The following is a 114,321-nucleotide window of genomic DNA, read 5'->3' on the forward strand; positions in this document are numbered from 1 at the left end:
AGAAGAGCGCGGTGATCGCCGCGGTGACCGAGGCCTACGCCGAAGCAGCCGGAAAGAACCCCGACAAGGTGTGGGTGACCATCACCGAGGTCCCGGGGGAGAACTGGGGCGTCGGCGGCGTACCGCTGAGCTGAGGCCGCTCACGGTCGGCGCCGCTGCGCCTTCCAGCCACGACGAGGTGTTCGAGCTGCTCGGACGCATCGGCGTCCCGGGCCCCATGCGAAGCCGGACCGAGAACGATGCTCACCCGCGAGCCCGCGTCCGACGTCGAGTCGAGGAAACATCCGCGCCCGAGGTGAAAGACTGAGCGAGAACCGGGGGTGACGGATCGAACCCCACTCTTACGGTTCGGTGTCCGACAACTCGAGCCAGGAGGAAGCGGGATGCGCGCACTGATCGTCTACGAGTCGATGTACGGCAATACCCACACCGTGGCAGAAGCGATTGCACGCGGAATAGCACCCTCAGGCGCTGTCACCACGATTCCCGTGTCCGAAGTGTCCCAGGAAGACATATCGGCATACGACCTCCTGATCGTCGGGGGCCCTACGCATGTGCACGGGATGAGCCGTGAATCGACCCGGCGCGGCGCCGTCGAGGCTGCCGAGAAACCGGAGAGCAACCTGACGCTGGAACCCGATGCCGCCAGTGCAGGAATTCGTGAATGGCTCGATGCGCTCGACCGGAGCGAAGGAACCGCCGCCGCTTTCGATACCCGAGTCGACAAGCCCGCAATTCTCACCGGACGCGCCTCGAAAGGAATCTCCAAGAGACTACGGCACCTGGGCTTCACGCTCGCTGCCGATCCGGAGAGCTTTCTCGTCGATACGCAGACCCAACTCCTCGAGGGCGAGGAAGCACGCGCGGAACAGTGGGGGGAGATGCTGGCGCAGAAGAATTCAGCGCGGACCTGACGATCCGATCGGTTCGCGAGGTGCGCGCATGATGTGGCCGACGACCGAATGATCCACCGAGTGCGCATCATGTCGTCCGTGTCGCCGGATCGGTGGTGACGGTGCGACATTCGTAACCGATCGCACTCCGGCGGGTGCCTGGGGCGGCCCCCCGGCGAATGCGGCCCCTCGTACCGCACGGTAATCCGAATTCGTGCAGTGCAGTCATGATCCGATATCTGCTGGGTCCGAGTCGGTTATCGTGAAAATGTCCGCGCGCCTGAAGACCCCGAAACGCCCATGGTCGTCTGGAGGTCCGATCCGTGAAAATCGCCAACGTCGTCATGCTGGTCATCGGCACGATCCTGGCGCTGATCGGCATGGTCTTGGGAGTCGCGGCAGTGTCCCTGGGCGTGCTCTATCTCGTTCAGCGCGACAACGGGTATTTCACCACCCCCACCGAGACGTTCCGCACGGAGTCCTCCGCCCTGGTCTCCGAACAAATGGAACTGTTCGTCGACGAGCCGGCGCCCCCCGGATTCCGCAGTGAAGACATCGGCCGGTTGCTCCTGCGCGCCACCGCTACCGCACCGGAAACCGAGACCTTCATCGGGATCGGCCCGACTCGAGACCTCGACGCCTATCTGTCGAACGTCGCACACACAGTCGTCGCCGATGTTCAATACGATCCCTTCGAGGTCGGCTACCGGAACGTGACCGGCGACGAGACCGCCGCAGCGCCGGAAGAACAACCCTTCTGGGCGGTCTCCGCCGTCGGAGCGGGGACACAGCAGGTGGAATGGGACCTGCGGGAGGGGAACTGGACCGTCGTGGTCATGAACGCCGACGCCTCGCCGGGAATCGAGGTCGACCTGCAGGCCGGGGCGCACATCGATGTGCTCGGTCCGATCGCGCTCGCGACGGCGGGCGGTGCCGCGATACTGCTCATCATCGGGTTACCGCTGCTGCTCGCCGGAGCGATCGGACTCGGACGACACGGTCCGCCGCCCCCGTACGCGGCGCCGCACGCGATGTCGCACGGTGCGACCGCACCTCCCGGCGGACCGAGGTCGCATGAGGTACGTGCCTATCCCGTACATCTGCGGGGCGATCTGGACGAGCCGCTGTCCCGCGGGTTGTGGCTGATCAAGTGGGCCGCTGCGATACCGCACTTCATCGTGCTGCTCTTCCTGCACATAGCGTTCCTGTTCGCCACGCTGCTCGCCGGATTCGCAATCCTGTTCACCAGCCGCTATCCCCGCGCTCTGTTCGACTTCAACGTCGGTGTGCTTCGCTGGACGTGGCGGGTCGCCTTCTACACCTACTCGGCACTGGGCACCGACCGCTACCCACCGTTCACTCTGCACCGCACCGACTATCCGGCCGACTTCGACGTCGAATACCCCGAACGGTTGTCCCGTGGACTGGTGCTGATCAAGTGGTGGCTCCTGGCGATCCCCCACTATCTCGTGCTCGCGGTACTGGCCGGCGGGTGGTTGGGCGGATGGAGCACCGGGATCGCCACCGGCAGCGGTGCCGGTGGCGATGACGCGACCGACAACGGCACTTGGGCTTTCGGCTCGCTGCTGGGCATTCTGGTGCTCTTCGCGGCACTGGCGCTGCTGTTCACCGGTGCCTATCCCCGAGGTCTGTTCGACTTCGTGATGGGCATCAATCGCTGGCTCTACCGCGTGTGGGCATATGCGGCACTCATGCGCGACGAATATCCCCCGTTCCGTTTCGACCAGGGCGCGCGTGACCCGGACGGACGAGGTCCGACCGGGCCGCAAAAGCTACCGACCTCGCCCCCGACGCAGGACGGCCCATCGACGAGTGGGCTACCCCGCATGTGACAGCGCCGCCGCCCTCCCCTTCCTCCTCATCGGAAACCCTCGACTCCATCGCTGAAGGGGCTGCTTCCCTTACCCCGAAGCGAACACTCAGAAGAAACCTCCACCGAAGGCGCAGCGGGTTGCTTCGACCTGCTCACGCCGAGGCACCACGCGGGAGGCGCCGTCGCGTGTATGTTCCGGACTATGCCCGACGAGGTCACCGCAGCCGGCACTCTCACCGAAGCTCGAGAGACCCTCGTCTCTCAGCCGTTCAGTGTTCTCCTCGGCGCTCGGTTGACCGTCTACACCCGTGGCCGGGCCGAACTGGAGATACCGCTGCGCCCCGATCTGCTTCAGCAGTTCGGTTTCGCGCACGGCGGCGTTCTCGCCTATGCGGCCGACAACTCGCTCACCTTTGCCGCAGGCACGGTCCTCGGCCCGTCCATCGTCACGACCGGCATGACGCTCGACTACGTACGTCCGGCGCACGGCACGCTGTTGCGGGCGGTGGCGACCGTCGTCAACGGCGGGCGGACGCAGGCGCTGTGCCGATGCGAGATCTACAGCGTCGACGACGACGCCGAACCGAAGCTGTGTGCGGCCGCCCAAGGTGGTGCCCGCGTGATCGACCTGAACCGCTGAGACGCCTCGGGGTACCGGTACGGGCGCGGTCCTCGAGACTCATCGAGTCGCCGCAAAGCACGTTTCGGCCGGATAGTCACTGGTTCTGTTCGCACCGAACGTAATTCGTGACCTTTCGCGGTCGCGTTGGTTGGCTGCGTTCATGACAGACGAACCTCAGCAAGTGGATGCCGCGCGCACCACGCTGCTCACCGAGGACTGGGCCGCGGTTGCCGCGGGTCTGCTTCTCGTCGCCGCCGTTCTGCTCGGCGCGATTCCCGCGGGGCTGGTCCCGTGACGACACGAGATACCGACGGGCGGAACGCCGCCGTCGAGACGGAGAGCGCACCCCGGGTCGACGGTGCAACGCAGGCCGAGACGGAACCCCCACGGCGTCCCTCCGCACCTGCATGGGCCGCAGCGGGAGTCGCTGTCGTCCTCGTGCTGGGTGCCCTCACCAGGTTCCTCGAACAGAACGTCCCGGACTGGGCGGAGGGCGGACCGCTCGAACGCGTTGGTGGAGCAATCGAGTTCCCCGTCTACGCGATCGCACTCGGTCTCCTCGGCAATTTCGTCCTCACTCGTACCGGCCTGCGTGACAAGCTCTCGGGTGGCTTCCGCACCGAGTTCTTCATCAAAACCGGTCTGGTTCTGCTGGGCGCATCCATCAACCTGACGGTGCTCGCGACGGCTGCCGGTCCGGCGATCCTGCAGGGTCTGCTGCTCATCACCGCGGTCTTCTCGTTCAGCTGGTGGTTCGGCGGCAAGCTCGGGCTGGACGAGAAGCTACGGGCGCTGTTGTCGGCAGCGGTGTCGATCTGTGGCGTCAGCGCTGCGATCGCGGCGGCCGGAGCCGTGCAGGCCAAGCGGGAACAGCTCGCGTACGCCGCGTCGCTGGTGGTGGTCTTCGCGCTGCCGTCGATCTTCCTGCTGCCCTGGCTCGCCGGAGTCTTCGGCCTTTCCGACGTCGTCGCCGGCGCCTGGATCGGCGGCAACATCGACACGACCGCTGCGGTCGCGGCGTCGGGCGCGATCCTCGGCGACGACGCCCTGCAGATCGCCACCATCGTGAAGACCACGCAGAACGCCCTCATCGGTTTCGTCGCGGTGGGCTTGACGGCCTACTTCGCGCTGAAGGTGGAGCGCCGGCCAGGCTCGGCACGGCCGAGTGTCGGCGAATTCTGGGAACGCTTCCCGAAGTTCGTGCTCGGTTTCGTCGCTGCGTCGGTGATCGGCACCCTGTGGGTGAAGTTCGTCGACGACGGCAAGGCCGACATCGCCGTCATCAACGATCTGCGGACGTGGTTCCTCATCTTCGCGTTCGTCTCGATCGGCCTGGAGTTCTCCGCGAAGGGACTGCGCGACGCGGGATGGCGCCCGGTAGTGGTGTTCGGATCGGCGACAGTGGTCAACATCGTCGTGGCACTCGGTCTCGCAACAGTGCTGTTCGGCAACTTCGAACTACCGCAGTGAGTAATCGCCCCGCACCTCGGTGCGGGGCGATCTCGTGTTCACCGTGCCGAGATCAGCCGGGCTGTTCCGCCTCGAGCAGTACGTCGGTGTCGAAACAGGTGTGGGTGCCGGTGTGGCACGCCGCACCGACCTGATCCACCACGAGCAATACGGTGTCGCCGTCGCAGTCCAACCGCACCTCGTGTACGTACTGCGTGTGCCCGGAGGTCTCACCCTTGACCCAGTACTGCTGCCGTGACCGCGAGTAGTACGTGGCCTTGCGGGTCGCGAGGGTGCGGGCCAGCGCCTCGTCGTCCATCCACGCCATCATGAGCACGTCGCCGGTGGACTTCTCCTGCACGACCGCGGCGAAGAGTCCGTCGTCGTTGCGCTTGAGCCGCGCGGCGATGTCCGGGTTGAGGATTTCGCTCATCGGACGACGATCCCCTCTGCGCGCATCGCGTCCTTGACCTGGCCGATCGTCAACTCACGGAAGTGGAAGACGCTGGCGGCGAGCACCGCGTCGGCACCGGTGTGGACCGCAGGAGCGAAGTGCTCGACGGCTCCGGCACCACCGGAGGCGATAACCGGAACATCCACCTCTTCGCGGACCGACGCGATCATCTTCAGATCGAATCCCGCCTTCGTGCCGTCCGCATCCATCGAGTTGAGGAGGATCTCCCCGACACCCAGTTCAGCGCCGCGGCGAGCCCACTCCACCGCGTCGATTCCGGTGCCCCGGCGGCCACCGTGCGTGGTGACTTCCCAGCCCGACGGGGTGGGGTGCTGGTCGGCGGGCACGGTGCGGGCGTCGACCGACAACACGATGCACTGCGACCCGAAGCGCTCGGACATCTCGCGCAGCACTTCGGGACGCGCGATCGCCGCGGTGTTGACCGATACCTTGTCGGCGCCGGCGCGCAGCAGGCGGTCGACGTCCTCGACGGTGCGCACGCCGCCACCCACTGTGAGGGGGATGAACACCTGCTCGGCGGTGCGTGTGACCACGTCGAGCATCGTTCCGCGGTCCCCGCTCGACGCGGTGACGTCGAGGAACGTCAACTCGTCGGCGCCCTGAGCGTCGTAGAGCGCGGCGAGTTCGACGGGGTCACCGGCGTCGCGCAGGTTCTCGAAATTGACACCCTTGACGACGCGTCCCGCGTCGACGTCGAGGCACGGGATTACCCGTACGGCCAGTGTCATGATCGATCTCCTTCGAAACGCGGATCCGTCGCGGATTGCACTATGTCCAGTATTTCACCGTGGATTCCGGGTGCGGCGGCGAGCACCGAACCGGAGCCGATTCGCCACGGCTGCCCGTAGAAATCTGTGGCGATGCCACCTGCCGCGCGCACGAGCGCGACACCGGCGGCGTTGTCCCAGGGATGATGGCCGAAGACCACGGCACCGCCCAGCGAACCCGCTGCGGTGTACGCGAGGTCGACGCCGGTCGAACCGTGCATCCGCAGGCGCGAGACACGCCGGCTCAACTCGGTGATCACCGCGAGACGCTGCGTACCCGGGACACGGCCACGACTGTCGACGTCGAAACTGCCGACCCCGACCATTACGTCCTCGAGACGTCGCGGCCTCAGCTTCTCTGCGACCTTCCCGTTGAACCACAGCGAACCCTCGGCGACGGCAGAGAACCGCTGATCGGTCAGGGGCAGCCAGGTCAGGCCGATGACGGGAATGCCGTCCTGGACCAGAGCGAGCAGGATGCCCGCCATCGGCAGGCCCGCCGAATAGTTGACGGTGCCGTCGATCGGGTCGAGCAACCAGACGGTGCCCTCGCCGGCCGCCGGACCGCCGAATTCCTCGCCGTGCACCGGGATCCCGGTTCGGTCGACGAGCTCGGCCGAAATCCGCCGTTCGAGTTCGAGATCGAGGTCGGTCGCGAAGTCGTTGGGTCCTTTGTCCACCGAACGCGGCGCGCCGTGCCCGGCGACGAAACGGTCCGCCACCTCGTCGAGCACGTCACTCGCTACCGAGCGCAGTCGGTCGAGATCGACGGATGAAGTCATCGGATCAGCGGGACACGGCGTCGAGCGCCTCGGTCAGCGTGAACCGGCCCGCGTAGAGCGCCTTACCGATGATCGCGCCTTCGACACCCTCGTCGACGAGCGTGGCGATGGCACGCAGGTCGTCGACCGTCGAGACACCGCCCGACGCGACGACCGGCGCATCGGTCGCGGCGCACACCTCACGCAGCAGGTCGAGGTTCGGTCCGGTGAGGGTGCCGTCCTTCGTCACGTCGGTGACGACGTAACGGGAGCAGCCGTCGCGGTTGAGGCGCTCGAGCACCTCCCACATGTCTCCGCCGTCGGACACCCAGCCGCGTCCGCGCAGCCGCCACTCGCCGTCGATCAGCTTGACGTCGAGGCCGACAGCGATGCGGTCGCCGTACTCACCGATGGCGCGGGCGCACCACTCGGGGTTCTCGATGGCGGCGGTGCCGAGATTGACGCGGGCGCAGCCCGTGGCAAGCGCTGCGGCCAGGGTGGCGTCGTCGCGGATACCGCCGGACAGTTCGACCTTGACGTCGAGTTCGCCGACGACGCGGGAAAGAAGCTCACGGTTGTCTCCGCGACCGAACGCCGCGTCGAGGTCGACGAGGTGCACCCATTCGGCACCGGCGTTCTGCCACTCGAGGGCGGCGTCACGCGGCGATCCGTAACCGGTTTCGCTGCCTGCCTCTCCCTGGACGAGGCGAACTGCTTCACCGTTGGCAACATCGACTGCAGGCAAAAGGACCAGGCTCACTGCCCCTACATTAGTGCGTGCGGGAACGACGGCACCACGCGCCTTCGGCGGAAGCGCTCCAGGCGCTCTCAACGCAGTTTGATCGTGCCGCCGTCGACCATGAGGGTCTGCCCGGTCACGTAGGCGGCGTCCTCGCTCGCGAGGAAGACCGCGACCCGGCCGATGTCCTGCTCCGGATCCCCGAAGCGGCCCAGCGGTGTCCTGGCCAGCAGCGTCTTCTCCATACCGGGATTCGCCTTCATGTACGCCTCGACACCCTCTGTCAGCGCGAGGGGCGAAATGATGTTGACGTTGATGCCGTCACCGCCCCATTCGTTGGCGGCCACACGGCTGATCGCGCGGATCGCTTCTTTCGCCGCAGCGTAGGACCCCTGCGTCACCTGCCCGTCGATTCCCGCACCGGAAGCGAAGTTGATCACCGAACCACGCTGCGCCGCGAGATGCGGGTGCGCCGCCTTCATCAACCAGAACGTGGGGTAGAAACCCGTTCCGAACGACAGGTCGAGCATCGCTTGGGTGGTCTCGAGCAGAGGCGCCTGCCGGGAGGCGTGTGCGTTGTTGACGAGAATGTCGAGTTGGCCGAACGCGTCCACCGCGGCCGCCACTATCGCAGCGGCATTCTCCTCGACGGAGATGTCCGCCTTCATGAACTTTCCCGCTCCGCCGAGTTCCTCCTCGAGCGCCTTGCCCGCGTTGTCGTCGATGTCGACGAACAACACGCGGGCACCTTCCTTGGTGAACGCCCGGACGATCCCCCGCCCGATTCCGCCTGCACCACCGGTCACCACGGCGACCTTGTCCGTCAGCCTCATGAGGTACTCCTCTGCGTCGAGTCGATCACGGGCCCGTCGTCGGTCGCGTGCTGCCGCGGCAGGCTCCAACCCTTCTGACCCTACGCATCGGCGCGCATCGGCGACCGCAGTCTTCTGCTCTCCGAGACTTCTGTCCCTTTCGCCCGTGGATCCCGCGGGGCAGGGATCAGAGAGCAGCGCGACAGGACCACGTTGTTGCGGTTCTTGTCGAACCCGATAACAGTGGTGAACTCGGTTGTGTGGCGGCGACTCGAACCGGAACGGTAGCTTCGCCTCGGTACGAGGCTTGTCGCATCAGGTCGGGAACAAGCGGTCCCCGGCGCCCCCGCCTGGGACTGTCGTCATTCCTGCTGATGACTGCACGCGCAGCGGACAACACAGTGGCTACTCTCGGCGCATGGACGAGGGGACACGAGCTATCGGGGATGCCGCCAATGCGATTCTCACTGTGATGGACGTACGCCCAGCGCGTGACGATGACGCCGCCGTGATTCTCCAAATGCGTCATGCTGCCGAAGATTGGTTGGCGGAGAAGGGAATCGACCAGTGGCGTCCGCGGGAGGTTCCGCTCGCGACCGTCAGGGAACAGATCGATCGAGGTGAGTTCGTCGTCGCACGCTTCCCGTCGAGCGGCGTTGTGGCAGCGGCGATGAGGTTGATGTGGTCAGATCCAGAGATCTGGAGACACGACGATGCTTTCGCCGGCTATGTCCACGGGTTGGTGATCGATCGCGCCCATGCCGGGCAAAACCTTGGACGTCACCTCCTCGACTGGGCGGCGCAGGAGACGAGAATGGCCGGTGCGAGCAAGTTGCGTCTCGACTGCGCCGAAACGAATCTCGCGCTGCGCGACTACTACAGGCGGTGCGGCTTCCGTGAGTTCGGTCGCCGAGATTTGGACGGGTTCAGCGTCACGCTGTTCGAACGAACACTGACATGACGGACGCAGGCCGCTTGGCCACTCGGCGTGCGGATCTGCCCGACGAGTGAGTTCGCCATCGATTTGTGAAGGGCACACATCGTGCGGGACCCGAACTGGTCGGTGATGTCGAGTTCCGCGGGTTTGTCGGCGGGAGTCTGCGCGGAAAGGGCTGCGGGCAGGCAAGTCCCCAGCCGAAGTCGCTCTCCCTGGCCGGTCCTAGAAAACTACCCATGCGTCACCGATCCGTCCCCCGGAACGGCCGAAGGATACAAGCTGAAGCAGAAATTCTCATCTGATGCTTGTATCAGCAGGAAAAGGGGGTGAACCAGCATAAAAGAGACGGCACAAGTCCTCACCGACGCGGTGGAGCTGCTGCGCCGAGCCGGCATCCGCATCGCGTCGGGCTCACTGCACGAGCTGAGTGGAAACGGTGCCGGATTCGGTGGGGGCTGCCGAATCGCAGGTGACGATCCAGGTGTGCGTGAAGACTCCCCGCTCGTGGCCGGGGGTGCCGGTCGGTTGAGTGCCAGTGTGACCGTTGCGATCTCCCTGTGCCGGGGAGCGGATACGGCGGTAGGCCCGGTCCTGTGAAGAACCGGGCCTACTTTCGACAACTCCCTACCTGGCCTTCGAGCGGGCGCGCCGGTGTTGTGCGCCGGTAGGTTGACTTTCCGCCTCCTTCGAGTTCGGAGGAAGGGTCGTTGGCAGTCGGTAGGCCTCGAAACCGAGCCAGTCGTAGATGCCGGTTTGGCGATTTCGGCCTTCTGGGCGGGCAGACACTCGCCGGCGCCGCCTGGGTGATGTCGTTATCCAGGGTGCGGCCTCGTCTTTTGTCCTCGCAAGGCTGAGCCCCGGGTTTACATCGGTTATGGCGCCGGAGTTATCACGAGGGCGTCTTCTCGACCGACACCCCATTTTGCCCATCCGTCGTCATTGTAGAGCTGCTGGACAGGTTGAGACGCCAGCGAGACGGTGCCGTCTGAATTGAAAAGAAGCGGCTGAGAATATTTTCCCACGCCAGGCGCCTGACCTAGACCCCAATCAGCATAGTCTTGCTCTGCCCATCCCATGTATCGGTATACCGTGAGCGATGCAGACAGCCAGAGTTCGCCCCGAGCGTCTCGCATCCACATGCATTTTGTGCCATCACCAGCGTTTGCGACAAGTGGGATGTAGTTGGCCGCAGACGCCCCCAGATACAAAGGATCCCCACCATTCTTCGGAACACACTTGATGGGCCCGTAGCTCGCAGCGAATCGATCGAATGGATGTTCCAGCTGTTCCATCTCGGATCTCCTTTGAAAAGAAGGTGTATTTGATGCGATATCGACTTTCTGTCACCCACCGAGCAGGTTCACTCGCTACCTACCGGACCGGCCCGTGTTTCGGCGCGGGGGCGACAGACAGTTAAGCCCGGTCGGTGTGCTGACCGGTACGCCCCAGGAGGGGATCGACCCCTCATGAGGAGTCGTTACGACGGCTGCGGTGCTTGCCGTGACCGCCGGATGATATCCGCGCGGAGCCGCCGCGGATCCGACTCCGGACGAACACCTTCCATGGTAAGTATCACCCAAACCGCCCGGCCGCGTACGGAAATCGATATGTCGACACCTGCCTGTCATGTCGGCGGAACCGCCCACTACGGTGAACCTTTGAGCAGGCAACAGGTGCTAGCGATCTCGGTCGCAACTAGGTGGTCGGTGTCGTATCCCCGCCGGTCCCAACCGTTCTCAAGTCTCTTGAGTCTTGGCGGCAGCCTCCTCTGCCTTCGCTGCTACCCGGTTCGGTCGGAGACAGACCGATGAGCGATTGCGGGTGACGGACCACGCCTACCGAAACGGATCAGTTTGTCGATCTTGTTTGGAATGTCGAAGTCTGTCTTGCCGCAGGAAGGACGAGAATGCGGTCGAAAAGGTTCGTGGGAATTTTTCGTGGTGATGGCAGCGGGGTGTCTGCTTGCTAGTTGTTCGACGCGAAGTACCTGCGAATCGAGCACCGCAGCCACTGCAGCGTCGCGCGGGACGAGGACCGAGCGCACGCGCGGACGGAACCGGGCGCCGTGGGCGGTCAACGCGATGCTGCCGGTCCGTCGCTCAAACGGTCGGGTGACAAGTGGAACACCCGGCTTCCGAGGTCGGGCGATCCGTCCGAGCGTGGGACTCATCCACGACATCTCGAGCTTCACCACCAGATCGGTGGATCGAGGCTTAGTCGAGGCGTTTGGCCATGACGACCATCCCAGGCCCGCTGTGCTCGTCTGCGGGGAGCCGAAGTTCGGCGACCGGGCGCAGTCCGGCCTGCTCGATCAGGTCCACGAGTTGTTCCGGCCGCCATTGGTGGGTCGTCCAACGGACGGACACCCCGCCGTAAGCCTCGGTACGCACCGCGTCTTCGTCGCCGACGTGTGTGGCCGTGATGAAGTGCCCACCCGGTTTCAGGGCACGTGCGAACGAGGCGAGAACCTGAGGAAGGACATCGCGCGGAAGGTTGAACAGTGACCACCACCCGAGTACACCGCCGAGGGACGCTTCACCGAGGTGAAGGTCGGTGGCGGACGCGACGCTGAAGCGGCATTGCGGATGAAGACGGCGCGCGTTCTCGATCATGCGGGGTGAGAGATCGACTCCGGACGCGTCGAGTCCGCGTTCGGCGAGGTAGGCGGTCACCGTGCCCGGCCCGCAACCGACATCGAGGACGGGTCCGAGGTCGCTCACCGTGTCTGCGAACGCGTCGATGGATGCCTTCAGCCATGGATGGCTTCGAATGTCGCCGATTCCCGTCGTAGCTACCATGTGGGCGTAGTTGTCCGCCACTCGGTCATAGGACTCGCGGACCACGTCGAGATCGGCCGGACGGTCGATACGGTGTGCGCGCATCAACCAACCATAGGGGCCACGCAAGGCGTGGTAGCACCGATAGACACGCGTCCTGCTCGAGGATTATCAAACAGGACCCTGTCAGATGAGCGCCAGCGTCATGAATGTTCGGTTCGGATGTCGATCTGCAGCGAAGATCAGCCAAAACGCGACGCCTGTTCGACCTGCCGATCTCCGACCCACTCCTAAGGGTCAGCGGCTTCGCGGATAGCGAGATGCGGTTCGGCAACGGATCAGGTGAATGCTGTTCGCGCTCGTCGATGTAAGGGGCTCGCTGGAAGTCGATGTGCGAGACACCCGTTCCTGCCGGTGCTTACGCAACGATGCAACGGGTTGCGTTCGGCGCCTGCCTCCTCCGATTCCGAGGAGGCAGGCGCTCGATGAAGCCTGCTCTCTCAAGCTGGGCTCCGCTTACCTCTTCCCACCGACCCCCGAGTGAGGTAGACAGAACTACGTTCCGCTCTTATAAGAATGCTGTTTTGCTCTGCCGGTAGGTTGATTCTTATCGACGCGAGCCTCGAGCGGACGCGGCAACTTTCGGCCCACCATCCGATACGAGGCAACGATGCTCCGACGACGACGCTCCCTCACTTCGACACTCGCGGCAATGTGTGTCGCGGTTCTCGCGCTGACCGCGTGCGGCGGTGGCACCACCACGACTGCGGCCGCCCCCGGGACGCCCGTCGGCGACCCGGTCTCGGGCGGCACACTCCAAGCCATCCAGATCCGCGAGCCGATCAGCCTCGACCCCGTCGCGCTCCCGAATGTATGGACCAATTCCGGACTGCTCGGCAACGCCCTGTACGGCACGTTGATGACCAACGACGTCGACACCCTGGAGATCGAGTACTCGATGGCCACGGACTTCTCGACCGACGACGGAGGCCGGACGTTCGTTCTGAAACTTCGACCGGGACTGACGTTCACGGACGGCACTCCCCTGGACGCCGCCGCCGTCGCATACAACTGGGATCGCCTGCGCGACCCGGCCAACGGATCGGAGTCGATTCGGCAGGCCGCGCAGATCGCCGGCACCGAGGTCGTCGACGCCGAAACACTGAAGGTCACGATGGTCGCACCCAGTCCGGTCTTCGCCTCGTCGCTGGTGCTGTCCGGACTCAACTGGATCGCCTCCCCCACCGCGCTGGCGAAGGGCAGGCAGGCGTTCGACGAGAATCCCGTCGGCGCCGGGCCGTTCACCCTCACCAAGTGGGCTCGACAGGACGTACTCGAACTGACCCGCAACCCGGACTACTGGGATGCGCCGCGGCCGTACCTGGACGGCATCACCCTGCGCCCGGTGCCCGACGCGAACCAACGCCTCAACGCCCTTACCTCCGGCAGTGCCGATCTGGCGTCCGAAAGCAGCTGGTCCAACCTGAGCAAAGCGGAAAGTGCAGAGTTGTCCACGTCCGTCGTTCCGCTCGGCGGAGGTCAGTACCTCGCGATGAACACGCGCCGAAGCCCGTTCGACGACGCCCGTGCCCGCCGCGCGGTCTCCCTCGCGCTCGACCTGGACGCGATCAACACCGCGGTGTTCGAGGGCACCGGCACCGTCCCTCGGACCCTTTTCCCGGAGACCTCGCCGTTCTTCGAGGACATCGCACTGTCGAATTCCGATGACGCCGAGGCACAACGACTGTTCGACGAACTGGCAGCCGACGGCACTCCGGTGAAGTTCACGTTCCTGGCGTACTCCCTCGTCGAGATCAAATCGGTGGCGGAAGTCGTCCAGGCACAGCTCGCGGCGTTCGACAACGTCGAGATCGCCGTCGAGATCATGGATTTCACCGCGGCGCAGGCCAGGGTCGCCGCCCGCGACTTCGACATGACGATCGCTGCCGCCGTCGTCCAGGACCCTGACTCCTCACTGTGGACGTCCTTCCACGCCCGGTCCCAGGGCAACCCCACCGGCATCGACGACCCCGAACTCAACGACGCGCTGGACGCCGGCCGCGTCGGCACGACAGTCGAGGAGCGCAAGGCGGCATACGACGTCGCGCAGCAACGTCTCGTCGATCTGGCTCCGGGCGTCTTCTACATCCAGTCGGCGCCGTCGGTCGTCTCGGGTCCGGACGTGCACGGGGTGCGGATGTACGGGATGGGGTCCGCGATGCTCGACGGAGTGTGGATGAGCGAGTAGACGCTCCTGCAGTCGGCCGTCTCGGCCGCTCGGATGACCTGGCGGACCGACACCCCGGCAGATCATCCTGGCGGCTGAGGGATACTCGCGCCGTGCAGCAAGCGGCGAACCGGCAGCATCGTCGCCGCATACGCGACCACACAGACGACGAAGACTGTCGCTGCCACCGGCCACCACGGACCCTGCGGCCAAGGCTTACCGACGAACCCGAAGGCCAGCACCGACATCGGACCGAGTGAGATCACCAGTCCGACCGCGATGGCACCGACACACACCAGCACGGTTTCCGTCCGCGCCATCGATCGGAGCTGGCGCGGGGTGGCTCCGACAGCTCGCAGTAGCTGCCATTCCCGTCGACGCCGAAGAGTGGTCGCGACGAGGCGATTGGCGACCGCAAGCAGGATGTAGCCCATCAGTACCACGGAGATCCCGAGGTTGAGCAGGCGACTGGGATCCTGCGAGACCGGACCGACGAGCGCAGCGGTCGCGTCGTCGACCTGCAAGCCGGGAGTCACCGAGATCAGATCGTCGAGATCTGCTGCAACTGCGGGGGTCCGACCAGCGATCAGCACCGAATCGTACGGGCCGCTTGCCTCCTGGGAGAGCAGGTCGAACGAGACCACGATCTTGCCGAACCCGAAGCCCCGGGCGTAGGTGGCGACCACCGTCGGCTCCACCGCCGTGCCGTCCGGCAGGATCAGCGACACTGTGTCCCCGACGTCGATCGCTGACGACCGAGCTGTCGCGGAATCCAGTGCCACAGAGTTTTTGTCGAGTTTCGACAGGTCTCCGTCCACCACTCCGAGGTCGAGAACCCAGTCGATTCCGGAGCCGACAACGGACATCGGGTAGCTCTCGACGAGTGCCACACCGTACTCGTCGACGGGTCTCATCACCGTCGACCTGACCATCGGAACCGCCGCAACAACGGACGGGTCATCCGCAATCGCCGCGACCGTCGCCGCCGACACACCGCCGGCCGCGGGCGCGGACACGAGCACATCCGCCACCGTGCCCTCCCTCACCTCATGGTCGACAGCCGCGCTCACCGTCGACCCCACATACACCTGGGTCGTCAGCAACCCGACCGCGAGCGCGAGGACACTGATGGTCCCACCGGTGCGTACGGCATAGCTTGCCGAGTTGCGCACGGCCAGCCAGCGGCTCGCCGGCCCGGAAAGGGCGGCGAGCCATCCACCGATGCGGCCGACCACCGCCGGGGCGATCAGTGCAACACCGATTACCGCCAGCAGGGTCCCCGACGCGGCACCCATCACGGCTGTCTCACTGCGCGTCACAAGCGGGACGATGGCAGACCCGGCCGCCAACGCCAGAACGATGGACCCCACGGGAGTGCGCACGGAATTCGCACTGCGCGGTTCGGCTTCGGTCTCCACCATCGCGTCGGCCGGGGTCATCCGGGAGAGCCGGAAGGACCCCGCCCGCGCCGCCACCTGAACCACACCCAGCATCAACAGCCCGGTTGCCAACGCCGGCAAGGGACTCCAACTCAGCGACAGCCCGCGCGCGAGCAGTCCCAGATCCACCAGCGATCCGGTGGCGGCTGCGGCCCCCAGCATGCCCGCGACGATCCCCACAATCGTCGAGCCGAGCGCCACTCCGGTGATCTGCCGCGCCGTCATCGATCGGATCTGCGCCGGTGTCGCGCCCACCGCACGCAACAAAGCCAGTTCGCGGGCCCGGCCCGCCACCCCGACGGACACCGCTCCCGCAGTGATGAATCCGACGAGGGTCACCACCACCCCTCCGGCGGACAACGCGAACGTCAGCAGCATTCCGGGGCCGGCCGCCGCAGCGGGTCGTTCGACTCGGCCGATGTCGTCACCCGCCGCAACCACCAGGCCCCGACTGTCCACGAGCGCCTCGACGCAGTCGGTGACCGCGCCGATATCGGCGTCGTCGTCGAGGACGACCGAGAGCAGGTCCACGATGCCCTCCGGCCTTTCGCCAAGTTCTCGCGCCAGGACATCGCTCACGAACACACCCCCACCCCGCAGATCCGCGACACCGCTGACCCGCATGTCCCGCACCTCGCCACGGAGCAGCACCTGCACCGGGTCGCCGGGCGAGACGCCCGCCGCGTCGGCCGCATCCACAGCCAGCACCACGTCGTCAGGGCCGATCGGGGGTGTGCCGGTCAGTCCGACGGTGCCGAGGAACGCATCCCACCCGTGCCCGTTGCGCCGGACGGACTCCACCGGCACCACCCCACCGCGTCCGTCTGCGACCGCCGCCGGGAAACCGACATCGATCGCCACCGCCCGCACACCCGGGATCTCCGCTACGGCGGGGGCCAGGTCGGCAGGCACTCCGACGGGGTCGGGCAGGACAAGGTCGAAGTCCTCGTCCTGCCGCACCGTCTGGTCACCACCGATGAGCATGTCGACACCGGCGAAGCGCTCGGCCGGCACAGCGGAGCGCAGACCCGACTCGGCCATCACGAGGCAGAACGTGACCAGCGCGGCGCCCACCGCCACCGCGCACGCCACGGCCAGCATCTCGCTCCCTCGGCTGGGCAATCGCACCGTCATCGGGTTCTCCCGCCCAGGGCGGCGGTCAGCCCGACGGTGTCGGGATTGTGCACGATCTGTTGGATGCGGCCCTCCGCCATAACCACGACGTTGTCGGCCCGGGCCGCCGCTGCCGGGTCGTGGGTGACCATCACGACGGTCTGCCCGAGATCACGCACGAGATCACCCAGCAGGGAAAGGATCCGGTCGCCGGTCTCAGGATCGAGTGCTCCGGTCGGTTCGTCGGCGAAGATGACGTCCGGGCGGGTTGCCACAGCGCGCGCCACCGCGACCCGCTGCTGTTGACCACCTGACAGGTCACCGGGCATGCGGGACAGGAACTCACCCAGTCCGACCCGGTCGACGACCGTGGTCAGCCACGCCGGGTCGCCGGGCGTCTGCGCCAGCCGCAGCGGCAGCGTGATGTTCTCCTCGACGGTCAGGGACGGGATCAGGTTGTAGGCCTGGAAGACGAACCCGACCCGCTCCCGCCGCACCCGTGTGCGGGCACTTTCCCGCAGCCTTCCGACCTCCGTGTCCCCGATCCACACGGCGCCGCGCGTCGGTGCGTCGAGTCCGGCTGCGCAGTGCAGCAGTGTGCTCTTCCCGGAACCCGAGCGACCCATGATCGCGAGGAACACCCCGCGTGGCACGGTCAGGCTCACGCCGTCGAGGGCAGGTGCGCCCCGACCGCGCCGGTACACCTTGGTCACGGATTCCATTCGGACAGCGGGTATCCCACCGGACTCGTCGGCCACGGTGAGGGTCGTGCGCGGAGCGGCAGTGGTCACGCGTGCCGCCGGCTCAGGTAGCGCATCACCAGTACGGCAAGGCAGACAACGCCGGGGATACCGAACAACAGCGAGAACACGATGTCGTCGGGCCGGATGATCGAGAACGCGGCGTTCAGTGCCACGAACACGGCGAGCGCGGCCCACAGTGCGCCCGCCACCCCGTCGCGTGACGTCGCATTCGAGGACGCATCCGTCGTCGTCGTCGATGGATCGAAGACCCCGGCTTCCTCGTTCGGTCGGATGCGATAGGTGTCGTCCACGATGTCTCCTTCACGTCGTTTGTGGTTCGACTCGACGCTATGAGCGGACGCGGCGTTCCGACATCCCGTCCTCTACCCCGGTCCGGTACAGCAGGCTGTACCTTTGCCCGCCCACGTGGACGGCACCGTCGACCACCGCATAACGTCGTCACGCACCCACAGCCTTCACCCGAAGGAGGATCCGAGGAGGACACGTGACAGCGGTTCGCGACGCATGGCCCACTACGCTGCGCGAAAAGGCAACGGCAACAGCCACACAGGCGGTCCTCGCGACGAAATGGCTCGTACTCGGGGCAGGCACCGCGATACTTGCACTGGTGCTTGCGATTGCGTTGATCACGGTCGCGCTGCTCAGCCTGGTGGGTATCGGATTGCTTCTACTGGGACCGATATTGTCCGCCGTCCGGTGGATCGCACAGCTGGAACGACGCCGCCTGGCCGCGATGGGACGGTCTGTTCGCTCGCCCTACGGACCCGTTCCCACCGACTGGCACGCCGCCTGGCAATTCCTGCGCGCAGATCCCGGCCCCCGACGAGACGTCGCCTGGATAGGCATTCACGCGACGTTCGGTCTCGTCGTGGGTCTGCTCCCGTTGCAGTTCCTGTCGAATGCGATACAGGAACTCACGACGCCGCTGTGGTGGCACGTCGTCTCGCCCGGTGCCGCGACCTTCGTCGGCGGCCTGGTTTCTGTCACGACGTGGACCGACGCGTGGTGGGCCCTCGTCGCCGGTCTCGTCTGGGCGACCCTCTGGTTGGCGCTGTCGCCGTCGTTGCTTAATGCCCAGGTCGCGCCGGGTGTCCGACTCCTCGCTCCGCACCCGGACTTCGACCTCTCCGAACGCGTCGCAGTACTGACCGCCACCCGAGCTGCGGCCCTGGACGCACACGCCGTGGAGCTGCGCCGGATCGAACGGGCACTGCACGACGGCACGCAGAATCGGCTCGTGACCGTCGCGGTCCTCACCGGCGCGGCCCGACAAGCACTGGCACGGGATCCCGCTACCGCCGACCCGTTGCTCGAACGTGCCCAGCAGAGCGCCGAACTGGCGCTGGCAGAGTTGCGATCGGTGGTGCGGAGCATCCTGCCGCCGGTCCTCGAATCCGAAGGGTTACCGGGGGCATTGTCGGCGCTCGCCGCACAATGCGCGGTCGAGACCCGCGTGGACACCCACGTATCCCCGCGCTGCCCGGTGGCCCTCGAAGCCGTTGCGTACTTCACCGTCGCCGAAGCGCTCACCAATGTCACCCGACACAGCGGGGCTCAGCGGGCCGACGTGCGGGTGCACCGGCAGGGCGACACACTCGTCGTCGAGGTGGAGGACGACGGTATCGGCGGCGCGGTCGTCCGGCCAGGATCCGGCCTCGCCGGAATCCAGGGACGCGTCGAAGCCCACGACGGAACGCTCGAGGTGCACAGCCCTGCCGGTGGACCGACGCTCGTGACGGCGGTGATCCCGTGCGGATAGTGGTCGCCGAGGACGATGCATTGCTGCGGGAAGGGCTCGTACTGTTGCTGCGCGGCGAAGGACTCGACGTCGTCGGCGCCGTGGGTGATCCCGACGCCCTGCTCGAGGCGGTCGAGCGTCATCGCCCCGACGTCGCGATCGTCGACGTCCGCATGCCCCCGACCCACACCGACGAGGGCATCCGCGCAGCCGTCGCGGCGCGAGCGGCCCACCCCGGACTCGCGGTTCTCGTGCTCTCGGCCTACGTGGAGCAGAGCTTCGCGACCGAACTGCTCGCGGGCGGCGCACACCGCACGGGGTACCTGCTCAAGGAACGTGTCGGGCGGGTCGGGGACTTTCTGGAGGCACTCCGCCGTGTCGCCGGTGGCGGCACCGCGATCGATCCCGAAGTGGTGGCTCAACTCTTCGCGCGACAGCGCGCCGCCGACCGGCTCTCCGACCTCACCGCGCGAGAACGGGAGGTGCTCGCGGTGATGGCCGAAGGAATGGGCAACGGCGCAATCGCAAGTCGACTGTTCATCACGGAAAATGCTGTGCACAAACATATCCGGAACATATTCTCGAAACTCGGCCTGCAGGCAGGCGACGACTCCGATCGACGGGTCGTGGCGGTGCTCCGCCATCTCGAAGCAACGGGAGAACGGAGCTGAGCGGCGGAACCTGCGGTCCGATTCCGTGAAGCACTGCCGGTGGCAGGGAGGTCCAGCGCGGACTCGGCCGTCAGGATCGACGCTCGTGGCGCCCGAAGGCGCGGCGGGTGATGCGAACCGACACGAATCCCATCGCTGCGATAGCGCCCGCGACACCGAGCAGTGCGATCGTGAGGCCCAGTCCCGGACTCGGCTTCAGGACCACGATGACCACGGCGACGAGCGCGAGTACCGCAGCTGCCGACCCGAGCGAGGACAGAGCGAGCCGGGCCAGCGAAAAATTCGCACCCGGCTCGTCGTCCCCGCCACGTGTCACAACGAGTTCACCCAGTTCCTCAGCAACTGCGCCCCGGCATCCCCGGACTTCTCGGGGTGGAATTGCGTTGCCGACAACGGACCGTTCTCGACGGCCGCAAGGAACCGGCTTCCGTGCTCGGCCCAGGTCAGCTTCGGCGGAGCGAGCCGCTCCGGGTCGGGCAGTTCCCATTTCTGCGCCGCGTACGAGTGCACGAAGTAGAAGCGGGTGTCGGCATCCATGCCGGCGAACAGCACCGAATCTGCCGGGGCCTCGACGGTGTTCCACCCCATGTGCGGCAGCACCGGTGCGTCGAGGCGCTCCACGGTCCCCGGCCACTCACCGCACCCCTCGGTCTCGATGCCGTGCTCGATCCCGTCTTCGAACAGGATCTGCATGCCGACGCAGATACCGAGCACCGGACGGCCACCCGCGAGCCGGGTGCCGATCATCTTCTCGCCGCCGACGCTGCGCAGCCCGCGCATGCACGCATCGAATGCTCCGACGCCGGGCACGACCAGTCCGTCGGCGGCAAGCGCAACCTTGGGGTCGGAGGTGACCTCCACATCCACGCCGATGCGGGCGATCGCCCGCATCGCGGAGTGCAGATTGCCGGAGCCGTAGTCGAGGACGGCGACCTTGGTTGTGCTCATGGAGTCGATTCTATGCGCCGCCGGGAACGGCCCTGTGGGGCGGCAGGGTCGCGCCTAGTCCGCGCCTGGGCGCTCCGCACTCTGTGCCACGCCTGGGCGCTCCGACGGGCCGGCAAGTCGAGCCAGCAGAGGCAGAACCGGGACGAGCACCGCAGCGACGGTGAACGCCGTCGGATACCCGGCGGACGCGGCGATCGCACCGAGTGCGAACGAGCCCGCCCCGGTGCCGGCGTCGAAGCCGATGTTCCAGGCGGCACTGGCCGACCCTATGTGTTCCGATCCTGCCCGGCGGAACGCGATGAGCAGCGCCTCGTTCTGCACGACACCGAACCCGAGTCCGAAGCACACCGCCGCCCCGATGAGAACGACGGCGCCGGCCCGGCCGTCGGCGACGAGCGCGAACGGCACCATGGCGAGCGCGGCGAGTCCGAGCCCCACCGGGAGCATCCGCCCCGCGCCGAGCCTGTCGGCGATCGCTCCGGCGCCGAACCGGCCGATCAGCGTGGATCCGCTGAGCACAGCCAGTGCTGCGGCCACGGGAAGGTCGGCCACGGCGATGGCGAGCAGCGACGTCAGACCGCCGTACGCGATCGCGCCGGCACCCACCGACACGGTGGGGAGGAGCAGCAGCACGAACGGCATCCGCGCCGGAGGTGGACCCGTGCGGGTTTCGAGACGGGGCAGCCGGGCCGCGGCGATCAATCCCGCCGACGACAGGATCGCTCCCAGCACGAACACCGGCGTGGTGGAGAACCGTTCGGCGATCGCGAGCCCGGTGGGCAGTCCGATCATCTGGGAGGAGGCGATCGCGATGCCGAGCATCCCGGTGGCCCGCCCGAGCAGCCGGGCGGGCGCGAGTTCACCCACCAGCGCCGCGGAGGCCACCGTGATCATCCCGAACCCGATTCCCCGGATCGCAGAGATCCCCAGCGCAGCAGCGGGTTCCATGGACACGAGGAACAGCAGGGAGGGTGGGCCGAGGAACAGGCAGCCGGCGACGAGGGTCGCGCGATGGCCGAACCTGCGGAGCAACCTGGGCATCGCGATCTGTGTGAGCACCGTGGTGAACATGAACACCGCGGTGACCGAGCCCGCGACGGTGTCGCTTCCGCCTTCTTCCGCGATCGCCCACGGCACCACCGGGAGCAACAGCGAGAACCCGGCGAAGGCTGCCGCCGACGTCGACCATGCCGCGACGAGCCCGCGGACGCCGAACAGTCTGGGATCGTCCGTCACTTCGGGATCGGCCACGTCACAGCAGCCGGAGGACACCGGCGATGGCCGCCAGCAGTCCGAGCGCGAGGAGGATGCCCGCGAACAGCGTGTTGCGGGCTTTCCACATCGACCACGTGCCGCCGGCCAGGATTCCCGCAGCGATGAAACACAGGTAGGTCAGTACGACATCCATACCGTCAGAGCGTTCCCTTGGTGGAGGGCACGCCGGTGACGCGGGGGTCGGGCTCGACCGCTTCGCGCAGCGCCCGCGCGACAGCCTTGAACTCGGCCTCGGTGATGTGGTGCGGGTCGCGCCCGTACAGCACTCGCACGTGCAGTGCGATCCGCGCGTGGAAGGCGAACGATTCGAACACGTGCTTGTTGATCACCGTCGCGTACGGCACACCCGGGTATCCGCCGATCACGGAGTGCACCAGGTAGTCGGGTTCTCCGGTGTGAACGAAGTACGGGCGTCCCGACACGTCGACCGACGCGTGGGCGAGCGTTTCGTCCATCGGGATGAACGAGTCGCCGAAGCGCCGGATGCCGCGCTTGTCGCCGATGGCCTGGTCGAACGCCTGGCCGAGAACGATTGCGGTGTCCTCGACCGTGTGGTGTGCGTCGATCTCGACGTCGCCCTTCGCGTGGACGGTGAGGTCGAAGCTGCCGTGCTGGCCGAGCGCGGTGAGCATGTGGTCGTAGAACGGGACACCCGTGGAGATGTCGGTGCGGCCGGTGCCGTCGAGGTTCAGTTCGACGGTGATGGACGACTCCCTGGTGGTGCGTTCGACCTTTGCGATGCGGTCGCTCATCGGGTTTCCTCGATTTCCGTAGCGGCGAGTTTTTCACTGACCCGCAGCAACTCGTCGTTCTCGTGTGCCAGGCCGATCGTGGTGCGCAGATATCCGGGAATGCCGACGTCCCGGATCAGGACGCCCTCGTCGAGGTAGCGCTGCCAGGTGGCGGGCGCGTCGGCGAAACGTCCGAACAGGATGAAGTTGGCGTCGGACGGGATCACGTCGTAGCCGAATCCGGCGAGTTCGGCGGCGACGCGGTCGCGCTGGGCAGCCAGTTCCGCCACCGAGCCGAGGGTTTCGTCGGCGTGCCGCAGTGCCGCGCGCGCTGCGGCCTGCGTCACCACCGACAGGTGGTACGGCAGCCGGACGAGAAGCAGAGCGTCGATCACTGCGGGCGCGGCGGCAAGATAACCGAGGCGGCCGCCGGCGAAAGCGAACGCCTTGCTCATGGTGCGCGAGACCACGACCTTCGCCGGGTACTCGTCGATCAATGCGAGAGCGCTGGGGGCACTCGAGAATTCGGCGTAGGCCTCGTCGACGATCACGATGCCTGGAGCGGCGTCGAGGATCTTGCGCAACTCGTCGAGCGGGACGCTGTGTCCGGTCGGGTTGTTGGGGCTGGTGACGAACACCATGTCGGGACCGCTCTCGCGGATGGCGGCAACCGATGCATCGACGTCGAGGGTGAAGTCGGAACGGCGGTACGTGGCGACCCACTCGGTCTGCGTGCCGTCGGCGATGATCGGGTGCATCGAGTACGACGGTACGAATCCCATCGCGCTCCGGCCCGGTCCACCGAACGCCTGCGACAGCTGCTGCAGGATCTCGTTGGAACCGTTTGCCGCCCAAACATTTTCGACGCCCACAGTCACGCCCGTCTGGCGGGTGAGGTACGCGGCGAGGTCGGTGCGCAGCGCCACGGCGTCGCGGTCGGGATACCGGTGCAGCTGTGTCGCTGCCTCACGGACCGATTCGGCGACGTCGTCGACGAGTGCCTGTGTGGGCGGGTGCGGGTTCTCGTTGGTGTTGAGCTGCACCGGCACCGACAGCTGGGGCGCACCGTACGGCGACTTGCCGCGCAGGTTCTCCCGCAGCGGCAAGTCGTCGAGCGTGATGCGGGCGCCCGGAATCGACGGGCCGGTCACCGGAGTGCCTCGAATCGCAGCCGCACCGCTTCACCGTGCGCAGGCAGATCCTCGGCGTTCGCGAGCGTGATCACGTGGCCGGCGACGTCCTTCAGTGCGGACTCGGAGTACTCGACGACGTGGATGCCACGCAGGAACGTCTGCACGCTCAGCCCGGACTGGTGCCGTGCGCAGCCAGCCGTGGGCAGCACATGGTTCGAGCCGGCGCAGTAGTCACCGAGCGAGACCGGCGCCCACGGGCCCACGAAGATCGCTCCGGCCGCGCGCACCCTGGCCGCGACCGCAGACGCGTTCTCCGTCTGGATCTCGAGGTGCTCGGCCGCATACGCGTTGACCACTGCCAGGCCCTGCTCGATGTCGTCGACCAGCACGATGCCCGACTGGCTTCCGGACAGTGCGGTGGTGACCCGCTCCCGGTGTTTGGTCAGCTCGAGTTGCGCGGCGAGCGCGGTATCGACCGCGTCGGCGAGTTCGGGGCTGGTGGTCACCAGGACGGAGGCCGCCATGACGTCGTGCTCGGCCTGGCTGACGAGGTCGGCGGCGACGTGTACCGGGTCGGCCGTGTGGTCGGCGAGGATCGCGATCTCGGTGGGGCCGGCCTCGGCGTCGATACCGACCACCGACCGGCACAGTCGCTTGGCGGCGGTGACATAGATGTTGCCGGGGCCGGTGATCATGTCGACCGGGGCGAGCTCTCCACCGTCAGTGTCGGTTCCGCCGTAGGACAACAACGCGACGCCTTGCGCGCCTCCGACCGCCCAGACCTCGTCGACACCGAGCAGTGCGGCGGCGGCGAGGATCGTCGGGTGCGGGAGACCGCCGAAGTTCTTCTGCGGCGGCGACACGATGACGAGGGACTGGACCTCGGCGGCCTGCGCGGGCACCACGTTCATCACGACCGACGACGGGTAGACGGCGTTGCCACCGGGCACGTACAGGCCGACACGATCGACGGGGACCCAGCGTTCGGTGACGGTGCCGCCGGGGACCACTTCGGTGACCGTGTCGGTGCGACGCTGTTCGGCGTGGACCTTGCGGGTCCGTTCGATGGCGACGTCGAGAGCCGCGCGGACGGCGGGGTCGAGTTCGGCGAGCGCACGGTCGAGCTCGGCACGGGGAACCCGGACGGATGCCGGCCGCACGCCGTCGAACTTCTCGCAGTAGTCGAGGGCAGCCTCGGCGCCGCGCTCGCGGATGTCGTCGACTACGGGACGGACCTGATGGAGCACCGCGTCCACATCCACTCCGCCTCGGGGCAGCGCGCCCCTCAGCTCCGCGGTGGTGGGTGTACGACCACGCAGGTCGGTGCGGGCAAGCATGAGGTGTCCTCTCTCGCAGAACAGGGATCGCCACCCATTATCCGCGATGATCCGGAGTGGTCTGTCATCCACTCCCCGTAGCGGGCGTGTTGCGCCCCCGTCGACCATAGACCGGCGGCACGCCCGCCGAATCCGTCCAGAAGCGCCGCGGCGGTGTGACGGGCGCTCTACCGTGCGATACATGACTGCTGCGGCGAGTGCCCGGTCCTTCGTCACGCCTCGTCGCGCTGGGCTCCACGTGGTGGTCGTCACCTTGATGGCACTGGCGGTGGGCGCGGCGGGTGTCCCCGCTCACGCCGAAGACCGGGAGTTTCTGTGGGGCGTGTCGAGTTCGGGTTTCCAGTCCGAGGGGGCGAGCCCGGACAGCAACTGGTCGCGCTATGCGGCGAGTGCGCGGCACGAGCCCGTGGGCACCGCGGTGGACTTCCGGCACCGCTACCGGGAGGACATCGCGCGCGCCGCCGACCTGGGCGCCGAGGTCTACCGCGTGTCCGTGGAGTGGGCGCGTATCCAACCCGCGCCCGGGCACTGGGACGAAACCGAACTCGGCTACTACGACGACGTGATCGCGGCGATCCGGGAGTTCGGCATGACTCCGATGATCACCCTCGACCATTGGGTGTACCCGGGCTGGATCGCCGACCGGGGTGGCTGGGCGTATCCGGGGATGGTGGACGCGTGGCTGGCACACGCCGATGCCGTCGCCGCCCGATACGCCGGGAACGGCACCCTGTGGGTGACGGTCAACGAGCCGAGCGCCTACGTGTGGCAGGAGGTGTCCAACGGTGGTCTCGCTGCCGGCGAGGCGCCGATGATGTTCGACCGTCTCGTCGAGGCACATCGTGGGGCGTACGAGACGATCCACCGGTACGACCCGCGTGCGCAGGTCACCTCCAACGCCGCCTACATTCCCGGTGCGGCTCCGTATCTGGACACGTGGTTCCTCGACCGCGTCCGGGATCGTCTCGACTTCGTCGGCGTCGACTACTACTACGGGGTCACCCCGGACAATCTCACCGCGGTCAATGCTGCGATCGAGCGGCCGTACGCGGTGACCCCGCACCCGGCCGGTTTGTACGACGCTCTCATGGATTACACCCGGCGCTTTCCCGGAATGCCCTTGTACGTCGTGGAAAACGGGATGCCGACCGCCGACGGGGCGCCCCGCGCGGACGGCTGGACCCGGTCACGGCACCTGCAGGAGCATGTGACGCAGATGGTGCGTGCGATCGCCGACGGCGCACCGGTTTTCGGGTACAACTACTGGTCGATCACCGACAACTACGAATGGGGTTCGTACGAGCCTCGTTTCGGGTTGTACACGGTCGACGTCCGGACCGATCCCGCACTCACGCGGCGGCCCACCGACGGTGTGGACGCCTACCGCGAGATCATCACGGAGACCCGTGTGCGGTGACCTGCCGGTTGCGGGACCTGTCAGTGCTCGGCGGAATCTGTCAGTGCTCGGCGGGATCGACGCCGAGGCGCACGCACGCCGCTTGATACAGCGCGACCACCGCGGTACGGAGCCCGGCGCGATCGGTGACCGGTTCGATCCAGGGAATCCGTACGGTCCGTTCGTGGCCGTCGATCACGATCACCCACTCCCCCGACTCGCTGTTCACCCCGGTCATCCGGGTGTGCGTGGTCCGCGGCTCGGCGAAGGCCCGCACGATGAGCAGGCTGTCAGCGGCATGGTCGTCGTTCATATGAGCGGTTACAGCCGCCACTACATCGGGTCCGAATTCGGTCACAGGCGTCGAGCGTAGCGAAACCGCAGCATCCGTGGGGGTCACCCGTCCTCGGCGACAGTGCCGACCGTCAGGGCGCGTTCGAGTGCGGCCAGTTCCGCGTCGAGATGATCGAGCAGGCACACCAGGTCCGGCACCGTACGCCCGCACGCCGTGAGACCGAAGGCGATCTCGTCGTCGGTGCTCGTGCACGTGATGTTGAGAGCCTGACCGTCCACCGGCACCGACAAGGGATACAGCGCGTCGACACGAGCGCCGTTCCAGTACAGCGGTTCCTCAGGCCCGGGAACGTTGGAGACGATGACGTTGAACGGTGTCCACGGCACCACCCGGTTGCCTGTCAGGACACCGACCGCGACGGGTGCGACCCCGACCGCGCTCGCGGCGAGGCGGCCGATCTTGGTCATTCCCCGCATCGCGCGTTTGCCCTCGGTCATCGAGGTCCGTACTCGCTCGAGCCGTTGCTCCGGATCGGGGTGCCTGGTGCCGAGGTCGCACATCAACACCGCGATGTCGTTACCGGACTGTTTGCTCCGGAGCGAGACCGGGACCATCGCGACGAGCGACCGCTCGGGCAAAGCGTCGTGTTCGAGAAGGTAGGTCCGCAGGGCGCCCGAGGACAGGGCGAGGACCACGTCGTTGATCGTGCTGTCGGTGAGTTTGGCTACCAGGCGGAGACGCTCGAGCGACCACGAGCGGGCCGCGAACCGCCGCGACCCGGAGATCTGGTCGTTGAGGATGGTGTGGGGCGCGGCGAGCGACAGCGCACCGCCGCGGTCGTGCAGAGCACGGTCGACGGTTCCGACCAGCGCCGGAACGAGGGACAGTGCGCCCGTGGCGACCGTCAGCACTTCCGAAGTCGCGCCGCGGGCGGCGCGCACGACGTGGCCCGGGAAGCCGATGGCCGCAGCGACCGTGGAGCGTGCGGGCGGTGTCGCGTCGGACGCCACCCACGGTGCGGGCATGCCGGTCTCGGCCGGATCGGTGCCGAGCGCGCGTCGCAACAGCCGCATGGCCCCGATGCCGTCGGCCAGCGAATGGTGGATCTTCACGTAGAGCGCGTAGCGTCCGTCGGCCAGTCCCTCGATGAGGTGCATTTCCCAGAGCGGCCGGGTGCGATCGAGAAGCGAGGCATGCAGCCGGGACACGAGTTCCCACAGGACCTCGGTCGTGCCCGGTTCCGGCAAGGCGTTGAACCGCACGTGGTACTCGATGTCGAAGCGCGGATCTTCCTCCCACGCCCACTGTCCCAGCGTCGTCACCGACCGGACGGGCCGCTTGCGCCACAACGGCGCAGCGGGATCCTCGCGGCGCAGCGCTTCGTCGAACCGGGCTCTCAACTCTGTGGCGTCGGATCCCTCGGGAGGCTGAAGCAGCAACAGTCCACCCACGTGCATCGGGTGGTCGGGAGACTCTCCCAGCAGGAACATCGAATCGGTCGGTGCCATCGGTAACCGCATCGTCAATCTTTCCGCCCCCGTCGACGAGAACTGTGCTCCGCGCGGGGCCGCCCCAACCCCGCTGACCGACATTGCTGAACTCGGATTCATATTTGTACCGCAGATCGTTCGGCCACGGTCCGGAACGCCACAGTTCCGGGACTCGGCACGACGTGCGGGTTTCGCCCGGAGGCAATACCGCTGCATCGGCGGTGCCGGTACCGGACAATGGGCGCCAACCGCGACGAACGGAGGGCCGGTGAGTCTTCGAACCTGGGACGGTCCGCTGAACGGCGGCATCGCGATCCTCGGCGGCGGACTGAGCGGGCTCTCGCTCGCCGCGCATCTCGCCGCCACCCCTCCCCGGCCGGGGCCGGTTGTGGTCGTCGACGACGGCGTGCACGACATCACCGCCGCCTCGTGGGCGTCGTGGACACGACGCACCGGGTTGCTCGAGTCCGCGGCCACCGAGGTCTTCGATCGGATGCGTGTCGTGGCAGGCGGGCACGACCGCACCCTCGCACTGGGCGACTACCGGTATCGCGTGGTCCACGGCGCTGCCCTGGTGGCGGCGGTGCGCCGCCACACCGACCCGGTACCCGACGTGGGGTCGTCGATCGGGCGTGTCGTGGACGTCGACGACGCGCAGCGGCCATGCGTGGTTCTCGACGACGGCCGGGAGTTGCGGCCCGACTGGGTGTTCGACGCACGCGGTCCGGTGGAGGTCGATTCCCGCGCGGACGCCGCCCTCGATTTCCTCGGGGTGCGTATCCGCGCAGACGATCCCCTGTTCGACCCGCATGTGCCGGTGTTGTTCGACTTCCGCACGGATCAGACCGACCGGGCGTCGTTCGTGTACGTACTCCCCACGGACGCCCATCACGCGCTCGTCGAGCACGTCTGTTTTCTCGATCCGGATACCCCCGGCGTACCCGCCGACGTGCACCTCGCGGCGATTCGCGTCTATTTCTCCGAGGTCCTCGGAGTCGCGGAGGGCACCTACGAGATCGGGGCGTCGGAGCACGCGCGCCTGCCGCTGGTGGCGCAGCCGGCCGAGCGCACCGACGGCCGCATGATGCGGATCGGAGCGGCCGCCGGATTGCTCAAAGCGAGCAGTGGTTATGCCTACGAGCACATCCAACGCGACTGCGAAGCAATCGCGCGGTCGTTCGCGCAGCACGGGCACCCGTTCGATGTTCCCAAGCGCCACAACCGTTTCGCCCGCTACGATCGCGCGCTGCTCACCGCAGTACTCGGTCGTCCGAGCTTCCTCGAGGAACTGTTCGCCGCGTTGTTCGCGCGCGGGTCGGCGGCTCCGGTGCTGCGCTTTCTCGACGAGGACACCTCACTGCGCGACGAAACGAGGTTGTTCGCCGCGCTTCCCGCAGGTCCGCTGATCCGCGGGTTGACCGGGCGCTGACGACTACATGTCGAGCCCGAGATCGAGCACGGTCACCGAATGAGTGAGCGCACCGACCGCGAGGAAATCGACTCCGGTGCGGGCATAGTCGGCGGCGACGTCGAGCGACAGACCCCCCGACGATTCGAGCCTGGTCTGCGGAGCGGTGGTGTTGCGCCGCTGCACCGCGATCTGGGTCTGCCACAGCGGAAAGTTGTCGAGGAGAATCAGGTCGACGTTCTCGGCGAGCACCTCGTCGAACTGTTCGAGCGTGTCGACCTCGACCTCACAGGGGATGCCCGGTGCGTGTTCCCGGACGGCGCGTAGCGCGGCGACAACCGACCCCGCGGCCGCGACATGGTTGTCCTTGATGAGCGCCTCGTCGCCGAGCCCCATCCGGTGGTTGACCCCACCGCCGACGCGCACCGCGTACTTCTGCAACGCCCGAAGTCCGGGCAGCGTCTTACGGCTGTCGCGGATCTTCGCTTCGGTGCCGCGCACCGCGTCGACCCAGTGCGACGTGGCGGTCGCGATACCCGACAGGTGGCAGAGCAGATTGAGCATCGTCCGCTCGGCGGTGAGCAACCCGCGGGTGGGCGCCTCGACGGTCAGGACGGCTTCGCCGGGCACGACGCGATGGCCGTCCTCGGCCCGATCGACCACCCGGTAGTGGTTCGGTCCGATCACCTGGTCGAGGACGAGAAGTCCGACGTCGAGACCGGCGATCGTGCCGGCTTGCCGGGCCACGACCGACGCGGTGGTGGTCGCGTCTGCGGGCACGGTCGCATCCGAGGTGATGTCGGGTCCGTAGCGCAGGTCCTCGTCGAGGGCGCGCACCACCAGGGCGCGGGTCTCGTCGAGGTCGAGGCCTGCGGGCAGGGTGGTGGCCATGTCAGTTCGCTCCTGTCAGTTGCGGGATCGTGACGGCCGGTTCGCCGGCGCTGTCGAGGCGTTGTTCGAGACTGTGCACCCACGCCCGGTCCGGCACGGGATGGTCGCTGCGGGTGTGGCACCCGCGTGATTCGGTGCGCCGCTGCGCCGCCCGGACGAGTATCCGCGCGGTCACGGTGAGGGCCGCGTCTTCGAGGCTCGCCGGGTCGGTGCAAGCGGATATCGGCGCGGAGTCGAGGGCGACCGATGCGGCGGCGAGTCCGTCCGCGTCGCGGACGACGGAGGCGTGCTGCGTCATCAGTTGCTGCAGTGCGTTTCGTTCGAGTCGGGGCAGGACCGGCGTCGGCGCGTCGTGGACCTGCACGCGGAGACCACCGCGTTCGACGGCCGCCGCGATCCCGGCACGTTCGCCGAGAACCAGACCCTCCAGCAGGCTGTTGGAGGCCAGGCGGTTGGCTCCGTGCAAGCCGGTCCGGGCGACTTCCCCGGCCGCGTAGAGCCCGGGAATCCGTGTGCGGCCGTGGACGTCTGTGACGACTCCGCCGCACGAATAGTGCGCGGCCGGCGCGACGGGCAGCCGATCGCGGGCCGGATCGAGCCCCGCGTCGGCACACATCGCGGTGATGGTCGGGAACCGGTCCGCGAAGCCGTCGAGGTGGCGGGCGTCGAGGAAGACATGGTCTTCGCCGAGGTCGGCGAGCCGGGCCGCAATCGCGCGAGAGACCACGTCGCGCGGCGCCAGGTCGCCCAGGGGGTGGAGACCGTCGGTGATCGACCTGCCCCGTGAATCGACCAGGCGGGCACCTTCTCCTCGGACCGCCTCGCTGATCAGAGGTCGCCGTCCCACGCCACCGGCGGCGAACAGCACCGTTGGGTGGAACTGGACGAACTCGAGATCCGCGATCCCGGCGCCCGCACCGAGAGCGAGCGCAATGCCGTCGGCTGTCGCGCCGGGCGGATTGGTGCTGCATGCGTACAGCTGCCCCAGCCCGCCGGTGGCGAGCAGCACCGCCGGAGTGTGGACGATGCCCGCGCCGCGGTGGTCGAACACGAGCACGCCGGTCACGCCCCGGGCGTCGGTCAGGATCCGTGCCGCTGCGGCGCCGAAGAGCACCGGCAGACCCGCAGCGTTGAGCGCCCGCTGGATCTCGGCGCCGGTCGCGTCGCCGCCGGCATGGATGATGCGGCGGATGCTGTGCCCACCCTCGCGGGTGCGGGCGACAGCGCCGTCCCGGCCGATGTCGAACACCGCTCCGAGGTCGCCCAGCGCGGCGACGGCGTCGGGGCCGGCCGAGACGATCGACCGCACGGCGTCCTCGTCGCACAGACCGCCGCCGGCGGCGAGTGTGTCGGCGACGTGCGCGTCGACGGTGTCACCGACCGGTGCGACGACGGCGATGCCGCCCTGTGCGTACTGGGTGGAGGTGTCGGTGGGGCCGCCCTTGCTGAGCGTGAGCACCCGCATGCCGCGCAGGGACGCGGCCCGTGCGGCGGTGAGCCCGGCGACCCCACCGCCGATCACGACGAGGTCGGCGTGGTCCTCCCACGCCACCCGGCTCGTGCCGGTGGTCACTCGCCGCTGCCCGGATTTCCGATGGAGATCATGCGCTGAACCGACAGGCGGGCACGTTCGGCGACGTCAGGGGCGACGTGCACCTCGTCCTTGCCTTCCTGAAGGCATCGCAGCAGAGCGGCGGGCGTGATCATCTTCATGTACGGGCAGGACGCGCGGTCGTTGACGGCCTGGAAGTCGATGCCCGGCGCTGCCTTGCGAAGCTGGTGCAGCATGCCGATCTCGGTCGCGACGAGCACCTGTTTGGCGCCGGTTGCGCGCGCCGCGTCGATCATGCCGCCCGTGGAGAGGATCTTGACCTTGTCGTCCGGGACGAAGCCTTCCCCGGCGAGGTAGAGCGCCGACGTCGCACAGCCGCACTCGGGGTGCACGAACAGGTCGGCGTCCGGGTGCGCCTTGGCCTTGGCGGTGAGTTCGTCGCCGTTGATGCCGGCGTGGACGTGGCACTCCCCTGCCCAGATGTGGATGTTCTCGCGACCGGTGACGCGCTTGACGTGCGCACCGAGGAACTGGTCGGGCAGGAACAGCACTTCCCGGTCCGGGTCGATGGACGCGACCACGTCGACTGCGTTGGACGACGTGCAGCAGATGTCGGTCAGGCCTTTGACCTCGGCTGTCGTGTTGACGTAGGAGACGACGAGTGCGTCCGGGTGCTCGGCCTTCCACTCGCGCAGCTGGTCGGCGTCGATGGAGTCCGCCAGCGAGCAGCCCGCGCGCTCGTCGGGGATGAGCACGGTCTTGTCCGGGCTGAGGATCTTCGCGGTCTCCGCCATGAAGTGGACACCGCAGAAGATGATGGTGCCTTCCTCGGCCTCTGCGGCGATGCGCGAGAGGGCGAGGGAGTCGCCGACGTGGTCCGCGACGTCCTGGATCGCGGGCAGCTGATAGTTGTGCGCCAGCACCGTCGCGTTGCGCGCGCGGGCCAGCCGGCGGACCTCGTCGGCCCATTCCGGTGTCGCCTCGACGCCCGTGTAACCACCGGGTCCGTCGACGATGGCGGCGGCTCCCGCCCACTCGGTCGTGGTCATGGCCTTGCTCCTTCGGGAAGGGGACTCCGGGCGGGCTGCGCCCGAATTTCCGCTTTCAGGGGTTTTCGACTTAGAATCGAAAACATGCCACATAGTAACACTCGTCACGAAGTGCTCATCGTGGTGTTCCAGGTTCGCGCCTTCCCACCCTCGTCCCGGAACTCCGCCGGCGACCCCGAACTCGGGGTTCTGCTCTGGCAACGCGCCCTCGATCCCGAGGCCGGAACGTGGTCGCTCCCGGGCGGCACGCTGCGGAACGACGAAGACCTCACCACCTCCGCCCGGCGGCAACTGGCCGAGAAGGTGGACGTACGCGAGGTCGCCCATCTGGAACAGTTGTCGGTGTACTCCGACCCTCACCGGGTACCTGGTGAACGCACAGTCGCGTCGACCTACCTGGGCCTGGTCCCCATCACGTCCGACCCCCAGCTGCCCTCCGACACCTCGTGGCATCCTGTCTCCCACCTGCCCGAGATGTCGTTCGACCACGGCCGGATGGTGGAGAACGCGCGCGCCCGTCTTGCAGCGAAGCTCTCCTACACCAACATCGCCTACGGACTCGCGCCTGCAGAGTTCTCCATGTCGACCCTGCGCGAGATCTACTGCGCTGCATTGGGTTACCAAGTAGATGCCACGAACCTCCAGCGGGTACTGGCCAGGCGCGGCGTGCTCACAGCCACCGGGAACACCGCGCCGCCCGGACCCAGCGGCGGACGCCCGCCCGCGCTGTACCGGTTCACCGAATCACGCCTTCGCGTGACCGACGAATTCGCCGCGTTGCGGCCGCCCACCTGACCAGGGGCCGGGACCGGGCCGACCGGGAACGAACCGCGGGTGCCGCGGAGGCCGGTTAGGGTGCCCACGTACTCGACATCGGCTATCGCAGGAGCATCGTGACCACGATCGGCAATTCCCGGCTCGACATCTTCCCCTTTGCCCTCGGCGGCAACACCTTCGGCTGGACGGCCGACGAAACCGAATCCTTCGAGATCCTCGACGCCTTTCGCGCGGCGGGCGGCAACCTCGTCGACACCGCGGACTCGTACTCCGCCTTCGCACCGGGCAACTCGGGCGGCGAATCCGAGACGATCCTCGGCAACTGGGTGGCAGCGCGCGGCATTCGCGACGAGGTGACGATCGCGACCAAGGTCGGGCACCATCCCGAACACCCCGGTCTCGCACCGGCCAACGTCAGGGCCGCGGCCGACGCCTCCTTGAAGCGGCTCCAATCCGACCACATCGACCTGTACTACGCGCATTCCGACGATCCCGAGACCCCGCTCGCCGAAACCGTGGCCGCGTTCGACGAACTGGTCCGTGACGGCAAGGTGCGCTACGTCGGCCTGTCCAACTTCTCCCCCGACCGCGTGAAGGAATGGCTCGACATCGCGGACGCGCACGGGTTCGACGCTCCGGTCTCGCTACAACCGCACTACAACCTCGTGCACCGCGCGGAGTACGAGACCGGCTACGCCCCTATCGCCCTCGAACACAACTTGGGCGTTCTGCCCTATTACTCTCTCGCATCCGGGTTCCTGACCGGCAAGTACCGGTCGCAGGACGACGTCACCGGCCGGGTCCGGGAGCGAATGGCTTCGCGCTACCTCACCGACGCCGGCCTCGCCGTGGTCGACGCGCTCGGTGAGATCGCAACCGCCCACGCCGTCGAGATCTCCACGGTCGCGCTGGCCTGGCTGCTCACCCGGCCCGGCGTCGTCGCCCCACTGGCCAGTGTCAGCCGGATCGAGCAGTTACCGGCGTTGCTCGATGCCACACGTCTCACCCTTACCGACCTCGAAGTCGACCGGCTCACCGGCCTGTCCGACGCTTTCGCGGCGTAAGGGGGTTCGGCACCGGTGTGGTGGTGGACGTGGTGTCCACCACCACGGTCCCGCCGTGCCGGTGCACCCGAGCGGCTCAGCCGAGCCGTCGCGCCCGCAGCACCGAGTCGCGGACGGTGATCTCCTCGCCGGTGTGCGGGTGGGTGGCCGTGCGGGATCGGGCTTCGCATAGTTCGATCTCCCAGTCGCCGTCCGCGAGCGCCGGCACAAGCGATTCCGGTGTGAAGAGGAACGAATGGTGGCCGTGGCGGAGCCCCGTCTCCATGTCGTCGGGATGGTGGCCCACGACGAGCAAGGTGCCACCGGGAGCGACCGCGGAGCCGAGACGCCGCGTGAGGTCGACCATCCCACCGTCGGGCAGATGCATGAACTGCGACGAGACCAGATCCCACCGTTCGTCACCGGGCTCCCAGCTACGCACGTCGGCCTGAAGGGTGGTGACGCGGTCACCGACGCCGGACTCGGCGGCGTGCGCGGCTGTCTTCTCCAGTGCCGCACGCGCGAAGTCCATCGCGGTCACCGACCAGCCGCGACCGGCCAGCCAGATCGCGTCGGCACCCTCGCCGCAACCCACGTCGAGTGCACGACCGGGCGTCAAAGGTGCCGCCTCGGCTTCGAGTTGCGGGTTGACCCGTCCACTCCACACACGTTCTCCGGAGTAGCGGTCCTCCCACGCGGGTTGCTCGAACATTTCGGCTCGGCGTTCGGCGACAGCGCGGTCGGCGTCCTCGGCGGCAAGGTCGGCATTGACGAAAGCACCCACTCGATTGCCGTGAGCTGCCGAGCCGATCAAAGTCATGCTGATGTCCGTGGCGTTGCCGGCCGCGTAGAGGCCGGGCACTCCGGTGGCGCCCATCGGATCGACCGCGATCACCGTGCCCATCGGTGTACCGCCGAACTCGACCGGTTCCGGTTGCAGGCCCAGCGATTCCAAGAACTCGAGGTGTATCTGCGGTCGTGTGCCGACCACGATCGCATCGCGTTCGAGCAGTGAGCCGTCCGCGAGCCGTAGGCCGAGCAGTCGCTCGCCTTCGGTGACGACCTCCTGCGGCGTGCCGTGCTCGATCCGTACGCCGATCGCCGCCATGCGCTCCACATCGTCGGGCGGCAACTCGACACCGTCTGCGACGACGATGACGACATCGTCTGTGAGTTGGCGGAAGAGCAGACCTTGGTGCCCGGCAACGGGACTGGTCGCCAAAATGGCAATCGCGCGGTCGCGTACTTCCCAGCCGTGGCAGTAGGGGCAGTGCAGCACGTCGCGTCCCCAGCGTGCGGCGAGTCCGGGCACGTCGGGCAACTTGTCCACGGCGCCGGTGGCGATCACGACGCGGCGGGCTCCGACCTCGCGTCCGTTTGCGGTGGCCACAGTGAAACCGTGGTCGGTGCGGGTCATCGCCGTCACGCGTTCGGCTGCGACCTCTACTCCGTAGGCTGCGACCTCGGCTCTGCCGTCGGCCAGCAGTTCGAGCGGTGGTACGCCTTCACGGCCGAGATAGTTGTGGGCATGTTCGGCGGGGGCATTGCGGGGTTCTCCGGCGTCGATCACCAGCACTCGCCGTCGGGACCGGCCCAGCGCCATCGCGCTGCTCAGGCCGGCAGCGCCGCCGCCGACGATCACCACGTCGTAGTTCTCGATTTCACTCATGTTCCCAGGGTGCAGACCAGGGACCGGAATCGGCAAACATTCTTGCCGGGTCAGCAAAAAATTCGGGCATACTGGATGCCATGGAAGACGAAGACGTACTGAAGGGTGTGGGCCCGAGACTGCGACAACTCAGGCTCGAACGGGAGGCCACCCTCGGCGACCTCGCGTCGGAGACCGGCATCTCCGTCAGCACGCTCTCCCGGCTGGAATCGGGCCGGCGAAAGCCGACCCTCGAGCTGTTGCTTCCGTTGGCCCGGGCCTACCGGGTCGCGCTCGACGAACTCGTCGACGCGCCGGAAACCGGCGACCCCAGGATCCGGCCGAAGGCGGTGACCCGGCACGGCCGGACCTTCCTCTCGTTGACCCGGCGTCCCGGCGGGCTCCAGTCCTTCAAGATGGTGCTGCCGACGGTCGACGACGTTGCCCAGCCGACGCTGCAAACGCACGAGGGCTACGAGTGGCTCTACGTACTCAGCGGCCGGCTTCGACTGATCCTCGGTAGCCGCGACATGGTGCTCGCACCCGGCGAGGTGGTCGAATTCGACACCCGCACGCCGCACTGGATCGGCAATCCTGGGCCGGGGGCGTGCGAAGCTCTGGCGATCTTCGGTCCGCAGGGGGAACGGATGCACGTGCGTTCGTGAACACCCCCGAGGATGACCGATGAGCCCTGATGGTCATCGCCCACGAATATCGCTCGTTGGCGGCGCACCGATGCGTGGCGCGGTCCGGATCGGAGCGTCTGTCACCCGTGCGACCGAGGGGATTCGCTCACCGGCGAGATCCGCCGAGAGGTGCGACCGGACCGAAGACCATCGAGTCCTCGACCCTGCTGATCCTGTGGTCGATGGCGTCGCGGTAGTAGTTGTGACGGACCCGCCAATGCCCTCGGGTGCCCGACTTCGGCAACGCGTCCGGCGACCGTTCCACGTATCCGGCCTGGAGGTCCCACAACGGTTGCGCGGTCATCGGCTCGTCACCCAGGTGGGGATAGGCATGGGTGTAACCGTTCTCACGCATGTATCTGACGAGGTTCGCAACCGACCGCGCTGTCATGTCCGCCCGCAGTGTCCACGAGGCGTTCGTGTAACCGACCGACCACGCGAAATTGGGGACGTCCTCGAGCAGGTGGCTTTTGAAGACGAATCGATCGTGCGGTTTCACCTCGTCACCGTCGACCACCAGGCGTGTCCCACCGAAGCCGAGCAGTTGCAGGCCGGTAGCGGTCACGATGATGTCGGCGTCGAGGTGCCGGCCGGAAGTCAGTCGCACGCCGGTCTCGTCGAAGCGGTCGATGTGGTCCGTGACCATCTCGATGGAGCCCTCCGTGATGCCGCTGAACAGATCGGCATCGGGAACCATGCACATGCGCTGGTCCCAGGGGTTGTAGGTGGGGTTGAAGTGCACGTCGACCGGATAGTCCTCGGGCAGGTTGGCCGCCACGTTCGCGCGGATCAACTTGCGGCCCAGTTTCGGGAACCGGTGCGTGAGGTGCACGATCGCCGCGGTCTGTGCCGCATACCGCCACCGGATCACCCGGTGCGCCGCCCCGGCGGGCAGGAGCTTCCGCACAACGGGCACGAGGTATTGCTTCTGCTTGGCCGAGAAGATGTACGACGGCGAGCGCTGCAGCATCGTCACGTGTGCCGCCTTGTCGGTGAGGTTGGGAATCAGACTCACCGCGGTTGCGCCGCTGCCGATCACGACGATGCGCTTGCCCCGGTAGTCGAGGTCCTCCGGCCAGTGCTGTGGATGCACGATCTGACCCGTGAAGTCCTCTACTCCAGCGAATCTCGGGGTGTACGGCCGGTCGTAGTCGTAGTAGCCGGTCGCGAAGACGACGAACCGGCACCGGTAGCTCTCGTGACGCTTCTCGTCACCCTCCCCGACTTCGACGCCCAGCGTCCAGGTGTCGCTGTCCGAGTCCCAGTCGGCGGTCAGCACGTGCTGCTCGAAGCGGATGTGCTCGGCGATGCCGAACTTGCGCGCGGTGTGTTCGATGTAGTCCCTGATGTCGGCACCTTCGGCCAGTGCGCCCGGCTTCGCCCATGGTTCGAACGGGTAACTGAGCGAGTAGATGTCGCTGTCGGACCGCACGCCCGGATAACGGAACAGATCCCAGGTCCCGCCGACGCGCTGCCTGCGCTCGAGGACCAGGTAGTCGCAGCCTGGATTCTGCTCGAGGAGCCAGTAAGCGCAGTCGATACCCGACAGGCCCGCCCCGATGATGATCACGTCGTGCGAGTGGCCGTCACCGGCCGGTGGCCCGTCGGTTGCCGGTGAGCTGGCCGGCGCTGCGGCCGCCTCACCGGTCGCGGCCATGTTCGGGGTGTCGTTCGTGGGGATGGGGGAGCTGTCGGTCACGTGGACCTCCCTGATCGAGATGCCTCCCGGGCTGTGATCGTGCAACACCCGTCATCATATGTGAGACGAATCACATCTCACTGTGTTCCCGAGTCCCCAGCCCTTCCGGATGGCGCCACCAGGCGTCGACGACGCGACATGACGACGCTGCAGACACACGAAGGGTACGAGTGACTCTTCGCGCTCAGCGGCGTGCTTCGACTGGTCCTCGCGCGACTCCCGGCCATCACCTCACACCCGGCCGAGCGGTTGTGCTGCAGCGAGGTTGGCGGCCAATTCTTGTCGCGTCTGGTGTTCGTGTGCGAGCCACGCAGGCTGGCCCGGACCGCTGCGCCACGACTCGCCGAGGGGGCTGTTGTCTACGGTGTCGAATCCGAACCGATCGTAGAGCGCGGTGACAAGTTCCACAGCCTCGGGAAAGTCGCTCGAGACCGACAGCGCGTGACGGTCCGGGCTCCCGGCGGGTTGGGCCGAAGCGAGAAGGCGTGGCGCCTGGATGTGTGTGAAAGCCTTGGCCACCTTCGAGAGCGGAAGCTGTTCCTGGCGCAGTTCGTGGACCGTTTTCTCTCCCGAGTCCACAACGGCGAAGTTTCCGTCGCGCCAGGGCATGTAGTTGTTCGTGTCGAGCACGATCTTGCCTGCCAGCTCGTCCACCGGCAGATTGTCGACCAGCTTCAGGGGGATGGCTACCACCACGAAATCGCCCGCAGCCGCAGCGCCGGCAGCCGTGTCGGCGCGTGCCGACGGGCCGAGTTCGTCGACAAGATCCGTCAGAGTCTCGGGGCCTCGCGAATTGGCGATGACCACCGCGTATCCGGCCCCGATCGCTGCTCGCGCGATCTGGCTACCCACTTCCCCCGCGCCGAGGATTCCGATGGTCGTCACGGCTGAACCTCCTCGGGGTCAGCGGTTTTCGTCACGGCCCGTTCGATCATGTCGAGCGCAGCGTGCTTCAGACGTCGCACCTCATCCTCGGCGATACCCGATTTCTGCAGGAACTCGATGCCCTGCATGACGGTGATCAAGGCCCGGGCCGTTTCCGTCGGATCGACATCGGAATCGATCTCGCCTCGCTCCTGGGCTTCGGTGATCTGCCGCGCGAACAGCGCGAGCGTGTCGTCGTACACGCGGCACGCGCGCGTTCGCACGTCGTCGTCCTGAGCACTGAGCGCCGCGATGGTGTTGACCATCAGGCAACCTTGCTCCGGCAATTTCAGACGCCCACCATCCTCGAACACCACTGCCGACGTGAGCCCGTGCCACGGACTCGAATCGGCGGTCACCGCGGATTCGAGCCCCTCCTTCTGGGTGGCGCAGTAGTCGTCGAGGATCCGCAGGAACAGGTCGCGTTTGCTGCCGAACGCTCCGTAGATGCTCTGCGCGCCCAACCCCGTCGCCTCGGCGAGATCCTGCACAGATGTCGCCGTGTAACCGCCGCGCCAGAATGCATCCCTCGCGGCGGTCAAGACGTCCTGTTCGTCGAACTTCCTAGGCCTGGCCATGCAGGCGAGAGTACCCGTTATTGAATGATCCCTCAAATTTGACTTCGGGACGCTAGTGCTCTTTATTTGAGCGACCATTCAATAACCGCGAAGGGACGTTCCGCTCATGAACACACGACTGCTCGAAGGCAAGACCGCACTGGTGACAGGAGGATCGCGAGGCGTCGGCACAGGGATCGTGGCGCGCCTCGCCGCAGACGGTGCGCAGGTGGCGTTCACATACGCCAACTCCCGGACCCGGGCCGAAGACGTCGCTGCCGCGGCAGTCGCGAGCGGTGGCATCGCACATGCCATCCATGCCGACAGCATGAAAGAGGAGGACGTGACGTCTGCTGTCGCACAGACCGTCGATCGGTTCGGAAGTCTCGACATCGTGGTCAACAACGCCGCGGTCGGCACCTTCGGCCCCCTCGACGAGTTGAAGATGGACGAGATCGACGCGATGCTCACCATCAACGTGCGGTCTGCGGTTGTCACCATCCGCGAGTCGCTCGGCCACATGGGCAGCGGCGGCCGGATCATCAACATCGGCAGCATCAACGCCGATCGGACCCCGTTTCCCGGTCAATCCGTCTACGCCCTGACCAAGGGAGCACTGGCAAGCCTGACGCGAGGCCTCGCCCGGGACCTGGCCGCGCGCAACATCACGGTCAACAACATCCAGCCCGGCCCGATCGACACCGATGCCAACCCCGCCGACGGTCCCGCTGCCCCGAACATGCTGGGAGTCATGGCAGTAGACCGCTTCGGGACCACCGTCGAGGTTGCCGCACTGGTCGCCTACCTCGCAGGTCCGGAGGCGGCCTACATCACCGGTTCCAGCCTCGATATCGACGGCGGATTCGGCGCATAGTCATCGGGGTCCCGGCCGATCCGCAGAGGGACACCGCTGCGCTCAGCTGACCGTGGAGACCGGCCCATCCTCTGCGGGCCGGCTCCACATGGTCGCCGGCATCACCGGACAGTCAGGTATGCCCCGACCGGCCACCGAGCGTTCGGAGCAGTCACATCGGGGGCTGCGTTCCCACAAGGCCGGGATGAGGCGGAACGGAGACGGCGCCGGAAGTGGACGGCGATTCGGTCGGGGCCTCCTGAGCAAGTAACTCGAGGAGATCGTTTTCGGTCAGGACCTCGATACCGAAGCCCTTGGCCCGCAATTCCGAAGCCCGTGCCGCCTTGCCGGTCGTGAACGCGGAGGGGTCGGCGCCGGTGAACCCGTCGCCGATGACCAGCAGGGTGGTGCGCCGAGTGACGGCTTTCGCGGCGGTGGCACCGCACCTGGCGACCGCGTTCATTGCGCCTTGCCGTGTCATCGACATCAGTCCGCCGGTGAACGCTACGACCTGCCCGTACAAGGGATGGTCGGGATCGACGTCCGCCGCAGTGCCAGGGGCGACCAGTCGATCGATCTTGCGCTTTCCGACCCGGCGGCATCCATCCCAACCTGTTTCGGTGATCCGGCCGATTCGGGTTTCCATGGCCTCGGCCAACGCATCGATCGTGCCGGATCCGGTTCGCGCAGCGAGTTCGAGCGCGATGCCGGCTGCGGCAGCCGCGTCGGCGGCAGCGTCGTGGTGCGTAACCAGCTCGACACCCAGAGCGGCAGAAACCATCGGCAACCGATAAGAGACGAGGTCGAGGTGCCGACGCGCCCAGACCATAGTGCAGCCGAAACGTATTACAGGCCAAGGTAGCCCACTGTGATCGCAGGCCTTCCGCACGGCACCCGTGTCGAAAGCGGCGTTATGAGAGACGAGCGGGAACTCACCGATCACCTCGAGTACCTGTGGCCACACGTCCCCGAAACGCGGCGCCCCGGCGACCGAGTCCCCGGTGATGCCGTGAACCGACGTGTTGAACGCGGAGAAGTAATCGACGGCCGCAGGAGGACGGCACTCCCAGCTGTACGTACCGTCGAGGATTCCATCGCGCACCACGACGACGCCGATTGCGCAGATGCTGCCGCGATCGGCATTGGCCGTTTCGACGTCGAATGCGGCGAAGGACAGACCCCGGGCGCTCATCGGGTGACGAGTGGAAGCGGCCGGGCGAGGTTTCCGGCCGGCTCGACGAGGAAAGCGCGCATGGTGCGTTGGGATTCGACCTGCGCCCAGGCGTCAGCCAGGTTCCGGATTCCGCGGGCAAGCGCGAGTGCTCTCGCCCCTTCGAGCTGCAAATCGCCCGGCCCGGTCGCCGAACGCAGGGGCGCGGCTCGCGGGTCGGGGACGTCGGGCCAGTCCGGTCGGGTGAGCTTGTTCTTCACCGTGGCCGCATGTTCGGTGAATCGTTTATCGAGATCGTGGATCTCGGTTCGGACGGCGTCCACGGTGGCATCGAGATCGATCCAGCCGGCAATCGAAATCCTCTCGAGGACAGAGTTTTCGGGATCGGGGGCGCAGCGCAGGATGTGGCGACCGTCGAGCAAAGTCGCAATCTCGGTCCGGTTGTTGTCGAGAACCCACGCCCCGACCAGTCGCGACATGCGCGGAGGAACCGGGTTACCGATGTCGACGTGCCAGATCGCAACACTCGCTACTCGCTCGTCGACCACCGCGATCGGGCGGTGGTACGGCACAGAATCGGTACTCACGGCAACTCCTCGCAAACGGACGACGGTTCGATCCGTGGCATCGCGTCGGTTCCCTCGATCGTTACCGCGAGCATGGAGAAGGCACGGCAGTCGAAGGTGCGGCGAAACCCCGATCGGGCTGGGCACATCGACACGTCGGGAACTGTGAACATCTCAGGCGGCATCGGAGAATCTCGTCATGTACTCGGTATTGCCGAGTACTGGTAGTCAGTGTTACTTTGTACCGGTAGTCAGCAACACTGAGTAGGACGAAGGTGGCAATGGCGAATCCGATGACGGAAATGCTCAAAGGCACGCTCGAAGGCATCGTCCTGGCACTTCTGGCCGAACGACCCGCTTACGGCTACGAGATCACCACGTCCCTGCGAGAGCGGGGGTTCACCGATCTCGCCGAGGGCACCGTCTACGCCTTACTGGTCCGCATCGAACAACGCGGCTACGTGGACGTGGAGAAAGTGCCGTCGGAGAAGGGGCCGCCACGGAAAGTGTTCTCCATCAACACAAAAGGTAGAGAACAACTCGACGAGTTCTGGAAGACATGGAGCTTCCTTGCAGAACATATCGAACAGCTCCGCCGAGGGGGAAAGTGAGCATGACCGACTGGATCGGGAAAGTCACAGGCTCGTTCGAACAGAAAAGACAGTACAAACGGCACGCTGCCCGCATCGACGGTCTCCCCGAGCCGTACGACGTGGCGGCGAAGGCGTTGGTGAGATACCTCAACTATTCCAGCGGGCTCACCGACGGCGCGACCCTCGTCACGATGGTCGGAGACATGGCCGATCTCTGGGAACGAGCGGCCGTGGACGGCACACCGGTTCGGGAAGTCGTCGGTGACGACCCGGTCGACTTCGCAGAGACGTTCGTCCGTGCCTATACCGGCAGGCAATGGATCGACAAGGAGCGCGCACGCCTCACTCGATCCATCGACACCGCGGAACGGAGACAGCAATGACCACCGACGCAATGATTCGAGTACAGGGTCTCGAGAAGTCGTACAAGGACCTGCAGGTACTGCGAGGCGTCGACTTCGACGTGGCTCCCGGGAGTATCTTCGCCCTACTCGGCTCGAACGGCGCAGGCAAGACCACCGTGGTGCAAGCGCTGGCGACGCTGCTCGCCGTGGACGCCGGCACAGTCACCATCAACGGGTTCGACATCGCCACCCATCCGCAACAGGTGCGGGAATCGATCAGTCTCACGGGACAGTTCGCAACCGTCGACGACATGCTCAGCGGGCGAGAGAACCTCGTGCTCATCGCCAAGCTTCGCCACCTCGACAATCCGGGCCGAGTCGCGGACGAGTTGCTCGACCGGTTCTCCCTCACCACGGCAGGCGGCCGTAGGGCGTCCGAGTACTCCGGTGGCATGCGCCGCCGACTCGACATCGCAATGGGCATGGTCGGAAATCCACCCGTCGTCTTCCTCGACGAACCCACCACCGGTCTCGATCCGCAGGCGCGACTTTCCGTATGGGAGACGATCAACGAACTCGCCCGGCTCGGAACGACCGTGCTGTTGACCACGCAGTACCTGGAGGAAGCGGAACGTCTTGCGGACCGGATCGCCGTTCTCCACCAGGGCCGGATCGTCGTGAACGGCACCCTCACCGAACTCGAGGCGTTGCTGCCACCGGCGAAAGTCGAGTACGTCGAGAAACGCCCCACCCTCGAAGAGATCTTCCTCGCGATCGTCACCGACACCGACGAGACCGGCGGAGACGAGACGACCAGCAGCGTCCCAACCGGAACCCGGGAGGACCGATGACTACCGCTACCTTCTACAAGGACACCGTCACCCTCACGGGCCGTTCCCTGCGCCACATCATGCGAAGTCCGGACACCATCATCACCACGGCGGTCACTCCGGTCGCTCTCATGCTGATGTTCGTCTACGTCTTCGGTGGTGCGATCGACACCGGATCGACGTCGTATCTGAACTACATGTTGCCCGGTATCCTCCTCATCACGATCGCTTCGGGGATCGGCTACACCTCGTACCGACTGTTCATGGATCTGCAGGGCGGGATCTTCCAGCGCTTCCAGTCCATGCCGATCGCCCGGTCCAGCGCTCTGTGGGCACACGTGCTCACCTCCCTATTCGCATCCCTGATCTCCCTTATCGCCGTTGTCGGCATCGGACTGGTCATGGGTTTCCGCACCGGTACCAGTGCGCTGGGCTGGCTCACTGTCGCGGGCATCCTGATGATCTTCACTCTGGCCCTGACCTGGGTCGCCGTCATCGCGGGCCTGACCGCGAAAACCGTCGACGGCGCAGGCGCATTCGCCTATCCTCTGATCTTCCTGCCGTTTCTCAGTTCTGCATTCGTGCCCACCGACACCATGCCCGCACCGGTGCGGTGGTTCGCCGAGAACCAGCCCGTGACCGCGATCGTCGACACGCTTCGGGACATCTTCGCCCAGCGACCGGTCGGTGGCGACATCTGGATCGCGCTTGCCTGGTGCGTCGGTCTCCTCGTTCTCGCGTTCTTCACGGCAACGGCCGTCTACCGACGCAAGATCCGCTAGGCGGATGCGAAAGCAGAATGCCGGCCGGACGGACCGGACAACGGGCGAGATTTCCCCGTAGAGCGCGGTCGGCAGCGTAGCTTCAGGTGTGGATCTACCGGTGTGCACGTGAATCTCACGGTCGAGGAAGGAGCGATGTGACAGGTCAGAAGCAACGCATGCTGGCGGGCGAACTGTATATCGCGGACGACCCCGAACTCGCCGCCGACGCTTCGCGCGCAGCGGAACTGAGCGAGAAGTTCAATTCGTCGAGCGTCACCGATCCCGCAGCCCGGCGAGCGATTCTGACGACCCTGGTCGGATCGCTGGGCGAGGGCGCCGAGGTGCGCGCCCCGCTGCATGTGGACTACGGATACCAGATCACGATCGGCCCGCGAACCTTCGTCAACTTCGGAGCGGTCATGCTGGACGTCGCGCGGATCTCGATCGGCGCCGATGTGCAGATCGGACCCAACGTCCAGTTGCTCACACCCACCCACCCCCTCGATGCCGAACTGCGACGCGCGAAATGGGAAGCTGCCGAACCGATCACCATCGGCGACAACGTGTGGCTCGGGGGCGGCGTGATCGTCTGCCCCGGAGTGACGATCGGCGAGAACACTGTTGTCGGGGCCGGAGCGGTGGTGACGCGCGATCTGCCGCGAAACGTGGTGGCTGCGGGCGTGCCCGCCCGCGTCGTCCGGCAGATACCATCTTCTTCGCCGGATTCGGACCTCTGATCGCCTTCCGGTCAGCGTTGCTCGTTGCGGTGCGAATCGATGATGCCGTGGCGTGAACACCGCGCCCACCATCTGTCGGGGACGACCTGAACGATCATCCAGCGACCGCACTGCGCGCAGTACCGGGGCGGTTCGAGGCCGAGCCGAACTCCCCGGCGACTCTCGACCTCGAGACCGTCGACGAGTTCGGCACCGGTGTAGGCGTCGAACACGTCAGATGCTTTCGCCGAGCGCTTTGATCGGCATCCGCAGGTCGACGAGCAGGTCGAGGTCGGTTTCGGCACGACGCCCGAGGGTGGTGAGGTAGTTGCCGACGATAACGGCGTTGATGCCGCCGAGGATGCCTTTCCGGGCGCCGAGGTCGCCGAGAGTGATCTCCCGGCCTCCCGCGAACCGGAGGATCGTGCGCGGCAATGCAAGCCGGAAGGCGGCAATCGCCTTGAGCGCATCGGTGACCGGGAGCACCTCGAGTTCGGCGAACGGCGTACCGGGACGGGGGTCGAGGAAGTTCAACGGCACCTCGTCGGGTTCGACCGAGGCGAGGTCTGCGGCGAATTCGGCTCGCTGCTCCAATGTTTCACCCATTCCGAGGATGCCGCCGCAGCACACCTCCATGCCCGCTTCCCGCACCATTCGCAGCGTCTCGAATCGCTCCTCCCACGTATGGGTGGTGACCACGTTCGGGAAGTGGGAGCGCGCGGTTTCGAGGTTGTGGTTGTAGCGATGCACGCCCATGGCCGCCAGTTGATCGACTTGCTCCTGGGTGAGCATGCCGAGTGAGCACGCGACCTGGATGTCGACCTCGTCGCGAATCGCTGCGACGCCGGCGGCGACCTGCGCCATGAGCCGTTCATCGGGGCCGCGCACGGCGGCGACGATGCAGAATTCGGTGGCGCCGGTCTTGGCGGTCTGCTTCGCCGCTTCCACGAGCGACGGGATGTCGAGACGCGCAGCCCGCACGGGCGAAGCGAACAGGCCCGACTGCGAACAGAAATGGCAGTCCTCGGGGCAGCCACCCGTCTTGAGGCTGACAATTCCTTCGACCTCCACCTCGGGACCGCACCACGCCATGCGCACTTCGTGGGCGACACCGAGCAGTTCCTCGAGTCGTTCGTCGGGCAACCGGAGCACCTCGAGCGTCCGGTCACGATCGAACCCGACTCCGCGCCTGAGCACCTGGTCGCGGGCGAGGTCGAGGATGTCGGTGCGTGTGGGCGCGTAGGTCACTGCGTCTCCTGACTCGAACTTGAACACTGTTCACTTGAACGGCGTTCAGGTTAGGGGGCGGGTCCGATACTGTCAAAGGAGGCCTTCGGCACGGCGGGACGGACAGGAGCAGACAGGTGCAGTTGCGACGCGGCGACGTCCTCGACGGCGCCATGGCGATCCTCGACGAGTACGGGCTCGGCGACCTCACAATGCGCAAGCTCGCGACCTCCCTTGGCGTGCAGCCAGGCGCCCTGTACTGGCATTTCCCGAACAAGCAGACCCTCCTCGGCGCGATGGCCGACCGCATCCTGGACGGCGTCGACGCGCCACCGGCCGCCACCGACTGGGACGGCGCGCTCACCGAACTCGCCCACCGGTTGCGCGCCGCCCTCCTCGCCCATCGCGACGGCGCCGAACTCGTCGCGTCGTCGTACGCCTCCCGGCTGACCACCTCTCGCGCCCGCGACGCGTTCGTGGTCGCGGCGCAGCGTGCGGGGCTCTCCCGCGCGCACGCCGAACTCGCCGGTTACGCGCTGCTGCACTATGTGCTCGGCCACACCGTCGACGAGCAGTCCCGCGCACAGCTCGCCGAACTCGGCGCGCTCACCCGCGCACCCGTGGCGCCCGACGTCGCGACAGAGACCCCGCCGACCTCGGACGACGACCTCCTCGACGGCGATCCTGCAGTCCGCTTCGACTTCGGCCTGACACTGTTCGTCGACGGCATCCGGAGGCGCTTGAACGCCAGTGCCACATCCTGACGATTCGGTAGGTGTCGGGACCCTGCCGTACGTTCTCAGGACGTGACAAGCCCCTGGCCACCCGAGCGGATCGCCGCCGTAGCACCCGAACCGTCCTCCATGACGGCTGCCCGCGGACTCGGGTCTGCGTGGAACGGCACCGGGCGGAACGACCGAGCACTCTGGGGCGAATGCCGGGGCCGGGGTACCGCCGTCTATCGCACCGCGATAGACCTCGACGGGCCCTCGTACCGATGCTCGTGCCCGAGCCGGAAGTTCCCATGCAAGCACGCGCTGGCGCTGCTCATGCGCTGGTCCGAGGGCGCGATAGCGGAGTCCGCACCGCCGGATTCCGTGACCGAATGGCTGGCCGCACGCACAGCCGAGGCGGCACCGGCGAACGAGGCTCCCGGCGAACCGGCCAAGACGCCCGACCCAGCCACTGTGCGACGCCGCGCGGAGCGCGCCGCTGCCGGTCTGGACGACCTGGATCGGTGGCTGACCGACCGGATCCGCAGCGGTCTCGGTTCCGTGGACCACAGCTGTTCGACGTACGACGACATGGCAGCGCGGATGGTCGACGCGCAGGTCCCGGGTATCGCGTCCGCTCTGCGCGGGCTCGCCGGCGTGGTGGCGACCGAGGTGGACTGGCCGGCGCGTGTCCTCGCCGAGTACGCCCGATTGCACCTGCTGGTGGTCGCCTACCGAAAGATCGACGACCTTCCCGGCCCGCTCGCACGCTCGGTGCACACCCACCTGGGATTTCCCACACGGGCCGACGACGTACGCTCCGAACCGGCCGTCCGCGACCGATGGCAGGTGCTCGCGACGCGCATCTCCGAAGACAGCCGCCTCTTCACGCGCAAGGTGTGGCTCCGCGGACGCGACACCGGACGCTGGGCGATCGTCCTCGATTTCGCCCACGGCACCGCCCGCTTCCCCGTCGAGACTCCCCCGCCGGGGATGCTCGTCGACGCGGACCTGCATTTCTATCCCGGTGCCGCACCGTTGCGCGCGCTCGCCGGCACGCGGCACTCCGTTCCCGAACCCTTCACCACGCTGCCGGCGTCGCTGCCCGGCACGGCGCCGGACTTCGACGCGGCCCTGGACGAGTACGCCCGCGTTCTGGGCGCCGACCCATGGATCCGCTCGTGGCCGATGCTGCTCGACAGCGTGGTCCCGGTCGAATCGAGCGGGGCCTGGCATCTCGTCGACCGGCACGGCCGCGCTCTGCCCCTCGGTGGGGAGGACGACACCCGGTGGCGACTAGTAGCGGTCGCGGGTGGTCAGCCACTGACCGTGTGTGGCGACTGGGACGGCACCCGGCTGGCACCGGCGTCGTTGTTCACCGCGGGACAGGAGGTATCCCTGTGACCGACACCTTCGAAACCCTTTCCACCGCAGCACTACTCGGGACGGCTCGGTCGGCGCCCGCACCGGCGACGCTACACACTTCCGACGCAGCGGCAGCGCTGACCGGCGATCCGGCGTCGCGTCTGCTCGCGGCGGCCGCTCTCGAGTCCGCCTTTCTCACCGCAGCGACGCTCCCGACGGTCCGGACGTTGCCGGAACCCGCTCCCGACGACGATCGCCTCACGCTTCCGGCTGCGGCGGCCGACCGGCTTCGGGGTCTGCTCGTCGTCCGGTCTCCGCTGCTACCCGAGTGGTTCGCGCTCGCCGAGCGGTTCCGGGCCCCGCACGAGATCGTGGTGGATCTGCTGTGGTTCGCCGCACCGGACACCCCGCACCGCAAACACCTCCTACGTCTCGCCGGTGTCCGCGGCCAGTGGGTCGCCGCACAGAACCCCGCGTGGTCCCACCTCGTCACCCCCGATCCGTCCGACGAGCGTCCCTGGTTGCACGGATCTCCCCTGCAGCGCCGTCGGTGGTTCGCGGTGCTGCGCGCCTCGAACCCCCACGCCGCCACCGAAAGACTGACGGCGTCATGGTCGTCCGAGACGGCGGCGCAGCGAGGCGCGCTACTCGAACTGCTGGCCGACGGCCTCGGCGCGCACGACGAAGCCCTGCTCGAGCAAGCGCTCGACGACCGTAGCCGCAAGGTCCGCCCGGTTGCCCTGGACCTGCTGCGGCGTCTGCCCGACTCGGCTTTCGCCGCGAGGATGACCCGTCGGGTACGCGAGTGGACGCGCGTCGCCGGCGACGAACTCGTCGTCGACGTACCGAACCGTCTCGACGGCGAAGCACTTCGGGACGGTGTCGACGACGGCGCCTCCCGGACCGGTGGGGAGAAGATGCGCCGGCTCACCGCGGTCGCGTCGTCCGCCCCGCCGGCCGCGTGGCAGCACCTCGCACCGACCCCGGAGCAGATATTGGCGCTGCGCGTCGACGAACCCGTACGGGAGGCGCTCGACGCAGGCTGGACCGCGGCCGTCGCCGTACACCGCGACGGCGACTGGGCGCGCGCTTTCCTCCGCCGGGACGGCACCGCCGATACAGCCGTCGCGCAGGCCCTCCCCCGGCAGATGCTCGTCTCCCACCTGCTCGGGTCGTCCGGACGCGCATTGCTCGATCCCGCCTTGCTCGGGGCTCTCGCCGCGCCATGGCCTCGCGACCTGGCCGAGAAGGTCCTGATCGCCCTGTATCGCGAAGGGGGAACCGGTATCCGCTCGTTCCAGACGATCATCACCCTGATCGCGCACCGCGCACCGTTCGAACTCACCGAACTGCTCGCCGACGCCGCCACCCGCACCGACCACCTCGACCGGCTGAATCTGTTCGCGACGGCCGCCGACACCCTGACCCTTCGCCGAACCCTTCACGAGGAGCTGAGTTGACCGACGCCGCTACCGACCCCACGCTGCTGCGCCCCCACGCAGAGCAGCAGTACGCGCACGAACTGGCGGCGCTGGCGCGGCTCGACGACCGGCCGCGCCCTCCGTCCTGGCAGCTGTCGCCTTGGGCGGTCGTGACGTATCTGCTGGGCGGTGAACTGTCCGACGGCACCGTCGTCACCCCCAAATACGTCGGACCTCGCCGATTGATGGAGGTCGCGGTGGCGACCCTCGCCACCGACCGGGCCCTGCTGCTGCTCGGCGTTCCGGGTACCGCCAAAACCTGGGTGTCGGAACATCTTTCCGCTGCGATCAGCGGTACGTCCACCCGCCTCGTCCAGGGCACAGCGGGCACATCCGAAGATGCCGTCCGCTACGGGTGGAACTATGCGCGGCTGCTCGCCGAAGGACCGTCCGCGGACGCGCTCGTCCCGTCGCCGATCATGACCGCGATGCGCGACGGTGCCATCGCCCGCATCGAAGAACTCACCCGGATCCCCGCGGACGTCCAGGACGCGCTGATCACGATCCTGTCCGAGAAGACCCTGCCCGTCGCCGAACTCGGGATCGAAGTGCAGGCGAACAAGGGTTTCAACGTGATCGCCACCGCCAACGATCGCGATCGGGGCGTCAACGAACTGTCCTCCGCGCTGCGACGACGATTCAACACCGTCGTGCTCCCGCTGCCCGCCAGCGAAGAGGACGAGGTCGCGATCGTGACCCGCCGCGTCGAACAACTCGGGAGCGCACTCGAACTCCCCGCTCTGCCCACTGCAGCCGACGAGATCCGGCGCGTGGTCACGGTGTTCCGGGAACTCCGCCAGGGCGTCACCACCGACGGGCGCACCAAGCTCAAGTCGCCGTCCGGCACCTTGTCGACCGCCGAAGCCATCTCCGTCGTCACCGGCGGGCTCGCGCTGTCGGCGCACTTCGGCGACGGCATCCTGCGTTCCGCGGACATCGCCGCCGGCATCCTCGGCTCGGTGGTGAAGGATCCGGTGGCCGACCGCGTGGTGTGGAGCGAATACCTCGAGGCCGTCGTGCGTGAGCGCCCCGAGTGGGCCGACTTCTACCGCGCATGCCGGGAGATCACCGGGTGACCGGCGACGCCGAGATCCGGGTATTCGGCATCCGGCACCACGGGCCGGGGTCGGCGCGCGCGATTGCGCGGGCGCTCGCCGAGTTCGAACCCGACACCGTTCTGATCGAGGGCCCGGCCGACGCCGATCCCTTCCTCGCCCTGGCCGCGTCCGACGACATGCAACCACCGGTCGCGCTGCTCGCGTACGTGCGCGACGAACCCGCACGGGCGGCCTTCTGGCCGTTCGCCGCGTTCTCGCCGGAGTGGCAGGCGCTGCGCTGGGCGATTCTGCACGACGCCGATGTGCGGTTCTGCGATCTGCCGGCAGCGATCTCGCTGGCTGCGGAGCAGTCTCCGGAATCGGCGGAGCGCCCCGACCCGCTGGCGGCGCTCGCTTCTGCCGGGGGATACGACGACTTCGAGCAGTGGTGGGACGCAGTGATCGAACATGCGCGTCCCGGGGATGCAGAAGGCGCCGGAGCCGGAGCATTCGACGAGATCACCGCGGCGATGGAGGTCTTGCGCGCCGACACCGACCTGGACGAGCACACCGCGCGCCGCGAGGCCCATATGCGTCAGGTGCTGCGCACCGCGGTCAAGGCCGGAGCCCGGAACATCGCGGTGGTGTGCGGCGCGATGCACGCGCCCGCGTTGACCGGTCCCCTCGGGCCCGCCGCGCCGGACGCGCGACTGCTCAGAGGACTTCCCAAGGTGAAGGCGGCGCTCACCTGGGTTCCGTGGACACATTCCCGGCTGTCGGCTGCGTCCGGCTACGGTGCCGGCATCACCTCACCGGGCTGGTACGACCACCTGTTCACCTATCCCGACGACACCACCGCGCGCTGGTTCACCCGCGTCGCGCGGGTGCTGCGCGAGGAAGATCTGCCTGTATCGAGTGCGCACGTCATCGAAGCCACCCGGCTCGCCGACACGCTCGCGGTGCTGCGCGGTCGTGCCCTGCCCGGCTTGTCGGAAGCCGTAGAAGCCACGCGCGCGGTGCTGTGCGACGGCGACGATGTGCTGCTCGACCTCGTGGCACGCAAACTCGTGGTCGGAGAAGCGCTCGGAGCCGTTCCGGAGGACACCCCGACGGTTCCGCTCGACGCCGACCTGCAGGCGCGCTCGAAAACCCTTCGGCTCAAACGTGCCCCGATCGCCAAGAAGCTGGATCTCGACCTCCGTAAGGACCTCGATCTGCAACGATCCCGCCTGTTGCATCGGCTGTCCCTACTCGGAATCGAGTGGGCGCTGCCGGCCGAGAGCGCGGTGCGGTCCACCGGAACGTTCCGCGAAACCTGGTCGCTGCAATGGGATCCGGAACTGTCGGTGGCAATCGTGGAAGCTTCCCGTTGGGGTACCACCGTCGAGGCCGCTGCCTCCGCGACCGTCCTCGACCGTGCCCGGAAGCCGGGCACCACACTCGGTGAGGTCACCGACCTCCTCGAACAGGCGCTCCTGGCAGACCTCCGCGACGCGGTGCCGCACCTGGTCACCGCCATCGACGCCGCTGCCGCTCTCGATCATGATGTGCTGCACCTGATGTCGGCGCTGCCCGCGCTGATCCGCACCGTGCGGTACGGCGACGTGCGCGGCACCGACCTGACCTCGCTCGCGCATGTCGCCGACGCGGTGCTCGCCCGTGTCTGTGCGGGCCTGCCGTCTGCCGTCACCGGCCTCGACAGCGACGCCGCCGATGCGATCCGACGTGCCGTCGACGACGTGCACACGGCGCTGGCGTTGCGCGACGACCCCGACGCGGCCGGCCGGTGGCTCGACACCCTCGCCTCGGTGTGCGACCGCGACGACGTCGACGGCGTACTGACGGGCAGAACCGTGCGGATGCTCCGCGACGTGGGCAGATTCGACGAGCACGCCACCGGCGTCCGCGTCGCCCGAGCCCTGTCCGTCGGGTCCGCCCCCGCGGCGAAGGCGCGCTGGATCGACGGGTTCGTCGGCGGCGGCGGGCTGCTGCTGGTGCACGACCGCGGGTTGCTGTCGCTGATCGACTCCTGGGTGTCGGGGCTCCGCGCCGAGGATTTCGTCGACGTCCTGCCGGTGCTGCGTCGCACGTTCGGGTCGTTTGCGCACGGGGAACGCACGTTGCTCGGCCGTGCCGTTCGAGGGGGTTCCGAGCACCGCGCGACGGCGGCACTCGAACCTGCGCGCGGGCACCGCGCGCTCACGGCAACGGCACTGATCCTGGGGGTACCCGTATGACAACGGAGTTCGACGAGCGGATGCGGCGCTGGCGTCTGCTGCTCGGCGATGCCGCCGAGGAGTCCACCACCTCGCTGGGTGCCGGAAGCGACGCGGCGATGGATGGAGCGCTCGCCGCGCTGTACGACACGGACGCAGACGGAACGACGGGCCCGCGCAGCGGCGGACTCGGCGCCTCGGCGCCGAAGGTCGCGCGGTGGCTCGGTGACATCCGCACGTACTTTCCCACGTCGGTCGTGCAGGTGATGCAACGCGACGCGGTCGACCGACTCGGTCTCGATCAGCTTCTGCTCGAACCGGAACTGCTCGACGCCGTCGAACCCGACGTGCACCTCGTGGGCACCCTGCTCAGCCTGAACAAGGTGATGCCCGAAACCACGAGGGCCACAGCACGGACGGTGGTGGCGAAGGTGGTCCGGCAGGTCGAGGAACGCATCGCGCAGCGCACCCGGACTGCGGTGACCGGAGCGCTCAACCGGTCGGCTCGCACCTCGAATCCGAAGCCTCGCGACATCGACTGGCACCGCACGATCCGCGCGAATCTTGCGCACTACCAACCCGAATACCGCACGGTGGTCCCGGAACGCCTCGTCGGATTCGGGCGGCGCTCGCAGGCGGTGCAACGGGATGTCGTACTCGCGGTGGACCAGTCGGGATCGATGGCGTCGAGCGTGGTGTATGCGTCGGTCTTCGCCGCGGTGCTCGCCTCGATGCAGGCGTTGCGCACGTCCCTCGTCGTGTTCGACACCTCCGTCGTGGATCTCACGGACAAGCTCACCGATCCTGTCGACGTCCTGTTCGGCACCCAGCTCGGTGGGGGCACCGACATCAATCGGGCGATCGCCTACAGCCGGTCGCTGATCACGCGGCCCACCGACTCGTTGTTCGTGCTGATCTCGGATCTCTACGAGGGCGGAATCCGTACCGAGATGCTCGCCCGGGTGCGCGAGATGCTCGCCGCCGGGGTACAGGTCGTCGTGCTCCTCGCGCTGTCGGACGACGGGGCGCCGTCGTTCGATCGGGACAACGCAGCCGCGCTTGCCGCTCTGGGTGTGCCGGCGTTCGCGTGCACTCCCGAACGGTTCCCGGACCTGCTGGCACTTGCGCTCGAACGTGGCGATGTCGGGCGCTGGGCACAATCGGTGTAGTTCGTCTGCCGAGATGTGGTGCCGGGCCACGAGCCGTTTTCGCGGGTATTAGGATTACCTAACCGGCACGCGACGTGCACCGGCAAGCGAATCGAGGACATCTGTGAAACTCCGACTTATGGCGCTGGCCGCCGCCACCACGCTCGCCGTGGGTGCGTGCGGCTCGACCGACGACGGTTCGGCCGAAGAGACGGGCAGCAACGGAACCGGCGCCTTCCCCGCCACCATCGAGACGATGTTCGGGTCCGTGACCGTCGAATCACAACCCGAGCGCGTCGTCGCCCTCGGCTGGGGCGACGCGGAGACCGCGCTGGCGCTCGGTGTGCAGCCCGTCGGCGCGAGCGACTGGCTGGCATTCGGCGAAGACGGAGTCGGTCCGTGGGTTCAAGAGGGCTACGCGGAGTCTCCCGAGATCATCGGCACCGTCGATCCGTCCTTCGAGAAGATCGCCGCGTTGGCACCCGATCTCATCCTCGACACCGCCAGTGCGGGTGATCAGGGCCGGTACGACACGCTTTCCGCGATCGCCACGACCGTCGGCCCTCCCGAAGGTGCCACCGCGTACCTGACGCCGCGCGACGAGCAGATCTCCATGGTGGCGTCCGCGCTCGGCGTGCCCGACAAGGGTGCCGAGGTCGTCGCGGACATCGACGAACAGTTCGCCACCGCGGCCGCGGAGCATCCGGAGTTCGCCGGCAAGACCGTCACCGTCGCGGCGTACACCTCGGACGGGTGGGGCGCCTACGTTTCCGGCGACGCGCGCGTCCAGTTCCTGCAGGATCTCGGGTTCGTCAACAACCCGGCGGTGGAAGCCGTCGAGGCGGACAGCTTCTTCATCCCGATCTCGAACGAGAACCTCGGCATGCTCGACGCCGACCTGCTGATTGTGCTGCCCATCTACGTGGAGACCTCCGAGGTCACCGACAACCCGTTGTTCCAGCAGATTCCGGCCGTGCAGGACGGACGGTTCCTCGTCCTCGACAGCGGCAGCGACATCGCCAACGCCATCTCGCTGAACTCGGCGCTGTCGATTCCGTTCGCGCTCGAGCAGTTGGTCCCGCTGCTCAGCGAGCGCGTCGGCTGACGACCGGCGTACGCACCCGGGCCGGTCAGCGCCGGAACAGCTTGTTGCCCAGCCACACCACCGGGTCGTAGCGGCGTCCGGCCACCCGTTCCTTCATCGGAATGATGGCGTTGTCGGTGATGTGGATGTACTCGGGGCACACCTCGGTGCAGCATTTGGTGATGTTGCACAGGCCGAGTCCGGCTTCGTCCTGAGCGAGATCGCGCCGGTCCGCGACGTCCAGTGGATGCATGTCGAGTTCGGCGAGGCGGATGAAGAACCGGGGTCCCGCGAACGCGGGACGGTTCTCCTCGTGGTCGCGCGTCACGTGACATACGTTCTGGCACAGGAAGCATTCGATGCATTTGCGGAACTCCTGCGACCGTTCCACATCGACCTGCTGCATGCGGTACTCCCCCGGAGCGAGATCCGGGGGAGGCGCGAATGCGGGGATCTCCCGTGCCTTGGCGTAGTTGCCCGACACGTCGGTGACGAGATCACGGATGACGGGGAAGCCCCGCAACGGTGTGACCACGATCGGCTCGTCCGTCTCGAAGAGCGACATGCGGCTCATGCACGTCAGGCGCGGACGGCCGTTGATCTCCGCCGAGCACGAACCACATTTGCCTGCTTTGCAGTTCCACCGCACCGCGAGATCCGGCACCTGGGTTGCCTGCAACCGGTGGAGGATGTCGAGAACCACCTCGCCCTCGTTGACCCGCACCGAATACTCCTGCAGTTCCCCACCGTCGCGGTCCCCGCGCCAGATCCTGAACTCGGCGGTGTAGCCCTGGTCGCTCTCGGCCATCTCAGTGCCTCCGTCCGGGGTGACCGGCGAGCTCCTCGTCGGTGTAGTACTTGGCGAGTTCCTCGATATCGAAGAGTTCGAGTAGTTCCGGGTCCATCGGGGTCTGCTCTTGCCGCTCGACGGACACCTCCGGGATGGTGCGGTCCTCTCCGGATTTACGGCACACGAGCAACGTCCGCCGCCAGTTCGGGTCCATCGACGGGTGATCGTCGCGTGTGTGGCCGCCGCGACTCTCGGTGCGCAGCAACGCGGCCCGCGCGACGCATTCGCACACCAGCAGCATGTTGCGCAGATCCAGTGCGAGGTGCCAGCCCGGGTTGTACTGCCGGTTGCCCTCCACCGCGATGTCCGGGATCCGCTCGCGCAACTCGGCGAGTTCTGCGAGTGCGCGCTCGACCTCTTCGGCGGTGCGGATGATTCCCACGAGGTCGTGCATCACTCCCTGCAATCGCTGGTGGAGGGTGTACGGGTTCTCGGCATTCTCGTGATCGGCGGGGTCGAACGGCGAAAGTGCTGTGCGCGCTGCTTGTTCCACCGCCTCTTCCGTGACCACCGGCCGGTCCTCGAGACCGTGCACGTAGTCGGCGGCGCCGAGCCCCGCCCGGCGCCCGAACACGAGCAGGTCCGACAGCGAATTCCCTCCAAGCCGGTTGGACCCGTGCATGCCGCCCGAGCATTCCCCCGCCGCGAACAGGCCTGGAACCGACGCCGCCCCGGTGTCGGGATCGACCTCGATACCGCCCATCACGTAGTGGCAGGTCGGGCCGACCTCCATCGCTTCCCGGGTGATGTCGACGTCTGCGAGTTCGAGGAACTGGTGGTGCATCGACGGCAACCGGCGGATGATCTCGGCCTTGGGCATTCGTGAGGCGATATCGAGATACACCCCGCCGTGTGGGGTCGCCCGGCCCGCCTTGACCTCGGAATTGATGGCGCGAGCCACTTCGTCGCGCGGCAGCAGGTCGGGGGTGCGGAGATTGTTCTCCTGGTCCTCGTACCAGCGGTCCGCCTCTTCGGGGGTCTCCGCGTACTGCCCTTTGAACACCGGCGGGATATACGAGAACATGAATCGCTCGTCCTCGGAGTTCTTCAGAACGCCGCCGTCACCGCGGACCCCCTCGGTGACGAGGATGCCTTTCACGCTCGGTGGCCAGATCATCCCGGTGGGATGGAACTGGACGAACTCCATGTTGATCAGCGCGGCGCCCGCCCGCAGCGCGAGGGCGTGCCCGTCCCCGGTGTACTCCCACGAATTGGAGGTCACCTTCCAGGATTTTCCGATTCCTCCGGTCGCGATGACGACGGCCGGCGCGGTGAACTGGACGAACCTTCCAGATTCCCGCCAGTACCCGAAGGCGCCCGCGATCCGGCCCTGTTCGTCGACGAGGAGTTCGGTGATGGTGCATTCGGAGAAGACCCGCACCTTCGCCTCGTAGTCGCCCGTCGCCGCGAAGTCCTCCTGCTGCAACGACACGATCTTCTGCTGCATCGTGCGGATCAGTTCGAGCCCCGTCCGGTCGCCGACGTGCGCGAGCCGCGGATAGGTGTGCCCGCCGAAGTTGCGCTGGCTGATCCGGCCGTCCGGGGTGCGGTCGAACAGCGCCCCGTACGTCTCGAGTTCCCACACCCGGTCGGGCGCTTCGCGGGCATGCAATTCGGCCATCCGCCAGTTGTTGAGGAATTTTCCGCCGCGCATCGTGTCCTTGAAGTGCACCTGCCACGAGTCACGCGAATTGGCGTTGCCCATCGCCGCGGCGCATCCGCCTTCCGCCATCACGGTGTGCGCTTTACCGAAGAGCGACTTGCACACCACCGCGACTCGCAGTCCGCGCTGCCGGGCCTCGATGACCGCCCGTAGCCCCGCTCCCCCCGCGCCGATCACGACCACGTCGTAGCTGTGATGCTCGACTTCCCCCATGTATGTCGCCTTTCCCCAGTTGCGTCGTGCCTGTTTGCGGTGGTCGCTGTGCCGGTGTCAGCCGATGAATCGGAGGTCGGAGATGGTGCCGCTCGCCACGAGCATGATGTAGAAGTCGGTGAGCACCAGCGTTCCGAGAGTGATCCAGGCGAATTGCATGTGCCGGGCGTTGAGCTTCGAAATGTACGTCCAAAGCTTGTATCGCACAGGATGTTTCGAAAAGTGCTTGAGACGGCCACCGGTGACGTGCCGGCAGGAGTGGCAGGAGAGCGTGTACCCCCACAGCAAGATCACGTTCACCACGAGGATCACGTTCCCGAGCCCGAACCCGAATCCGCTCGGACTGTGGAACGCGAGTATCGCGTCGTAGGTGTTGACCAGCGAGATGACGAACCCGATGTAGAAGAAGTAGCGGTGCGCGTTCTGCACGATGAGGGGGAACCGGGTTTCACCCGTGTACGTCCGGTGCGGTTCCGCGACCCCGCAGGCCGGCGGCGAGAGCCAGAACGACCGGTAGTACGCCTTGCGGTAGTAGTAGCAGGTCAGCCGGAACAGCAGCAGGAACGGCAGCGACACGAATGCCAGTGGAATCCACCGTGGGAGTTCACCGACCCACACACCGAAATGCGAGGAACCCGGCAGGCACGACGCGCTGACGCACGGCGAATAGAACGGCGTCAGATAGTGGTAGTCGTCCACCCAGTAGGCGGTACGCGCGAACGAGCGGACGGTGGCGTACACGATGAAGGCGACCAGTCCGAGGACGGTCAGCGCAGGTGTCTGCCACCATCGATCGGTTCGTAGTGTGCGCGCGGCTATGCGCGCCCGGGCCGCATTTCGGACCCCGGCGCCGACAGGGGCGCTCACCGCTCCCCGTGCAATCCGCCGAGTCCTTCGTCGTCGGCGTCGACCCCGCGGAACAACGACTCGTCGTACGGCGAATCCGGAATCGGGATGCGGTCCTCGGACGCCGCCCACAGTGGCCGCGGCGGTGTCTCCTGGAAGTCGCGCGCGTCGATGTCGAGACGGTCGAGGTCGTTGGTGAGCCTGCGGACGGACGCGGCGTCGCCGTACCGCGACCTGAGCGAACCGACGCATCGACGCAATTGCCCGATCGCGTTCTGAAGATCATGCATATCGGTGGTGGACATCGGTACCTCCGAAACAAAACGGTCGGCACGCCGACGCCCGCCGACTCCATGTGATGGCGTTCACACTACGACAGGTGCACGCGCTTGCGAGCCGTTTCCCGGGTTGCGTCTAGCAGTTGTCGCCGACCACAAACGCACCGGCCCGAAGACATCGTGGCTCGGCGGCCCGAGAAGCGTCGTTTCCGTCTCGGGTTGCGGACGCGGTAACGCAGGCCGGCGTCCCTGCGACATCTCGTACGTCGGCGTACCCCATCTGTTCGAATCGAGGCACCCACCATGCGAGAAACACCTCCTTTGCTTGCCTCTCAGTTCGGAACGGCGTCGATCGTGGCTGTCTCCCGCACAGCCGGCGTTCACCCCTTGTAAGGCAGTCCCCTGGCGGCCGCACCGCCGCCTCACACGACGACGAAAACCGCCGACGTCGACGAGCATCCTCGGCCCGGTGCGCGGCTGGCGCATGTCCGGTAAACGACGGTGCCGCGACAGCAGTTGGCGCTGACTCACCCTGCACCATAAGGTTTTTCACTATTTGTCGGCTCCCCGATCGTGCTCGAGTCCGACTCGTACGCGCGGGCGGGCGGCGCGCTCCCTGGTCCACGGACGTGGACCTCGACTGTTTCCCGGGCGACCCCGGGGGAGTTCCTGGCCGCCTCGGCATCAAGCCGCCGGCCGAATACGACGGCGGAGCCGGTCCCGGCCCGCCTCTCCCTTTACAGAACGGAGTTCCCGAATGACTACGAAAATCGGAGCAGTGACCGGGCACAACACGTCGGCGGTCCCGTTCGGCGTCGGCGGCACGGACCTGGGCATAGCCCGCCGGCTCCCCAACGGACGCCAGGCCATCGTCCTGGGTGACACGTTTGAAGAGATGCGCGTCGGTGGTCCCGGGTGGCGGTCTCCGGTAATGCTCCTCACGGACGAGCAGAGCCCGGCAGACTACGCCAACGGCCTGACGTTCCATGGGGCCATCGGCGGACCGAATGCCCGCCAGTTGTGGCCGTACACCCACGACAGGTCGCCGTGGACCAACGGCGGATTCTCCACCGTCCTGCCCTCGGACCTTCTGGTCGTCGGCTCCCGGATCTACCTGTTCGTGACGATCTGCCGGTCCCTCGAGGAGATCCTCTGGACGGAAATCCAGTATTCCGACGACAACGGCCAGACCTGGTTTCACGCCGGCCCCGCCGGACAACGCGAGTGGCATCACGAGGGCGGTTTCCAGATGGGGATTACGTGGGAACTGGGGACCGATGGCTGGGTCTACATCATGGGCAACAAGTGGTTGGTGGACGGCGGCTCCAACGTCCACCTCTACCGTTGCCGCCCCAACGAGGTGGCGGACCGCTCCAAGTGGTCCGGCTGGGGATGGAACGGGACGGACTGGGGATGGAACCGGGCGTGCTCGGACATCTTCCCGGCGGGGACAAAAGTCCGGGAGATGAATCTCCGTCTGGTCCAAGGCCAATGGCTCCTCACCTATACCCAGACCGCTCCGGATATCCGAGTGAACGTCAAGGGCCTTCGCAACGGGCCGACGTCCCATATCGGGGATGCCCCCACGACGACCGTCGTCCGTCACGTGGAACACGACGTCGAGCCCCAGGATCCGAACAACACTCTGGCGCAGTGCTACGGCGGGTACGTCCTCGTGGGCTCGACGCTCGACGAGCTCTATGTCCTGGTCTCCCAATGGGATACCCGCGACGGCTGGCCGTACCAGATCAATCTCTACCGGCACACGGTCCACGCAGATATCCCGCGTCCCGCACCGGTACCGACGCTCGATGAGGTGGTGGACCAGAACTATCTCCTATCGCGAGCCGTTCTGGCCAAGGTCGGCGGCACCGTCTCGGATCTCCCCACCACTCCGGCGGCGGCCACCTTGGACGCGGCGCGGCACACCAACACGGCGTTGCGGCGTGTTGCCGCCGCTGTGGGTGCACCCACGGACGGAATCTGACATGACCGACCCGGGCATCCCACCGCCGGCAATGTCGTGAGGACTGCCGCCTCCGCCACGGTCACGTGGCGGAGGCGGGGTCTGCACTGCCCCACACTGTTCTGGCCGGGAAACTGGTGCGGCGCCGCCCACGCCCGGCTATACCGGAACGTCCCGCACCCAGTGCGGCGCCGCGGATACGAACTCCGCAGAACGGAGCAAGCCCGCGCCTTCGGGTATCGCACCCAGCAGGGGCACACCCGTCACCGCGGGCAGGTCGACGACGTTGCATCGCTCGGCCAGATCCGGTGTGGCAGGACTGCTGCCGATGACGATTCCGCGGCATTCCACCCCAGCCGTGCGCAGCGCGCGGACGGTCAGCGCGCTGTGGTTGAGAGTCCCGAGCGACGCGGCGGCGACCACCACCGCCGGCGCGTCGAGCGTTGCGGCGAGGTCCACAAGGGTGAACCCCGCGGCACCGAGTCGGACGAGTACGCCTCCGGCGCCCTCGACGAGGACCAGATCTGCCCTGTTCCCGAGCCTGCGAACAGCGTCGGCAGTGCTCGCGAGGTCGAGCAACGCTCGTCCCGAGCGTCGGGCGGCGGTGTCGGGTGCGAGCGGATCCGGGTACCGGGCGAGTTCGACGGTGTCGATCCCACCTCCGGTGAGGCGGACGATCTCGGCCAGATCGCCGGGTTCGTCGTCGCCGACCCCGGTCTGGGCCGGTTTACACACCGCGACCCGCAGTCCACGGCTCGCGGCACGCGATGCGAGCGCGGCGGTCACGACGGTTTTCCCGACTCCGGTGGACGTGCCGGTGACGAACAGAATGCTCATACGCGGACCTCGGCCAGCACGTCGGTGAGCACCGAGTCCACCACGGCGCGTTCGTGGCCGGAAATGTTCGCGCGGGCGGTCAGACGCAAGCGCGACGTTCCCTCGGGCACCGACGGCGGCCGGAAACACCCGACCTGCACGCCGCGTTCACGACAGCGCCGGGCCGCTCCGGCCGCGACGTGCGGGTCGCCGAGAATCACCGACACCACCGCGGACGGTGGCGGCTGCACTCCCGTCACCCGGGCGAGGTGCGCGGCCTGATCGAGCACCGCTCCGGCGAGGCCGGGTTCGGCTCGCAGCACTTTCAGAGCGCCCCGCGCAGCACCGACGGCGGCGGGAGCGAGACCGGTGTCGAAGATGAACGTGCGGGCGGTGTCGATGAGATGGTCACGTACCCGGCCGGCCGCGAGAACCACACCGCCTTGGGAGGCAAGGGCTTTCGAGAGGGTCGCAGTGACGATCACGTCCGGTTCCCCGGCCAGACCGACTTCGTTGACGAGCCCGCGTCCACCCACCCCCCTGACCCCGATCCCGTGGGCTTCGTCGACGAGCAGCAGGGCACCGTGGGTGCGGCACACGCGGTGCAGATCCCGCAGGGGCGCGAGGTCGCCGTCGGTGCTGAACACCGAGTCGGTGAGCACGAGCGCTCTCGGTTCGGTCCGCGTGGCGAGGGCGTGTGCCACCGCGTGGACGTCGCCGTGCGGGGTGACGCAGATCCTCGACCGGGAGAGCCGGCAAGCGTCGACGAGCGACGCATGACATCCCGCGTCCGAGACGACCAGAGTCTCCTTGCCCGCGAGCGCGGTCACGGCGCCGAGGTTGGCGGTGTATCCGCTGGAGAACGCCAAGCCGGTCTCGGCGCCGGTGAACTCGGCGAGTTCGAGTTCGAGCAACTCGTGCTCGGCCGTCGTCCCGGTGACCAACCGCGAACCGGTCGCGCCGCCACCCCACCGGCGTAGCGCGGCCGTCGCCGCAGCGAGGACTTCCGGATGACGGACGAGTCCGAGGTAGTCGTTGGACGCGAGGTCGATGAGCGGGGCGGCGGCGCTGCGGGGCGCGAGTTCCCGGTGGAGCCCGGCGAGCCGCCGCCGTTCGGCAGCGTCGTCGAGCCAGGCCGGACCGGCAGGGGTAAGCATGCTCACACCGTACTTGAACACCGTTCAAGTACGGAAGCGTGGCCCGGTCTCAGCCCCGCACGGTGGCCGCGGCGGCAACCACGCCCGCGGTGATCGCAGCGACGTCGGCCGGGGTGCACACATATGGCGGCATTGTGTAGACGAGATTGCGGAAGGGGCGCAGCCACACCCCCTCCTTCACGGCAGCCGCGGTGGCAGCCCGCATGTCGACCGGTTCCACCGTCTCGACCACCCCGATCCCGCCGAGCACACGCACGTCGGTCACGCCGGGCAGGTCCCGCGCGGGTGCCAGACCGGACTCGAGTTGCGCCGTGAGATTGCGCACCTCCGCGCGCCAGTCCCTCGACAACAGCAGCTCGGTCGACGCCACCGCGACCGCGCACGCGAGCGGGTTCCCCATGAACGTCGGCCCGTGCATGACGCCGCCGCCCTCGCCCGCACTGATCGCTTCCGCGATATGCGTCGTGCACAGCACCGCGGCGAGCGTCAGGTACCCGCCCGTCAGCGCCTTGCCCACACACATCAGGTCCGGCGCGACCCCCGCGTGGTCGGCGGCGAACAACTCCCCCGTCCGGCCGAACCCCGTCGCGATCTCGTCGAAGATCAGCACCAGCCCGTGTTCGTCACACATGCGCCGCAATTCGCGCAGGTAGCCCGGGTCGTGAAACCGCATGCCCCCGGCGCCCTGCACCACGGGCTCGACGATCACCCCGGCGAGTTCGTGCGCGTGTTCCTCGAGGACCGATTCGAACGAGGCGACATACGACGCATCGAACTCGCGGGGCGGCGCCGACGCGAACACCTGCCTGACCAGCACATCCGTCCACATCGCGTGCATGCCGCCCTCCGGGTCGCACACGCTCATGGGGGCGAGCGTGTCGCCGTGGTACCCACCCCGCCAGGTGAGCAGGCGGTGTCGTTCCGGACGGCCGACCGCGCGCTGGTACTGCAGCGCGAGCTTCGCAGCCACCTCGACCGAGACGGACCCCGAGTCGGCGAGAAAGACCTTGTCCAAGCCCTCCGGGGAGATCTCGACGAGCAACTCTGCGAGGCGCGCGGCCGGAGCGTGCGTGAGCCCGCCGAACATCACGTGGCTCATTTTCTCCAGTTGCCCGGTGACCGCAGCGTCGAGCACCGGATGCCGGTACCCGTGAATCGCCGCCCACCACGAACTCATGCCGTCGACGAGCTCGCGCCCGTCCGCGAGGAGCAGCCTCGTACCTGTCGCACTGTCAACCACCAGGGGTTCGGTGGAGGCCGGAAATGCGCCGTAGGGATGCCACAGATGGTCGGCGTCGAGGGCGGCGATCCGCTCGGCAGACATGGGGAGAGAAACCACGGCACGACTGTAGGCGGTTGGAGCAGGCGGCCACCTTGCGCGTAGTCTGCCCAAGTTCCTGGGTACGAAGGTCACAGGAATCGATCTTGCGTGTTCCACGGGTCCCGCCCGAGACACCGAGACAACGGCACCGAGACAACGTCGAGCCACGAGACTAAGTCGAGCCACGAGACTAAGGAGAACGTGAATGGCAGTCCGCACCTCGGACTCGGGTCCGAAGGCAGCCGCGGCCACTGCCACCCGTCTCCCGTATCGCGCCGACCTCGACGGTGTCCGAGGTCTCGCGATCGCTCTCGTCGTCGTCTTCCACGTCTGGTTCGGGCGCGTGTCCGGTGGTGTCGACGTCTTCCTCGCACTGTCCGGGTTCTTCTTCGTGGGCACCTTGCTGCGGGTCGCCGAGTCGCATGCTCCGCTCGACCCCCGGCCGGTGCTGCGACGGGTGGGACGGCGACTGTTTCCGCCGCTGATCGTCGTGCTGCTCGGCACGACCGTCGCGGCGGTCGCCCTCTTGCCGTATACGCAGTGGTTCCGGGTCGCCGAACAGACCGGTGCGTCTCTGCTGTTCATGCAGAACTGGCACCTCGCGCGCACGGCGAGCGACTACCTCGCCGCCGACCCGATGGTAAGCCCCCTCCAGCACCTGTGGTCCATCTCGGTGCAGGGCCAGTTCTATCTCGGCGCGCTGCTCGTGGTGTTCGGAGCGGTGTGGGTGCTGCGACGGAGGTCGCTTCCCTCACGCGGACCGCTCGCGGTGCTCCTCGCGCTGCTGACCGCGGCTTCCCTCACGTACGCGATACTGGCCGACGTACCGCAGTCGTGGCGGTACTACGACAGCGCTGCTCGGATGTGGGAGCTCACACTCGGCGGAGTGTTCGCCTGCGTGATCCCGTGGCTGCGGATCCCGCGCCCGCTCCGCATCGTCCTCGGTGCCGCAGGTCTCGCGGTGCTGTTCCTGTGCGGTGTCCTCATCGACGGAAACAGCCTCTTCCCGGGCCCGTGGGCACTCGTGCCCGTGGGTGCGGCCATGGCACTGATTTTGGGCGGTCACACGCCGACCGGGGACGGCACCGCCGACACACCCACCGCGAGATGGTTGTCGAGCGTCCCGCTGGTCCGGCTCGGATCCGTTGCGTACGCCCTGTACTTGTGGCACTGGCCGGTGCTCATCGGCTACCTCGTAATCCGTGAGACGCCGTCCGTCGGCCCGCTCGGCGGACTCGCGGTGATCGTGATCTCGCTGGTGCTCGCGGAAGCCACGACTCGGTGGCTCGAGAATCCGATCCGCCGGTCCGACTCCGGAAGGATGCGCACCGTCCTCGTCGCCTCCGTCACCGTGTTCGGTCTCGTACTGATGGCCGCGTCCGCGAGCTGGACCACCCATGTGGCGCGCCAGGACGGCGTGCTCGAGCGTGTGGTGGCGCTGACCCCCGACCGGTACCCCGGCGCAGCGGCACTGACCGGCTTCGCCGACGCCGAACCGCAGCCCGTGCAACCGCCGCTGCTTGTCGCGCACCTCGACCTGCCGCCGGCAACGCTGGACCACTGCATCGCCCAGCACACCAATCGCGAACCGCTCACCTGCACCTACGGTGATCCGTTGTCGACCAGGCGGATGGTCCTCGCCGGTGGTTCCCACTCGGAACAGTGGCTCGCGGCACTCGACACGATCGGCAAGGAGCGCGGATTCCGGATCGACACCTATCTCAAGGTCGGTTGTCCCCTCTCGGATCCGCTCGCGCCGCTCACGGAGGAGTCCCCGACCGTCGAGTGCGACACGTGGTCGGTCAAGGTGCTTGCCGAACTGCAGGCCGATCCGCCCGACTATCTCTTCACCACATCCACGCGGACGAAGGACGAGGGTGAAGGCCCCGGCGATTTCACGCCGTTCTGGTACGTCGATCTGTGGCGCACACTCGACGAGTACGGCATCCCCGTGGTCGCGATCCGCGACAATCCGTGGCTGTTCCACGGCGACACGAGATACCGCGCCGCCGACTGTCTCGCGGGCGGGGGTAGTTCCGATTCGTGTGGGGTGGCTCGTTCCGACGCGCTCGACCCCGTCGATCCGGCGATCGAGGCCTCCGCGTTCTCCCCGAACGTGAGCCTCATCGACCTCTCGGACTCGCTGTGCCGGGCAAACACCTGCCGCGTGATCGAAGGCAATGTTCTGATCTATCGTGACGACAATCACCTCACGACCACGTACGTGCGGACGATGACGCCCGATCTCGACGAGCAGTTGGGTCCGGCCACCGGCTGGTGGTGAACGCCAGGCGGGTTCATCGCGCCGGGTGAGGCTACTGTGCAGTCATGCAGCCCAGCGCCACGGACAACAGCGAAGAAACCCCCGAGACCATCCCCGTATGGCCCGGCAGTGCCTATCCCCTCGGCGCGACCTACGACGGGGCCGGAACGAACTTCGCCCTGTTCTCCGAGATCGCCGAGAAGGTCGAACTGTGCCTGATCTCGCGTGAGGGCACCGAGACCCGGATCCCCCTCGAGGAAGTCGACGGATACGTGTGGCACGCGTATCTGCCCACAGTCTCCCCCGGCCAGCGCTACGGCTACCGCGTGCACGGGCCCTACGACCCCGAGAACGGTCACCGGTGCGACCCGAGCAAGCTGCTGCTCGACCCGTACGGCAAGGCGTTCGACGGGGATTTCGACGGCGATCCGTCCTTGTTCTCGTACGCACTTCCGTCGAGCGGCGACGCGGAGTCCGACGCCACGCCGGCAGACGACGACGAGTCCGCAACGGAAGCAGCCGGTTCGGACTTCCCGCAGCTCGATTCCCTCGGTCACACCATGACGACGGTGGTCATCAACCCCTTCTTCGACTGGGCGAACGATCGCCACCCCCGGCGGCCCTACAACGAGACGGTGATCTACGAGGCGCACGTCAAGGGGATGACCGCCACACACCCCGATGTGCCCGAGTACCTGCGGGGCACCTACGCGGGCCTCGCCCATCCCGCCGTCATCGATCACCTGCACGACCTCGGGGTGACCGCGATCGAACTGATGCCGGTGCACCAGTTCATGCACGATCAGGTGCTTCTCGACCAAGGTCTGCGCAACTACTGGGGGTACAACACCTTCGGGTTCTTCGCCCCCCACGCGGAGTATTCGTCGTCGTCGAAGCCGAGCGAAGCGGTGGCCGAGTTCAAGGCGATGGTCCGCGCATTCCACGAGGCGGGCATCGAGGTGATCCTCGACGTGGTTTACAACCACACCGCCGAGGGAAATCACCTCGGGCCGACCATCAGCTTCCGAGGAATCGACAATGCCGCGTACTACCGTCTCGTCGACGACGACAAGACCCACTACATGGACTACACCGGTACCGGCAACAGCCTCAACGCCCGGCACCCCCACACGCTGCAACTGATCATGGATTCGTTGCGGTACTGGGTCACCGAGATGCACGTCGACGGCTTCCGCTTCGACCTGGCGTCCACGCTCGCCCGCGAACTGCACGATGTGGACCGGCTTTCGGCGTTCTTCGACCTCGTGCAACAGGATCCGGTGGTCTCGCAGGTCAAGCTCATCGCCGAGCCGTGGGACATCGGTGAGGGCGGCTACCAGGTAGGCAACTTCCCGAGCCTGTGGACCGAGTGGAACGGCAAGTACCGCGACACTGTCCGCGACTACTGGCGCAGCGAGCCGTCCACCCTCGGCGAGTTCGCCTCCCGCCTGACCGGCTCCTCCGACCTGTACGAGGACACCGGCCGGCGCCCCGGTGCGTCCATCAACTTCGTCACCGCACACGACGGCTTCACGCTCGCAGATCTGGTGTCCTACAACGACAAGCACAACGAAGCCAACGGCGAAGACAACCGCGACGGCGAGTCCCACAACCGGTCGTGGAACTGCGGAGTGGAAGGGCCGACGGACGATCCCGAGGTCCTTGCTCTGCGGGGGCGCCAGCAGCGCAACATCCTCGCGACTCTGGTGCTGTCGCAGGGCACCCCGATGCTCGCACACGGCGACGAGATGGGCCGTAGCCAGCACGGCAACAACAACGTGTACTGCCAGGACAACGACTTGTCGTGGATGGATTGGTCTCTCGCGGAGACAAATGCCGATCTGGTGTCGTTCACCCGCAACGTCATCGCACTGCGCACCGAGCATCCGGTGTTCCGGCGCCGCCGATTCTTCGAGGGCCGGCCGATCCGCAGCGGCGCCCAGTCGCGCGACATCGCGTGGCTGACCCCGTCGGGCGACGAGATGACCCCTGAGGACTGGGACAGCGGTTTCGGCAAGTCCCTCGCGGTCTTCCTCAACGGCGAGGGCATACCCGAGCCGGACCAGCGCGGGCAGCGCGTCGTCGACGATTCGTTCCTGTTGTGCTTCAACGCGCATCACGAGCCGCTCGACTTCGTCACCCCGGACGGCGCCCACGCGGACGAGTGGTCCGTGGCGATCGACACGGAGATCCCGGACGGATTGCGGGAGTGCACCATCACCGCCGGCAAACCGGTCCGGGTCGGGGCACGCTCGATGCTCGTCCTGCGGAGGACCGCATGAGCGCTCTTCCGTTGCTGTCGACCTACCGGTTGCAGATGCGGGGAGACGCGTTCACGTTCGCCGATGCGACCGCTGTGGTCGATTACCTGGACGCTCTTGGGATCTCGCACGTCTACCTGTCCCCCATCCTCAGCGCCACCACCGGATCGAGCCACGGGTACGACGTCGTGGATCCGTCCACGGTGTCGTCGGCGCTCGGGGGACGCGCAGGCTTCGAACAGTTGGTACAAGAAGTGCGTTCGCGCGGAATGGGCGTGATCGTCGATATCGTGCCGAACCATGTGGGCGTCGGGGATCCGCGCCAGAATGCATGGTGGTGGGATGTACTGCGACGCGGCCGCGACTCCGCGTACGCCGCGTTCTTCGACATCGACTGGTCGGCGGACAACGGCGCGGACGGCCGGATCGCACTCCCGGTGCTCGGTTCCGCCGATGCCGTCGAGGAACTGACGGTGGATCGTTCGGGTGACGAACCCTTACTGGCTTACTACGACAAGCGTTTTCCGATCGCTCCGGGTACCGACAACGGCACCGCGACGGAAATCCATGCGCGCCAGGCGTACCGCCTGGTGGCCTGGAATTCGGGCTTGATCGGATACCGGCGATTCTTCACGGTCGACGATCTTGCGGCGGTCCGGGTCGAGGATCCTCGAGTGTTCGATGCGGTACACGCCCAGGTGGCGTCGTGGATCGACGACGACCTCGTCGACGGCCTGCGCGTCGACCATCCGGACGGTCTCGCCGATCCGGCGGAATATCTGGCACGGCTGCGCGCCTTGGCGGGCCCGCAGCGCTGGCTCGTCATCGAAAAGATCCTCGCCGAGGGAGAGCCTCTCGACCTGACGTTGCCGGTCGACGGCACGACGGGCTACGACGCACTCGACGAACTCGCCGCGGTGTTCGTGGATCCGCGCGGCGAACCGGCACTCACGGCTTTGTCCCGGACGTTCACCGGCAACGACGGCGACGCAGCGTGGCTGCACGCCCAGGAACGCGAACTCGAACGCTCGGTACTCGAATCCGGTCTCGCGCCCGAGGTGAACCGCCTGGTCCGCGCGACCCGGCGCGAGGCTGCGCCTACGGACGAGACCGAGTGTCCGGAGTCGTTGCGCGAGGCAGTGATCGCGGTCGCGGCTCGGGTGCCGGTCTACCGCGCCGACTACGCGCCGCTCACCACCATGCTGCCCCGCATCGTCGGCGAGGTAGCCCGGGAGAAGCCCGATCTCGAACCTGCTCTCGGAACCTTCGTACGCGCACTCACGATCGGTGGAGAAGCGGCCGCCCGATTCGGGCAGATCTGTGGAGCCGCCACCGCCAAAGCGGTCGAGGACTGCTTGTTCTATCGGGCTGCCCGGCTCGTGTCCTTGCAGGAGGTCGGCGGCCAGCCGGGCCGGTTCTCGTTGGGCGCCAAGCAGTTCCATCTCTCCTGGGCTCAGCGCGCGCAGCGCCTTCCGCGTGCGATGACGACGTTGTCCACGCACGACACCAAACGCAGCGAAGACGTGCGGGCACGCATCGGGGTGCTGTCGCAGGTCGCCGAACTGTGGGCGGAACGTCTGCGTGAATGGAATGCTCTGGCGCCCGCCCCCGACCCAGCCATCGGGCTGTTCTTCTGGCAGACCCTGTTCGGGGCGTGGCCGGTGGACGGTGTCGTGACCACGGAGCTACGCGAACGACTCCACGACTACGCCACGAAAGCGTTGAGGGAAAACGGTACCCGTTCGACGTGGACCGACGTGGACACAAAATTCGAAGGCGCCGTGAACAACTGGATCGATGCGGTGTGCGACGGTCCTGTGGGCGAGGCCCTGACCGAATTGGTTGCCGAGCTCGAGCCGCATGTCGCCGCTGTGTCGCTGGGGCAGAAGCTTCTGCAACTACTGGGTCCGGGTGTCCCCGACGTCTATCAGGGCACGGAACTGTGGGACGACTCCCTCGTCGATCCCGACAACAGACGGCCCGTCGATTTCGGGATCCGCCGCGGACTACTCGAGGAGCCCGGTTCGGCGCCGGCCAAGTTCACGGTCGTGCAGAAAGCCCTCCGGCTCCGTCGGGACCGACCGGAAAGTTTCGTGGGCGGCGTGTACGTCCCGATGTTCGCCGTCGGACCGGGCGCCGAGAACGTCCTCGCGTTCGGTCGCGGACCGTCCGCCGAGGACCTGGATGTGCTCGCATTGTCCCTGCGGCACACCGTGGCCCTCGAGGCGGCGGGTTGGGGCGATACGGTGCTGCCTCTTCCCCTCGGCTCCTGGACCGACGTGTTCTCGGGGCGGCGATTCTCCGGAACCGTCCGGTCCGCAGATCTTTTCGGAGCGCTGCCGGTGGCGGCGCTGGTGCGCGACTGAGCTGACGCCTGCCGCCCTTGGTGGATAATTGCCCGCACAGCGGGCAAAACCTAACCCGAAACTTGCGGGCGCTGTACTCACATCTCGGTTTCGTCCCGCGCTGCTTGCTCGGACTCGCGGCGCCGGTCGCGGCGGCGGACCCACACGAATGCGGCCGCCACCGCGCCGGCACCGACGAACGCCCCCACGGCCACGCCCGCCCAGGTCGCACCGTCGTAGTCGACGGGGTTCGCGAGTTCCACGTAGATGCCGGCAATACCCGCGAGGTAGAGCACGAACGCGAAGATCATTCGCGGGCGCAGCGCCTTCACGGTGGCGTAGACGTCGACATCGCGAGCGCGGGCATAGGCGATGGTCACCATCGAGAGGATGAACCACGTGGCGAGAACACCGATCGCGACGTAGGCACCGCCCCGCCCGGCGACCCAAGGCAAGACCGCGCCGACCACGAGGGCACACCATTGGAACAGCTGGAACCCCACCGCGGAGGCCTCGTTCCAGACGTCGCGCTGCCGTTCGTCGTGGTAGAAGTCGTCGTCCAGGTCGGCGACGACGCGAGCAGCCTTGAGAAATGCGGTCACGGGAGCCCCTCCGGGGTGAGCGGGAACAGTTCTTCGACATTGGTGCCGAGAGTCCGGGCGAGTCGCAGAGCCAGGTAGACGCTCGGCGCGTAATCGCCCTTCTCGGTCGAGACGATGCTTTGACGGCTGACTCCGACGGCCGCACCGAGTTCTGCCTGCGTCAGGCGCGACTGCTTGCGCAACTCGCGAACCCTGTTGCCTCTCGGCGTGTCCGGCATAGGAAAAGTAAAGCCTGCTTGTCATTTTTTGTCAAAAACACTTGCCTTTTCGGACTGCTCCCGCTCAGGAGCCGGACGCGATCCTTTCCTGTCAGCTCGCCCGGCCGGCGCCGGCGCTCGCACCGGCCGCCGACCGGATGGCTTCCATCCGTTTCTCGATGTGGCCGAGATACTCCAGGTGCGTGAGGATGTAGGGCAGGTCCTGAGCGATCCCGCGCACCACGCAGGCACCTGCCTCTGCCGGGGTCATCCCGACATCGCCCGCCCCCTTGATGTGCCGAGAATCTTCGACGTGGCCTCCCAGCCGAAGGGTGTTCGCGTCGAGGTTGGATCTCACGAGCCCCGGGCACAACACCGACACACCCACGCCGTGGGGCGCCATCTCGATGCGAAGCGCCTCCGAGAGAGCGACCACCGCACTCTTGACCGCGCTGTACGCTCCCCGGCCCGGAGCGCCCGCCGTCAACCCCATGATCGACGCCGTATTGACGATGTGTCCGCGTCCCGCATCCCGCATCCGGGCGCCGAACGTGGACACCCCGTGGAAGACCCCCGCGAGATCGATGGCGACGAGCAGATCGAAGACTTCCGCGTCCGTATCCACGACATCGCGGCCGTTGAATCCGATTCCGGCATTGTTGATCAGGATGTCGACCGGCCCGAACGCCGATTCGGCCTCATCTGCGGCTCGCGCCCAGGAGTCACGATCGCGCACATCCAGCCCGACTCCGCGGACGTCGTCCGGCCGCTGCGCCACCACCGTGTCGACCGCCTCGCGGTCGATGTCCGCGATCGTCACGCGGATGCCGTGCTCCGCCAGCGCATCGGCGATCCCGAGGCCGATCCCGCCGGCACCGCCGGTGACGAATGCATGTCGCGCCGAAGCCAATTCCATGATCACACTCTCCTGTCGCCGAACCGGATCAGTTCGTCATCCACATTTCTTCGGGCATCGGCGAGCCGAGCGTGAACATCCGGACGCCGTGTACGTTCTCGCCGTACATCACCGAGGGAGCGGCCTTGGTGTACCAGACGCCGGGCACCAGATCGACGAGCCGGTTCTGCGCGGTTTCGTACGCCGCTTTGCGCTCTTCGACCGTCTGGGCGATACGACCGGCATCGAGGGCATCGTTGAGCTCCGCGTCGTCGAGGCCCGAGAAGTTGCCCGGCGAGTCACCGTGGAAGGCGGTCCACAACGCGTAGTCCGGATCCTGTGTGATCGCGGAGGAGATCACCATGTCGAAGTCGCGAGCACCGACGCGGGCCGTGGCTGCGGCGTAGTCCACCACCTGAACCTCGACGTTCACGTTCTGAAAAGCGGCGAGTTGCGCCTGCAGCGACTCGGCGGCCGCCTTCGTCTCCTGCGTGGGGTACGACATGAAGGTGAAGGAGACCGGCTTGCCCTCCGCCGCGAGTTCGTCGAACAGTTTCTGAGCGGTCTCTTTGTCGCCTTTCCACAGCGGGATATCGGCGAAATACGGCGAGCCCTCGGGGAAGAGCGTCTCGGGAGTTTCACCCTCGCCGTTGAAGACGACACTGTTCAGCGCGTCGAGATCTGTCGCCAAGGACACCGCGCGGCGGGCCCGCACGTCGTCGAAGGGCGCTCTCGCCGTATTCATGATCATGATCTGTCCGCCGCCGGCCGGTACCACCTCGGAGGGAATCCCGGCTGCTTCGGCCTTGGCCAGGGTTCCCCAGCTCGCCTCCAGCGACAGGTCCGCGCCACCGGAGGACATCATGTTGAACCGCTGCGAGTTGTCGGCCACGGTACGGACGGTGAGTTCGTCCAGGTACGGCTTCGGCGCATCCCAGTACTGCGGATTCTTCACCAGTTCGACCGCGTCCCCACGCATCCAGTTCTTCAGGGTGAACGGACCCGCACCGACCGGTGTCCGATCGAACTCGGCCGGCCCCTTCTGCAGCGCGGCGGGCGAGGCGATCCAGTTCATCGACGTGGTGAGCATGCCCTGCGGGAAGTGCGGGTTGGGTGACGCCAGAGTGATCCTCAGCGTCGTCGGATCGACGACCTCGGAGGAGGCCACCTGTGCAGCCTGCCGGATCGCGGTCGATCCCAGCGCCGGGTCACGGAGTCTGTCCCAGTTGAACTTCACCGCTGCCGCGTCGAGAGGAGTGCCGTCCGTGAACGTCAGCCCGGGGCGCAGCACGAGATCGAAGGTCGCTCCCCCGTCGGTGGTGGAGAAGTCGCTGGCCATCTTGTACTCGACTTCGAGAGTGTCGAGATTGTTGATCATCAGCGTTCCGTAGAGGGCGTTTCCGAGTACGGGTTGATGCGCCCACGTATTGGAAAGCGCGGCCGGATCCAAGCTGCGCGGTTCCCCCATCTGAATGGCGCGGAGGACCCCGCCCGCCACCGGGTCGCCCGCGTCGGCGCCTGCCGCGGAGGCGACGTTGCCGGATTCGCTGCTCCCACAGGAGGTCAGGAGTAGTGCGGCGGCGCAGGCCGCCGCTATCGCGGGTAGGAAGCGCTGTGATCTGGACATGTAGACCTCTCGATGTGCGAAACGGGGGCGAACCGAACATCCGCGCACACATCCACCCATGCGCAGTGCAGCGGATCGACAGAACTCGATTCGGGCGCTCGGAGCCCGAGACGAACAGACGCATCACATCGAGTGAGGAGCAGGACCGCCCGATGTGACGCTCACTGTCACGGAGGATCGCCCATTTGTCAACGGCACCAAGCAATTCGACGCAGATCGAACGAGTTTCCCGGAAATCCTTGCAGACGCGCGAGCGGGAGACTATCGTTCCCGTATTGCGGAACGCCATTCTTGACGAAGGGATAGTGAATCTGGCGGGGGAATCATACTGCGGCGCAGTGCAATCCGGTTCCACGCAAGCACTGCCGTGCCCGCGCCCACGAGAGGGTGAAAGTCCCTATTTTGCAACCCCTTCGGCGTCGGGCTGCAATTCGTCACACCCGGCTCGTCGCCCGGATCTCGGACACGCCGTTCACCCGCAAGGGTGGCCGAGTGATTCGAGGAGGTCGACCTCGGCCGGGAAATCGCTGCGCGGCCGGTGGATGATTCCCTGGCGCTACAACTCGTCGTTCCGGGCGTAGTCGGTAACCCCGTCATGGGGTGGCACCGGCCTGGACGTGGGGGCGGTAGACGCGCTCGATCCAGTCCGGGATCGGCTTGTCGCGTGCCCCGAGTATCGCGCCGATCGCTACCCGAGCATCGTGGCCGCATTTTGTGAACGAGGCACCGCCGTCGAGCGTGTAAGTCCCATCCGAGGACCGGGAAGTAGTGTCCGACGCTTCTGGCGCCGGCAGATTCGGGATCACACTCCCGCGCAGCTCCGCAGCCAGACGCGCGCGCGGAATGTCCGCGGTCGCACATACCAGATCGGGTATACCAGATCGGGGCGTTCTTCGGCGACGACCGCAACGGCGGTCTCGACGCCGATCTCGATCATCGGCGCGCGCGTCGATATCGGCAGCCCCGCCCACGAGCCCATCAGCGGATCACGCCGCAACTGCATACTGTCCGAGACGTTCCCACTTCTGCCCCGCTTTCCGGTCTCGACCCACCGCTCGGCCGCCGTCGCCGGATCGCTGCCCTCGACCGGCAGGGGGACCTCTCCGCTCTGCGCCACCGCTACGTCCTTCCTCATCCCCGGAACCGACCATCCCTCATCGACGGTGCCGGACCACGAGGTCGATCATGGCGTCTTCCGCCCCGAAAACTGTCGATGAACTGGCATTTCAGCGAATTGATCGAAGGGGAACCCATCGGCACGGGACAGCGCGGCGAGCGGGCGCCGGACATTCCCTCGAACCCACCTCCCCTACCGGAACGACGACCTACCCGACCTCGGGCGGCCGAGGATTCCCAAGAAGCAGCATATTCAGTAGTGTGGAACGTGATTCTCGTGCATGGAAGCGATATTCTCTTATGTGACCGGGATCGCTGCGAGCGCTCACCGCGCAGGACAGGAGAGGAACGGACCCAAATGAACATTGATGACATGGTGATGATCAGCATCGACGATCACGTCGTGGAGCCAGCTGACATCTTCGAAAAGTATTTCCCCAAGAGCCTGATGGACCAGGCACCGCGCCTGACCGCCCATCCGCGCAATCCCAACGTGCAGGCCTGGCTGTTCCAGGACAAGGTCGTGGGAAGCTCCGGCCTCAACGCCGTCGTCTCCTGGCCCAAGAGCGAATGGGGTATGGACCCCACCGGATACGCCGAGATGCGGCCCGGCGTCTACGACATGGACATGCGCGTCCGCGACATGGACGCCAACGGCACCCTCGCCGCAACGCTGTTCGCGACCTTCCCCGGCTTCGCCGGCACCCACCTGGCCAGCCTTCCCGACAAGAAGCTGTCCCTCGCCGCGTGCAAGGCGTTCAACGACTGGGTGGTCGGTGAAGTACCCAACGCGCACCCCGGACGGTTCATCCCGCTCGGGATCATCCCCTTCTTCGACGTCGACGAATCCGTCAAGGAGATCCAGCGGCTCGCCGCCATGGGCTGCCGCTCGATCAGCATCCCCGAAACCCCCTACGGTGTCGGCGAGGGTTACCCGGACTTCAAGTCCGGCTACTGGGACCCGATCTTCAAGGCCTGCGTCGACAACAACATCGTGCTCAGTCTGCACATCGGTGGCGGCTTCAGCCTGGTCAAGCGGCCCGAAGGCTTCAACATCGACGACATGATGGTGCTGACGCCGCTCATCTCCACGATCGCGGCGAACGACGTCATGCTCAGCGGTGTCTTCCAGAAATTCCCGGACCTCAAATTCGCCATGAGCGAGGGCGGCGTGGGCTGGGTGGCTCCGTGGCTCGACCGGCTCGAGCGGCACATCGTCAACCAGTCCTGGACGGGAGTGAGCTTCCTGCCCAAGGGAATGACTCCGACGGACGTGTGGCGCAAGAACTTCCTGGCGTGTTACATCACCGAGCCGAGCGGCCTGAACAACCGCAACCACTTGGGTATCGACACCATCGCGTGGGAATGCGACTACCCGCATTCGGATTCGACGTGGCCGAACTCCCCCGAGATGCTCATGGAAGAACTGGTCGCGTCGGAATGCACCGACGAGGAGATCGACAAGATCACCTTCGGTAACGCCGCCCGATTCTTCGACTGGGATCCGTTCGCGCACATTCCCCGTGAGCAGGCGACCGTCGGTGCGCTTCGTGCCCGGGCCACAGACGTCGACATCAGCGAGACGTCCAAGACCGAGTACCGGCGACGTTACGAACTCGCGAACTCGTAACTCGTAGCCACCGGCGGACGTGGCACGCCCCGCAGCGTGCCACGTCCACACCGGAAGGGCACTACCGCACCGCTTCCTCTCGGCATCCGTTGCAGCACCGGCCGTCCCACGGGATCGCCGGTGCTGCGCGCTACTGAGGCTCCTTACGCCACAGCAGCGCGTGCACGCACTCGACGGCCTCGGCCGGGGACCCGACGTCGAGCACGCCGCCGGCCGGCATCTTCCAGCCGCCCACCGCGAAGACGGGTACGCCTGTCCGGACCGCCAGCGCGATCTCGCTCATCGTCCCCCAGCTGCCGCCCACTGCGACGAGAGCATCACAACTCCGGACGAGCAGCGCATTGCGCATCTCGCCGAGTCCGGTGGGAATCGCCACCGTCAGATACGGATTGCCGTCGTTGCGATCGTCACCCGGAAGAAGCCCGACGGTGGTGCCACCCGCTTCGACCGCGCCCCGCGAAGCCGCGGCCATGATGCCGCCGAGCCCTCCGGTCACCACGATCGCGCGACGGCCCGCGAGCAGTCCGCCCAGAGTGCGGGCGTCCCGTCGCTGCTCGGGCGTGGCGTCACCCGGTCCGACCACCCCGACGTATCGCTGAGCGTGCATGGTCGGCATTCTGCACCACCACACGCCCCTCGGTGCGGGATCTGCGGCAGTGGGACAATGGCGCGATGGTCCGACGCCGTCAGAAGTCCGTGCATTCCGCCGACACCGCGTGCCCCTGCGGGCGCGGCATCCCCCTGGGCGAATGCTGTGGGGTGTTCCTCGCCGGACGTAGTGCGCCGACCGCGGAACAGTTGATGCGGTCGCGGTACACCGCATTCGCCGTGGGCGACGCCGCTTACCTCCTCCGCACCTGGCATCCGTCCACCCGGCCCGCGACCCTCGACCTGGATCCGGACACCCGCTGGACCGGTCTGGAAATCCTGCACACCACCGGGGGCGGGTTCCTCCACACGGAAGGCACCGTCGAGTTCCGCGCGCACTCGTCGCATCGCGGCGTGCCCGACTCGATGCACGAGCACAGCCGGTTCGTGCGCGAGAACGGAGAATGGTTCTACCTCGACGCGGACGGCGGGAGGTAGGCCGGGTCAGCGGAGAAGTGTCGCGCGGAGAGTCGACGACAGCCACGAGCGGTAATGCGCGACGTCCCACCCACAGTCGCGGCGCAACAGTGAGTGCACCTGCGGGGAAATGAGGGTGAACAGCACATCGGCTGCGTGCTCGGCGGTCACGTCGGGGCGGAGCCAGCCTCCCTCGTACAGACCCTCCGCGATGGTGCGTGCGTTATCGGCGGTCGCACGGGCGTCGTCTTCCGCGAACCTGCGCATGTCCGGGTCGGCACCGGACGACTCGACGGAGGTCATGAGCAGTCCGCCTGCGCGTTCGAGCATCGCCGCGCCGTAGTCGACGACCTGCTCGACGATGAGATCCGCCTCGGTCGCCGGACGGTCACCGGGTCTGCGTACGAGGGGCCGAGCCGGAACGGGCGGTGAATCGCCGGGGCCCGCGACGGCCTCGTCGAGCGCTTCCCGGAAGAGGTCCGCTTTCCCACCGGGATAGGCGGTGAAGACCGTTCGCACCGCGACACCCGCCTCCTCGGCGATGTGCCGCACAGTAGTACTGACGTATCCGTCGCGAACGAACAGGCGCGACGCTGCCCCGCGGATCGCGGCCCTGGTCCGCCGCGCTGCTTCTTCTCTGAGCGGCGAACTGTAGGTTCTTCGGACAAGCTCGGACATCACGCACACCCTAGCAGCACCCGGTACGGCACCGACGTACCAAAAGGTGTGGCTGCGTGGGTGACACGCTGCACCACAGGTGAACACACGGCATGCTGGTGTGGTGCATACCTTCGAGGTCTGGGCCCCACTCCCATCATCAGTGCAGCTGTACGCCGACGACACCCTTCACCCCATGGTGCGCGACAGGCGGGGGTGGTGGCGCGCGGATGTCGACGTCCCACCCGACGCCCGATACGGCTTCGTCCTCGACAACGACACCGACACGGTGCTCCCCGACCCGCGCTCACCAAGCCAGCCCGACGGAGTCCACGGTCTCTCGCAGCTCTACACGGCCGACCCCGACGAGTGGACCGATCAGCTGTGGACAGGCCGGCAACTGCCGGGCAGCGTCATCTACGAACTCCACATCGGAACGTTCACCGAGGAAGGCACGCTCGACGCCGCGATCGGCAGACTCGACGAACTCGCCGACCTCGGTGTGGGGTTCGTCGAACTGATGCCGGTCAACGCCTTCAACGGCGCTCACGGCTGGGGGTACGACGGGGTGCTCTGGTACGCGGTACACGAACCCTACGGCGGCCCCGCCGCATTGCAGCGCTTCGTCGACGCAGCACACGCACGGGGAATCGCGGTCGCGCTGGACGTGGTCTACAACCACCTCGGTCCGTCGGGAAACTACCTCGGCAGGTTCGGACCGTATGTCGCTCCGGCACCGGGCATCTGGGGTGATGCCATCAATCTCGACGGCGAGGAGTCCGGTGAGGTCCGCCGGTACGTTCTCGAGAACGCACTTCGCTGGTTCCGCGAATTCCACATCGACGCTCTGCGACTCGACGCCGTCCACGCTCTGCTCGACCACACCGCGACCCATCTCCTCGAGGAACTCGCGGTCGAAACATTCAGTCTTTCCGCACATCTCGGACGACCGCTGAGTCTCATCGCCGAAAGCGATCTCAACGATCCCCGCATGATCACCCCACGTTCCGGCGGCGGCTACGGCCTGCAGGCGCAATGGGCCGACGACATCCACCACGCGATCCACACCGCCGTGTCGGGTGAACGTCAGGGCTACTACGGAGATTTCGGCTCTCTCGAGAGTCTTGCCCAGACCCTGGGCCACGGGTTCTTCCACGCCGGAACGTATTCGACGTTCCGAGGGCGCATCCACGGCCGTCCCCTCGACATCCGCCGGACGCCCGCAAGTTCGCTGATCGCCTACACGTGCACGCACGACCAGATCGGCAACCGGGCTCTCGGCGACCGGCCGGGTGCCTATCTCGACGACGGGCAACTCGCCGTTCGCGCCGCGCTCGTGCTCACGTCTCCGTACACGCCGATGCTCTTCATGGGTGAAGAATGGGGTGCCGGTACGCCTTTCCGCTACTTCACCTCGCACCCCGAACCGGAACTCGCTGCGGCTGTCGTGGAGGGCAGGCGGAGGGAGTTCGGTGAGCACGGATGGAACACCGAGGACGTGCCTGATCCGCAGGACCCGGCGACATTCGAGGGTTCGAAACTCGACTGGACAGAGCGCTCCGCACCTGATCATGCACGGTTGCTCGAGTGCTATCGCAACCTCATCGCGCTGCGACGTTCCCGGGCGGAAGTCAGCGATCCGTGGCTCGAGCATCTGCACGTCACCTATGACGAGGACGAACGCTGGATCGCCGTGTACCGCGGTTCGTCGAGGGTGGTGTGCAACCTCGGTCCCGATCCGGTGACGGTACCGGTCGGTGGCCGCCCGATTCTGTGGTGGGACGAACCGACGGTCAACCGCACCGAGTCGGCGGTACTGGTACCCGGACATTCGTTCGTCGTTCTGGAAGCTCCCTCCGCCGCGAACTGACAGGCGCCGCCGCGACGAACCCCGTCCGGGCGGCACCGGGACACAGGCCCAGGTGCCGCCCGGACGGCGACGATCGCCGGTCTACGTCAGGTACCGGTAGGCGGGCGACCCGGGCTCGAGCCGCTGCGCCTCCACCGGCGAGACGTCCATCCGATGAAGCAACGACGAAAGGTTCTCTGCCGCGCCGAGTTCGATACCGACCAGCGCCGCACCCGTCTCGCGGTTGTTGCGCTTGACGTACTCGAACAACGTGATGTCGTCGTCGGGGCCGAGCACCTCGTCGAGGAACCTGCGCAGCGCGCCGGGCTCCTGCGGGAAGTCGACGAGAAAGTAGTGCTTCAGGCCGCGGTGCACGAGCGAGCGCTCGATGATCTCGCCGTAACGCGAAACATCGTTGTTGCCGCCCGACACCAGGCAGACGACGTTGGCATCCGGATGCACCGCGAGGGACTCGAGCGCAGCGACCGACAGCGCACCGGCAGGTTCGGCGATGATCCCTTCGTTCTGGTAGAGGTCGAGCATCGCCGTGCAGATCGCTCCCTCGTCGACCTGGGCCATGCCGAACGGCGCACTGCCGAGGCCGTCACGCCGCAACGCGGCCACGAGTGGAAGATTCGAGTGGGTGACGATCTCCGCGCCGAGACGGGAGACCACCGCGTACGGCAGGTCTCCGATCCGCTTGACCGCGGCGCCGTCGACGAACGGTTCGACTTCCGGCAAGGTCACCGGGCCACCGGCGACGAGCGCGGCGGTCATCGACGCAGCGCCGGCGGGTTCGACACCGACGATGGACGTGTGTGGCGAACGTTCGGACAGGTACGACGCGAGGCCGGCGATCAGCCCGCCACCACCGACCGGCACGACCAGCAGATCCAGGTCTCCGTGCAACTGCTGGACGATCTCGTGGGCGATGGTGCCCTGGCCGGCGGCGGTCCGCGCGTCGTCGAACGGCGGGATCAGCGTCGCACCGGTACGCGCGACGTCCTCGGCAGCGGCGGCCGCGGCCGCGTCGAACGTGTCGCCGATACCGATGAGCTCGACGAAATCACCACCGTGCACACGGATGCGGTCGCGCTTCTGCTTGGGTGTGCGGGTCGGCACGTAGATGCGCCCTCTGATTCCCATCGCACGGCAGGCGTACGCGACCCCCTGCGCGTGATTGCCGGCGCTCGCGGCGACCACTCCGGCGGCACGCTCGCTCGCGTCGAGCTGGGCCATCGCGTTGTAGGCACCGCGCAACTTGAACGACCGCACACGCGTGAGATCCTCACGCTTGAGATAGACGTTCGCGCCGGTCAGAGCGGACAGCCGTGGGCTCGGTTCGAGGGGCGTCGGGGAGACCACCGCAGAAATTCGCTCGGCTGCCGCATCGATGTCAGCCGCGCTGGGCACGGTGGTCTCGTGTGTCGGTTCAGCTGTTCGCGCGGTGGAGGTCACCGGTCAATGCTGCCACTTCCCACTCGGCACCCACAACGCGGACCCCGGCCCACGCCGTCGACGGTGGTGGTCGACCCAGTTCACGAGCCGAACTGCGACGGTCTCGGCACGTTGCGAAGGTTCGATTTCGCCATCTGCACGGCCTCGCCCACCCCGCCGTTCATCACGACCTTCGACATGGCCAGGGCGAAGCCTTTGACCTGTTCGCCCGTGATCGCCGGCGGTAACGACAGGGCACGCGGATCGGTGACCACGTCGATCAGTGCCGGTCCCGGCCGGGAGAACGCGTCCCGCAGTGCGTGCTCGACGTCCGCGGGGTCCTCGACGCGACGTGCGTAGATGCCGAGCGCATCGGCCACCCGCGAATAGTCCACGGACGGGACGTCGACACCGAAGTCGGCGAGGCCGTCGACCAGCATCTCGAGTTTGACCATGCCGAGCGTCGAGTTGTCGAACAGTACGATCTTGATGGGCAACCGGTGCATGACGACAGTGACGAGTTCCCCGAGGAGCATCGCCAGTCCGCCGTCGCCGCTGACGGACACGACCTGGCGGTCCGGCGCAGCGGTCTGCGCGCCGATCGCATGCGGCAGTGCGTTGGCCATCGATCCGTGCAGCGCCGAAGTCAGGAACCGTCGCCGCCCGTTCGGATTGAGGTAGCGGGCGGACCACACGTTGCACATTCCGGTGTCGGCCGTGAACACCGCATCATCGGCGGCGACATCGTCGAGAATCGATGCGACGAATTCGGGGTGGATCGGTTTCCGCTGTCCGACCGGGGTGGTGTACGCCCCGACGACCTTCTGCATCAGATTCCGGTGCCGCTCGAGTGTGTGTTCCAGAAAACTGCGGTCGGTCTTGCGCCGGATCAGCGGTTGCAGGGCACGCAAGGTCGCGGCGGCGTCTCCGTGCACGGCGAGGGCGAGTTCGGTGCGCCGGCCGAGTCGCGCGGCGTCGACGTCGATCTGCGCGGTGCGGACGTCCGGCAGGAACTGGTCGTACGGGAAGTCCGTGCCGATCAGGAGGAGCAGGTCCGCGCCGTGCATCCCGTCGTGGGCGGCGCCGTATCCGAGCAGGCCGGTCATTCCCACGTCGAACGGGTTCTGGTACTGGATCCATTCCTTGCCGCGGAGGCTGTGCCCCACGGGCGCTGCCACCGTGTCGGCAAGGGCCAGCAGTTCCTCCCGCGCACCCCTGACCCCGTCGCCCGCGAAGATCGCGATCTTGTCGGCTCCGTTGATCGCCTCGGCGAGCGCGTGGACGTCGGCGGGCTCGGGAACGAGCGTCGGGGCTCCGGTGCGGACGAGTCGCGGCGCCGCTGAGTTCGCCAATGCTCTTGATCTGAATGCGGTCGGACAAGACCACTCCTCGAGGTCGCGGCGGACCTGCTCGGCCCGCCTGTTCTTTTTGCCTTTTGGCATGGAGAGAACGACCGGCTTAAGGACGCGGAGCGCAACCCCTGGGACGAAAAGTTTCGGAGGAGCGAAGCGGGGGAGAAAGTTTTCGGGCCGTCAGGCCGCGAAGCGCCCAGGGGTTGTGCGCAGCGGCCGACCGGTCATGATCGGAAGGCCAGAAGGGAAAAGAGAGAGTCATTTGCAGGGCGGAGCGCAGCGAAGCTCGACTCGGTGGACACCGGAGGTGGCCCTCAGAGGGTGACTGAGATGCCTACGCTCAAGGTTCCCAGGCGAGTCGATACGGTCTGCTCATGCACGAAGTTGAGCAAGGTCTCTCACACGCGGCCACCGCAATGACGGACGACGAATTCGAGACGGCGATCGCGGCGCTGCATCGGCGTGAGCGCGCATTCCTCGTTGCGGGTGACACCAACGCGGCGTCGAGCCTGATGCGAACGAAGTTCGTGCTGCTCTCAACTCTGGAGAGGCGACGCTCAGAAATCGGGTAATGCGGCGTTCTTCCGCGTTGTCGCGGGCAAGCGGATTGCGTCGAGGTCGGTTTTGCTACTCGGCGGAAGCGGTATGGCGGCAGTCCAGTGCCTTGGAGGCTCTGTGTAGAAGATGTGGGTCACCTGCGCAGGGGTCACGTTCACGCTGGTCAGGTTCGCGCGGGTCACGTTCGCGTAGGCCAGGTTCGCGCGGGTCACGTTCGCGCGGGTCAGGTTCGCGTAGGTCAGGTCCACGCTGCGCAGGTTCGCGCGGGTCAGGTTCGCTTCGATCAGCCTTGCGCCGGTCAGGTTCGCGCCGATCAGCTTGGCGCCCGTCAGGTTCGCGCCGAGCAGGTTCGCGCCGAGCAGGTTCGCGCCGAGCAGGTTCGCGCCGATCAGCTTGGCGCCCGTCAGGTTCGCGCCGGTCAGGTTCGCGCCGGACAGGACTGCGCCGGACAGGACTGCGCCGGACAGGTTCGCTTCGACCAAATCAAAATGGCAGTTCGTCCAAAGCCCGTCCTCTGTACGCAACTGGATGATCCGGATAATTGCCGTCCGCGCCTGCTGCTCTTCGCGGCTGGGCCTGGCCTCGTCGGCGTCAACCTCCTGGGGACCATCGCCTGGGGGCGACTGGGGGCGGCTACGGAGATAGGCGCACAGGAGGTCGACACAGACCTGTCGTTCGGAGTCGTTGCCGAACTCATGCCAATCGTCAGCCAGTGAGGCAAGCGCATAGACGCCGGCGAGACGAATCGCGGAATTGTCATGACCGAGTTGCTCGGCGCAGGTGGTGTACCGCTCGCGTAGGTGCCGCTCCCTACCACTGTGATGCTCGCGGTTGTCGGCCTGGACCTTGTGTTCGTGCTGACTGGCAGCTGTCTGGTTCGCGGTGTCGAGTGCTCGTTGCCGGTGATAGGCGAGCACTGCTGCGGGAACTCCAACCGCGGCTGCGGCGATCAGCCCTACAGTCCGTCCCAGGCCACTCAGATCGGCAGTCGCCACACTGACCCCGTCTGGGGTGGCTAGTTCGGCGAGAATCCAGGTGACGGCGGCGACGAGGATTAAGGTGCTGACCCCGTAGAAGACCAAACTCATTGGCGACACCCGCTCCGCTCGCGTCATGGGCACTTTGTTTCCGGGCGGGGGAACAGGCGAATTCGGGTGTGACACAGGCAGAATCTATATGCACGTACCGCAATTACCGGGCTGGCAATGCAGACAGCCGGACCCGGCGAGTCGATTCTCCCCCAAAGGCTGGTGCTGCCGCGCCGCCGCTGCGCGCCGGCTTGCCACCGACACGACCGCGTCCCGTCGTCGCCCGCGTCCTTCGTTTCCCCTCGGCCACCAGCGGGCTTCCGCACACTCAAAGAATGTCCCCGTCGTCGACGGTGCCCTCTCCGATGTTGGCCACACTCGGCCAACTGCCGGAGGGCGCGGGCTGGGCGTGGGAGATGAAGTGGGACGGACAACGGGCAATTGCCCAGGTCGAGGCTGGTTCGGTTCGGATGTTCAGCCGAAACGGCAACGACATCACGGCCACCTTCCCGGAATTGGCCGACCCGCTCGTCGAGGTCCTCGACGGCCGTGAGGCGATCCTCGACGGGGAGATCGTCGCTCTCGACAAGCACGGCTGGCCCTCTTTCGGCCGACTCCAGCGCCGGATGCACGTACTGCGGCCTACCGCCTCGCTGCAGAGCGGCACACCGGTCACCTTCTACCTGTTCGACGTTCTCGCGCTCGACGGTCGGTCGACGACCGGCCTGCCGTATCTCGAGCGGCGGGAACAGCTCGAGTCGTTGGACTTTACCGGACCGCGGGTGCAGGTACCGCCGTTCTGGACCGGCGTCGACGGCGGCCGCATGCTCGACCTGGCGCGTGAGCACCACCTCGAGGGTGTGGTTGCCAAGCGCGTCGACTCCACCTACCGGCCGGGTCGGCGGTCTCCCAACTGGGTCAAGCACCCGTTTCGCGCCAATACCGAAGCCGTCATCGTCGGTTGGGTCGACGGAGCCGGTAGCGCTCGCGGTGGCGTCGGATCCCTGTTGCTCGGCGCGTACGACGATGAGGGGCGGCTGGTCTACATCGGGCATGTGGGTACCGGGTTCACCGGTGCCGGCCGACGGGCGCTGCGGGAGCAACTCACTCAGTTGGAGCGGGCGACGAGTCCGCTCGCTGCGCCGCCGCCGGCTCGGGACACGAAGGGCGCTCACTGGGTAGAACCCGAACTGGTCGGTGACGTGAAGTTCCGTGAGTATGTCGGCGGGAGTCTTCGGCATCCTGCGTGGAAAGGCTTGCGCGACGACAAGTCCCCGACCGACATCGACCTCCCCGGTCATCACTAAAGGATGACGGCCGGACCCGACACCTGACGTAGTCAGGTCCGACGAACGGTAGTCAGGCAGCCACGTTCGGTACGGCCAGCTTGCACTGCCAGCACTCGTACTGTTCCTGGCTCGGATCGACGTTCTGGAGGGCGTTGCAGCGCGGACACGTCGCCGCCTTCATTCCGGCCGGGGCGGGCGGCTCGCCTTTCGCGGCCAGTACGGCCGCGATGATCGCAATCGGTCCGAGCACACCAAGGAGGAAGAAGCCCCCACCGCTCCGGTTTTTGCTGCTCGCGATCCCGCTGGCGATAAGGCCGCACACGACAGCGACGAAGATGGACACGACAAGCATGCCGAGAAGGTCTTCACTCATTTGTCCCCCTAAAAGTCCTGAGCCTCGTTTGAGGCTGCAGCGTGCACAACGTGAGCTGATGCACAAACCTCTATAGCCGCCCGGCCGGCCACCGTTACAACCTCGGATCTCTCGCCGGGAGTGGCGGTTACGACGCGATGCCCGACACTCCCGGCGAGCTCACCCCAACGTTTCTTGGATGGCATCCGTGGATGCCAACCGCATAGTGCACACTGCACACTGCACCTCTCCCGTCCTTGGATACGGGTTCACCACCACACCGCTACCGAAGGACGGGAAGAGACATGATTGGCGAGGACACACGGCACGAAGTCACTGAGATCAAAGCGATCCGGGGCACCGAGTCGAAAAAGATTACAAGCATGCAGCAAGAAGGCTGGGAGCTGGTCACCCAAGAGAAGGGCGGCCTGCGAACCACCATGACTTTCCGTCGACCAAAGCCGAAGCCCCCCTGGCGATTGTGGGCCGCACTCGGTGGTGTCGGTGTCATCCTGGTGGGCATTATGACCGTCGGGGCGCTAGTGGAAGGCGACAGCGACGCCTCTACGACCGATGCCGTGGCAGCCTCGAACGTCGAGCAGTCCACCCCACAGCCTGCTCCGGAACCGGAAGCGGATCCCTCCTCGTCGGTTGACCCGATGATCTGTGATACGACGGGATTGTTCAGCGATCCACGTAAGTTCGGCCAGACCGCGATCTACAGCAAGAAGGTGCGGTCGGGCGAGGTGAAGCTGGAGATCACCGTGGGCGCACCGGTCGAGTTCACGCTGAGTGAGAACGCGATCATCGCGTATGATTTGCCTCCGCAGCCCGTGAGCGTCTATTTCCCGATCACCGTCAAGAACACATCGCCGGATCTAGCAGTGAGCATGATCCACACCCAGGCCACCAACGCCGAACAGGGCGAATACGACGTCCGGGAAGTAAGCGACGGCGACGTCGACGCGTTCGCGATCAGTGAAGTCATGCGGTTGCCTATGGGCGAGACGCTGAGCATCAAGGAAGGCTGGAACATGGCAACGCTTGAGGGCATCGAATACCGCGTGAAGATCAATGGTCTGTCCGGCTACACCATCAAGTTCACGCGGTGATCCCAAGGTGACGGGCTAGCTCGCCGGAACGATCGGCTGCCTGCGGCCACAGCGGGCCCACCGCCTGGGGGAGCCGAGACCTGCCACTGCGGCCGCTACTCGGATCGGCGGCTCCCACCCTTCACAGCGGCCCGGGTCCAACTTTCGGGCACCATGCTCCGAAAACCTTCCATAACGGTCAATACGAAACTCGCGCTTGTAACGCTGGTCCACACCGGGGCGATTCAGGCGTTATGCCGGATTTTACGGGTCCGGACGCTGGATTCCGTCGAGCCGCCGGCAATCGACAACAGGGGGAGTATATGACCGGAGCTGCCGCACCCACCGGAAAGAAGAAGCACCGGTGTTAGCGAACGCGATAGGCACGACAGTTGCTGCACCAAGAGCTGGAGGGGACTGTCCCGCCGATAGCCTAGTTGACATAATCCTAAATTATCGGCTTTCGGTCAACAGAGGTAAATACCTGTAGGGCATACGATTCCGGACACTGCATCTGGGCCTACGAACTCATAACGTCCGCCATATGCCAACTCCCCGATGCTAGACGTCCAGGATCATTTGGCCGTTGGTTCGCAGTTCTTCGGGATCATCGTCCTGCAGAAGCCGGAAATAGATAGGATCATCATCTATTGGTACTAGCGCGATCTGTATCGCGTCCGCCAAACTTCTACCGTTCATGAAATCTATCGCCTCCTCGATGTTTTCAATCTTAGTTTTGCGACATTCGTAGACGCCAAATCCGAGATATACTTGCTCTCCGCACACGGGGACAGGCCGGTACTCGGAAAGAGTGATTCGCATGGGCTTCTCGGTCATTCTCTGAGAAATATTGACGCCGTCACCATCATCTTTGGAGAATTCAAGTGTCGACGTGAATCTGGCTGGTCCGGAGACCGGAATTCTCTCGCCGTCCAGAAGGCGAGTTGCGATATCTATTTCTCGTCTTTGGTCGTCGGAAAATGCAACTGGGGACGGAAATGGTGTGTTACTCGTAGACTGTATTCGCGCAAGGCGTTCTACGAGTTCGATCAGAACGGAAGGGACTGGGGATGGGCATTCAAGCTGAACGGAATAGCCGACTGGACGGGCGTTACCCAATTCAAGATCGATCCTATTGGGTGCGCGCAAGTGATAACCAAATTTCAGTACGGTCAGGAGTTCATGGGGATAGAGGTCGCTTTTCGGTTGAAATTCAACCTTAATGCGTGCCTTGACTGTGACTGCCGCAGTCTCGGGCTCTACCTCTGCTGCAACGTGAACCGAATCAGTTCTATCGTGTCCGTAAATCGTTGCAACCCTGCGTCCGATCTGGCGTTCTCGGAATTGGATCGGGAGGGTTGCTTTCCTGAGACCGTGGGGGTCTGAGATGACGATCCGACCATCTATTCTTTCGGCTATCGGTGCTCGTGTGGATCCAATCCTCACGTTTACTGATTTTCCAGTTAGGTCGGAGATCCCTGCGGCACCGGATGCGCTGATTATTTTCGCGTATGCACCATCCACTGTGACCGCCTCTCCGCGATCGATGCGGTCCCGGAAATTTTTGGCTTCGAGTTTCCCGATCTCCGAGTCAGGAAAATTGAAGTTCATAGAAAAGGTAATAGGCCGTTCTTGGTCGGCGCCGTTCCATCGAGGGACGTGCGTTAGCGATACTTCGCCATCAATGATGGAAATATTGATCTTGTAATATGGATCGATCTCGTTAAGTCGGTTAGCCAGGTTTCGTAAACGCTCAAGGCCCGATGAAAGATTTTCAAATGTGGCTTGTTCCTGATTCAGCTCACGAAGTAGTCGGACGACTTCATCGTTGGCTCCATCGATGAAGTATCTGATGATAGCAGGGTGCTCCGCCATCTGCTTGTTGAGCCAGTCTTTTCCGAGCCAGTAGATTGGGCACTCAAGGTCATACTTTTCTTTTAGTGAATCGAACCACTTGAGTTCCTCTGGAGTGTGGTCGATTGGGACAACCAATGTCCAGCTATCGGGTTGGTGTGCCATCGCATTCTTGAGGCTTTTCTCTACTTGTGACCGGCGGCTTTGTTGCCAACCCAGCCGCCCGGTGAATGACTTACATTCGAAGATATGCAGTTCGCCATCTTCCTTGATCTGCACATCCCGTCCGCCGTCCCCGCCGGCCCCGTCGATCCGCTGGGCAGACGGATGCAGGGTGCTCAAGAGAACCGAAGCTATGTCCTCATAGCGATGAGCGACTTCGTCCCACTTCACTGCTGTCACCAGTTCAATCTATTACGAATGAGAGTGAGGATGTCCGGCTTGTGCGGTGTAGGACGGTGAACACGGCTAAGACTAAGGTGAACCCGACTGGTATCGAAAATGTCGCATGGATCTGGTCGCATATCGAACGTGGCTCCTAAGCCTCAGGATGCTCGGATCGGCGGTGAGCGAGTTCGGCGCGTACTGCATTGTAGGTGAGGAACGGTTTTCCTGGTTCCGTATGTGGCACGTCCTCGCGCTTGAGATCCTCCAGGAACTCCTCAAGCCATTCCGTAGTTCACTTGTCCAGTCCCGAGACGCGATGGTTGTCAGGCATGGCTTTCACTTTCCGCTTCCATGTCCGACATCCGTCACGCCCGGCGCCTGCACCTAGCGCGGTGTGCGCGCTTGAGTCCGCGACGTCTGTCGCTTGCACGACACCCGATCGGCAACTGGATGGGTTGTCCGGCGCGTGTTTCAAATACAGTCGTTTATGGAACACGAGCGGGCGAATCGGGCGACCAGGCACGCCCTCCGTTCCGAAACTCGTGTCCAAAACCGGCGTTTCGAAATAACTGCTGTCGGTGAGTTATGGAACACTGCGAGCTCGTGAGCGAACTTTTGGGCTATGCCAGGGTCTCGACGACCGAACAGACCCTCGATTTGCAGAGCGACGCCCTGAGCGCCGTCGGGTGTTCGCGGATCTGGACCGAGACCGCGAGCGGGGCAACCACCGCCCGACCGCAACTCGACGACCTGTTCTCTCACCTCCGAGCCGGCGACACTCTGGTGGTGTGGCGGCTCGATCGTCTCGGGCGCTCACTGCCTCATCTGCTTCAAGTGGTCACTGACCTTGAGGAGCGTGGCATCGGCTTCCGGTCGGTGACCGAGGCCATCGACACCACGACCGCCGGCGGCAAGCTGATCTTCTCCATCTTCGGCGCGCTCGCGGAGTTCGAACGCAACCTCATTCGTGAGCGCACTTCTGCCGGCCTGGCCGCTGCCCGCGCCAGAGGGCGTGTCGGCGGCCGGCCGCCGAAGATGACGACGAAGAAGATCAAACAGGCGAAGTTAATGCGCGACAACGGGATGAGTCAGACCGAAATCGCAGAGATCCTCGGTGTCGGACGCACCACTCTGTATCGGCATCTGAGGTAGAGCGGTCGTGGCAAATTCGGCCTTCCCTGCCAGAGCATCCGATTGCCGCAGTGTGGACTGCTATTCCGAGTTGGACGCGCTGGCGATGAGCGGTGGCGGCGTGAACCCGTCGGCCCATTGGGTCGTTTCTGAATAGCGGCAATTCTCTAGATTGGCGTTGGTCAAGTCCGCGTTGGTCAAGTCCGCGTTGGTCAAGTCCGCGTTGGTCAAGTCCGCGTTGGTCAAGTCCGCGTTGGTCAGGCGCGCGTTGGTCAGGCGGGCGTTGGTCAGGCGGGCGTGGGTCAGGTTCGCGTGGGTCAGGTTCGCGTTGGTCAGGTTCGCGTTGCTCAGGCGTACTCCGTTCAGGCGCGCTGCGGTCAAGTCCGCACCGAACAGGTTCGCGTTGCTCAGGCGTGCTCCGTTTAGTTTCGCGTGGGTCAAGTCCGCACCGAACAGGTTCGCGCCGGTCAGATTCGCACCCATTAGTTGCGCGCCGGTCAAAGTTGCAGTTTTCAAGCTCGCACTGTCCAGATTTGCTCTGTTCAGATTCGCTCTGTTCAGGGACGCTCTGTCCAGGCGAGCACTGTCCAGGCGAGCACTGTCCAGGAGCGCTCCGTCCAGTTCCGCACCGACAAGGTTCGACCCCGTGAGGTCCGCGCCGGCCAAATCAAACTGACAGCCCGCCCATTGCCCGCGATCCGCTCGAGACCGGATGGCCCGAATAATCGCTGTTCGTACGTGATTCCCTTCATCTGGTTGCGGGCGGCTGCGTAGATAGGCGCACAGCAAGTCGATGCAGACCTGTCGTTCCGAATCATTTCCAAACTCGTGCCAATCGTCCGCCAGTGAAGCGATTGCGTAGACGCCGGCGAGCCGAATTGCGGAGTTGTCATGGCCGAGTTGTTCGGCGCAAGTGGTGTACCGCTCACGCAGGTGCCGCTCTGTGCCGGTACGGTGCTCGCGGTCATCAACGCGGACCTTGTGCTCATGTTGCCTGGCAGCCGTCTCGTGCTGGGCGGCAGCGGTCCGGTTGGCGGTGTCGAGTGCTCGCTGCCGGTGATATGCGAGGACTGCTGCGGGAACGCCGACGGCGGCTGCGGCGATCAGCCCGACAGTCCGCCCCAGGCCACTCAGATCTGCCGTGACCACGCTAACGCCGACTGGGGTGGCAAGTTCGGCGAGTACCCAGGTGAGACCACCGACCAGTAGCAACGTGCCGACTCCGTAGGAGACCAAGCTCTTCGGCGAAACCTGCTGTGCTCGGGTCACGGGCACGTTGTCTTCGGGCGGGGGTACAGGCGAATTCGGGAGCGACACAGTCAAAACCTATACGGACGGTAGCCGTGGTTCCGGATGAGTTTCTCGTCGCCGGTGACGGTGAGGCCACGCTCGATCTGGCGTGCACGAAATTCGTGCTCCTGTCCGCTCTGGAAAGTCGTCGCGGGCGCCGCTGATCGGCGGTGTTGCTTGGGGTTCGGGTTTTCTCCGACTTCCGTATGTTGCGGTATTTGCGCCGCCTAGCCAACCGCGGTCCTTCGTTTCCGTCTCGGCTGCCAACAGGATTCCGCACACTCGGAGAATGCCCCCGTCGTCGACGGTGCCTCTCCGATGTTTGGCCACGCTCGGCCAGCTGCCCGGAGGGTGAAGGGTGGGCGAGGGAAGTGGGGCGTGGCAACGGGCGATTGCGCTGGTCGAAGCCGGTCGGTGCGTATGTTCAGCCGAAACGGCAACGACATTACTGCCACTTTCCCGGAGGTGACCGGCCCGCTGTTCGATGGCCTGGCGGGCGTGAGGCGATCCTCGACGGGGAGATCGGCGCTCTCGACGCGCACGGCCGGCCTTCTTTCAGAAGGCTAGCGACTCCTCCGGCCAGGGCCACAAGGTCGTGGTCATTCAGGATTCGCACGGTGGGGCGGGCTCACTCCCCGGAGACGCGCCACCCGGCTCACGTGCTTCCAGTAACGACTCGAAGTCCCTCGAATCGTTCAGTCTGGAAGAGCAGTACCCGCCCGATCTTGACCGCGATCCCATATCAAGTTGCAGCGTGTTGCAGGTGTGGTCGCACATGAGTTGCAGAGGAGTTGAATTACCTGGCACGAGAGCGCAAGAGTGATTACGTGAGCGTGGATACCGGGAGGACTGTTTCTGGTTTAATCAGATGCATGACAACGCCTGATTCGCCGCAACAGGATGGTGCATCCAGCGGCACACCGTCCGACAACGCGACGGCCACGGAGTCCCCCGCGGCTGAGCGACTGAAGGCGATCGCACAGTGCGACCGAACACGCGAGGAGTATGCGACATTTCGTCCTGCGGGGTTCTACCCGGTGCGCCACGTCTTGGTTCAAAATCCCGAGGACCCCCGCCCCGGAACGCTCGGACGTATGGTCAGCGGGCGCAAGCACCGAGCACTGCTGCTCTACCTACTACTGCTCTGGTCCTGGCGGTGGCTCAAGGACAGCCGGGAACCACTGGCCTCAGATGTCTGGTTGCGGGCACTGACCGCGGAGGATGTCACCGGCTCATTGACCTGGTCACAATCGGCGCTATCGCGAGCGTGGCGTGACCTCGAGCATTTCGGCCTCATCGAAGATCGTGTCCGCGACGGCCGCTTGCTGAAGGTTGTTCCACGTCGCGAGGACAGCCTCGCCGCCTATCGTGCGCCTGCGGGTGAGCGGGACCGCCACAACAAGTACTTCACGCTTCCGAACACATTCTGGATTGACAAGTACTTCGCCAAACTCAAGCTCCCCGGCTTGGCAATGCTGCTGATCATTGCCAAGGAAACCAGCGGTGGTCCGGAGCGTCCCATACCGTTCAACAGGGTCGCTGAGTGGTACGGGATCTCCTCCAGGACCGCGCAGAACGGTGTCGCCGAGTTGGAGGCGCTGGGCCTCGTCCACAAGCGATACGAGGTCAAGGATGCTCCGCTATCTAAGACCGGATCGACGACGTGGATCCACTACTCATTGACGGGGCCGTTCAGCTATGAGGCACGCATGCTTGCTCAGCAAGCAGCGCAGATCGCGCGGACGAAGAACAGCAACCCGGTGCCGAATCCTCCGCCAGCCTCATCGGCGAACACACCTGCGGTGGATGCCAAACCTGCGGTTGCGGGGTGATCGGCATGCGACCGATGCTCAGCGGAGATGCCTGGGAAACGGTGCGCTTCGCCCTTGAGAGCTGGGCTCGAACCATTCGGCTAGTCGTCCTTCTCGCAGCTCTAGCAGGATTCGTCGTGCTGCCGATGTTTCTAATCAGCCAACAAACCGTGCTGGTTTTCTGGGAATGAAGACCGGGGTTACCCGGAGTATCTCCGACAAGCCGTCCTGTACGGGCCGAGCTCCGATCAGCCCGCGATCTCGCGCAGATGCGGCGAGGGCCCACCAACCGCCAAAGGTTCCGGGCTCGGTGCGTCCGTGAGCCGCAACCATTACAGGCTCGGCTCATGGCCGACCTGGGGGTCGATGTCGGGGAATGCGGGTGGTGCGGGGCGGCCGCTGCGGGAGGGATTGCTCCTGGGCGGTAGGCCGGGCGATGGGAGGTGTCCGAGGGTCGCTGCTGCAAGGGCGCTGACGTCGAGACCGCGGTCGATGGTCGCGCCGGCGGGATAGCTCTCGGCTGGGTCGGTCAGCGCGATGTCCAAAGCTTCGCGCAGCAACCCTGTTACTCCGGTCTGGATGTATTCGAAGCGTCCCCACACGAATTGCTCGCGCAGGTCTCCGACCAGGGTGTTCGGCTCGCTTTCAGGCAGCTCAAGGGCTTTGAAGCGTTCCGTGTCGAGGGTGTAGCCGGCTTCGGTGCTCAGCTGCTGGAAGAACGCGAACTGGGTGCGGGTGTTGCCTTCGCGGAAGGGGTGCACGAAGAACCGGGAACTATTCGGCCTGATGCAACACGGTACTGGAGCGCTACTTCGGGCGAGCCCGGATGGTGTAGCCCCACGACCTGCTACGAAGTCACGAGCCCCGAAGAACGCATGATCTCGTCTATTGACTGATCGGCCCGACTGATCGTCAACCGAATCGCTGTAGGGACGATCCCGGATGAACCCGATCCGCCGATGCGCGCCGCTTCGACGGGGTGTCAGAACGTGCATGTCGAGATCGCATGACGCGAGTCGCATCCGACAGAATCGGATAGATGAACGCAGATGCGCTGCCGGACGACTATCGACCGCAACCAGGAGAAGGACCGATAACCCTCATTGCCGACAAAGAGATCTTCACCCTCCGCATGCGTCCAGACGGTGGGGATGACTTCTGCTGGGAATCCGGGCCGAACGAGGGCTATGGCTTCGGTGGTGGCCCAGTGCGGACTGTCGGCGATCCGAACGCGAAGTACCTGATGACGATCGCGGAGCACCGCAGGTCGATCAGCAATTTTCTCAGCAACATCAACCCCGAGACCGGCTACCTCTACTGACGGAGACGAGGCACCGACATGGTGGGCAGCACCATCACGCACACCAACCGGAGACACCATTGGAGGAGAAGTCATGCCCTGGCCCGATATTCGGGATGCGGATCAGCGGACCTGGCGGTTCATGATGGTCGAGGACGAACCGGATTTCTACGACACTCCCGCTGGGGATGTCGATCCGCCCGCGGTGTGGGTGGATGCGATCGTGGCGGTCGCCCGTGATCTTCGGTGTTTCCGGTACGGGCGCGATGTGAACCCGGATCGGCTGATCTGGGAGCTGTCCGTCGGGCACGGTGATGCTGTCATGGTCGGATGGAACGGGACCGCCGGGATCAGTGGGTTTTCACTGTGCGACGGCACGATGCGCACGGACGCGTCGTTCGCGCAGGCAGCGAGGTGGGTGGCGGACACCGCGCAAACCGAACTGGCGGGCTACGACTTCGTGCAATGGCCTTCGCAAGGTGGACAGCTGCTGAGCGCGCGGTGCATGGACGAGGTGGCGGTGTGGTTCGATCGCCACACAGATCAGGTGGTGGCCCCGATCGGCGGGCTCTGCAAAGCCGTGTGGTGACCTCACTTCGCCTGTCGACCTGCAGTACCGCAACAGGCTGATCGGAAATGCTGCGACGTTACCCTACCTGGATGGTGGGTCGATTCGGCTCTCGAGCGGCGAGTATCAGTCGCGTTCCTGCCTGCGAAGAAGACGAAACCTGCACTAAATGATGCTTCTAATGCAATTATGTTGCGATGGATCGCAGCGACGAGGTTCTGAGCCTGAGGTCGCGGGGTGTCGTGCTGCTCAACGAGCCCGCAGCGGTTTTCGGGGCGATGCTCGAGGGTTTCGCCCGTCAGCAGACCAGCCGGGGGTTGGCGTCCCAGACCATTTTGGTGCGGCGGTGGCAGGTGGAACGGTTCCAGCGGTTCACCGAGACGTACCCGTGGCAATGGTTGCCGGGTGATGTGGAGGACTTCACCACGCACTTGCTCAGCGGCGCCCGGCCCTTGGCGCGGTCGACGGTGCGGATCTATCACCTGACGATCCGGGCGTTCTTGAACTTCGTGACCGATCAGCGCTACGGCTGGGTCGCAGAATGCCGATCGCGGTTCGGGGCGGTGCCGACGCAGGTGTGTTTCGAGTGGAACACCGTTGCGCACACCGCCGACTTCGAAGGGCGGCCGGGGCGGCGGCCGTTGGACTACGACGAGTTGGAGGCATTGTTCGCGGTCGCGGACGGCCGGGTGGACGAGCTGGTGGGGCAGGGCCGCAAGGGTGCGTTGGCGGCGCTGCGGGATGCGCAGTTGCTCAAGACAACCTACGCGTGGGGTCTGCGGCGGCGCGAGGTGCTGGGCCTGGATCTGGTGGATCTGCGTTCGAACCCGAAGGCACCGCAGTGGGGCAGCTTCGCATTGATACATGTGCGGCACGGTAAGTCATCCAAGGGCAGCATTCCCAAGCGTCGCTCGGTGCTCTCGCTGCCGGAGTTCGAGGTGGGCGATCGAGGGTCTACGGATCTATGTCGAGAAGGTTCGAGATCGGTTTCATCCGGCCGTGAATCCAGGATTGTGGCCGACCGAGCGGGGCACCCGGGTGGGTTACCGGTATCTGGATCGACGGTTCGCGCAGTTGCGCGATGAGGCGGGACTTGCGCCGGAGTTGACGTTGCACAGTCTGCGGCACTCGTATGTGACGCACCTGGTCGAGTTCGGGTACGCCGAACAGTTCGTGCAGAGTCAGGTCGGGCACGCTTACGCCTCGACGACCGCGATCTACACCTCCGTCACCGACGACTACCGCAACCGCGTCCTGACCGCCGCAATCGACAAGTTCTACTTCACCCCGCAGGAGCAGCAATGACGACGAAGACGATCACCTGGCGGCTACGCACCCTGATGGCAGAGCGCGGCATGTTCAAGACCACCGACCTGATCGAACCCCTCCAGTCCGAGGGCGTTGCCCTGTCCCGGGAACAGGTGTTCCGCCTGGTGACCCAGACCCCGCAACGACTGAACGTGGAGGTCCTCGCCGCCCTGTGCACGATCCTGGGCTGCACCCCCAATGATCTGCTCGTCCTCGAACAAGCCGGTCAGCAGCCCGCCGAAGCCACCGGCACCGGCGGTCCGATCGACACCATAGGCGATCTGCGCCCGGTCCCTGCCCGCATCCACCGGCCGAAGCACTCGTGACGATCCGACGAGGAACCCCGCAGCCGAACGGCGAATTCGGCCCCCGAGTCGCCGCGGCGCTGGCCGGCAGAGGAATACACGCGCCCGAGCCACTCGTGATCGCAGCCGCCGAACGGATCATCCCTGCGCCCCGGCGCAACGGGGCGCTGCGGTTCCTGACCAGCGACACGTTCACCCCGTCCCGGATTCCCGCAGACACACCGACCGTGGTGCAACAGTTGCTGGCGCATCTTGACCGCCACGGCGTGACCGGTATCGGCTTGCCGATCTGTCCCGGCTGCCGCACCGCCAAGGTCGTCAAGATGCGGGACGAACAGGGGCGACGAATCTGCTTTCGGTGTACCCAACTGTCGGCCTACGGAGAGTGCCCCAGCTGTCTGCGGAGAAAGAAGCTCGTTGCCACCGGCATCGAGGGGAGGCCGGTCTGCCAACGCTGCGGCCCCGACGGCGCCCCGACCTTCGAGTGCACCGCCTGCGCGAAGACGGTGACCGTCGCCAGCCGCGTCGACGGCCGGTGGCACTGCCTGAACTGCTATCCGAGACCGGCCCGGCGGTGTGTGTCCTGCGGACACGACAAGAAGATCGCCACCACGATCCTGACCGGCCCGCACTGCTTTGCCTGCCGCAACCGTGTGCTGCGCAACCCCGCCCCGTGTCCCGGCTGCGGCTGGATCCGTATCCTCGCCTTTCTCGGCGACACCGCGACGGCGATCTGTGCAGGCTGCGCGGGTCAGCCGGCCCGGTACGCGTGTCGCCGCTGCGGCGGCGAGGAACACCACTACGGCAGGCTCTGCGCACGCTGTGTCCTCGACGACCGCTGCACCGAACTACTCACCGGCCCCGACGGGACAATCAGCGAACCGATGCGCGCCCTACGCGACCACTTGTGCACCCGGCCCCGGCCGGCGCAGATCATCAAATGGCTGCGCCGCGGCCCGCACATCGATCTTCTGTGCGAGATCGCCTCCGGCCGAACACCGTTGACCGCAGCATCCTTCGTCCGGCCCTGCGGCGACAAGGGCCTCGACTATCTTCACGCCCTGCTGGTCGACGCCGGCGTGATCTCCCGCGACCGGGCCACCGCCGATCTCCTCGAAGCCTGGACGGTCCGCATCATCGCCGACGCCCCTGTCGGGCACCGCCGGCTGCTGGCCACCTATGTCCGCTGGGTGTTGCTGCGTCGCGCCTCATACGACAGCCGCGCAGGAGATATCACTCCCGGTGCCGCCGACCATGTCAAGGCCGCAACCCGCGGCCTGATCGCCTTTCTCACCTGGCTCGACGAGCAGAACACCCCGCTCGACGCTGTCACGCAGGGGCAGGTCGAACAGTTCCTGACCGTTCGCTCCGCGCAACGCTGGCTGCCTCAGTTCCTCGGCTGGGCACACGAGCGTGGTCTCGCGCCGCAGCTCGAAGTCCCCGTCCTCACCCCGGGCCTGCCTAACGTCACCGCCTCCGAACGCGATCACGAACACACCATTGCCACTCTCGTCCGTGACGAGACGATCGCCCTCGATGTCCGCCTGCCGTCCCTGCTCATCGCCGTCTACGGCCTCCCCGCGTCCAGGATCCTCAGACTCCGCCGGGAACAACTCCACGACACCGGCGAGGCGATCGACCTGAACGTCAGTGACCGGCCGTTGCGGCTTCCCGAACCGCTGGCGGACCTGACCCGAACCTATGTCGCTCGGCATCCCGACGTCGGGCCGCAGGACTGGCTGTTCCCGGGGCGACAGCCCGGACGTCCGCGAAACACGCTTTATCTCACCCGGCAGCTGCGCATGCTCGGCACCAGCATCTCCGCGCTGCAGAAGACCGCTCGTTTCCGTCTCGCGGGTGCCGTGCCCGCGAAGGTGCTGGCCGACATGCTCGGCTTCCGCGTCAATACCTTCGAGACCTACGCGCACCTCGCCGCCGGTACCCGCGGCGATTACCCCGGTCTGCGACATCACGACGTAGCCCCACATTCGATGAGTTAGTCGCCAAGATATCCAGTCTCAGGGTTGATCTGGCTGAGGAAGTCGCGGATCGACTCGCGATGCTCGTCAACCGTTGCCGGCTGAAGTGCAGATGGCGTGCCTGCTCGGTCTTGGATGCTGGAGTAGGCCACATGTTGAAAGCTCGAAAATCCGTACCCTTTGTTCGGTCCGGACACCCATTCATAGTCGCAGGCGCCTGGTTCCTCCGGGCGCAGTCTCACGGTGAAGACCTCCCCGTCGACTGTCAGGGTGAACGCCCATCGTGTGCGGTCGGGCGCCGGTTGCCTGGTGGTTGACCGTGTTCGTCGGCATTCATGCTTCGCTCCTTTCGTACGAGTGAAAGTTGAGGCTCTGAACTCTCAAACCGCATCGTCTCTTGACGATCGCGGCGGACCGATTTTCGGCCGGTGTCGGTTCCTCAGGTCGGAGAGATCGGCAACTCGGTGCAGACCGAGGTACAGCATCCGCCAAGATTCACCTGGAGAGTGGCGGGTCCGACCGGTGGTGGTCGAGGAGCTCGGCCGGGGACAACGGTAGAGGGAGGGTGCCGGTGGGGGTGTACACGGCGATGATGTTGTGGTCGGTGATCCATACAGTGCCGTGGCTGTCGATGGTGACGCTGGGTTCGGGGGTGTGGATTTCGGTGCGGGCGATGACGCCCCCGGTGGGATCGGCGAGGCTGAGCAGCCAGTACCGGCGGTTGTCGTGAAGGTCGCGGTCGCGGTCGTGGTGTTCGATCCATACGAGGTTTCCGACGGTGCCGCCCGTGAGGCCGGGCAGCGGCCAGCGTGTCGGGGGATCGGCCCGCAGGTCGGGTCGTAACGTTCGGACGGTGTTGCGCACATCGATGATGCCAGGCGGATCGGCGGTGAGGATGGCGTAGTCGTCCACGTCATCGATGGAAGGCCCGATGGTGACATGCCCATCGACGGTGACGGCTACGACGAACGTGGTGGTCGGCCACGTATCCCGGCGGCGCATGAGGATGCGGAATCCGTTGTCGTGGGCCGTGACCGAGCCGATGGTCCCGGCTGGGACGGTGGTGTCGTCGTGGTGGGACTGCCCGTCGGGGTGCCACAGGTCGATGCGTGTCGCGGTCTTGTCGGTGGTGCAGGTCAGCAGCGTCCCCTTGTGCGCTGCGGACGCGCTCACCGGGCGGTCGTCGAGGCGGTGCACCGTGCCGGTGCCGGTGGCGCGGAAGATGCCGTACCAGCCGACGATCCAGCATCCGGCCGGATCGGCGTGCAACCGCCAGGGGGTACGGCCCGGCTCTGGAGCGATCGGTGCGGGGATCACGATCTCCCGCACGTCTGTCGGGTTGTCGAGATCGATCCGCACGATCAGAGGTAGCTGCTCGTCGGCCGCCCACAGCACCCGCCCGGCCGCGGAGAGCGCCCGCGGTACGAAAGAGGGCCGGATCGCCGGTGGCGGCACGTCGTCGAGGTCGAGTTCGGCCAGGATTCCGGGTTCGTGCCGTCCTGCGGTGCCCGCTTCGTCGAGGCTCCGCGCCGAGATGACTCGTCCTCGTACCGAGCCGGTGGTGGCGTAGGCGAAGTCGCCGACGAGGCGGCCGGTGATGCGGACGCGGCCGGTGGCGGGGCGGGGGCTGTACCAGGTCGCGGACCAGCCGTCTCCACGCAGCAGAATCCGCCAGATCCACGTTCGTGGTATCGCCGGCGGTGCATCGATTGCGGGTTCGAGGCGTGGGGGTGCGAGCGGTTCGGCGTCGGCTTCGATCGTCGATAGCGTCGGATCCCGTGGATCGGCGGGTACTTCTTCGAACAGCAGCCAGAACACCCCGACCTGCCCGACCGTCGGGCGGGGAATCTGACCGTCCAGGATGGCGTCCTGGCCTGCCAACAACCGCAACTGCCGGTGTGGACGCAGCTGCCTGGTGGGGTCGGTCATCGGTGTGGCTCCCGGGTACTCCATCCCTCGAGACGAAGAAAGCCAGCCTACAGGTGATCTTGTAAAGCGGTACAGGCTTCGAATCGTGTTCGGCTGGAAGCCCAGCGGGTACGCATCGATCCACCTCGTTAACGGGATGCGACGAGGTAGGAAGAGTGGTCACACCCTGGATAGCCCGCACTGTGAGCAGGAGTCCGGACTCCACATGCTCGTCATAGCTGATTCTCAGCTGGTGGCCATTCGGCGGGGTGGCTATGTACACCTGCGCACTGCGTTCGAGGTTCGGTCTGGGTACCTCTTCGCGGAATGGGCCGTCGTCGATACTCACGTTCGCTCGGTAAGGCTCCTCGCTCACACCGGACCGCTCCAGCAAGGTATCTCGCGTGGCGTGTGACGCGGTACGCACCATGACAGTTCCAGAGGAGTCCGGGAAGTTCGAGTGCCATTCGCAAGAGACGACATTGTCGTCGCCGGACAGATGCAGTCCCAACTCGGACGCGAAGGGGAGAGCGGAGTCGCAAGGGTCGTTATAAAACACGCGAGCAACCGGCGGTCGATTGCGGTGGCTTCAGGCCTTGTCGTCCTGTGTCGAGGGTCCGCGTGTCCAAAGGCGGACGAGCACCCATATGTTGGCACCGGCGATCACGGCGAACGGTGCCGTGAACACGAGGGTTTCGAGGGCGGACAGTGACGGTGTCCAGCTGTTGGGGTCCTGCTGCCGAATGCCGCCGGAGAGCGCTTCGGAGATACCGGCGTAGGTGAGCGCGGCAGCTGGCAGCAGCGCTGCCGTACACCCCACCGTCGACAGCAGACGACCGATGCGGAACCGCCGGGTCAGCGCTGCGGCCCCACTGAGCGAGACCGCCACGACCGGCGCGATCACCACGGACCCGATCACAGCGATGAAGTACCAGTTGCTCAGGACATCGCCGATGCCGGATTGACGGTGCTCGTCGAGGTAATGCGCGCTGAGCATGGTCGCGGCTGCGAACAGTACTGGCAGCAGAGCCACCACCGAGATCCAGAGGGTGTCGTGCGGCCGGTGTTGTGCCCGTGATCGCGGTGCATGGTTGTTGGCAGCTGGACACGGTGGTTCGTAAGCGTGGCTTCCGCTCAAACCTGTCACTGCAGCGTCACCGCAGCGCAGCCGCGACGACAGAGTCGCCCGGCCACAGTTCGAGGTCCTCGATCATCCACAGTGTCGTTTCGGTCCTGCCCACACGAGGAGTCTCCTATCGATGACGTGAACTTGATACGGCGACACGCCCGACGGCATCCCTTTCGGGTGGAGCAGAGTCGGCATTACTTGCGCAGAACCGCCCAGATCAATAGTTCTTAGCCGAATAATGGACTTCCACCAGCATTGACCCGTGCCCAGACCTTGGTTAGTTCGTCGAGGAACGGGGCTCGCGGAAGTCCACGAAGGTTGTTCTTCGCGGCGATCCGGTCGAGCACTGCGGCCGCGGCCTGGGGTACTTCGCTGGCCTTGAAGTACGAGTGTGGGATCTCGGTGACGTGGCGCTGTCCGGCACGGACTGCGGCGACGTCCGGTCCCATCTTGACCATCGGCCAGTCCCGCGGTGCGGTGCGCAGCTGCCCGGCCCAGGGGTAGAAGTCTTGGAACAGGTGGTGGTGGATGCGTTGGAAGTGTTCCAGGTCGAACCGGCCTGGGATGGGCCGGTCGACCAGTGCCTGCATCCGCTGGTAGCTCACCACGCCTTCGACGCGGTGGATGACCTCGACATCGGGGATGCCGTGCGGCCACAGCTGCGATTGCAGCACGAGGTTTTTCATCACGGCGCGGCTTGTGTCGGGCATCCCGTCTCGGTGCCAGTCGATCGTCTCGGGGATGAAGTAGTCGAGCCATTCACGGGAGTATCGCGGCGCCATGTCAGTCGATCTCGTAGCCGGCATCACGAGCGATGATCTTGGTGACGTCTTCGAGAGTCTTGGTGCCCCGGATCAGCTCGACCAGGAGTTCCTTGTCGCCGTCGCTCATCTCGCGGCCCTCCATGGCCATGATCGGTTCCATTGCGGCGACGGCGGCGCGGGCTTCGGCTTCGGTCTTGCGTGGTGTCACAGGTTCCCCCCCTGGTCGACGGTGTGGTGGGTGGGGCAGGACGGTGATGCCCTGCCCCACCGGCGGTTCGAGCCTATGGCCGAGTTCAGACGGCGCGTCCGTCGTATCCGCCTTCGTATCCGGTTTCGTGCTGTTGCATCGGGTCGGTGTGGTGCTGGGTTTCTTTTCGGGTGGCCCGCTCGTGCAGTGGCCGGACGTTGTCGGTGGCGCGTAGGCCCTGGGCGAGCGTGTCGTCGAGCTCGAAGGTGCCCTCGACAGTGGATTCCACTGCCTCGGTGGGTTCGACGACCGCATCGGGCACGATCTCGGTGGGTTCGACCACGATGTCGGCGGGGTCCCTGGGTGTAACTCCGGCTGCGGGCAGCGCGGCGATGTCGCCGGGCAGGATGGCCACCGCGACACCCGGACCGGCCAGGGCGTGGCTCATCGCGCTGTGCACGACCCGGGGCGCCTGGGCCGCCGCACCGATCAGCTCGGTGTAGGTCGAGCACTCGACGAACAACCGATCGGGGTGCGTCTCCTGGAAGTAGCCCGTTCCGATCTGCGTCGACGGGATGTGCGACGCGATCGCCAGTACGGGAGCGCCCGACCGGTGGGCGTCGTAGAGCCCGTTGATCAGATGCAGATTTCCCGGTCCGCACGAGCCGGCGCACACCGCCAGCTCTCCGGTGATCTGGGCGTCGGCCGCAGCGGCGAACGCGGCCGCCTCCTCATGGCGCACGTGCATCCAGTCGATGCCGCGTCGGGCGGCGCCGCCGGTACGGCGCACCGCGTCGACCACCGGATTGAGGCTGTCGCCCACGATCCCGTAGATCCGCCGGACACCGGCGTCCACGAGCTGAGCGACGAGCTGGTCCGCGACGGTGCGCCCAGCCATCGGCCTATATCCGTTCGAGGACGAAAACCGGGATCGAGCGCTCGGTCTTGGTCTGATAGTCCGCGTAGTCCGGGTACGCCTCGACGGCGCGTTCCCACCACAGGGCCTTCTCGTCACCGTGTACTTCGCGGGCGACCATGTCGTAGACCTCGGTGCCGTCGCGCAGTTCCACGTGCGGGTCTGCGACGACGTTGTAGTACCAGACCGGATTCTTCGGCGCGCCCCCGAGCGAGGCGACGACCGCGTAGGTGCCGTCGTGTTCGACCCTCATCAGTGGGGTCTTCCGCAGCTTGCCCGACTTGGCGCCGCGCGTCGTCAGGATCACCACCGGCCGGCCGCCGAGCGTGGTGCCTTCGGTTCCGCCCGAGGACTCGTAGGTCGCGACCTGATCGGCCGCCCACGTCGACGGGCTGGGTTCGTATTCTCCGGTAAGAGGCATGCCTCCAGTGAACACTGTTCAGTGATGCGGCACACGTCCGCATGAAAGTTCGTTGACCCGAATTCTCGAATGCGACTACCCTGAGGAAAGACTTTCCACGACCCTGCAGGAGGAGCGATGACGACCCTGGACTCGCCGTCACGCAAGGTCGCGCGCGACAGCCACATCGATCTCGCCGGCACCGCATGGCCGTTGTACAAGCTCGAGGCCGTCGCGGTGGGGCTCGTCGTCCTTCTGGTGCTCTTCCTCGTCACCGCTACCGCGCAGACCGCGGTGCTCTCCGCTGCCGCTGCAGCCACCGTTGTGTGGTGGGCGCGGCGGGCCTACTACCTCCGCGCATAGCGGCGGCATAGCGCCCACCGGGCTTTCCGGCGACCGGGTCCCGGCCGCCTCCCCGCTCCGTTCGATCAGGTGGCCAGGCAGCTCGGACCGAGCAGCGCCTTCAGGTCGCCCATCAGTGCCGACGACGGCTCGACGCGCAGACTGTCGTCGAGTCGGAGCACGGTGACCTTGCTCCCGCTGATCAGGCGCACGTTCACATCGGCCGTCCCGGGATGCCTGGTGAGCACATTCTTCAGCGCCCCGACCTTGTCGGGAGTGCACAGCCGCGTCGGCATCGACACCGACACCGGTTTCGCGACGCCGATCTGCGACAGGTCCGGCACCGCGAGGTCGTTGGCGATCAACGAGATGCGATCGTCGCGGACGGAGACCCGTGCCTTGACGAGCACCACCGAGTCCTCGACGACGTCCATTCCGTAGACGGCGTAGGCCTGCGGGAAGAACAGGACTTCGATGCCACCGGTGAGGTCTTCGAGCTGGGCCGACGCCCACGCGAGACCGTTCTTGTTGATGCGCCGGTTCACCGACGCGAGGATGCCGCCGACAGTGACCTGCGTACCGTCCTTGAATCCGCCTTCGAGAATTGCCGGAATGTGCGTGTCGGACTGCGCCGCGAGAACGTGCTCGACGCCGTTGAGCGGGTGCCCGGAGACATAGAGACCGAGCATCTCCCGTTCGAGGGCGAGACGATGCTTGCTGTCCCACTCCTCGTCGGGGATCTTCACGTTGAACACCGAAGCGACGGATTCGTCGGCGTCGGCGCCGCCGAACAGGTCGAACTGGCCGATGGCCTCGGCCTTCTTGGTGCTCATCACCGCGTCGATCGCGTCGGCGTGCACGAGCATCAATCCCTTGCGGGGATGGCCGAGCGAGTCGAAACCGCCTGCCTTGACGAGCGATTCGGTGACCTTCTTCGAACAGGCGACCGTGTCGATCTTGTCGAGATAGTCGGAGAAGTCGGTGAATCTCCCCTTCTCCTCGCGGGCCTTGATGATCGACGCCACCACGTTGGTGCCCACGTTGCGTACCGCACCGAGTCCGAACCGGATGTCCTCGCCCACCGACATGAAGTTGGTGTGCGACTCGTTGACGTCGGGGGGCAGCACGGTGATGCCCATCTTGCGGCAGTCGGCCAGGTAGATCGCGGCCTTGTCCTTGTCGTCGCCGACCGAGGTGAGCAGACCTGCCATGTATTCGGCGGGGTAGTTCGCCTTCAGATACGCCGTCCAGAAGGAGACGAGACCGTAGCCGGCTGCGTGCGACTTGTTGAACGCGTACCCGGCGAACGGGAGGATGGTGTCCCACAGCGCCTTGATCGCCGGTTCTGAGAAGCCGTTCTTCAGCATGCCTTCCCGGAAGCCCGCATACGCTTCCTCGAGCACCGAAAGCTTCTTCTTGCCCATGGCGCGCCGCAGGATGTCGGCCTGTCCGAGCGAGTAACCGGCCACCTTCTGAGCGATCTGCATGATCTGCTCCTGGTAGACGATCAGTCCGAACGTGTCGGCGAGAATCTCCTTGAGGGGTTCCTCGAGCTCGGGGTGAATCGGTGTGACCTGTTGCCGGCCGTTCTTCCGGTCGGCGTAGTCGTTGTGGGCGTTCATGCCCATCGGGCCGGGGCGATACAGCGCGAGCACGGCGACGATGTCCTCGAAGCCGGTGGGCTGCATGCGGCGCAGCAGGTCGCGCATCGCGCTGCCGTCGAGCTGGAACACGCCGAGGGTGTCGCCGCGCGCGAGGAGTTCGTAGGTCGCGGGGTCTTCCAGCGGAAGATTATCGAGATCGAGATCGATCCCCCGGTTGACCTTGATGTTCTCGATCGCGTCACCGATCACCGTGAGGTTGCGCAGCCCCAGGAAGTCCATCTTCAGCAGGCCGATGGCCTCGCACGACGGGTAGTCCCAGCCGGTGATGATCGCGCCGTCCTGCGCGCGCTTCCACAGCGGAATCGCATCCATCAGCGGCTCGGACGACATGATCACCGCGCAGGCGTGCACGCCCGCGTTGCGGATCAGACCTTCGAGACCCTTCGCGGTCTCGTAGATCTTCTTCACGTCCGGATTCGAGTCGATCAGTGCGCGGACCTCGACGGCTTCCTTGTACCGCTCGTGGTTCGGGTCGGTGATGCCGGACACCGAGATGTCCTTGGCCATGATCGGCGGCGGCAGCGCCTTGGTGATCTGGTCGGCGATCGCGAAGCCGGGCTGCCCGAACTGCACGCGCGCGGAGTCCTTGATCGCGGCCTTCGTCTTGATGGTGCCGAACGTGATGACCTGCGCCACCTTGTCGGTTCCCCACTTCTCCGACGCGTACCGCACCATCTCGCCGCGTCGGCGATCGTCGAAGTCGATGTCGATATCGGGCATCGACACACGCTCGGGGTTGAGGAATCGCTCGAACAGCAGTCCGTGCGGGATCGGATCGATGTTGGTGATGCCCATCGCGTACGCGACGAGCGAGCCCGCAGCCGAACCGCGACCGGGCCCGACACGGATGCCGACCTCCCGCGCATGGTTGATCAGGTCGCCGACGACGAGGAAGTAGGCGGGAAAGCCCATCTCGTTGATGACGCCGATCTCGTAGTCGGCGCGTGCCAGGTACTCCTGCGGCGGACCCGACGGGAACCGTCGGTCGAGCCCGCGCATCACCTCGTGCCGCAGAAAGCTCTCCTGGGTGTGGCCCTCGGGCACCGGGAAGATCGGCATCCGGTCGCGGTGCATCCACACGTCGTCGTAGGGCTGGACCCGCTCGCCGATCAGCATCGAGTTGTCGCACGCTCCGGGCACCTCGGCATCCCAGATGGCGCGCATCTCGTCGGCCGACTTGAGGTAGTAGCCGTCACCGTCGAACTTGAACCGGGTGGGATCCGACAGCGTCTTGCCGGTCTGGATGCACAGCAGCGCTTCGTGGTTCTCCGCGGCGTCCTTGGTGACGTAGTGGCAGTCGTTGGTGGCCAGCGGCGGGATGCCGAGCTTGTTGCCGATCTCGAGCAGACCCTCACGGACCCGGCGTTCGATGGACAACCCGTGGTCCATCAGTTCGAGGAAGAAGTTGTCCTTGCCCCAGATCTCCTGCCACTTCGCCGCAGCTTCGAGTGCCTCCCGGTCGTGGCCGAGCCGCAGCCGGGTCTGGATCTCCCCGGACGGGCAGCCGGTGGTGGCGATGATTCCCTCGGCGTGCGTCGCGATGAGTTCTTCGTCCATGCGAGCCCATTTGCCCAGTTGCCCCTCGATGGAGGCGAGCGAGGACAGCTTGAACAGGTTCCGCAGGCCGGTCGCGTTCTCGGCGACCATCGTCATGTGGGTGTAGGCACCGGAGCCGGACACGTCGTCGGACTTCTGGCTCGGGTCGCCCCACTTGACACGTTTGGTGTCGAACCGGGAGCCGGGTGCGACGTACGCCTCGATGCCGATGATCGGCTTGATGTCGTACTTCTTGGCGACGTTGTAGAACTCGCTGGCACCGTACATGTTTCCGTGGTCGGTCATGCCGACGGCCGTCATCCCCAGCCGCTGCGCCTCGGCGAACAACGGACCGACCTTCGCGGCGCCGTCGAGCATCGAGTACTCGGTGTGGTTGTGCAGATGAACGAACGAGTCAGCCACGCGTGCCTCTCCCGGGATGTCTGTGGGCACCGACGAGTCTAAGCCGAGCTACCGACAGCTCCGACCACGGCGCGCCCACGCCGCGCGCGGATCAGCGCATCCGTGCTGTACACCACAAGCGCCACCCAGATCAGGACGAAACCGATCCAACGCGACGCGGGCATGTCCTCGTGGAGGACGAACACTCCCCACGCCATCTGCAGGCTCGGTGTCAGGTACTGCAACATGCCCAGAGTCGCAAGCGGAACCCGTTGGGCCGCAGCCCCGAACAGCAGCAACGGCACCGCGGTGACCACACCGGCGGACAGCAGCAACGCGGTGTGACCGGCACCGAAGCCGATGAACGTGCCCGTACCCGTCACAGCGAGAAAGATCACGTAGGCAAGGGCGAAGGGTGCCGCGACGACGCCTTCGCCCGCCAGCGACGTCCGGGGATCGAGCGGTACCACCTTCTTGACGACTCCGTAGAGCGCGAACGACAACGCGAGCGTGAGCGCCAGGACGGGAGGCCGACCGTAGTCGGCGGTGATGACGAGCACCGCACACACAGCGAGAATCAGCGCGCCGATCTGCGCCGGCCGCAATCGCTCCCGGAAGAACAGAACGCCGAACAACACACTGACGAGCGGATTGATGAAGTACCCCAGCGCGGTTTCGACGACGCGTCCCGACGTCACGCCGTAGATGTAGGTACCCCAGTTGACCGCGATCGCCGCAGACGCGGCCGCGACGAGTGCCCAGGTGTGCAGCGGCAGGCCACGCAGTGAACCCAGCCTGCCCATCACGGCGAGGACGACCACCATGAGCACGAGCGTCCACAGCACCCGGTGCGCGAGGATCTCGACGGCACCGGCCGGGGCGAGCAGACCGAAGAAGGCGGGGAACAGTCCCCAGGTCAGGTAGGCGCCCAGACCGCACAGCACACCGGTACGCAGGGCGGGGGCAGTCGGCCGCTTCACGAGGACACCGTACGGCTGCGAAGGCCCGCCCACGCGTCAGGGGGCCGGGGAGCTCACGGTTCGGCGTCGTCCGGACCGGGAACGACGGACTCGACGTGCTCGGGCAGCAGCGGATTCAGGGAGAACCGCCCTGCGACCGCATCGGACGGAAGCACTTCCACCGTGCGGACACCGGGATCGCCGGCAGCGGCACGCAACTGCGCGGGGGTACCGCGCACCGCGACACCCACGATGCAGGCACAGCCCGCGGCCAGCCGATCGGCCGAGGCCGCGGCGATCTGCGCGGCCCGGTCCGTCCCGGACGCCTGCAGCCGTAACCGTCCCGCCGCGACCCGCGCAGCCGAGCGCAGCGCCTCCGGATGCGCCGACACGGCGACCGGGACCAGCGGTGTCTGCACCCGGTCGATCGGGACCCGGAAGAGTACCTGCGCGATCCTCAGGTCCCCGGGCAGGGCTGCGACGTCGTCGACGCTCACTTCCCGTTCGAACGAGATCAGGCCCCAGTGCTCGGTGCCCGGCTCCCGTTCCGCTTCGGTGAGGCTCTCGTCGGCGCGCGCGAGGTAGTCGCGGACGAGTTCACCGCTGTCGGGGCCGAGCCCGTCGCTCCGCACCGACGCGGGCCGTACCGGGGAGAGCCACCCGGCGACGAGCACCGCCAGCACCAGGACGGCGACGGCGGCCCACGACAGCGCGCGCCTCATCGGTCAGGCGTTGCGGAGCACATCGAGCGCATGTTCCAGGTCTGCGGGGTACTTGCTCTCGATCTCGATCCAGTTGCCCTGGGTCGGGTGGGCGAACCCCAGTGACTTGGCGTGCAGCCACTGCCGTTCGAGCCCGAGCTTGGCGGCGAGCCGTGGGTCGGCGCCGTACGTGAGGTCCCCGCAACAGGGATGCCGCAGCGCGGAGAAGTGCACGCGGATCTGGTGGGTGCGCCCGGTCTCGAGATGCACGTCGAGCAGGCTCGCGGCCTGGAACGCTTCGATGGTGTCGTAGTGGGTGACGCTGGGCTTGCCGTCGGCGGCGACGGTGAACCTCCAGTCGCTGCTCCGGTGCCGGCCGATGGGTGCGTCGATGGTGCCGCTGCTCGGATCGGGGTGGCCCTGCACGAGAGCGTGGTAGCGCTTGTCGATGGTGCGCTGCTTGAAGGCGCGCTTGAGCACCGTATAGGCCCGTTCGGAGGTGGCGACGACCATCACTCCCGAGGTCCCCACGTCGAGGCGGTGCACGATGCCCTGCCTCTCGTGCAGGCCGGAGGTGGAGATGCGGAAACCTGCGGCGGCAAGACCACCGATGACGGTCGGCCCGGTCCATCCCACGCTCGCGTGGGCCGCGACCCCGACGGGCTTGTCCACCGCGACGATGTCGTCGTCGGCGTACAGAATCTCCATGCCCTCGACGGGCTGCGCCTCGATGGTCAGCGGCCGCGGCGGTTCGGGGAGCTGCACCTCGAGCCACGACCCGGCCGAGAGACGATCGGATTTACCGACGGGAGCACCGTCGACGAGGACGGCGCCCTCCTCGGTGAGTGCTGCGACGGCGGTACGGGACAGACCGAGCAGACGGGCGAGGCCCGCGTCGACACGCATCCCGTCGAGCCCGTCGGGTACGGGCATCGACCGCGTTTCCCTCACTGGCGGGTTTCCTTTCCGCTGGTCTCGGATTCGGTCGGCTCTTTGCCGGTCGGCTCGATGCCGAACACGGTGAGCGCCACGAGCAGGACCGCTCCGCACACGATGGATGAATCTGCGACGTTGAACACCGGCCACCAGCCGACCGAGACGAAGTCCACCACGTGGCCCTGGAGGGGTCCGGGCGACCGGAAGAGTCTGTCGGTGAGGTTGCCGAGTGCGCCACCGAGCACCAGACCGAGGCCCAGCGCCCACCAGCGCGACCGGAGAGTGCGCCCGATCTTCACCACGCCGATCACCACGCCGATCGCGACGAGCGTGAGCAACCACGTCATGCCCGTGGCCATGGAGAACGCCGCGCCGGGGTTGCGCACCAGCGTGAGGGTGACCGTGTCGCCGATAATGGAGATCGGATCGGCGGGGTCGATGTAGTGGACGGCGAGAACCTTCGTCACCAGGTCCGCGACGTAGATCAGGATCGCGAGGACGAAGAGGGCGCGAGTCGCGGGACGACCGACCGGGCCGCGTGCCGTGGCCGGCACCGGTGTCTGTGCCGTGTCGGGGACGGGAGTCTCCTCCACCTTCGGCACAGCGGGATCGGCCGCGGGATCGGGCCGGGAAGCTTCGTCAGTCACCGTTCCATCATCCCCTACTCGCACGAGCGGGCCGTCACCCCTCCCGCCGTGGCTACCCTGGGGATGTGCCTGTGCTGTCCAGATTCCCTCACCCGAGGCCGTATGCCCTCGCCGCCGTTCTCTCGCTCGCCGCGTTCGTCACCGGATGCGGCGATTCTTCGGACGGAGCCCCTCCCGCCCCCGCGGCGACATCCTCCGAGGTGACGGT

107 protein-coding genes and 2 pseudogenes (2 of these 109 only partly in view) are annotated in these 114,321 nt (G+C 66.3%); 48 read left to right on the forward strand and 61 right to left on the reverse strand.

The features are described from left to right. From RDCOP1_RS04890 to RDCOP1_RS04910, 6 genes are all read left to right on the forward strand, one after another. On the forward strand, nucleotides 1-134 hold the 3' portion of the coding sequence (locus RDCOP1_RS04890; RefSeq protein ID WP_072699003.1) for a tautomerase family protein. Its footprint begins 46 nt before the window's first position; only the last 134 of its 180 coding nucleotides appear in the window; its start codon lies off the left edge, out of view; it ends in the stop codon at nucleotides 132-134. A 249-nt stretch (nucleotides 135-383) separates the two neighbouring features. Continuing rightward, nucleotides 384-914, forward strand: a complete 531-nt coding sequence (locus RDCOP1_RS04895; protein WP_072699004.1) for a flavodoxin family protein — start codon at nucleotides 384-386, stop codon at nucleotides 912-914. 302 nt (nucleotides 915-1,216) lie between these two features. After that, nucleotides 1,217-2,746, forward strand: coding sequence for a DUF4389 domain-containing protein (locus tag RDCOP1_RS04900; RefSeq protein ID WP_072699005.1), 1,530 nt, complete (start codon nucleotides 1,217-1,219; stop codon nucleotides 2,744-2,746). Between the two features lie 183 nt (nucleotides 2,747-2,929). Further along, a complete protein-coding gene (locus tag RDCOP1_RS04905) occupies nucleotides 2,930-3,367 on the forward strand; it encodes a PaaI family thioesterase (RefSeq protein WP_072699006.1) in 438 nt (145 codons plus the stop codon). 142 nt (nucleotides 3,368-3,509) lie between these two features. Then, on the forward strand, nucleotides 3,510-3,644 hold the full coding sequence (locus RDCOP1_RS21720; RefSeq protein WP_255311411.1) for a hypothetical protein: 135 nt from the start codon (nucleotides 3,510-3,512) through the stop codon (nucleotides 3,642-3,644). After that, nucleotides 3,641-4,819 (forward strand): YeiH family protein, encoded by a 1,179-nt coding sequence (locus RDCOP1_RS04910; protein WP_084722415.1) that lies wholly within the window; start codon nucleotides 3,641-3,643, stop codon nucleotides 4,817-4,819. The genes RDCOP1_RS21720 and RDCOP1_RS04910 overlap by 4 nt, the downstream gene beginning before the upstream one ends. A 52-nt stretch (nucleotides 4,820-4,871) precedes the next feature. Here RDCOP1_RS04910 and hisI read toward each other — a convergent pair whose 3' ends face one another. From hisI to RDCOP1_RS04935, 5 genes are all read right to left on the reverse strand, one after another. Beyond that, nucleotides 4,872-5,231 (reverse strand): phosphoribosyl-AMP cyclohydrolase, encoded by a 360-nt coding sequence (gene hisI / locus RDCOP1_RS04915; protein WP_072699007.1) that lies wholly within the window; start codon nucleotides 5,229-5,231, stop codon nucleotides 4,872-4,874. Continuing rightward, nucleotides 5,228-6,001: an imidazole glycerol phosphate synthase subunit HisF gene (gene hisF / locus RDCOP1_RS04920; protein WP_072699008.1), complete on the reverse strand. Its 774-nt coding sequence runs from the start codon at nucleotides 5,999-6,001 to the stop codon at nucleotides 5,228-5,230. The genes hisI and hisF overlap by 4 nt, the downstream gene beginning before the upstream one ends. Next, on the reverse strand, nucleotides 5,998-6,822 hold the full coding sequence (locus RDCOP1_RS04925; protein WP_072699009.1) for an inositol monophosphatase family protein: 825 nt from the start codon (nucleotides 6,820-6,822) through the stop codon (nucleotides 5,998-6,000). The genes hisF and RDCOP1_RS04925 overlap by 4 nt, the downstream gene beginning before the upstream one ends. Before the next feature lie 4 nt (nucleotides 6,823-6,826). Next, nucleotides 6,827-7,561, reverse strand: a complete 735-nt coding sequence (gene priA / locus RDCOP1_RS04930; RefSeq protein WP_072699010.1) for a bifunctional 1-(5-phosphoribosyl)-5-((5-phosphoribosylamino)methylideneamino)imidazole-4-carboxamide isomerase/phosphoribosylanthranilate isomerase PriA — start codon at nucleotides 7,559-7,561, stop codon at nucleotides 6,827-6,829. A gap of 68 nt (nucleotides 7,562-7,629) precedes the next feature. Beyond that, complete coding sequence (locus RDCOP1_RS04935; protein WP_072699011.1) at nucleotides 7,630-8,373, reverse strand: SDR family NAD(P)-dependent oxidoreductase; 744 nt, start codon at nucleotides 8,371-8,373, stop codon at nucleotides 7,630-7,632. Nucleotides 8,374-8,770: 397 nt separating this feature from the next. Here RDCOP1_RS04935 and RDCOP1_RS04940 point away from each other — a divergent pair, with 397 nt between their 5' ends. Further along, nucleotides 8,771-9,313, forward strand: a complete 543-nt coding sequence (locus RDCOP1_RS04940; RefSeq protein WP_231922931.1) for a GNAT family N-acetyltransferase — start codon at nucleotides 8,771-8,773, stop codon at nucleotides 9,311-9,313. Nucleotides 9,314-11,502: 2,189 nt separating this feature from the next. Here the strand turns inward: RDCOP1_RS04940 and RDCOP1_RS04955 are convergent. Then, nucleotides 11,503-12,171, reverse strand: coding sequence for a class I SAM-dependent methyltransferase (locus RDCOP1_RS04955; protein ID WP_072699015.1), 669 nt, complete (start codon nucleotides 12,169-12,171; stop codon nucleotides 11,503-11,505). Nucleotides 12,172-12,778: 607 nt separating this feature from the next. On the opposite strand from RDCOP1_RS04955, the gene RDCOP1_RS04960 reads away from it, so the two are divergent. Beyond that, nucleotides 12,779-14,314, forward strand: coding sequence for an ABC transporter substrate-binding protein (locus RDCOP1_RS04960; RefSeq protein WP_231922930.1), 1,536 nt, complete (start codon nucleotides 12,779-12,781; stop codon nucleotides 14,312-14,314). A 62-nt stretch (nucleotides 14,315-14,376) separates the two neighbouring features. Here RDCOP1_RS04960 and RDCOP1_RS04965 read toward each other — a convergent pair whose 3' ends face one another. Genes RDCOP1_RS04965 through RDCOP1_RS04975 form a run of 3 tightly spaced genes read right to left on the reverse strand, consistent with a single transcriptional unit; the run spans nucleotide 14,377 to nucleotide 17,899 of the window. Continuing rightward, nucleotides 14,377-16,866: an FtsX-like permease family protein gene (locus RDCOP1_RS04965; RefSeq protein WP_072699017.1), complete on the reverse strand. Its 2,490-nt coding sequence runs from the start codon at nucleotides 16,864-16,866 to the stop codon at nucleotides 14,377-14,379. Next, on the reverse strand, nucleotides 16,863-17,636 hold the full coding sequence (locus RDCOP1_RS04970) for an ABC transporter ATP-binding protein (protein WP_072699018.1): 774 nt from the start codon (nucleotides 17,634-17,636) through the stop codon (nucleotides 16,863-16,865). Before RDCOP1_RS04970 ends, RDCOP1_RS04965 begins: the two co-directional genes overlap by 4 nt. Then, the gene (locus RDCOP1_RS04975) at nucleotides 17,633-17,899 is read right to left on the reverse strand and encodes a hypothetical protein (RefSeq protein WP_072699019.1); all 267 of its coding nucleotides are present in this window, start codon (nucleotides 17,897-17,899) and stop codon (nucleotides 17,633-17,635) included. Before RDCOP1_RS04975 ends, RDCOP1_RS04970 begins: the two co-directional genes overlap by 4 nt. A gap of 194 nt (nucleotides 17,900-18,093) precedes the next feature. Between RDCOP1_RS04975 and RDCOP1_RS04980 the strand changes: the two genes are divergently transcribed. After that, nucleotides 18,094-19,368, forward strand: coding sequence for a sensor histidine kinase (locus tag RDCOP1_RS04980; RefSeq protein WP_197713472.1), 1,275 nt, complete (start codon nucleotides 18,094-18,096; stop codon nucleotides 19,366-19,368). Next, the gene (locus RDCOP1_RS04985; protein WP_072699020.1) at nucleotides 19,359-20,018 is read left to right on the forward strand and encodes a response regulator; all 660 of its coding nucleotides are present in this window, start codon (nucleotides 19,359-19,361) and stop codon (nucleotides 20,016-20,018) included. The genes RDCOP1_RS04980 and RDCOP1_RS04985 overlap by 10 nt, the downstream gene beginning before the upstream one ends. A 70-nt stretch (nucleotides 20,019-20,088) precedes the next feature. On the opposite strand, the gene RDCOP1_RS04990 is transcribed toward RDCOP1_RS04985, so the two are convergent. From RDCOP1_RS04990 to hisD, 7 genes are read right to left on the reverse strand one after another with little or no spacing between them, the layout of a single operon-like run. Continuing rightward, nucleotides 20,089-20,334 carry a hypothetical protein gene (locus RDCOP1_RS04990; RefSeq protein ID WP_072699021.1) on the reverse strand — a complete coding sequence of 82 codons (246 nt, stop codon included), beginning with the start codon at nucleotides 20,332-20,334 and terminating at the stop codon, nucleotides 20,089-20,091. Then, on the reverse strand, nucleotides 20,331-20,966 hold the full coding sequence (gene hisH / locus RDCOP1_RS04995) for an imidazole glycerol phosphate synthase subunit HisH (protein WP_072699022.1): 636 nt from the start codon (nucleotides 20,964-20,966) through the stop codon (nucleotides 20,331-20,333). Before hisH ends, RDCOP1_RS04990 begins: the two co-directional genes overlap by 4 nt. Nucleotides 20,967-21,020: 54 nt before the next feature. Next, nucleotides 21,021-22,217, reverse strand: coding sequence for an MFS transporter (locus tag RDCOP1_RS05000; protein ID WP_231922929.1), 1,197 nt, complete (start codon nucleotides 22,215-22,217; stop codon nucleotides 21,021-21,023). Between the two features lies 1 nt (nucleotide 22,218). Next, nucleotides 22,219-22,374 (reverse strand): CG2302 family histidine operon protein, encoded by a 156-nt coding sequence (locus RDCOP1_RS21445; protein ID WP_169848823.1) that lies wholly within the window; start codon nucleotides 22,372-22,374, stop codon nucleotides 22,219-22,221. Between the two features lie 4 nt (nucleotides 22,375-22,378). Continuing rightward, nucleotides 22,379-22,993, reverse strand: a complete 615-nt coding sequence (gene hisB, locus RDCOP1_RS05005; RefSeq protein WP_072699023.1) for an imidazoleglycerol-phosphate dehydratase HisB — start codon at nucleotides 22,991-22,993, stop codon at nucleotides 22,379-22,381. Then, entirely contained in the window at nucleotides 22,990-24,123 is a 1,134-nt protein-coding gene (locus tag RDCOP1_RS05010; RefSeq protein ID WP_072699024.1) for a histidinol-phosphate transaminase, read from the reverse strand. Before RDCOP1_RS05010 ends, hisB begins: the two co-directional genes overlap by 4 nt. Then, on the reverse strand, nucleotides 24,120-25,442 hold the full coding sequence (gene hisD, locus RDCOP1_RS05015) for a histidinol dehydrogenase (RefSeq protein WP_072699025.1): 1,323 nt from the start codon (nucleotides 25,440-25,442) through the stop codon (nucleotides 24,120-24,122). The genes RDCOP1_RS05010 and hisD overlap by 4 nt, the downstream gene beginning before the upstream one ends. Before the next feature lie 181 nt (nucleotides 25,443-25,623). Between hisD and RDCOP1_RS05020 the strand changes: the two genes are divergently transcribed. After that, entirely contained in the window at nucleotides 25,624-26,859 is a 1,236-nt protein-coding gene (locus RDCOP1_RS05020; protein ID WP_072699026.1) for a family 1 glycosylhydrolase, read from the forward strand. A 40-nt stretch (nucleotides 26,860-26,899) separates the two neighbouring features. Here the strand turns inward: RDCOP1_RS05020 and RDCOP1_RS05025 are convergent, their stop codons facing one another. Both RDCOP1_RS05025 and RDCOP1_RS05030 read right to left on the reverse strand, forming a co-directional pair. Then, on the reverse strand, nucleotides 26,900-27,196 hold the full coding sequence (locus RDCOP1_RS05025) for a DUF2470 domain-containing protein (protein ID WP_072699027.1): 297 nt from the start codon (nucleotides 27,194-27,196) through the stop codon (nucleotides 26,900-26,902). Between the two features lie 38 nt (nucleotides 27,197-27,234). Beyond that, nucleotides 27,235-28,653 carry a WS/DGAT/MGAT family O-acyltransferase gene (locus tag RDCOP1_RS05030; protein WP_174555768.1) on the reverse strand — a complete coding sequence of 473 codons (1,419 nt, stop codon included), beginning with the start codon at nucleotides 28,651-28,653 and terminating at the stop codon, nucleotides 27,235-27,237. Nucleotides 28,654-28,891: 238 nt separating this feature from the next. Here RDCOP1_RS05030 and RDCOP1_RS05035 point away from each other — a divergent pair, with 238 nt between their 5' ends. Beyond that, the gene (locus RDCOP1_RS05035) at nucleotides 28,892-30,052 is read left to right on the forward strand and encodes a lycopene cyclase family protein (protein ID WP_072699029.1); all 1,161 of its coding nucleotides are present in this window, start codon (nucleotides 28,892-28,894) and stop codon (nucleotides 30,050-30,052) included. A gap of 3 nt (nucleotides 30,053-30,055) precedes the next feature. On the opposite strand, the gene nadC is transcribed toward RDCOP1_RS05035, so the two are convergent. The 3 genes from nadC to nadA are packed head-to-tail and all read right to left on the reverse strand — an operon-like array spanning nucleotide 30,056 to nucleotide 33,523. Continuing rightward, the gene (gene nadC / locus RDCOP1_RS05040) at nucleotides 30,056-30,922 is read right to left on the reverse strand and encodes a carboxylating nicotinate-nucleotide diphosphorylase (protein ID WP_072699030.1); all 867 of its coding nucleotides are present in this window, start codon (nucleotides 30,920-30,922) and stop codon (nucleotides 30,056-30,058) included. 1 nt (nucleotide 30,923) lies between these two features. Continuing rightward, nucleotides 30,924-32,495 (reverse strand): L-aspartate oxidase, encoded by a 1,572-nt coding sequence (locus RDCOP1_RS05045; RefSeq protein WP_072699031.1) that lies wholly within the window; start codon nucleotides 32,493-32,495, stop codon nucleotides 30,924-30,926. Beyond that, nucleotides 32,492-33,523, reverse strand: a complete 1,032-nt coding sequence (gene nadA, locus RDCOP1_RS05050; RefSeq protein WP_072699032.1) for a quinolinate synthase NadA — start codon at nucleotides 33,521-33,523, stop codon at nucleotides 32,492-32,494. Before nadA ends, RDCOP1_RS05045 begins: the two co-directional genes overlap by 4 nt. A gap of 84 nt (nucleotides 33,524-33,607) precedes the next feature. Here nadA and RDCOP1_RS05055 point away from each other — a divergent pair, with 84 nt between their 5' ends. Together RDCOP1_RS05055 and RDCOP1_RS05060 are read left to right on the forward strand one after the other, a co-directional pair. Beyond that, on the forward strand, nucleotides 33,608-34,318 hold the full coding sequence (locus RDCOP1_RS05055) for an NUDIX hydrolase (protein WP_072699033.1): 711 nt from the start codon (nucleotides 33,608-33,610) through the stop codon (nucleotides 34,316-34,318). 98 nt (nucleotides 34,319-34,416) lie between these two features. Beyond that, on the forward strand, nucleotides 34,417-35,364 hold the full coding sequence (locus RDCOP1_RS05060) for an aldo/keto reductase (protein WP_072699034.1): 948 nt from the start codon (nucleotides 34,417-34,419) through the stop codon (nucleotides 35,362-35,364). A gap of 76 nt (nucleotides 35,365-35,440) precedes the next feature. On the opposite strand, the gene RDCOP1_RS05065 is transcribed toward RDCOP1_RS05060, so the two are convergent. Continuing rightward, entirely contained in the window at nucleotides 35,441-37,012 is a 1,572-nt protein-coding gene (locus tag RDCOP1_RS05065; protein ID WP_072699035.1) for an SAM-dependent methyltransferase, read from the reverse strand. 80 nt (nucleotides 37,013-37,092) lie between these two features. Between RDCOP1_RS05065 and RDCOP1_RS05070 the strand changes: the two genes are divergently transcribed. Further along, a complete protein-coding gene (locus RDCOP1_RS05070) occupies nucleotides 37,093-37,656 on the forward strand; it encodes a helix-turn-helix domain-containing protein (protein ID WP_072699036.1) in 564 nt (187 codons plus the stop codon). Between the two features lie 127 nt (nucleotides 37,657-37,783). Here RDCOP1_RS05070 and RDCOP1_RS05075 read toward each other — a convergent pair whose 3' ends face one another. From RDCOP1_RS05075 to RDCOP1_RS05085, 3 genes are all read right to left on the reverse strand, one after another. Next, nucleotides 37,784-39,334, reverse strand: a complete 1,551-nt coding sequence (locus RDCOP1_RS05075) for a flavin-containing monooxygenase (RefSeq protein ID WP_084722447.1) — start codon at nucleotides 39,332-39,334, stop codon at nucleotides 37,784-37,786. A 273-nt stretch (nucleotides 39,335-39,607) separates the two neighbouring features. Then, nucleotides 39,608-40,261: an NADPH-dependent F420 reductase gene (locus RDCOP1_RS05080; protein WP_072699037.1), complete on the reverse strand. Its 654-nt coding sequence runs from the start codon at nucleotides 40,259-40,261 to the stop codon at nucleotides 39,608-39,610. Continuing rightward, nucleotides 40,258-40,878, reverse strand: coding sequence for a TetR/AcrR family transcriptional regulator (locus RDCOP1_RS05085; RefSeq protein WP_072699038.1), 621 nt, complete (start codon nucleotides 40,876-40,878; stop codon nucleotides 40,258-40,260). Before RDCOP1_RS05085 ends, RDCOP1_RS05080 begins: the two co-directional genes overlap by 4 nt. A gap of 106 nt (nucleotides 40,879-40,984) precedes the next feature. Here RDCOP1_RS05085 and RDCOP1_RS05090 point away from each other — a divergent pair, with 106 nt between their 5' ends. Further along, on the forward strand, nucleotides 40,985-41,731 hold the full coding sequence (locus RDCOP1_RS05090) for an SDR family oxidoreductase (RefSeq protein ID WP_072699039.1): 747 nt from the start codon (nucleotides 40,985-40,987) through the stop codon (nucleotides 41,729-41,731). A gap of 151 nt (nucleotides 41,732-41,882) precedes the next feature. Here RDCOP1_RS05090 and RDCOP1_RS05095 read toward each other — a convergent pair whose 3' ends face one another. Both RDCOP1_RS05095 and RDCOP1_RS05100 read right to left on the reverse strand, forming a co-directional pair. Continuing rightward, a complete protein-coding gene (locus tag RDCOP1_RS05095) occupies nucleotides 41,883-42,902 on the reverse strand; it encodes an exonuclease domain-containing protein (RefSeq protein WP_072699040.1) in 1,020 nt (339 codons plus the stop codon). Next, nucleotides 42,899-43,468 carry a hypothetical protein gene (locus RDCOP1_RS05100; RefSeq protein WP_072699041.1) on the reverse strand — a complete coding sequence of 190 codons (570 nt, stop codon included), beginning with the start codon at nucleotides 43,466-43,468 and terminating at the stop codon, nucleotides 42,899-42,901. Before RDCOP1_RS05100 ends, RDCOP1_RS05095 begins: the two co-directional genes overlap by 4 nt. Before the next feature lie 260 nt (nucleotides 43,469-43,728). Here RDCOP1_RS05100 and RDCOP1_RS05105 point away from each other — a divergent pair, with 260 nt between their 5' ends. The 5 genes from RDCOP1_RS05105 (at nucleotide 43,729) to RDCOP1_RS05125 (ending at nucleotide 46,715) form a co-directional block, all read left to right on the forward strand. Next, the gene (locus tag RDCOP1_RS05105) at nucleotides 43,729-44,058 is read left to right on the forward strand and encodes a PadR family transcriptional regulator (RefSeq protein ID WP_072699042.1); all 330 of its coding nucleotides are present in this window, start codon (nucleotides 43,729-43,731) and stop codon (nucleotides 44,056-44,058) included. Between the two features lie 2 nt (nucleotides 44,059-44,060). Further along, entirely contained in the window at nucleotides 44,061-44,423 is a 363-nt protein-coding gene (locus RDCOP1_RS05110) for a DUF1048 domain-containing protein (protein WP_072699043.1), read from the forward strand. Continuing rightward, a complete protein-coding gene (locus tag RDCOP1_RS05115; protein ID WP_072699044.1) occupies nucleotides 44,420-45,235 on the forward strand; it encodes an ABC transporter ATP-binding protein in 816 nt (271 codons plus the stop codon). The genes RDCOP1_RS05110 and RDCOP1_RS05115 overlap by 4 nt, the downstream gene beginning before the upstream one ends. Further along, entirely contained in the window at nucleotides 45,232-45,996 is a 765-nt protein-coding gene (locus tag RDCOP1_RS05120) for an ABC transporter permease (protein ID WP_072699045.1), read from the forward strand. The genes RDCOP1_RS05115 and RDCOP1_RS05120 overlap by 4 nt, the downstream gene beginning before the upstream one ends. Nucleotides 45,997-46,133: 137 nt before the next feature. After that, nucleotides 46,134-46,715, forward strand: coding sequence for a sugar O-acetyltransferase (locus tag RDCOP1_RS05125; protein ID WP_111731559.1), 582 nt, complete (start codon nucleotides 46,134-46,136; stop codon nucleotides 46,713-46,715). Nucleotides 46,716-46,726: 11 nt separating this feature from the next. On the opposite strand, the gene bsaP is transcribed toward RDCOP1_RS05125, so the two are convergent. Beyond that, complete coding sequence (bsaP, locus tag RDCOP1_RS05130; protein WP_072699047.1) at nucleotides 46,727-46,927, reverse strand: biotin synthase auxiliary protein BsaP; 201 nt, start codon at nucleotides 46,925-46,927, stop codon at nucleotides 46,727-46,729. Nucleotide 46,928: 1 nt separating this feature from the next. Then, nucleotides 46,929-47,942, reverse strand: coding sequence for a biotin synthase BioB (gene bioB, locus RDCOP1_RS05135; RefSeq protein ID WP_072699174.1), 1,014 nt, complete (start codon nucleotides 47,940-47,942; stop codon nucleotides 46,929-46,931). Nucleotides 47,943-48,058: 116 nt separating this feature from the next. Between bioB and RDCOP1_RS05140 the strand changes: the two genes are divergently transcribed. The 7 genes from RDCOP1_RS05140 to RDCOP1_RS05170 all read left to right on the forward strand — a co-directional run bounded on the left by RDCOP1_RS05140 (nucleotide 48,059) and on the right by RDCOP1_RS05170 (nucleotide 56,986). Next, on the forward strand, nucleotides 48,059-48,685 hold the full coding sequence (locus RDCOP1_RS05140; protein WP_072699048.1) for a TetR/AcrR family transcriptional regulator C-terminal domain-containing protein: 627 nt from the start codon (nucleotides 48,059-48,061) through the stop codon (nucleotides 48,683-48,685). Nucleotides 48,686-48,727: 42 nt separating this feature from the next. Then, nucleotides 48,728-50,038 carry an SWIM zinc finger family protein gene (locus RDCOP1_RS05145; protein ID WP_072699049.1) on the forward strand — a complete coding sequence of 437 codons (1,311 nt, stop codon included), beginning with the start codon at nucleotides 48,728-48,730 and terminating at the stop codon, nucleotides 50,036-50,038. Then, complete coding sequence (locus RDCOP1_RS05150; RefSeq protein ID WP_072699050.1) at nucleotides 50,035-51,459, forward strand: DUF5691 domain-containing protein; 1,425 nt, start codon at nucleotides 50,035-50,037, stop codon at nucleotides 51,457-51,459. The genes RDCOP1_RS05145 and RDCOP1_RS05150 overlap by 4 nt, the downstream gene beginning before the upstream one ends. Beyond that, nucleotides 51,456-52,556, forward strand: a complete 1,101-nt coding sequence (locus tag RDCOP1_RS05155; protein ID WP_072699051.1) for an ATP-binding protein — start codon at nucleotides 51,456-51,458, stop codon at nucleotides 52,554-52,556. Before RDCOP1_RS05150 ends, RDCOP1_RS05155 begins: the two co-directional genes overlap by 4 nt. After that, a complete protein-coding gene (locus tag RDCOP1_RS05160) occupies nucleotides 52,535-54,754 on the forward strand; it encodes a DUF5682 family protein (protein ID WP_072699052.1) in 2,220 nt (739 codons plus the stop codon). The genes RDCOP1_RS05155 and RDCOP1_RS05160 overlap by 22 nt, the downstream gene beginning before the upstream one ends. Continuing rightward, the gene (locus RDCOP1_RS05165) at nucleotides 54,751-55,902 is read left to right on the forward strand and encodes a VWA domain-containing protein (protein ID WP_072699053.1); all 1,152 of its coding nucleotides are present in this window, start codon (nucleotides 54,751-54,753) and stop codon (nucleotides 55,900-55,902) included. Before RDCOP1_RS05160 ends, RDCOP1_RS05165 begins: the two co-directional genes overlap by 4 nt. Nucleotides 55,903-56,005: 103 nt before the next feature. Then, the gene (locus RDCOP1_RS05170) at nucleotides 56,006-56,986 is read left to right on the forward strand and encodes an iron-siderophore ABC transporter substrate-binding protein (protein WP_231922927.1); all 981 of its coding nucleotides are present in this window, start codon (nucleotides 56,006-56,008) and stop codon (nucleotides 56,984-56,986) included. Nucleotides 56,987-57,011: 25 nt separating this feature from the next. Here RDCOP1_RS05170 and RDCOP1_RS05175 read toward each other — a convergent pair whose 3' ends face one another. Genes RDCOP1_RS05175 through RDCOP1_RS05190 form a run of 4 tightly spaced genes read right to left on the reverse strand, consistent with a single transcriptional unit; the run spans nucleotide 57,012 to nucleotide 60,842 of the window. After that, complete coding sequence (locus RDCOP1_RS05175; RefSeq protein WP_072699055.1) at nucleotides 57,012-57,773, reverse strand: succinate dehydrogenase/fumarate reductase iron-sulfur subunit; 762 nt, start codon at nucleotides 57,771-57,773, stop codon at nucleotides 57,012-57,014. Between the two features lies 1 nt (nucleotide 57,774). Continuing rightward, the gene (locus tag RDCOP1_RS05180) at nucleotides 57,775-59,691 is read right to left on the reverse strand and encodes a fumarate reductase/succinate dehydrogenase flavoprotein subunit (RefSeq protein WP_072699056.1); all 1,917 of its coding nucleotides are present in this window, start codon (nucleotides 59,689-59,691) and stop codon (nucleotides 57,775-57,777) included. Between the two features lie 57 nt (nucleotides 59,692-59,748). Then, entirely contained in the window at nucleotides 59,749-60,558 is an 810-nt protein-coding gene (gene sdhC / locus RDCOP1_RS05185; RefSeq protein ID WP_072699057.1) for a succinate dehydrogenase subunit SdhC, read from the reverse strand. After that, nucleotides 60,555-60,842 carry an Rv0250c family protein gene (locus tag RDCOP1_RS05190; RefSeq protein WP_072699058.1) on the reverse strand — a complete coding sequence of 96 codons (288 nt, stop codon included), beginning with the start codon at nucleotides 60,840-60,842 and terminating at the stop codon, nucleotides 60,555-60,557. Before RDCOP1_RS05190 ends, sdhC begins: the two co-directional genes overlap by 4 nt. A gap of 730 nt (nucleotides 60,843-61,572) precedes the next feature. Between RDCOP1_RS05190 and RDCOP1_RS05195 the strand changes: the two genes are divergently transcribed. Further along, complete coding sequence (locus tag RDCOP1_RS05195) at nucleotides 61,573-62,802, forward strand: DUF4185 domain-containing protein (RefSeq protein WP_084722421.1); 1,230 nt, start codon at nucleotides 61,573-61,575, stop codon at nucleotides 62,800-62,802. 138 nt (nucleotides 62,803-62,940) lie between these two features. Here RDCOP1_RS05195 and bioD read toward each other — a convergent pair whose 3' ends face one another. Genes bioD through RDCOP1_RS05210 form a run of 3 tightly spaced genes read right to left on the reverse strand, consistent with a single transcriptional unit; the run spans nucleotide 62,941 to nucleotide 66,078 of the window. After that, nucleotides 62,941-63,618 carry a dethiobiotin synthase gene (bioD, locus tag RDCOP1_RS05200; protein ID WP_072699060.1) on the reverse strand — a complete coding sequence of 226 codons (678 nt, stop codon included), beginning with the start codon at nucleotides 63,616-63,618 and terminating at the stop codon, nucleotides 62,941-62,943. Then, on the reverse strand, nucleotides 63,615-64,754 hold the full coding sequence (locus RDCOP1_RS05205) for an 8-amino-7-oxononanoate synthase (protein ID WP_072699175.1): 1,140 nt from the start codon (nucleotides 64,752-64,754) through the stop codon (nucleotides 63,615-63,617). Before RDCOP1_RS05205 ends, bioD begins: the two co-directional genes overlap by 4 nt. Nucleotides 64,755-64,803: 49 nt before the next feature. Beyond that, nucleotides 64,804-66,078: an adenosylmethionine--8-amino-7-oxononanoate transaminase gene (locus tag RDCOP1_RS05210; RefSeq protein ID WP_239538718.1), complete on the reverse strand. Its 1,275-nt coding sequence runs from the start codon at nucleotides 66,076-66,078 to the stop codon at nucleotides 64,804-64,806. Between the two features lie 202 nt (nucleotides 66,079-66,280). Between RDCOP1_RS05210 and RDCOP1_RS05215 the strand changes: the two genes are divergently transcribed. From RDCOP1_RS05215 to treY, 3 genes are read left to right on the forward strand one after another with little or no spacing between them, the layout of a single operon-like run. Next, entirely contained in the window at nucleotides 66,281-68,359 is a 2,079-nt protein-coding gene (locus RDCOP1_RS05215; RefSeq protein WP_072699062.1) for an acyltransferase family protein, read from the forward strand. A gap of 44 nt (nucleotides 68,360-68,403) precedes the next feature. Beyond that, nucleotides 68,404-70,620: a glycogen debranching protein GlgX gene (gene glgX, locus RDCOP1_RS05220; protein ID WP_072699063.1), complete on the forward strand. Its 2,217-nt coding sequence runs from the start codon at nucleotides 68,404-68,406 to the stop codon at nucleotides 70,618-70,620. Continuing rightward, nucleotides 70,617-72,965 carry a malto-oligosyltrehalose synthase gene (gene treY, locus RDCOP1_RS05225; RefSeq protein WP_072699064.1) on the forward strand — a complete coding sequence of 783 codons (2,349 nt, stop codon included), beginning with the start codon at nucleotides 70,617-70,619 and terminating at the stop codon, nucleotides 72,963-72,965. Before glgX ends, treY begins: the two co-directional genes overlap by 4 nt. A 77-nt stretch (nucleotides 72,966-73,042) precedes the next feature. On the opposite strand, the gene RDCOP1_RS05230 is transcribed toward treY, so the two are convergent. The 5 genes from RDCOP1_RS05230 to RDCOP1_RS05250 all read right to left on the reverse strand — a co-directional run bounded on the left by RDCOP1_RS05230 (nucleotide 73,043) and on the right by RDCOP1_RS05250 (nucleotide 77,382). Next, on the reverse strand, nucleotides 73,043-73,546 hold the full coding sequence (locus RDCOP1_RS05230) for a DUF2029 domain-containing protein (RefSeq protein WP_072699065.1): 504 nt from the start codon (nucleotides 73,544-73,546) through the stop codon (nucleotides 73,043-73,045). After that, nucleotides 73,543-73,764, reverse strand: a complete 222-nt coding sequence (locus RDCOP1_RS05235) for a helix-turn-helix transcriptional regulator (protein ID WP_072699066.1) — start codon at nucleotides 73,762-73,764, stop codon at nucleotides 73,543-73,545. Before RDCOP1_RS05235 ends, RDCOP1_RS05230 begins: the two co-directional genes overlap by 4 nt. Nucleotides 73,765-73,855: 91 nt before the next feature. Then, nucleotides 73,856-74,659, reverse strand: coding sequence for an SDR family oxidoreductase (locus tag RDCOP1_RS05240; protein ID WP_072699176.1), 804 nt, complete (start codon nucleotides 74,657-74,659; stop codon nucleotides 73,856-73,858). Between the two features lie 28 nt (nucleotides 74,660-74,687). After that, entirely contained in the window at nucleotides 74,688-76,265 is a 1,578-nt protein-coding gene (locus tag RDCOP1_RS05245) for an ABC transporter substrate-binding protein (protein ID WP_072699067.1), read from the reverse strand. 802 nt (nucleotides 76,266-77,067) lie between these two features. After that, complete coding sequence (locus RDCOP1_RS05250) at nucleotides 77,068-77,382, reverse strand: hypothetical protein (protein WP_111731558.1); 315 nt, start codon at nucleotides 77,380-77,382, stop codon at nucleotides 77,068-77,070. Nucleotides 77,383-77,739: 357 nt separating this feature from the next. On the opposite strand from RDCOP1_RS05250, the gene RDCOP1_RS05255 reads away from it, so the two are divergent. Further along, on the forward strand, nucleotides 77,740-79,011 hold the full coding sequence (locus RDCOP1_RS05255; protein ID WP_072699069.1) for an amidohydrolase family protein: 1,272 nt from the start codon (nucleotides 77,740-77,742) through the stop codon (nucleotides 79,009-79,011). Nucleotides 79,012-79,141: 130 nt separating this feature from the next. On the opposite strand, the gene RDCOP1_RS05260 is transcribed toward RDCOP1_RS05255, so the two are convergent. Continuing rightward, nucleotides 79,142-79,627 carry a TIGR00725 family protein gene (locus RDCOP1_RS05260; protein WP_072699070.1) on the reverse strand — a complete coding sequence of 162 codons (486 nt, stop codon included), beginning with the start codon at nucleotides 79,625-79,627 and terminating at the stop codon, nucleotides 79,142-79,144. Nucleotides 79,628-79,683: 56 nt separating this feature from the next. Between RDCOP1_RS05260 and RDCOP1_RS05265 the strand changes: the two genes are divergently transcribed. After that, entirely contained in the window at nucleotides 79,684-80,097 is a 414-nt protein-coding gene (locus RDCOP1_RS05265) for a YchJ family protein (RefSeq protein WP_072699071.1), read from the forward strand. Between the two features lie 6 nt (nucleotides 80,098-80,103). Here RDCOP1_RS05265 and RDCOP1_RS05270 read toward each other — a convergent pair whose 3' ends face one another. Beyond that, entirely contained in the window at nucleotides 80,104-80,754 is a 651-nt protein-coding gene (locus tag RDCOP1_RS05270) for a TetR/AcrR family transcriptional regulator (RefSeq protein WP_072699072.1), read from the reverse strand. Nucleotides 80,755-80,857: 103 nt separating this feature from the next. On the opposite strand from RDCOP1_RS05270, the gene treZ reads away from it, so the two are divergent. After that, nucleotides 80,858-82,603: a malto-oligosyltrehalose trehalohydrolase gene (gene treZ / locus RDCOP1_RS05275; RefSeq protein ID WP_072699177.1), complete on the forward strand. Its 1,746-nt coding sequence runs from the start codon at nucleotides 80,858-80,860 to the stop codon at nucleotides 82,601-82,603. Nucleotides 82,604-82,684: 81 nt separating this feature from the next. On the opposite strand, the gene ilvA is transcribed toward treZ, so the two are convergent. Together ilvA and RDCOP1_RS05285 are read right to left on the reverse strand one after the other, a co-directional pair. Beyond that, a complete protein-coding gene (ilvA, locus tag RDCOP1_RS05280) occupies nucleotides 82,685-83,995 on the reverse strand; it encodes a threonine ammonia-lyase IlvA (RefSeq protein WP_231922926.1) in 1,311 nt (436 codons plus the stop codon). A 125-nt stretch (nucleotides 83,996-84,120) separates the two neighbouring features. Further along, nucleotides 84,121-85,356 (reverse strand): annotated as a pseudogene (locus RDCOP1_RS05285) (thiamine pyrophosphate-dependent enzyme); the annotation flags it as partial. Nucleotides 85,357-85,745: 389 nt separating this feature from the next. Here RDCOP1_RS05285 and RDCOP1_RS21255 point away from each other — a divergent pair. Next, nucleotides 85,746-85,943 (forward strand): hypothetical protein, encoded by a 198-nt coding sequence (locus RDCOP1_RS21255; RefSeq protein ID WP_143152179.1) that lies wholly within the window; start codon nucleotides 85,746-85,748, stop codon nucleotides 85,941-85,943. On the opposite strand, the gene RDCOP1_RS05290 is transcribed toward RDCOP1_RS21255, so the two are convergent. Further along, nucleotides 85,929-87,017, reverse strand: a complete 1,089-nt coding sequence (locus RDCOP1_RS05290) for a pentapeptide repeat-containing protein (protein WP_111731557.1) — start codon at nucleotides 87,015-87,017, stop codon at nucleotides 85,929-85,931. The two genes, RDCOP1_RS21255 and RDCOP1_RS05290, sit on opposite strands and share 15 nt — an antisense overlap. Before the next feature lie 305 nt (nucleotides 87,018-87,322). On the opposite strand from RDCOP1_RS05290, the gene ligD reads away from it, so the two are divergent. Then, the gene (ligD, locus tag RDCOP1_RS05295; RefSeq protein ID WP_371836802.1) at nucleotides 87,323-88,264 is read left to right on the forward strand and encodes a non-homologous end-joining DNA ligase; all 942 of its coding nucleotides are present in this window, start codon (nucleotides 87,323-87,325) and stop codon (nucleotides 88,262-88,264) included. Nucleotides 88,265-88,316: 52 nt separating this feature from the next. Here the strand turns inward: ligD and RDCOP1_RS05300 are convergent, their stop codons facing one another. Then, nucleotides 88,317-88,619 (reverse strand): hypothetical protein, encoded by a 303-nt coding sequence (locus RDCOP1_RS05300; protein WP_072699076.1) that lies wholly within the window; start codon nucleotides 88,617-88,619, stop codon nucleotides 88,317-88,319. 284 nt (nucleotides 88,620-88,903) lie between these two features. Between RDCOP1_RS05300 and RDCOP1_RS05305 the strand changes: the two genes are divergently transcribed. Next, the gene (locus tag RDCOP1_RS05305; RefSeq protein ID WP_072699077.1) at nucleotides 88,904-89,710 is read left to right on the forward strand and encodes a hypothetical protein; all 807 of its coding nucleotides are present in this window, start codon (nucleotides 88,904-88,906) and stop codon (nucleotides 89,708-89,710) included. A gap of 540 nt (nucleotides 89,711-90,250) precedes the next feature. On the opposite strand, the gene RDCOP1_RS21260 is transcribed toward RDCOP1_RS05305, so the two are convergent. Beyond that, on the reverse strand, nucleotides 90,251-91,945 hold the full coding sequence (locus RDCOP1_RS21260) for a hypothetical protein (protein WP_143152180.1): 1,695 nt from the start codon (nucleotides 91,943-91,945) through the stop codon (nucleotides 90,251-90,253). Between the two features lie 588 nt (nucleotides 91,946-92,533). Between RDCOP1_RS21260 and RDCOP1_RS05325 the strand changes: the two genes are divergently transcribed. Then, on the forward strand, nucleotides 92,534-93,082 hold the full coding sequence (locus tag RDCOP1_RS05325) for a recombinase family protein (protein ID WP_072699178.1): 549 nt from the start codon (nucleotides 92,534-92,536) through the stop codon (nucleotides 93,080-93,082). A 60-nt stretch (nucleotides 93,083-93,142) separates the two neighbouring features. Here the strand turns inward: RDCOP1_RS05325 and RDCOP1_RS05330 are convergent, their stop codons facing one another. After that, nucleotides 93,143-94,330 (reverse strand): pentapeptide repeat-containing protein, encoded by a 1,188-nt coding sequence (locus tag RDCOP1_RS05330; protein ID WP_072699081.1) that lies wholly within the window; start codon nucleotides 94,328-94,330, stop codon nucleotides 93,143-93,145. 893 nt (nucleotides 94,331-95,223) lie between these two features. Here RDCOP1_RS05330 and RDCOP1_RS05335 point away from each other — a divergent pair. Next, nucleotides 95,224-96,183, forward strand: coding sequence for an ArsR family transcriptional regulator (locus RDCOP1_RS05335; RefSeq protein ID WP_143152181.1), 960 nt, complete (start codon nucleotides 95,224-95,226; stop codon nucleotides 96,181-96,183). A gap of 311 nt (nucleotides 96,184-96,494) precedes the next feature. Here the strand turns inward: RDCOP1_RS05335 and RDCOP1_RS21595 are convergent, their stop codons facing one another. After that, complete coding sequence (locus RDCOP1_RS21595; protein ID WP_072699083.1) at nucleotides 96,495-96,923, reverse strand: hypothetical protein; 429 nt, start codon at nucleotides 96,921-96,923, stop codon at nucleotides 96,495-96,497. 278 nt (nucleotides 96,924-97,201) lie between these two features. Between RDCOP1_RS21595 and RDCOP1_RS05345 the strand changes: the two genes are divergently transcribed. The 6 genes from RDCOP1_RS05345 to RDCOP1_RS05365 all read left to right on the forward strand — a co-directional run bounded on the left by RDCOP1_RS05345 (nucleotide 97,202) and on the right by RDCOP1_RS05365 (nucleotide 101,643). Further along, the gene (locus RDCOP1_RS05345; RefSeq protein ID WP_072699084.1) at nucleotides 97,202-97,483 is read left to right on the forward strand and encodes a hypothetical protein; all 282 of its coding nucleotides are present in this window, start codon (nucleotides 97,202-97,204) and stop codon (nucleotides 97,481-97,483) included. 73 nt (nucleotides 97,484-97,556) lie between these two features. After that, nucleotides 97,557-98,051, forward strand: a complete 495-nt coding sequence (locus RDCOP1_RS05350; RefSeq protein WP_072699085.1) for a hypothetical protein — start codon at nucleotides 97,557-97,559, stop codon at nucleotides 98,049-98,051. Between the two features lie 176 nt (nucleotides 98,052-98,227). Further along, nucleotides 98,228-99,115: a site-specific integrase gene (locus tag RDCOP1_RS05355; protein ID WP_307718190.1), complete on the forward strand. Its 888-nt coding sequence runs from the start codon at nucleotides 98,228-98,230 to the stop codon at nucleotides 99,113-99,115. Then, nucleotides 99,105-99,335 (forward strand): tyrosine-type recombinase/integrase, encoded by a 231-nt coding sequence (locus RDCOP1_RS21920; RefSeq protein WP_307718191.1) that lies wholly within the window; start codon nucleotides 99,105-99,107, stop codon nucleotides 99,333-99,335. Before RDCOP1_RS05355 ends, RDCOP1_RS21920 begins: the two co-directional genes overlap by 11 nt. Then, complete coding sequence (locus RDCOP1_RS05360) at nucleotides 99,332-99,664, forward strand: helix-turn-helix domain-containing protein (RefSeq protein ID WP_072699086.1); 333 nt, start codon at nucleotides 99,332-99,334, stop codon at nucleotides 99,662-99,664. The genes RDCOP1_RS21920 and RDCOP1_RS05360 overlap by 4 nt, the downstream gene beginning before the upstream one ends. Then, a complete protein-coding gene (locus tag RDCOP1_RS05365; protein WP_072699087.1) occupies nucleotides 99,661-101,643 on the forward strand; it encodes a hypothetical protein in 1,983 nt (660 codons plus the stop codon). Before RDCOP1_RS05360 ends, RDCOP1_RS05365 begins: the two co-directional genes overlap by 4 nt. A gap of 474 nt (nucleotides 101,644-102,117) precedes the next feature. Here RDCOP1_RS05365 and RDCOP1_RS05375 read toward each other — a convergent pair whose 3' ends face one another. The 6 genes and pseudogenes from RDCOP1_RS05375 to RDCOP1_RS05405 all read right to left on the reverse strand — a co-directional run bounded on the left by RDCOP1_RS05375 (nucleotide 102,118) and on the right by RDCOP1_RS05405 (nucleotide 106,947). Then, nucleotides 102,118-103,551, reverse strand: coding sequence for a hypothetical protein (locus tag RDCOP1_RS05375; protein WP_143152182.1), 1,434 nt, complete (start codon nucleotides 103,549-103,551; stop codon nucleotides 102,118-102,120). Between the two features lie 568 nt (nucleotides 103,552-104,119). Further along, entirely contained in the window at nucleotides 104,120-104,563 is a 444-nt protein-coding gene (locus tag RDCOP1_RS05385; protein ID WP_111731555.1) for a hypothetical protein, read from the reverse strand. Between the two features lie 323 nt (nucleotides 104,564-104,886). Further along, nucleotides 104,887-105,441 carry a Fic family protein gene (locus RDCOP1_RS05390; RefSeq protein WP_231922925.1) on the reverse strand — a complete coding sequence of 185 codons (555 nt, stop codon included), beginning with the start codon at nucleotides 105,439-105,441 and terminating at the stop codon, nucleotides 104,887-104,889. A 1-nt stretch (nucleotide 105,442) separates the two neighbouring features. Continuing rightward, nucleotides 105,443-105,631, reverse strand: coding sequence for a hypothetical protein (locus RDCOP1_RS05395; RefSeq protein ID WP_072699090.1), 189 nt, complete (start codon nucleotides 105,629-105,631; stop codon nucleotides 105,443-105,445). Between the two features lie 345 nt (nucleotides 105,632-105,976). Next, nucleotides 105,977-106,508 (reverse strand): annotated as a pseudogene (locus RDCOP1_RS05400) (thiamine pyrophosphate-binding protein); the annotation flags it as partial. A gap of 4 nt (nucleotides 106,509-106,512) precedes the next feature. Continuing rightward, nucleotides 106,513-106,947, reverse strand: a complete 435-nt coding sequence (locus tag RDCOP1_RS05405; RefSeq protein ID WP_072699179.1) for a nitroreductase family deazaflavin-dependent oxidoreductase — start codon at nucleotides 106,945-106,947, stop codon at nucleotides 106,513-106,515. Nucleotides 106,948-107,064: 117 nt separating this feature from the next. On the opposite strand from RDCOP1_RS05405, the gene RDCOP1_RS05410 reads away from it, so the two are divergent. Further along, nucleotides 107,065-107,289: a hypothetical protein gene (locus RDCOP1_RS05410; RefSeq protein ID WP_072699091.1), complete on the forward strand. Its 225-nt coding sequence runs from the start codon at nucleotides 107,065-107,067 to the stop codon at nucleotides 107,287-107,289. Between the two features lie 65 nt (nucleotides 107,290-107,354). Here the strand turns inward: RDCOP1_RS05410 and dnaE are convergent, their stop codons facing one another. The 5 genes from dnaE to lspA are packed head-to-tail and all read right to left on the reverse strand — an operon-like array spanning nucleotide 107,355 to nucleotide 114,113. After that, nucleotides 107,355-110,891, reverse strand: a complete 3,537-nt coding sequence (gene dnaE / locus RDCOP1_RS05415) for a DNA polymerase III subunit alpha (protein WP_072699092.1) — start codon at nucleotides 110,889-110,891, stop codon at nucleotides 107,355-107,357. Nucleotides 110,892-110,929: 38 nt separating this feature from the next. Then, nucleotides 110,930-111,850, reverse strand: coding sequence for an EamA family transporter RarD (rarD, locus tag RDCOP1_RS05420; RefSeq protein ID WP_072699180.1), 921 nt, complete (start codon nucleotides 111,848-111,850; stop codon nucleotides 110,930-110,932). 53 nt (nucleotides 111,851-111,903) lie between these two features. Next, complete coding sequence (locus tag RDCOP1_RS05425; protein WP_072699093.1) at nucleotides 111,904-112,551, reverse strand: hypothetical protein; 648 nt, start codon at nucleotides 112,549-112,551, stop codon at nucleotides 111,904-111,906. Nucleotides 112,552-112,554: 3 nt separating this feature from the next. Continuing rightward, on the reverse strand, nucleotides 112,555-113,463 hold the full coding sequence (locus RDCOP1_RS05430; protein ID WP_174555773.1) for an RluA family pseudouridine synthase: 909 nt from the start codon (nucleotides 113,461-113,463) through the stop codon (nucleotides 112,555-112,557). 14 nt (nucleotides 113,464-113,477) lie between these two features. Next, nucleotides 113,478-114,113 (reverse strand): signal peptidase II, encoded by a 636-nt coding sequence (gene lspA / locus RDCOP1_RS05435; protein ID WP_072699095.1) that lies wholly within the window; start codon nucleotides 114,111-114,113, stop codon nucleotides 113,478-113,480. A 65-nt stretch (nucleotides 114,114-114,178) separates the two neighbouring features. Between lspA and RDCOP1_RS05440 the strand changes: the two genes are divergently transcribed. After that, nucleotides 114,179-114,321, forward strand: partial view of a hypothetical protein gene (locus RDCOP1_RS05440; protein ID WP_072699096.1) — the start only. The gene runs 814 nt beyond the window's last position; 143 of the gene's 957 nt are visible here — the first part of the coding sequence; the start codon lies at nucleotides 114,179-114,181; the stop codon falls past the right edge of the window.

The organism is Rhodococcus coprophilus NBRC 100603 (assembly GCF_001895045.1).
In the GTDB taxonomy this organism is placed as follows: domain Bacteria; phylum Actinomycetota; class Actinomycetes; order Mycobacteriales; family Mycobacteriaceae; genus Rhodococcus; species Rhodococcus coprophilus.

Coding starts and splice junctions, on each gene's coding strand:
- treY (WP_072699064.1), top strand. CDS start 70,617: ATGAGCGCTCTTCCGTTGCTGTCGACCTACCGGTTGCAGATGCGGGGA.
- RDCOP1_RS05190 (WP_072699058.1), bottom strand. CDS start 60,842: ATGTCCACCACCGATATGCATGATCTTCAGAACGCGATCGGGCAATTG.
- RDCOP1_RS05075 (WP_084722447.1), bottom strand. CDS start 39,334: ATGGCCGCGACCGGTGAGGCGGCCGCAGCGCCGGCCAGCTCACCGGCA.
- RDCOP1_RS05405 (WP_072699179.1), bottom strand. CDS start 106,947: ATGCCTCTTACCGGAGAATACGAACCCAGCCCGTCGACGTGGGCGGCC.
- RDCOP1_RS05090 (WP_072699039.1), top strand. CDS start 40,985: ATGAACACACGACTGCTCGAAGGCAAGACCGCACTGGTGACAGGAGGA.
- RDCOP1_RS05215 (WP_072699062.1), top strand. CDS start 66,281: ATGGCAGTCCGCACCTCGGACTCGGGTCCGAAGGCAGCCGCGGCCACT.
- RDCOP1_RS05095 (WP_072699040.1), bottom strand. CDS start 42,902: ATGAGCGCCCGGGGTCTGTCCTTCGCCGCATTCGACGTCGAAACGGCC.
- RDCOP1_RS05085 (WP_072699038.1), bottom strand. CDS start 40,878: ATGGCCAGGCCTAGGAAGTTCGACGAACAGGACGTCTTGACCGCCGCG.
- RDCOP1_RS04965 (WP_072699017.1), bottom strand. CDS start 16,866: ATGACGGTGCGATTGCCCAGCCGAGGGAGCGAGATGCTGGCCGTGGCG.
- RDCOP1_RS05115 (WP_072699044.1), top strand. CDS start 44,420: ATGACCACCGACGCAATGATTCGAGTACAGGGTCTCGAGAAGTCGTAC.
- RDCOP1_RS05030 (WP_174555768.1), bottom strand. CDS start 28,653: ATGCGGTTACCGATGGCACCGACCGATTCGATGTTCCTGCTGGGAGAG.
- hisB (WP_072699023.1), bottom strand. CDS start 22,993: ATGAGCGACCGCATCGCAAAGGTCGAACGCACCACCAGGGAGTCGTCC.
- RDCOP1_RS05345 (WP_072699084.1), top strand. CDS start 97,202: ATGAACGCAGATGCGCTGCCGGACGACTATCGACCGCAACCAGGAGAA.
- RDCOP1_RS05105 (WP_072699042.1), top strand. CDS start 43,729: ATGGCGAATCCGATGACGGAAATGCTCAAAGGCACGCTCGAAGGCATC.
- RDCOP1_RS21720 (WP_255311411.1), top strand. CDS start 3,510: ATGACAGACGAACCTCAGCAAGTGGATGCCGCGCGCACCACGCTGCTC.
- nadA (WP_072699032.1), bottom strand. CDS start 33,523: ATGACCACGACCGAGTGGGCGGGAGCCGCCGCCATCGTCGACGGACCC.
- nadC (WP_072699030.1), bottom strand. CDS start 30,922: ATGGCCACCACCCTGCCCGCAGGCCTCGACCTCGACGAGACCCGCGCC.
- RDCOP1_RS05120 (WP_072699045.1), top strand. CDS start 45,232: ATGACTACCGCTACCTTCTACAAGGACACCGTCACCCTCACGGGCCGT.
- RDCOP1_RS05265 (WP_072699071.1), top strand. CDS start 79,684: ATGGTCCGACGCCGTCAGAAGTCCGTGCATTCCGCCGACACCGCGTGC.
- RDCOP1_RS05425 (WP_072699093.1), bottom strand. CDS start 112,551: ATGAGGCGCGCGCTGTCGTGGGCCGCCGTCGCCGTCCTGGTGCTGGCG.
- RDCOP1_RS21445 (WP_169848823.1), bottom strand. CDS start 22,374: ATGGATGTCGTACTGACCTACCTGTGTTTCATCGCTGCGGGAATCCTG.
- RDCOP1_RS05205 (WP_072699175.1), bottom strand. CDS start 64,754: ATGCTTACCCCTGCCGGTCCGGCCTGGCTCGACGACGCTGCCGAACGG.
- RDCOP1_RS05245 (WP_072699067.1), bottom strand. CDS start 76,265: ATGTCCAGATCACAGCGCTTCCTACCCGCGATAGCGGCGGCCTGCGCC.
- RDCOP1_RS04925 (WP_072699009.1), bottom strand. CDS start 6,822: ATGACTTCATCCGTCGATCTCGACCGACTGCGCTCGGTAGCGAGTGAC.
- RDCOP1_RS04960 (WP_231922930.1), top strand. CDS start 12,779: ATGTGTGTCGCGGTTCTCGCGCTGACCGCGTGCGGCGGTGGCACCACC.
- RDCOP1_RS05165 (WP_072699053.1), top strand. CDS start 54,751: ATGACAACGGAGTTCGACGAGCGGATGCGGCGCTGGCGTCTGCTGCTC.
- RDCOP1_RS05070 (WP_072699036.1), top strand. CDS start 37,093: ATGGAAGACGAAGACGTACTGAAGGGTGTGGGCCCGAGACTGCGACAA.
- RDCOP1_RS05300 (WP_072699076.1), bottom strand. CDS start 88,619: ATGAGTGAAGACCTTCTCGGCATGCTTGTCGTGTCCATCTTCGTCGCT.
- RDCOP1_RS05240 (WP_072699176.1), bottom strand. CDS start 74,659: ATGGAATTGGCTTCGGCGCGACATGCATTCGTCACCGGCGGTGCCGGC.
- RDCOP1_RS05065 (WP_072699035.1), bottom strand. CDS start 37,012: ATGAGTGAAATCGAGAACTACGACGTGGTGATCGTCGGCGGCGGCGCT.
- bioD (WP_072699060.1), bottom strand. CDS start 63,618: ATGAGCATTCTGTTCGTCACCGGCACGTCCACCGGAGTCGGGAAAACC.
- RDCOP1_RS05335 (WP_143152181.1), top strand. CDS start 95,224: ATGACAACGCCTGATTCGCCGCAACAGGATGGTGCATCCAGCGGCACA.
- RDCOP1_RS05410 (WP_072699091.1), top strand. CDS start 107,065: ATGACGACCCTGGACTCGCCGTCACGCAAGGTCGCGCGCGACAGCCAC.
- RDCOP1_RS05270 (WP_072699072.1), bottom strand. CDS start 80,754: ATGTCCGAGCTTGTCCGAAGAACCTACAGTTCGCCGCTCAGAGAAGAA.
- hisH (WP_072699022.1), bottom strand. CDS start 20,966: ATGAGCACAACCAAGGTCGCCGTCCTCGACTACGGCTCCGGCAATCTG.
- RDCOP1_RS05390 (WP_231922925.1), bottom strand. CDS start 105,441: ATGGCGCCGCGATACTCCCGTGAATGGCTCGACTACTTCATCCCCGAG.
- RDCOP1_RS05195 (WP_084722421.1), top strand. CDS start 61,573: ATGACTACGAAAATCGGAGCAGTGACCGGGCACAACACGTCGGCGGTC.
- RDCOP1_RS05355 (WP_307718190.1), top strand. CDS start 98,228: ATGGATCGCAGCGACGAGGTTCTGAGCCTGAGGTCGCGGGGTGTCGTG.
- glgX (WP_072699063.1), top strand. CDS start 68,404: ATGCAGCCCAGCGCCACGGACAACAGCGAAGAAACCCCCGAGACCATC.
- hisD (WP_072699025.1), bottom strand. CDS start 25,442: ATGCTTGCCCGCACCGACCTGCGTGGTCGTACACCCACCACCGCGGAG.
- RDCOP1_RS05020 (WP_072699026.1), top strand. CDS start 25,624: ATGACTGCTGCGGCGAGTGCCCGGTCCTTCGTCACGCCTCGTCGCGCT.
- RDCOP1_RS05160 (WP_072699052.1), top strand. CDS start 52,535: ATGCCGGGAGATCACCGGGTGACCGGCGACGCCGAGATCCGGGTATTC.
- RDCOP1_RS05255 (WP_072699069.1), top strand. CDS start 77,740: ATGAACATTGATGACATGGTGATGATCAGCATCGACGATCACGTCGTG.
- RDCOP1_RS05375 (WP_143152182.1), bottom strand. CDS start 103,551: ATGACCGACCCCACCAGGCAGCTGCGTCCACACCGGCAGTTGCGGTTG.
- RDCOP1_RS05235 (WP_072699066.1), bottom strand. CDS start 73,764: ATGCCGGACACGCCGAGAGGCAACAGGGTTCGCGAGTTGCGCAAGCAG.
- RDCOP1_RS05180 (WP_072699056.1), bottom strand. CDS start 59,691: ATGGGGGAAGTCGAGCATCACAGCTACGACGTGGTCGTGATCGGCGCG.
- RDCOP1_RS05210 (WP_239538718.1), bottom strand. CDS start 66,078: ATGTCTGCCGAGCGGATCGCCGCCCTCGACGCCGACCATCTGTGGCAT.
- hisF (WP_072699008.1), bottom strand. CDS start 6,001: ATGACACTGGCCGTACGGGTAATCCCGTGCCTCGACGTCGACGCGGGA.
- RDCOP1_RS05290 (WP_111731557.1), bottom strand. CDS start 87,017: ATGAGTTTGGTCTTCTACGGGGTCAGCACCTTAATCCTCGTCGCCGCC.
- RDCOP1_RS05360 (WP_072699086.1), top strand. CDS start 99,332: ATGACGACGAAGACGATCACCTGGCGGCTACGCACCCTGATGGCAGAG.
- ligD (WP_371836802.1), top strand. CDS start 87,323: ATGTTGGCCACACTCGGCCAACTGCCGGAGGGCGCGGGCTGGGCGTGG.
- RDCOP1_RS05305 (WP_072699077.1), top strand. CDS start 88,904: ATGATTGGCGAGGACACACGGCACGAAGTCACTGAGATCAAAGCGATC.
- RDCOP1_RS05260 (WP_072699070.1), bottom strand. CDS start 79,627: ATGCCGACCATGCACGCTCAGCGATACGTCGGGGTGGTCGGACCGGGT.
- RDCOP1_RS04955 (WP_072699015.1), bottom strand. CDS start 12,171: ATGCGCGCACACCGTATCGACCGTCCGGCCGATCTCGACGTGGTCCGC.
- RDCOP1_RS04940 (WP_231922931.1), top strand. CDS start 8,771: ATGGACGAGGGGACACGAGCTATCGGGGATGCCGCCAATGCGATTCTC.
- RDCOP1_RS04895 (WP_072699004.1), top strand. CDS start 384: ATGCGCGCACTGATCGTCTACGAGTCGATGTACGGCAATACCCACACC.
- RDCOP1_RS05175 (WP_072699055.1), bottom strand. CDS start 57,773: ATGGCCGAGAGCGACCAGGGCTACACCGCCGAGTTCAGGATCTGGCGC.
- RDCOP1_RS05110 (WP_072699043.1), top strand. CDS start 44,061: ATGACCGACTGGATCGGGAAAGTCACAGGCTCGTTCGAACAGAAAAGA.
- RDCOP1_RS05430 (WP_174555773.1), bottom strand. CDS start 113,463: ATGCCCGTACCCGACGGGCTCGACGGGATGCGTGTCGACGCGGGCCTC.
- hisI (WP_072699007.1), bottom strand. CDS start 5,231: ATGAGCGAAATCCTCAACCCGGACATCGCCGCGCGGCTCAAGCGCAAC.
- RDCOP1_RS05350 (WP_072699085.1), top strand. CDS start 97,557: ATGCCCTGGCCCGATATTCGGGATGCGGATCAGCGGACCTGGCGGTTC.
- RDCOP1_RS04905 (WP_072699006.1), top strand. CDS start 2,930: ATGCCCGACGAGGTCACCGCAGCCGGCACTCTCACCGAAGCTCGAGAG.
- RDCOP1_RS21255 (WP_143152179.1), top strand. CDS start 85,746: ATGCACGAAGTTGAGCAAGGTCTCTCACACGCGGCCACCGCAATGACG.
- RDCOP1_RS05055 (WP_072699033.1), top strand. CDS start 33,608: ATGCCACATAGTAACACTCGTCACGAAGTGCTCATCGTGGTGTTCCAG.
- RDCOP1_RS04935 (WP_072699011.1), bottom strand. CDS start 8,373: ATGAGGCTGACGGACAAGGTCGCCGTGGTGACCGGTGGTGCAGGCGGA.